Raw genomic sequence first — 89,679 nt, forward strand, 5'->3', positions numbered from 1 at the left:
GGCCGCGGCGGGCCCGGCGTCCTCCGCCGCCTAGCGCACCGGGCCGTGCGGCGCGCCGTCGGCCCGGGCGCGCAGCGACCGGACCGCGTCCGGCACCGACGCGGCGACCAGGGCCGCCCGGTGCCGGTACGGGATCCGGCCGACCTGGAGGGTGTACGCGACCCGGGCCAGGTCGGGCTCGGGCATCCGCTCCAGGTCCGCCGCGAGGGCCGCGGCGTACTCCCGCAGCGCCCGCGCGGAACGGGCGGAGAGGACGAGCAGCTGCGGCTCGCCCGTGGTCCCGGCCGCCCCGTCCGCAGGCCGGGTGTACGAGCCGAGGACCACGTGCGCGTTGGTGCCGCCGAAGCCGAAGGAGCTCACTCCGGCGATCCGGTCGCCGGTCCAGGACCTCGCCCGGTCGTTGACGAAGAACGGCGTCCCGTCGAGGCGCAGATAGGGGTTCGGTTCGCTGTAGTGGATGCTCGGCGGGAGGACGCCGTGCCGCAGCGCGAGGAGCGTCTTGAGCAGGCCCGCGACCCCGGCCGCCGCCTCCAGGTGCCCGATGTTGGTCTTCACCGAGCCGAGTGCGATGTGCGGGGTCGCGGCGGGCGGCAGCCCGGCCTCCTCGTACAGGGTCTCGAACGCCTTCTTGAGGCCTTCGGCCTCCACCGGGTCGCCCAGCCGGGTCCCGGTGCCGTGCGCCTCGACGGCGCTGACGTCCCTGGGGTCCACGCCCGCCTCCCGGTAGGCGCGCAGGAGCACGTGGGCCTGCGCCTCCGGGTTGGGCGCCGTCAGGGAGGCGGCCCGTCCGCCGTGGTTGACGGCGGTGCCGCGCACCACCGCGTAGATGTGGTCACCGTCGGCCTCCGCCGCCGCGAGCGGTTTGAGGACCACCGCGCCCACACCTTCGCCGCGCACGTACCCGTCGGCGTCCCGGTCGAAGGTCCGGCAGGCGCCGTCCGGGCTGAGCATGCCCGATTGCCCGAACGCGGTGAACAGGCCCGGACTCAGCAGGAGGTTGACCCCGCCGGCGACGGCCAGCGAGCAGTCGCCCGCGGCCAGGGCCCGTACGGCGCGGTGCAGGGCGACCAGGGAGCTGGAGCAGGCGGTGTCGACCGCCTCGCTGGGACCCCGCAGGTCCAGGACGTGCGAGACGCGGTTGGCCAGGATCGAGTGGGCGATGCCGCTGGCGGTGTGGGCCTGGACCGGTGTGCCGTGCAGGCGGAGCAGGTCGGCGTAGTCGGTGGTGGAGACGCCCACGAAGAGCCCGGTGTCGCTGCCGGCCAGCGCGTCGGGCCGGTGACCGCTGTCCTCGACCGCCTTCCACACGGTCTGCAGGAACAGCCGCTGCTGAGGGTCCATCAGGGCGGCCTCGGCCGGGGAGATCCGGAAGAGTTCGGTGTCGAAGGCCGCGACGTCGTCGAGGAAGCCGCCGCGCAGTCCGGCGGTGTCCGGGTGCGCGTGCAGTTCGAGCCGGTCGGCCGGGGCGGGGCCGACGAGGTCCTCCCCCGCCTCGACGCGCTGCCAGAAGCCCGCCAGATCGGCGGCGCCCGGCAGGATGCCGGCCATACCGATCACGGCCACCGCACCGGCGTCCGAAGCGGCCTTCGCGTCCGGAGCGTGCTCGGCGGTCCGCGGGAGGGGCGCCGGTACGACGGGGACCGGTACGGCAGGGACCGGTACGGCAGGGACCGGTACGACAGGCTCATGTACGAGAGGCGCCTCGATCACCGCGGGGCGGGGCGCGTCGTGGTGGTCCTCCAGATACCGGGCGAACGCCTCCAGACTGGCGCACTCGAAGAGCACGGTGGGCAGGAGGTCCAGGCCGTACTCCTCGTTGACCTGGTTGATGAGTTCGCTCAGCGAGATCGAGTCGAAGCCGGAGTCCATCAGGTCGTCGTCCAGAGCGACCTCGCTCTCGTCGACCAGCAGGAACTCCGACGCCGCACGGCGCAGCATCGCCCGGACGTCACGTCCATCTGCCACCTCGGCCGTGGTCGCGGCGGCGGGCACCTCGGTCAGGGTCTCGACCACGAGGAAGGACGGCTCGCGGGAGGCCAGCCCGCGCCCCAGGGCCTCCAGGCCCGTCGCGGTGGGCAGCGGGACCATCCGCCAGCGGCGCGCGAACAGCGCGCGGGTGGACGCGTCCACCGTCATGCCGCCGTCGGCCCAGAGGGGCCAGCCGACGGACAGCGTGCGGCCCGAGCGTTCGCCGCGCAGCCGGCGCTCCTCGCGCCGGGCGGCGAAGGCGTCCAGGAAGGCATTGGCCGTCGCGTAGTCGGCCTGGCCCGGGTTGCCGGTCTCACCGACGACGGAGGAGAACAGGACGAAGAATTCGAGGTCCCGGCCGGCGGTGGCCTCGTCGAGCAGCCGGGCGCCGGTGACCTTGGGGGCGAGGACCTCGGCCATCTCCTCCTCGGTCTTGCGGACGGCGAGCGAGTCGCGGGTCACGCCCGCGGCGTGCACGACCCCGTGGAGGTTTCCCACGGCGGCGACAAGGCGCCGCACGTCGTCCTCGCGGGACACGTCGGCCCTGTGGAACTCCGCGGTCGTGCCGCCCCGGTGGAGGGCCGCGATGCGCGCGGCCGCCGCCGCGCCGGGCTCCGACCGCCCGGCGAGGACCAGCCGTACCGGCCCCTGGGACGCGAGGTGTTCGGCGACGTGCAGCGCGAGGCTCCCGGCCCCACCGGTGATCAGGTACGTCCCGCCCGTCCGCACGAGGGGGCCGTCGGCGGGCGGCGGGGTGAACTCCTCCAGGCGCTTGGCCTGGCGCTCCCCGCCGCGGTGGCGGACCTCCGCCTCCTCGTCGCGGAGTTCGCCGAGCAGCAGGCCGGCCCTGGTCCCGGCGTCCGTCCCCGTCTCGAACTCCACGCGCGAGCCGAGGAAGCCGCTGTGCTCCAGTGCCAGCGTGCGGATCGCGCCCGCCACGGCGATCTGCTCCGGATCGGCCCCCAGGTGGGTGTGGACCGCCCGGAGCGCGGCGCCCGGCCGCTCGCGCAGCAGGTCCGCCGTCAGCCGTACGAAGGTGTGGACGTCGCCGGTGTGCACGACGGCGTCCGGCAGGACGGACGGCGTCTCGCCCGTGCCGATCACGGTGCAGCGGATCCCCGCCTCTGCGGACGCCCGAGCGAGCGCGGTGGCGAGCTCCGGCTCGTCGGTCGTCACCAGCAGGGACTTCGGCGCGCCGACGGCCCGCGTGACGGATGCCGCCTCCCACACCGGCCTGCGGTAGACGGTCCTGGTCTCCGGCGCTGGGGCCGCGGCCCCGTCCGGCGTCGCTCGCGGACCGGCGGTCGTGGGGAGTTCGGCTGCCGTGGGCAGGCCCGCCCCGGGGCCGAGCCGCAGCCAGTGCCGTGTGCGCTCGAAGGGGTAGGGCGGCAGCTCCACCCTACGGGGCCGGGGGTACGACCAGAGCGCCTGCCAGTCGACGGCGCCGCCGCGCACCCAGCGCACCGCCGGGTCGTCGCCACCGGTGTCCGTCCCGCCACCGGACGCCGCCCCGACCGCGGTCTCCGTCCTCCCACCGGACGCCGTCCCGATCAGGACGCCCCCGGGCACGGAGCCGGAGGCCACCGCGGCCAGGCGGGCGGCCAGTTCGGCGACGTCTCCGGCCCGAACGGCCAGCCGCTCGGGGAACTCCCTGCGGCCCACCTGGCTGGTGAAGCACACCTCGTCGAGCCGCTCACCGGCCCCAGGTCCTTCGAGGCGCGCGGCGACGAGACCGGCGTACCGCAGCAGTTGGTCCCTGGTGCGGGCCGAGAGGACGAACAGCTGCTCGCCGGGGAGCGGCTCGGGCTGCTCCCGGTCGTCCCGGTACTCCTCCACGACCAGGTGCACGTTGGCACCGCCCGCCCCGAAGGAGCTGACCCCGGCACGTCGCGGAGCGGAGCCGGCGCTCGGCCACGGGGACAGCTCCACGGGCAGGGTGAATCGGGCGGGATCGAGCAGGATCTTCGGATTGACCGTACCCAGACCGGCGACGGGCGCGATCCGGCCGTGGCGGAGCTGGAGCAGCACCCTCGTCAGGCCGGCGATGCCCGCCGCACCCTCGAGATGCCCGATGTTCGCCTTCACCGAGCCGACGGCGCACATGACGCCGTCACCGGTGGCGGCCCCGAGCGCCCGGCTCAGCCCGGCGATCTCGATCGGGTCACCGAGTTCCGTCCCGGTGCCGTGGGCCTCGACGTAACCGATGGTGCCGGGGTCGACGCCGGCGCGCCGGACGGCCTCCGCGATCAGCGCCGCCTGCGCGTTCGGGTTCGGCACGGTGTAACCGCCGGTCTTGCCGCCCGCGTTGGCCAGGCCGGACTTGAGGACGGCCCAGATCTCGTCGCCGTCCGCGACGGCCTGGCGCAGCGGCTTCAGCAGCACCGCGCCGACCCCCTCGCCCGGGACGAAGCCGTCGGCGCCTGCGTCGAAGACCTTGCACCGGTCGTCGGCGGAGAGCATGTTCCTGGACGACAGCGACACATGGTGGGCGGGGTGCAGGATCAGGTTGACCCCTCCGGCGACGGCGGTCCGGCACTCGCCGCGCCGGATGCTCTCGCAGGCCAGATGGACCGCGAGGAGCGAGGACGAGCACGCCGAGTCCACCGCGAAGCTGGGCCCGTTGAGGTCGAGGGCGTACGACACGCGGTTGGCGATCGACCAGTACGCCGAGTGGGCACCGGACAGCCGTCCCTCGGCCCAGCCGGTGGCGGCGAGCTGGCCGTACGAGCCGTACATGGTGCCGACGAACACACCGGTGCGGCGCTCCCTCGTGTCGTCGCCGAGCTGACCGGCGCGGTCGAGGAGGTTCCAGACGGTCTCCAGGAAGAGCCGCTCCTGGGGGTCGATGTCGGCCGCGTCGCGGGGCAGGATGCCGAAGAACGCCGGGTCGAACAGGTCGATTCCGTCGAGGAATCCGCCCCAGCGGCTGTACGACCGCTGCGGCCGGCCCTTCTCCGGATCGAACGTGGTCCGCCAGTCCCAGCGGTCGGCCGGCACCTCGGTGATCCCACTGCGCCCTTCGGCGAGCAGTGCCCAGAACGCGTCGAGGTTGTCCGCCCCGGGGTAGCGCCCGGCCACGCCGATGACGGCGATGTCGTCGTCACGGTGCTCGGCGGCGGCGCCCGGCCGGTGCGGGTGAGGGTGCGGGTGCGGCTGGACGGCCACCGGCTCGGCCACGGGACGTGACAGCCGCGGCTCGGCCACGCTTCCGGGAGTCGGCTCGGCCGCGGGACCGGGGGCCGGCTCGGTCGTCGCACCGGGCGTCGGCTCGTGCGCGGAGCCGGGTATCGGCTCGTGCGTGGGGCCGGGTATCGGGTACGTCTCGGCGAAGTGGTCCGCGAGGTCGGCGATGGTCAGGTACTCGAAGAGCAGAGTGGCCGGCAGCGGCCCGAGGTCCTTCTCGAAGCGGGCCAGGATGTCCAGGCTGACCAGGGAGTCGACCCCGTAGTTCTCGAAGGTCACCGCGTCGTCGAGATCGGCCTCGGCGAACCGGAGCACCTCGGCGAAGACCTCGCGCACGTATCCCCGCACGGATTCCGCCGAGGCAGCGAGCGGCGCCGCGGACGCCCGGTCGGCGGGCGGGCCCGCGTCGCCCGCTCCGGCGACGAACAGGCACTGCTCGAGGTCCTCGGTCGCCGTGCCGGGAAAGCCGCGCACGCGGGTGCCCTCGAACCCGGCCCGGCCGAGGAGGCTCTGCCAGGCGGCCGGGCCGATCAGCGGGGCGTGCGGCAACCGGTGCTCGGTGTCCTCGTACCGCCACCACCCCGGCGTGAGGCCGAAGGTGAGCGTGAGGAAGTGCCCGGCCCGCGTGACCTCGTTGACCAGCAGACCGCCGCCGGGAGCCAGCAGCCGCCGTACGTGACCGAGCGTTCGGTCCATGCGCTCCGTCGCGTGCAGCACGTTGGTGGCGAGGACCAGATCGAAGCCGTGCGGCGGGAAACCCTGCTCCTCCGGGTCGCGTTCGATGTCGAGGCGCTCGAAGCGTACGAAGGGGTGTGCCGACGCGAAGGCGTCCTCGCCGCGCCGCAGGAAGGCCGTGGAGATGTCGGTGTAGCGGTACTCCACCGGAAGGCCGGTGTCCGCGCACGCACGCAGGACGAAGCCGCTGCCGGCCCCGGTGCCGGCGCCGATCTCCAGGAGCCTCACGGGTCGTCCGGTGCGGGCGTGGATCCTCGTGACCGCCGCCGCGGCCTCCTCGGCCATGGCACGGTGGTAGAAGTCGGCCGAGGCCTGCCCCCGGTAGACCTGCTCGACGAGTTCGGCCGAGCCGCCGGGGAACAGCACCTCCGTGGGGCGCGTGCGGTGGGACAGCACGTCGGGCAGCGCCTCGACGCACCGTCGCAGCAGCCGCACGTGCGGGGCGAGATCGGGGTGACGTTCCATCAGGTCGTCGTCCGGCTCGGGCCGATCCGGGACCTCGCCGATCAGGTCTCCGGTGCGCCGGACGCGGCCCTCCGACTGGAGCAGCGCGAGGAGCGCGTCGAACAGGCGCCGCTGCTCGGGCCGGACCCCGAGCCGTCCGGCCAGCTCCTCCACGGTCCCGTCCAGCGATCCGAGCGCGCGGCGCAGCCGCCGGTCGAGCAGCGCGGGCGCGAGGCGCTCCAGGGCCGCGAAGGCCTCCCTGGCCCGGGCCACCGGATCAGCCACGCCCGCGACGGCGGGTGCGGAGGCCACGCCGAGCCGGGCCAGTCCTTCGGCGGTCGCACGGACCACCAGGGCCTGGGGCACGGCGTCGCGGAGCAGCGCGTCCAGGGCGGTCATGCCCTCCTCAGGCCCGATCGACCCGACGCCGAACCCGGAGAGCCGCGCGGCGTACCGTTCGTCGGCGACGACCCCGACACCGCCCCAGTAGCCCCAGTTGACGACCGTGACGGGGAAACGGCAGCGGCGCCGCAGCTCGGCCGCGTACGCGTCCTCGAAGGTGCTCGCGGCCGCGTAGTTGGCCTGACCCGCCGAGTCGGTGAACGACACCGCGGAGGAGAAGAAGGCCAGGAAGTCCGGCCGCTCGGTGCGCAGGACCTCGCCGAACGCGACCGCGCCCGCCACCTTCGGGGCGAGCACCTCGGCAAGCCCGGGCTCGTCCATCCTGACGAGCGTGCGGTCGCCCAGCACCATCGCCGCGTGGAACGCCCCGTGCAGCGCGCCGAACGCGCGGCGGGCGTCGCGGACCGCCGCGCGCAGCGCGGCCGGGTCGGTGGCGTCGGCCCGCAGATACACGGCCTGCCCGCCGAGGCGTTCGACCTCGCCGAGGAGTTCCGCCACACGGCCGTCGGCCGCCCGACGGCCCACGACCGTCAGCCGGGCACCCACGGTCCGGGCGAGGTGGCGCGCGAGCTCCCGGCCGATGCCGCCGGTGCCGCCCAGGATCAGGTAGTGCCCGCCGCGCCGGTAGGGGCCGGCGGTCTCGCCGCCTCGGGCACCGCTCGCCGGCGCGGCCACCGATCCGACCGTACGGATCAGCCGACGGCCGTCGCGGCGCAGGGCCACCACGCGGTCAGCGGCCGGCTCGCGCACCAGCCGCGCCGCCAGTTCGGCGGCCGGCCACGGCTCGGCGCCCACGTCGACGCAGCCGACCGTCCAGGCGGGGTACTCCGCGGCCGCCGAACCGGCCATGCCGAGCAGCCCCGCGGCGTGCGGACGGGCCGCGCCGTCACCGGTGTCGAGGGCCCCGGCGAGCACGACCTTCAGGGTGACCGGCCGTGCGGCGCCCGTCGAGATCAGCGCCTTGAGCGCGCGCAGGAGCTCGACGGGGGCCGGGTCGTCGTGCACGGCACGGCCGCGGTACGGCTCGCAGGCGAGGAAGTAGACGGTCCCGGGGGCGTCGCCCGGGTCGAGGGCGGTCACCGCGGCCGCGTGGTCACCGGCGGCGCGGTGCGCCGCGACCAGCGCCTCGGCCAGCTCCGCGGTACCCGCGCCTTGCACGACCCGGACCCGCGCCGGGGCTCCGTCACCCGCCCGGCCGGCGGCGGGCCCGGCCTCGTGCCAGCCGGGCAGGTGGACGAGCGCTCCGGCCCCTTCGGGCGCGGAGTGCGAGGCCGAAGCCGGGCGCGACGGGCGCAGGGCCAGGCCGGTGAAGCGGACGGCGACACGGCCGTCCCGGTCGGCCAGCCGGACGGTGAACCCGTCCCCGTCGCGTACGACATGGGTGTACCCCGTACTCGGCACCGGACCGTGGATCTCCAGCTCGCGGAGCGCGAAGGGCACCTGAGGCCCCGTCTCGGCGGACAGCGCGGAGACGGCCTGGAGCGCGGCGTCCAGCGCCACGGGGTGCAGGGGCCGGCCGGGGACCTCCGCCGCCCTGGCGGGCGGCAGGGTCAGTACGCCGAGCGCCTCGTCCGCACCGTGGCGGACCTCTTCGAGCGCCCGGAAGGACGGGCCGTACTCGATACCGGCCGCGGCGAAGGCGGCGTAGAGGTCGTGACCGGAGCGGCGGTCCGGGCAGCGCGCGCCGATCGCCGCGGGATCCAGCCGCTCCGGCGCTCCCGGCGCGCCGGCGTGCAGGCTGCCGCTCGCGCGGACCACGCCGTCCTGGCCGTCCGACAGGGTGAAGCGCTCCCCGTCCACCACCACCCGCGGGGTACGGCCGCCGGTCACGTCGAGGGCCTTCAGCCACCGCATCCGGCGGATGCGCGCGGGAGCGGTTGTCCCGGCCTCCCTGAGCGCCAGTTCGACGACGGCGACGCCCGGGAACAGCGGCCTGCCGTCGACCAGGTGGTCCGTCGCCATCCAGTCGTCCGGTCCTGCGGCGCCGGCGCGGGTGGGAGACGGCGCGGGGGCCGGCGCGGGGGTCGGGACAGCGGTCGGCACGACGGGGGCCGGCACTGAGGTCGTCTCGGGGGCGGGAGGGGCGATCGTCTCGGGGGCCGGAGGGGAGGTCCGCCCCGCCCAGTAGGAGCCCATGTCGAACGGGTGGCCCGGCAGGGACGTCCGGCGGCCGCCGGTCTCCCGGTACAGCTCCGTCCAGTCGAGGGTCTCGCCGGCCAGGTAGCGCTGGGCCGCCCGTTCCTCCGCGCCGGTGCCGGCCCGACGCGGCCGGCCGTCGATCGCGGCGCGCAACTGGTCCACGAGGTCGTCGGTGTCGGTGGCGACGAACGCCTCCCGGACGACGTGGTGGGGGCGTCCCGCGGCGAGCGTCACGGCCACGTCCGCGAGGGCGGGCCGGTCGGTGGCCAGCCGGTCGGCCAGCGCCGTCATGGACCGCACCAGGGCCGGGCGGTTCGGGGCGGAGAGCGGGATCATCACGGTGGCGGCCTCCGGCGGGGTGATGTCGTGGCGCGGCGGTTCCGCCACCAACAGGTGCGCGTTGGTGCCGCTGAATCCGAAGCTGCTGACGGCGCCCACGAGTTCGCCCGACGGGCCGGGCAGCCAGGGACCGAGCGCGGTGACGGGCCGCAGTCGGCCCCGCCCGAAATCGATCTCCGGGTTGGGCAGCGTGTAGTTGGCCGAGGGCGGCAGCTGTCGGTGTCGCAGCGCGAGCAGCAGTTTGAGCAGCCCGGCGACGCCCGCCGCCGTCGTGGTGTGGCCGATGTTGCCCTTCACCGAGCCCAGGCCGCACGGGTGGTCACCCGGCGATCCACCGTTGCCGAGGGCCTGCTCGAGTGCCTTGACCTCGATGGGGTCGCCGAGCGGGGTGCCCGTGCCGTGGGCCTCGACGTAGGTGATGTCCTCCGGACGGATGCCGGCCCGGGTCCGGACCCGTTCGATGAGGGCTGCCTGGCCGGCCGCGCTGGGCGCGGTGATGCCGTTGGTCCGTCCGTCCCCGTTGATGCCGCTGCCACGGATCACGCCGTGGATCCGGTCGCCGTCGGCCCGGGCGCGGTCGAGGCGCTTGAGCAGTACGGCGCCGACTCCCTCGCCCAGCACGATGCCGTCGGCGGACGCGTCGAACGGGGCGGTGCGGCCCGTCGGCGAGAGCATGCCGGTCTTGCTCGTCAGGATGTGCATGCGCGGGGTCAGCATCAGCGCGACGCCCCCGGCGAGCGCCGCGTCGCACTCGCCGGAGCGGATGCTCTCGCAGGCCAGGTGGACGGCGACGAGGGACGAGGAACAGGCGGTGTCGATCGCCATCGTGGGACCGGTGAGATCGAGGTGGTACGCGATCCTGGCGGCCAGTACCGAGGCCGAGTTGCCGAGGAAGGCATGGGCGGTCTCGCTCTGCCCGTCCGCCCTGAGCAGGTCCAGGTACTCGCCGGTGGCGCAGCCGACGTACACGCCCCAGCGGCGGCCGCCCGGCGCCTCCCCGGCGTGGCCGGCGTCCTCGAGGGTCTGCCACGCGGTCTGCAGGAAGAGCCGCTGCTGTGGGTCCATCGCTTCCGCCTCGAGGGGCGACATGCGGAAGAACCGCGGGTCGAACCGGTCGACCCCGTCGAGCAGGGCGGCCCACTTGCTGTACGTGCGGCCCACTGCCCGCCGGTCGGGGTCGTAGAACTCCCGCGGGTCCCAGCGTTCGGCCGGCACCTCGCGGACGCTGCTGCGGCCGTCGGCGAGGTTGTCCCAGAAGGCGTCCAGGTCGGGGGCGTCCGGGAACCGGCCCGCCATGCCGATGACCGCGATGTCCGCCGTGGCGGCGTCGTCCGCCACCCTCGGCTCGGGAAGAGGCGCGGCCCGCTCCGGGAGGACGCTCAACGCGACCCCGGCCGGGGCTTCGCTCGCGGGCGGGGGCGCGGTGGCGACAGCGGCGGAGGGTACGGGTAGCGTGACCGTGCCGGTGCGGACGACGGGTGCGGGGACGGCCTCAGGCACGGGGGCGGGCTCAGGCATAAGGGCGACCGGCGCAGGGGCGACCGGCACGGGGACGGCCTCGGCCAGGGAGGCGGTCGGCGCGGGGACGGTCTCAGGCAGGGAGGCGGTCGGCGCGGGGACGGACGGGGCCAGGGGGGCCGTCGCGGACGCGACCAGGGTCAGGTCGCGGTCGATCCGCTCGCGCACGTACCCGACGAGTCGCGGCAGGGTCGGGTGGTCGTAGACGGCGACCGAGTCGATGTCCAGGCCGAACTCCTTGTTGACGGCCCGTACCAGCTCCACCGCGCCGATCGAGTCCAGACCCATCTCGCTGAAGCTGAGCTCCGGATCGATCTCCTCGCGGGCCAGGTACAGGCTCTCGCAGAGCACGTCGCGCACGACCTCGGCGATCCGCTCGGGGTCCGGCCCCGCGGCCGGGAGCATCGCCGCCACGGGCACGGCCACCGCCGCCAAGGGCACGGCCACCGCGGCCACGGGCGTCGGCTCCGTGCCCCCGGGTGTCTCCTTCGCGCCGGACCGGAAGCGGTCCACCTTCTGGAAGTGCTCCTGGATGCGGCTCGCCGAGTCACTGCCGAAGACCCGTTCGTGCATGGCCGATTCGCGCGCGATGACGGGGGCGAGCCGCGCGAGGGCCCGGTCGGCGAGGTCCCGTTTGAGCACGCGGACGGCGTCCGCCGGCTTCTCCGCGACCGACCGCGCGAGGCCGAGAGCGGTCGCGAGCACCGCCGAGCGGTCGGCGAACAGGACGTCGGCACCGCGCCGTTCCAGCTCCTCTCCCCGGTAGGGACGGCCGGTGTACATCAGCTCGGCCGCCAGTGTGCCGCCCAGCCGCTCGTCGAGGACATGGGTCGCCCCCATGCCCGGGGTGAAGCCGTACTTCAGGAAGTTGGCGCTGTACACGCTCTCGCGGGCCATCACGACCAGGTCCGCGTAGAGGCCGAAGGCGAGACCGCCGCCGGAGGCGTGGCCGCGCAAGGCGGAGACCACCGGTCGGCTGCAACGCAGCAACCCCTCGTAGACGAACGGCACATCGGTGAACCGGCTGCCGCCGCCGGCCAGTGTCTCCAGGCCCTCGGGGGTGGCGCCCATGCTGAACACGGTCTCCGTGCCGGTGAGCACGACGGCGCGGACGGCGTCGTCGGCCTCGACGCGGGCGAAGGCGTCCTGGAGACCTCGCATCATGGCGTCGGTGAACATGTTGCTGCCGCCCGCGTCGCTCATGACCAGCAGCGCGATGCCTCCGTCGAGGAGCCGGAACTCCACCTCCTCGCCACCGCCCACGACGGCCTCGGGGGCTTCCTCGGCCGCGGGGGCCGCCGGCGCGCGGTCCCCGCCCTTCCATCGGCCCACCCAGAACTCCTCTTCCTGGAACGGATATCCCGGCATGGGACGGCGACGCGCCCCGCTGCCGCCCTCGTGGCACACGGCCCAGTCCACGCCCCCGCCCGCGGCCCAGTACGCGGCCACCTCGTCGAGCCGCCCCGCCCGGAACGCGGCGACGGCGTCGACCTCGACACCGGTGCCGCGCGCCGTCGCGGCCGGCACGGCCCAGTGGGCACGGTCGCCGGGCGGCCCGCCCTCGGCGTACCGGCGCAGGCCCGCACGCAGTTCGGCGATGTCGGAGGCGATCACGGCCAGGCGGTGCGTCATGGGGGTCCGGCCGACCTGGGACGTGTACGCCAGGTCGGTGAGGACGTGCGGGTCGTCCCAGCCGGCGCCGCCGCCTCCAGGCCCCCCGTCGGCGAGGGCGGCCAGTTCGGTGACGGTGCTGTCCGGCCCCGGTGTCGGGCGCACGCCGATCGCCTCGCCGAGCTCCCGCAGGCCGGTCGCGTCGAAGCCGAGGTCGGCGAGCGGCTCGTCCGGCTCGATCGCCTCGGCCGGGACGCCCAGCAGGGAGGCGGCCCGCTCGGCGACCCAGCGGACGGAGCTGCCGGTCCCGGTGAGGAAGTCCAGCTGCCGGAGGACGTACGCGCGCAGTTCCTGCGCGGTGCGCGCGGACAGCACGTACAGCCGCTCCCCGGCCGGTCCGGTCGGACGCTCCGCCTCCTGGGGCGCCTCCTCGACGAGCAGGTGGGCGTTGGCGCCGCCGGCTCCGAAAGCACTGACACCGGCGCGTCGTGGAGTGCTCCCGGCGGGCCAGGGACTCCGGGTCCGCTGGATCCGGAACGGGGAGCCGGTGAGGTCGATGTGCGGATTGGGCCGGTCCGCGTGGAGGGACGGCACGAGTTCACCGTGGCGGAGCTGGAGCAGGACCTTGGTCAGACCGGCGATGCCCGCCGCGCTCTCCAGGTGCCCGATGTTGGACTTGACCGATCCGAGCGCCACCGAGCCCTCCGCCGCGCGCCCGTCCCCGAAGGCCTTCCGCAGCCCCTCGACCTCGATCGGGTCGCCGAGCGCCGTCCCGGTGCCGTGCGCCTCCACGCAGCCGACGGTGGCCGGGTCCCAGCCCGCCCGGTCCAGGGCGGCGCGGATGAGTTCGCCCTGGGCGGCGGGGCTGGGCACGGTGAACCCGCTGGTCCGGCCGGTGTGGTTGAGGACGGTGGCGCGGATGACGCCGTGGATGTGGTCGCCGTCGGCGCGGGCGCGATCGAGCGGCTTGAGCACCACAGCCCCGACGCCCTCACCGGGTACGTAGCCGCTGCCGTCCTCACCGAAGCTGCGGCACCGGCCGTCGGCCGACAGGAACTGGCCCTGGGCGAGCTGCAGGTACTTCTGCGGGTGGACCGACACGTTGACGCCCCCCGCGAGGGCGAGCGCGCACTCCCCTCGGCGGATGCTCTCGCAGGCCAGGTGGAGTGCCGTCAGGGAGGACGAACAGGCGGTGTCCACGGCCATGCTCGGGCCGTGCAGGTCGAGCGTGTACGAGACGCGGTTGGCCACGGAGGCGTGCATCGCGGTGGGCGCGACTCCGCCGGCCCGGTCGGCGAGGAGCTGGTAGTGGTTCCACATGACGCCGACGAAGACACCGGTGTCGCGGGTGGCAGGGGTGCGGGCGGGGTAGCCCGCGTTCTCCAGCGCGTGCCAGCCGGTGGTGAGGAAGAGCCTCTCCTGCGGGTCCATCCGCTCGGCTTCCCTGCGGGAGATCCCGAAGAACGAGGGGTGGAACCGGTCCACCCCGTCGAGGAATCCGCCCCAGCGGCTGTAGGTGCGGCCCTCGGCGTCCTTGTCGTCGGAGTAGTAGGCGCTGTGGTCCCACCGGTCGGGGGGCACCTCGACGATGCTGTCGGCGCCCTCGGTCAGGTTGCGCCAGAAGGTGTCGAGGTCGGGCGCGCCGGGGTAGCGGCCCGCCACACCGATGATCGCGATGTCCCCGCTGTCCGCGTCGGAGGCGGGAGCGGGAGCGGGAGCGGCGAAGCCGTTGGCGACGGTTGCAGCGGGGCCGGGAGCACCGGAGGCGGCCGGGCCGGGAGCAGCAGTGCCGGGGGCCGCGGTCGGGAGCAGGGCCGCCATCGCGTCGGCGTCTCCGTGCAGGACCGCGAGGGCCGTCTCGCCGCCCGCCACGGCCCGTTCGAGCACGTCGAGTCCGACCGCGGTCGGCAGGGGCACCATGCCGGTGCGTTCGGCCGATCTGCGGACCGCGGCCTCGTCGACCCGCATGCCGCCGTGCGCCCACAGCGGCCATGCCACCGCGAGGGTACGGCCGGTACGGGCGAGGGCGCGCCGGCGAGCGAAGTGGAACTGGTAGGCGTTGGCGTACGCGTAGTCCGCCTGCCCCTTGTTGGCCACGACGCCGGACAGCGACGAGAACAGCACGAACAGCCGGAGGTCGTCCTGTGCCGTCGCCGCGTCGAGGTGGACGGTCCCGTCGACCTTCGCCGCGCAGACCGCGGCGAGGTCGGCCGGGTCCTTGCGGAAGAACAGTCCGTCGCGGACCGTTCCCGCGCAGTGCAGGACCCCGTCGATCCGGCCGTACGCGGCACGCGTGGCCGCGGCCGCGGCGTCGGCCCCCTCCCGCGTCGACACATCGGCCCGGACGTACCGGACCTCGCCCCCGAGGCCGCGCCAGGCGGCCATGCGGTCCTCCAGGCCGGGGCCGGCCGTGCCGCGGCCGGCCAGCACCAGCCGGGCCCGGTGGCGGGTGACCAGGCGCTCGGCCAGCAGGCTCGCGAGCCCTCCGGCGCCGCCGGTGATCAGGTAGGCACCGCCGTCCGTGAAGCCTTCGGGGGTACCGGCTTCGGGAGTACGGCCCTCCCGCTGCCCGGCGTCGCGGTCCTGGCCCGGGTCCACGGTGGTCCAGCGCCGGACCTGCCGGTGTCCGGACCTGTGGCGTACCCAGTGCTCGGCGGTCCGGACGTCCTCAGTGTCCTCGATGTCCGCGGTGAGCCGGGTGAGTTCGGCGAGCAGCGCGGCGGCCGTCGGGGTGTCGGTCTCGACGAGCCGGCAGCGCAGGACCGGGACCTCGGCGCCGATCGTGGCGGCCAGGGCGGCGAGCGCCGTGTGCTCGGGCGGGCCGGGCAGGGCCGTGGTGACGAGGAGGGGCGTGGGTGCGGCGGGCCGCGTGTCGACGAGCGCGGCGGCCAGGGCCCAGAGTTCGGCGGCCGGACGGTCCCGCGGACGCAGCACGTACCCGGAGGGCCGGATGCCGTCGGCGGCGAGCGCGGTGAGGAGCCTGCCGAGCTGTTCCCGTTCGGTGAGGTCGAGCCGGAAGGCGCGGGGCCCAAGGCGGGCGAAGGCGGGACCGGGCTCGACGGTGACGCAGCGCGGGCCCGCGGTGCCGAGTCCGGGGGCCACCTCCTCGGGCTCCGCCGCACCGAGCAGCACGAGGTCACCCGAGCCGTCGCCCGCGTCGGGCCAGGGCGCGTCGGCCCATCGCTCGACCCGGCAGAGGGTGACCGCCTCACCCGAGCGGTCCGCCGGACCGGGCCCGTGCTCGGCGGGCTCCGCCGGGGCGCCGGGGACGGAGGTGAAGGCATGGGGGTAGGTGTCGGCAAGGTGGCGGGCGAGTGCGGCGACCGTGCCGTACTCGAAGAGCAGCGTCGGGTAGAGCGTGGCGCCGACCAGGGTCTCCAGCCGTTCTCCGATGCCGAGCAGAGCCACCGAGTCCAGACCCATGTCGTAGAAGCCGGTGTCGTCGGGCACGTCGGCGGGCGTGCGGCCGAGTTCACCGGCGATGAGTTCCTCGAGGCAGGCCGTCGCCACCGCCACCCCCGTCGCCGTCGCCACCTCCGTCGCCACCGCCGTCGCCGTCGCCGTCGCCGGAGAAGCGCCCCCCGGCGTGGGTTCCGGCGCCGGCTGACGTACGGACTCCGCCGGGGTCGGGCGCACCTCGTCCAACAGCCGGGTGATCAGCCCCGCGTGCCGGATGCGCTTGCACGACATGTCCCTGAACTCGGCCAGGAGCCGACCCTGTTCGTCGTGGATCGTGTAGTCGTTGTGCACGAGATCACCCGACCGCGAGGCCACTTCGGGATGGGCCACATGGACGAGGAAGCCCCCGCGGACCGCGTGCGGCGCTCGGAACCACCCGATGTGGAAGGGGACGAAGGGTTCCTCCCCGACCTCCTCGTTCTGGCCGAAGGCCACGAGAGTCGAGGCGTCCGCCTTCGCCGGATGGAGGTGGAAGTCGCCCTCGGTCCCCGCCCCCGACGGGTCGAGCCGCAGCGTGGCGAGGAGTTCGGTCCCACTCCGGTGGAGCGTGCCCAGGCACGTCATGGGGCCGCCGTGCCGGATGCCTTCCCCGCGGGTGCGGGCGTACAGCGTGTCCATGTCCCGCCGGTCCGCCAGGGTGCCCCGGAGCCGCGGGACGTCCAGCGGAGGGGGCAGCGGCTCGTCGCAGTCGACGAGTTCGGCGCGGGCGTTCTCCCGCCAGGGCGCGCACGGCTCGCCGTCACGGAGCCACCGGCTCTCCACGGTGATCCGCCGCGCCCGGCCGGGGGCGGCGGCGGTCACGGTGACGCGCAGCTCCCGCTCGTGGCCCTCGCAGGTGACGACCGGCTCGGAGAAGAGGATGTCGCGCAGGGCGAACCGCACCGGGTCGAGGCCCCGGGCGATCAGGACCCGGTGGACGAGGTCCAGGAAGGTGACACCCGGCAGGACGGAGACTCCATGGACCACGTGGTTGGCCATGATGAAGTCGTCGTGCGTCAGCCGGATGCGGCAGTCGATGTCCTCGTGCGCGGCCATTTCGTGGTCCCCCTCGTACGGCTGCTGCTGGGCGGTGCTCACGCCCGGGTCGTGGGCACGGACGTGCCGCCGATGAAGTCGGCCAGGATCTTCTGGAGTCCGGGACCGGCGGCGAACACGGAGATGTGGTCCCCGTGCGGTTCGACCCGCAGTTCGGCGCCGGGCAGGGCCGCGGCGACCCGGTGGGAGCCGTCCGGGTGCGCGGTGCGGTCGTCCTCGCTGGTGACGACGAGGACGGGCATCCGCAGGGCGGGCAGCGCCGGCGTGATGTCCTCGGTCATCGTGGCCAGGGTGAGCGTGCTGTAGCGGTAGAACAGCTCGTCGGTGGAGTAGGGGTACATGACGAGCTCGGCGACCTCGGCCGGGACGCCGGCGCGGGCGCTCTCGGCCAGCGCCGTGTTGATCATGGCCGCGTCGGGCCGGCCCTGCGCGGCCATCGCGAGGAGCGCGCGCAGGTTCTGCTGATGGTCGGTCATGGGGCCGGGCGTGCCGGAGAAGTCGCCGTGCCACAGGCTCAGCGATCCGACGCGGTCGGGCCGTCGCCGCGCCGCGCGCAGGGCGATGACGGCGCCTCCGCAGAGGCCCATCACATGGGCGGAGGCGATGCCGTGGTGCTCCATGACGGCCAGCAGGTCGGCGGCCTGGGCCTCGACGTCGTGGGCGACGGCGTCGAAGGTGTCGTCGGGGCCGGGATCGCCGAAGAGCCCGCGGGTCTCCCAGGTCACGACATGGTGTCCGGAGGCGGCCAGCAGCCGCATCCAGGGCTCGCAGAGCCGGGCCGGCATCCCGCAGGCGGAGGCGATCACGACGGCCGGCCGGCCGGGCTCGCCTGCGGAGTATCCGCGCAGCGTGGTCCCGGCGCCGGCGATGGTTTCCATGGCGGCGAACATCCAGTGGTCCTCGAAGTCGCGATGCCGCGCGGACCGGAGGTCGCGCGCAGCATCTCCCGGGCGGCGGGGTGGATCAGCGAGTGGTGAAAGGGTGACCGGTGGTGGTCCGCGTGGCGATCACGTTGTGGTCGTACGCGTCGGTGCCCGACACCAGGACCGAGCCGAAGCGCTCCAGGCTGACCCGGCCGCCGTACTCGATGATCTCGGTGGTGTCCGGGTAGACACGGACCGAGGTGGGCACGTACCGGTTGGCGAAGCCGAGTCGCATCTCCTCGGTCCTGCCGTTGTGCGGCAGCGAGGCGTGCATGAGCGTCGACCAGAACATGATGGCCTCGCCGGGCCGCATGACCATCGGCACGGCCTTGGACTCGTCGGGGACGAAGTTCTCGTCGATCTGCAGCTCACGGTAGTCGTAGCCGAAGAATCCGCGCGGCACGCCGCCCTTGACCTCCGCATTGATGCGGTCCGGGTCGTAGTGCATCTTCTTCGTCTCGTCGTACATCATCTTCTGGTGGGTGCCCGGCATGAACTGCAGGCAGCCGGTGTCCTCGTTGGCCTCGGTGAAGGCGGTCCAGACGGTCAGCGTGCCGCCGAAGTGCACGTGCTCGTCACCGGCCCACACGATCTGCGGGCTGCCCGAGGCGTTGGCGAAGGTGTCGGCCTGGTGCCAGTCCGTCCCCTCGTCCCCCGGGTACTTGGGAAAGAACTCGGTGCGCCAGCAGAGCACGTCGGGGCCGAGCACGCCGGCGACCTTTTCGGTGATCCGCGGATTGCAGACGTGATCGGCCAGGAAATCATTGTCCATGTGCCGGTCGTAGTTGGAGATGTTGGTGTTTCCGGACTGGGCGGCCTCTTCCTGGTAGATCGCCTGGGAACGATCCATCAATGACAGCCGCTCGGTGCGCCAGATCTTGCGCATTTCCTCGATCTCGTACACCTTGAACGGCCCGAAGAAGCCATTCCGATGGAACTGAGCGAGCTCTTCGGGCGTGAGCGCGAACTCGCCCGGAGAGGCATTCTGCGTCATCTCGGATCCCCTTAGCTGTCGGCGGTCGCGGCGGCCTGTCCCGAGGTGACGCACGCCGCGATCCGCCGCGGCGTGGCCACCCCCCGCAGGTCACCCGTGCGCACCCTGACGTGCAGTTCCTGATTGATCTCGGCAAGCACTCGCACGAAGGACAGCGAGGTACCTCCGTGGTCGAACAGGTCGTCGTCGACGCCCAGTCCGGGCTTGCCGAGTACGTCGCGGACGATTCCCAGAATCTTCTGCTCCTCCGTGGCTCCCATGGCGGCAAACGTAGGCAGGAACGGCAACTCCGTCTGTTCACTGTTGAGCAGACCCACCGGCCACCCGTCGGTGAGGGTGGAACCCACAATGGCCGTCTCCCAGGGGAGCACAATGGCTGGAAATGCGTACCGTGATACGACGGAGGCACTGCTGCTTCCCCGGATCATCCGGCTCGGCCACAATCTGTACGGCGCTGCCTTCACACTGATGAAACTGGTGCCGGCGCGGCACATTCTGCTCAAGGCGGAGCGGACCGGGGCCCTGGGTCCGCGGACGGAAGTCGTGGAGACCACGTCCGGGACGTTCGGGCTGGCGCTCGCGATGCAGTCCGCGCTGATGGAGCGCCGGCTGACGCTGGTCAGCGATCCGGTGATCGACGCGCCGCTGCTGCGCCGGCTGACCGATCTCGGTGCCCGGGTGGAGATCTGCGCGGAGCCGGCCGAGATCGGCGGCTACCAGGAGGCCCGGCTCAAGCGGCTGGCGGAGATCCGCGCCGAGCGACCCGACACCTTCTGCCCCGAGCAGTACGACAACCCGGACAACCCGGCGTCGTACACCGTCGTCGCGGAGCACATCGAGCGCACCCTGGGCGAGGTCGACTGCCTGGTGGGGCCGGTGGGTTCCGGTGGCTCGATGTGCGGCACGGTCGGGGCACTGCGCTCCGGAGGGCGGCCGGTGCGGGCGATCGGGGTCGACACCGACCACAGCGTGCTGTTCGGGCAGCCGGACGGCGCACGGACGCTGCGCGGTCTCGGCAACAGCCTCATGCCCGGCAATCTCGACCACAGCGCGTTCGACGAGGTCCACTGGTGCACGGCGGCCGAGGCGTACGCCGCGACCCGCCGACTGCACGCTCGGCACGCGCTGTTCCAGGGGCCGACCAGCGGAGCCGCCTATCTGGCGGCCCGCTGGTGGGCCGCCGCACATCCCGACGCGCGTGTCGTGGTGATGCTGCCCGACGAGGGCTACCGCTACCAGGAGACGGTCTACGACGACACCTGGCTGGCCGCACACGGATTCACGGAGCCTGCGCCGGACGCGCCCGTCGACATGTCCGACCCGACCGATCCGGCCGGGCGGTGGGCGCGGTACGCCTGGGGCCGCCGCTCCCTCGCCGAGGTCGTCCCGGCAGCCGGGCCGGTCGAGCCTTCCCGGGAGGGAGTCCGATGAGCCGTCTCACCGCCACCGTCGGAGCACGCATCCAGTCCATCGTGTACGGCGAGCCCGCACCGGAGGAGATCGCCGCCGAACTGCGTCTGACGACGCGGATCGACCTGGCCCATCTGGTGATGCTCAGCGAACGCAAGCTGATCGACGCCGCGGACGCCGCCGCCCTCGTCGTCCTGATCGAGCGGCTGCGCGCCGACGGCTTCCGCCCCCTGCACCACACGCCCACGCCGCGCGGCCTGTACCTGGCGTACGAGCAGCTGCTCTCGGCCGAGCTGGGGGCGGACACGGGGGGCCGGCTGCACACCGGACGGTCGCGGAACGACCTCAAGGCCTCGGCGACCGCCCTGCGACTGCGCGCCGAACTCGCCGAACTCGTCTCCGAGTCGGCCCGGCTCCAAGCGGTGCTGCTGGCCCGCGCCCGGGCGCACCGGGACGTCATCATGCCGGTCCACACCCACTTCCAGGCCGCGATGCCGGTGACGTACGGCTACTACCTGGCGGGCGTCGCCCACGCGCTGGGCCGGGACATCGCGGCGCTGCGGCGCTGCGGGGACGAGCTCGACCGCTGTCCGATGGGCGCGAGCGCCGTGGCCGGCACGGATCTGCCGATCGACCCGGCCCGTACGGCACGGCTGTTGGGCTTCGCGGGACCCGCGCGGCACGCCGTGGACGCGGTGGCCAGCCGGGACACGGCGCTTCGGGCGCTGGCGGCGGCCGCGGGGGCGGCGCTGACGATCAGCCGGCTCGGGACCGACCTGCAGCTGTGGAGCAGCGCCGAGTTCGGTTTCGTCGCGTTCCCCGACCGGCTGGTCGGAGGCAGTTCGGCGATGCCGCAGAAGCGCAACGCGTTCCTGCTCGAGCACGTCAGGGCGAAGGCCGGGGCGGCGATCGGCGCCTGGACGGCGGCGGCGGCCACCACGCGCGCGACGCCGTTCACCAACTCGATCGAGGTCGGCACCGAAGCGGTGGCCGCGGTCTGGCCGGGGCTGCGGGCGGTCCTGGAGGGCACCGTGCTCGCCCGCGCCCTGGTGGGCGGCGGCCGGCCGGTGCCGGAGCGGATGCTCGCCCGGGCCGAGGACGGCTTCGTCGGGGCCACCGCCCTCGCCAACCGGCTGGTCCGCCAGGGCATGCCGTTCCGCACCGCACACGAGCTGGTGGGCGAGGCCGTGCGACGCGCCGTCGGGCGCGGGGCGGTGCGGCTCGCCGCCGAGGACCTGCCGGCCGAGCTGCACGACACGGAGATCTCGCTGCCCGCGCTCGTGGCCGAGCAGCGGTTCGGCGGCGGCCCGGGCGAGTTCGGCTCGGTCTTCGACAGCGCGTACGCCGACCTGGCCGGCCACGCCGACTGGCTGCGGGCGGTCAGGAAGGCGCAGGACGCGGCCGACAGCGAACTGACCGCGGCCCTCGCCGCGCTCACCGGTGCGGGCACGACGTCCCCCGAGGAAGGGGGCCGTCGGTGACGCCGGCCTGGTTCGCCCTGGTCGAGAGCAACACGACGGGTTCGGGGCGCCAGTTCTGCCGGGCCGCCCGCGATCGCGGGCTGCGTCCTGTGGTGCTGGCGAACCGCCCCGAGCGCTATCCGTATCTGGCCGCGGACCGCGTGGAGCATCGCGTCCTCGACACGGGCGCTCCGGAGGCCGTGCTCGCCGCGTGCCGGGAACTCGCGGCCGACGGGGGTCTCGCGGGCGTCACGTCCAGCTCCGAGTACTTCATCGCCCCCGCCGCCCGAACCGCGCGGCACCTGGGTCTCGCGGCGCCGGACCCGGCGGCGCTGGCGCGCTGCCGCGACAAGGCCCGGCAGCGGGAGACGCTCGCCGCCGCCGGGGTCCCCGTCCCCGCGTACCGAACGGTCACCGAACGCACCGAAGCGACCCTCGCGGCCGCCGAGCTCGGCTTTCCCGTCGTGGTGAAGCCGACCACGGGCTCGGGCTCGGTCGGCGTCCGGCTGTGCGCGGGGCCCGCCGAGGTGCGGGAGGCCGCGGGCCCGCTGCTCGACGCGCCCATGGACGAGCGGGGGCGCGCGATGCCCGCGGTGGCGCTGGTCGAGGAGTACGTCGAAGGGCTGGAGTTCTCGGTGGAGACGTTCGACGACACCGTGGTCGGGGTGGTCGCCAAGCACCTCGGGCGGCCGCCGCACTTCGTGGAGACCGGGCACGACTTTCCCGCCCCGTCCGTTCCGCCGGACCTGGCGGAGACGGCCCTGCGCGCGGTGAAGGCGCTCGGCCTCGGCTGGGGACCCGCCCACACCGAGCTGCGGTACGGAGCGGACGGCCCGGTCGTGATCGAGGTCAACCCCCGGCTGGCCGGCGGCATGATCCCGGCGTTGGTCGGCCGCGCCGCGGGCGTCGACCTGGTGGCCGCCACCGTCGCCCGCGCCGTCGGGGACACGCCGTCTCCGCGGCCCGAGCGGCGGTGCCACGCCTCGATCCGGTTCGCGCTGGCCGACCGGGCGGGGACCGTCACCGCCGTCGGCGGCCTGGCGGAGGCCCGCCGCCTGCCCGGGGTCGAGTTCGCCGAGATCACCGTGGCTCCGGGGACCGCGCTGGAGATCACCCATTCCTTCCGGGACCGGTTCGGCTACGCCGTCGCGACCGGCCCCGACGCCACCACCGCCGCCGCCCGCGCCGAGCGGGCGGCGGCGCAGCTGCACATGACGACCCGCTGAGAGGACTCAGGAGACGAGATGACCGACACGCAGCCGCTCGCCGGAACCGCGGTGCCGCGGTGGACGATCGCCGGCGCCCCCCTCGAACCCGGCCTCGCGCAGCAGCGAGTGGCCCTGGGCGACGAACTGTCCTCCGCGCTGTGCCGACGGGCCGACCAGCTGGGCATCGCCATCGACGTCGTGCTGTTCGCGGCCCATCTCAAGGTGCTGGGCGGCGTGACCTCCGAGCGTCAGCTGGTGACCGGCCTGCGGACCGGCGCAGGGGCGACCGCGCACGCCGCGACCCTCGCCGACGGCACCTGGCGCGAGCTGGTCGCCGAGGCGGCCCGCGCTCTGACCGAGGAGGTGGAAGCCGAGCCGGAGACCCTGCTCGACCTGCGTACCGAGGGCGCCCCGGAGCCGGCGGCGGCGTACTCGGTCCACTACGACGCCGACCTGGTGCTGACGCTCACCCACCGGCTGGACGCGATGACGGAGGAGCACGCCGCACGGCTGGCCGGCTACCACCTCACCGCTCTCACGCTGCTCGCCGCCGACCCGGACGCGGCCCATCACGAGCAGAGCCTGCTGTCCGACCGCGAGCTCGAGTTCCAGCGGAGCGGACTCTCCGGACCACGCCGTCCGCTGCCCGGCCCGCTGTTCGTCGAGCTCTTCGAGGAACAGGTGGCCGGGCGCCCCGACGAGACGGCCGCGGCGCACGGCGCACGGCGCTGGAGCTACCGGGAGCTGGACGAACGGGCCAACCGGATCGCCCACACCCTGCTCGGGCACGGCCTTCGTGACGAGGACGTCGTCGCCGTGGTGATGGACCGGAACCTCGACTGGCTCGCCGCCACCCTCGGTGTGCTGAAGGCCGGCGGTGTCTATCTGCCGGTCCGGCCCGACTTCCCCGTCGGCCGGGTGAGCAGCCAACTGGAGCAGAGCGACTGCCGTTTCGCGGTCACCGAGCCCGGCAGCGAGGCGGTGCTCCACGCCGCGGTGGACCACACCGGTCGCGCGTGCCGGATCGTGCCGGTCGCCGACGCCTACCGCACCCCGCGGGTCGACGCGCCACGCCGGGCCGTGGCACCCGGTCAGCTCGCCTACATCTACTTCACCTCCGGCTCCACGGGGGCGCCCAAGGGCGCCATGTGCGAGCACGAGGGCATGCTCAACCACCTGTACGCCAAGGTCGACGACATGGAGCTGCGCGCGGGCGACGTGGTGACCCAGACCGCCTCGCAGTGCTTCGACATCTCGCTGTGGCAGGTGCTGGCCCCGCTGCTGGTCGGCGGTTCGACGCTGATCGTCGACACGGAGACGCAGCTGGACGTCGACCGGTTCATCGACGTCGTGGCGGGCGGTGGGGTCCAGGTCGTGCAGATCGTGCCGGCCTATCTCGACGTGATGCTCGCCCGCCTGGAGGCGAGCCGTCGCCCGCTGGGCGACCTCCGCTCGGTGTCGGTGACCGGGGAGGCGCTGAAGGCCCGCCTGGTCAAGCGCTGGTTCGCGCTCTACCCCGACATCCGGCTGGTCAACGCCTACGGCGCGACGGAGGTGTCGGACGACACCATGCACGCGGTGCTCGACCGGGTGCCCGAGCGCGATCTGGCGGTGGTCAATGTCGGCCACTCGCTGCGCAATGTGAACACGTACATCCTCGACGAGCGGTTGCGGGTCGTCCCGCTCGGTGCTCCCGGCGAGATCGCGTTCTCCGGCATGTGCGTGGGCCGCGGCTACATCAACGACCCGGAACGCACCGCCCTGGCCTTCACCACCGACCCGTACCTGGAGGACACCCGGCTGTACCGGACCGGGGACTACGGCCGCTGGCTGCCCGAGGGCACCATCGAGTTCCTCGGTCGGCGCGACGAACAGGTGAAGGTCCGCGGCTACCGCATCGAGATCGGCGAGATCGAGAACCGGCTGCTGCAGATGCCCGGGGTGGCCGAGGCGGCCGTGGTGATCTCGGGCAGTCACGACGACAGCAAGCATCTCGTCGCGTTCCACACCGGCTCCGAGGACCTGCAGGCTGCCGACCTGCGCGACTTCCTCTCCGCGACGCTGCCCGAGTACATGGTCCCGTCCTACTTCCACCGGCTCGACGCCCTGCCGCTCACCGAGAACGGCAAGACGGACAAGAAGTTCCTGACCGGGCTGGCCGGGGAGCTGGGGCAGGGCGTCGCCGCGTACCTGCCGCCGGCCACGGACACCGAGCGCAGGCTGGCCACGGCCTGGGCGGAGGTGCTCAACGTCCTGGTCGGCCGGATCGGCCGGGACGACGACTTCTTCGCCCTGGGCGGCACCTCGCTGGCCGCCGTCCGGCTGGTGGTCCGGCTCGACCGGCAGATCTCGCTGCGCACGCTCGTCGCCCATCCGGTGCTGCGCGACCTGGCCGCCGCGGTCGACGCCGCCGCCGGGCAGGGCGGGGCGGGCTCGGAGCCGGCCGCCGTCGGCTCCGACGAGCTGCTGCAGCAGCTGACCCCGCCGGACGACTCCGCACGGGCGACGCTGGTGTGCTTCCCCTACGCGGGCGGAAACGCCGTCAATTTCCAGCTCCTCGCCCGCGCGCTCGCCCCGGAGGGGATCGCGGTCACGGCCGTGGAACTGCCGGGGCACGACATCAGCCACCCGGACGAACCCCTGGCGGACGTGGCCGACATCGCCCGCCGGGTGGTACGGGAGCTGCCGGACGGCCCCCTGATGCTGTGGGGCCACTGCGCGGGCGGCGCCTACGCGACGGAGGTGGCCCGGCTCCTCGAGGCCGCCGGCCGTCCGGCGCACCGGCTGTTCATCGGGGCTCTGCTGCTGGAGGATCCCGCGGAACTGCGCCGGGAGAGCGCGGAGGTGACGGCCCTCGGCAACGCGGAGATCACCGCACGGCTGCGGGGGAACAGCTCGTACGTCGAACTGGACCTGTTCAAGGCGGAACGGTCCGACCTGGTCAGCCGTGCCTACCGGCACGACGTGTGCTCGACCAACAGCTACCTGCTGTCCCTCCAGGAGAGTCCGCGGGCGCCGCGGCTCATCACTCCGACGGTGGTGGTCGTCACGGCCGACGACCCGACGACCCGGGAGCCGCAACAGCGCTACAAGCTCTGGGAGCAGACGGCCGGCTCGGTCGCCCTGCACAGCTTCGACGAGGGCGGGCACTACTTCGTCCGGACCCGTGCGGCGGACGTGGCAGCTCTGGTCGCGACCCACTGCCCGCAGGCATGACACCGGTGGACACCCCTTCGGCTCCCGGTGGTGCCCCGGTCCTGTACCGGGGCGCCACCGGGGTCAGCGCCTGTTTCGGCACCTTCGGGGAGTTGCTCCAGGGCAGGCTCCCCGAGCCCGACGCGGACTTCCTCGTCACGCTGCCCGTGGCCCGGTGGACGATGGCCGAGTTCCAGTGCGTGCCGGGTCCGGGCGGCGTGGAGGTCCGGCCCCCGCACAAGGGCAAGGCCCGCCGGATGGCGGAGATGGTGCTCGCGGCGGCCGGCGTCCCGTCCGGCGGGGTGCTCACCCTCGACAGCAGCCTCCCCGAGGGCAAGGGCATGGCCAGTTCATCGGCCGATCTCGTGGCCACCGCACGCGCGGTGGCCAACGCCGTCGGGCCGGATCTGCCGCCGGAGCTGCTGGAAGACCTGCTGCGCCGGATCGAGCCGACCGACGGCGTGCTCTATCCCGGGGTGGTCGCCTTCGACCACCGCCGGGTCCGGCTACGGGCCCGGCTGGGGTCGCTGCCCACCATGACGATCGTCGGCGTGGACGAGGGCGGCACGGTCGACACGGTCGCCTTCAACCGGCTGGCCAAGCCCTTCACCGCGGCGGACCGGCGCGCGTACGCGGTCCTGCTGGAGCGGCTGTCCGGTGCGGTCGCCCGACGGGACCTGGCCGAGGTGGGGGCCGTGGCCACGCGCAGCGCCGAGATGAACCAGCGGCTGTGGCCCAAGCGCATGCTCCCGGACGTCCTGCGGATCTGCTCCGAGGTCGGGGCGCTCGGTGTCGTGGCCGCGCACAGCGGCACCATGCTCGGGGTGCTGCTCGACACCGCGGACCCGGCCTACGTCACGAAGGTCGGGGCCACGGTCCGGGCCTGTTCGCTGCTCGGCCCGGACGTCTCCCTGTTCCGCACGCTCAGCTTCGACTGACCGTCACGGGATCCGCCAGGGCGACGGCGATCCGCCGCTCGCCCCGGTACGGGAGCCGGCTGTGCGCCATCCGCAGGTTGTCCACGACGAGGACGTCCCCGTCCCGCCAGGGCTCGCTCACCGTGTGGGCCTCGTACACCTCGTTGATCAGGTCGACGGTCGCCCGGTCCAGCGGACTGCCGTCCCCGCAGCGGGTGTTGAACGGCAGCCCGTCCGGCCCGGCCTCGAACACCAGGTACTCGCGCACGGCCGGATCCATGGTCCACTCGTTGAGGAAGGCGATCTGGTTGAACCAGATCCGCTCCCCCGTGCCCGGGTGGCGTCGCACGGCCGGCCGGATCCGGCGGGTGCGCAGCGTGCCGTCCGCGGCCCAGGTGAACGCGATGTCGTTCGCGCGGCAGTACGTCTCCACCTCCGCCGGTTCCGTGGTGGCGAAGGCGGTCTGCCAGTCCACGCCGACCGGCCCGTTGTGGGTGCGCCGCAATTCCCAGCCGTGCCGTTCGAAGCGCTCCACCAGGGCCGCCGGCAGGTCGCGCAGGACCGCGGCGCCGTCGGCCAGTGCGACGGCGCCGCCCTTCTCGGGCGCGGTCAGGCAGATGAAGACCTGCCGGGCGGGCACCCGGAGGGCGTAACTGAGTTCATGATGCATGCACATGGGCTGGTCCGGCGGCCATTCGGTGGGCGAGTGAAGGCCGGGCCGGTACGTCGTCCTGGGCGCGAAGGGCTCGTGCTCGGTCATCGGAGTGGACGTCACCGCGCGGACGGCGGCCTCCGCGGCCTCCTCGTCCCGGAGGTCGAGGCCGCGCAGCAGGACCGCGCCGTGCGCGGCGACCGCCTCGTCGACGGCCGTGCGGTGGCCGGCCAGGTCCTCGGCGGTGCCGGAGACCCGGGCGACCGGCGGCCGGCCGGTCGCCAGGTCGAGTACGAACGTCATGGTCCGGGCCTTTCAGCGGGTACGGAAGGACAGGTCGAGCACGGAGGCGACCAGCGGTCCGGCCACCGGCGGGACGGCGCCCGGCCGCTCGTGCCACAGGCGCCGACGCCGGAACCGCGGGGCCGGCAGGGGCGTCCGCGTCGGACGGATCGCGGGCGCCTCGGAGACGATCGCGTGGGCGTTGGTCCCGCCCAGGCCGAAGGCGCTGACCCCGGCCAGCCGCGGTCCGGTCCACTCCCGGAGCCGGGTGGCCGGCAGGAACGGGGAGGCCGCGAAGTCGAACCGGGGGTTGGGCGTCTCACAGAACAGGGTCGGTGGGATCTCGGCGTGCTCGACCGCGAGCAGCGCCTTGACCAGGCCGGCCATGCCGGCGGCGCTGAGCAGGTGCCCGAGGTTGGACTTCACGCTGCCGATCGCGCAGAACCCGGTCCGGTCGGTCTGCTCACGGAACACCTCGGTGAGCGCCCGAAGTTCGATCGGGTCACCGATCAGCGTGCCGGTGCCGTGCGCCTCGATCAGCCCCACCTCGGGGGCCTTCGCCCCGGCGGCCGCGAGGGCGCGGCGTACGACCTGTGCCTGGGCCACCGGGTTCGGGGTGGTCAGGCCCATCGTGCGGCCGTCGTTGCCCACGGCGACGGCGTCGATCACCGCGTGGACGCGGTCCCCGTCCCGTACCGCCTGTTCCAGGGTCTTCAGGAGCAGGACGCCGCAGCCCTCGCCGGGCACGAACCCGTCGGCGTCCTGGTCGAAGGTCGCGCACCGGCCGCGCGGCGACAGGGCCCGTGCGACGGTGAACTCCAGGTAGGGCTCCTCGTCGAGCAGCACCTCCACCCCGCCGGCCAGAGCCAGTCCGGACTCCCCGGCCAGCAGGCTGCGCACCGCGGTCTGCACGCTCACGAGGGCGGAGGAGCAGGCGCTGTCGACGACGAGGGCGGGGCCCCGGAGGTCGTACTGGTGGGCCACACGGGCGGCGATGAAGTTCTGGTCGCCGCCGAGCCCGGTGGCGGACCCTTCGAGGCCGATCCGGCGCCGGTACCCCGACATGCGGGCGCCCATGAAGACCCCGACATCGCCGCCCCGCAGCTCCTCGTCGGTGTATCCGGCGTCCCGCAGACAGGCGGCGGTCGTCTCCATGGTCAGCCGGATGGCCGGGTCCAGGTCGCGGGCCTCCGCCTCGGTCATGCCGAAGAAGTCGGGGTCGAAGTCCTCGATGCCGTCGACGAACCCACCCCATTTGCTGATGCTGTGCCCGGCCACGCGCTCCGGCCGGTAGAGCTGTCCGGTGTCCCAGCGGCCGGCCGGAACCTCGGTCACCGCGAAGCCGCCGCGGCGCAGCAGGCGCCAGTACGCGTCGAGGTCCGGCGCGCCGGGGAACCGGCACGCCATGCCGATCACGGCGATCCTGCCCCCGGCGTCGGTGGCGGTCGGCCGCGGGGCGACGGCCGCCGGGACGCCGGGCTCGGCGGTCGCGCCGGCCGCGGTGAGATGGGCGTCGAGCCGCTGCAGCGTCGGGTGGTCGAGCAGGGCCACCGGGTCCAGCGGACGGCCGGTCCTGGCCTCGATGCGGGTGACGAGTTCGGCCAGGAGCACGGACTCCACACCGAGTTCGCCGAAGGTGACGTCGTGGTCCAGCTCCTCCTCGGGAATCCGCAGCGCCTCGGCGAAGAGCCCCACCAGCCAGGCCGCCGCCGGTCGCGCGGAGGACGGCGGCGCCTGGTCCGGGGAGGCGGACGGCGTGGGCGGCGCGGACGACCGGGACGGTCCGGGTGACTCGGGCGAGGTCGGCGGCCGGTTGGCGTGCAGGACCGTCTCGGCGTCGAAGAGCCCGTCGCGGGCGGGGCACGGCAGCAGCACCCGCGCCGCCGGGAGGGCGAGCACCCGGTCGAGGACCGCCAGTCCTTCGGCGTCGGTCAGCGGGTCCAGGCCCGCCGCGGCCGCCGCGTCGGGGCGGGCCGTCCCGCCACCGGTCTCCCGCCACACCGGCCAGTTGACCGACCGGACGCCGGTCCGGTGCCGCGCGACCAGGTCGAGCCGGGCGTTGGCGGCCGCGTAGTCCGTGACACCGGCCGCCAGAGCGGGCACCGCCGCGCTGACGGAGGAGAAGAGCACCACGAAGTCCAGCGGATCGGCGTCGGTCAGATCGAGCAGGGTGTCCAGCCCGTCGCCCTTCGGTTCGAGGACCCGCCGCACTGCGGCGAGGTCCTTGTGGACGAGCGGCGCCGGGCCGGAGCCGGACCGGCCGGCGCAGTGCACGATGCCGCCGATGGGGCCGAGGGCCGTCCTGATCTCGTCGAGGAAACCGGCCAGGGAGTCCCGGTCGCTCAGCGCACCGGTGTGGGTCATGACCCGGGCGCCGAGCCGCTCGAGGCCGCGGATGTTCGCCACGGTCTCCGCCTCGGCGGCGGAGAGTCCCTCCCGGTCCCACTCGTGCCGGGGCGGCAGCGGCCGCGCTCCGAACAGGGCGATCCCGCGGGCTCCTCGGGCGGCCAGGTGCCGGGCCGTGAGCGCGCCGAGCCCGCGCGTCCCGCCGGTGATCAGGTACACGCGGTCCGGGTCCGGCCGCCAGGACACCGGATCGGCGGGCACGGGGACGAGGACGGGCCGGTAGCGGCGGCCCTCCCTGAGGCCGAGTTCTCCGTACGGCCCCGAGTCGCGCCAGACGGCGAGGAGTTCGGCGAGCCGCTCGGGCCGGTCGGTGTCCAGGACGGTGGAGCGGACCCAGGGGTGCTCGGCGCCCAGCGAGCGCGCGAAACCCGAGAACCGCGCGCCCGCGGGGTTCGGCTCCTGACCGGGCAGGTCGAACAGCCCGCAGGTCACCTGGAGGATCCGGAGACCGCCCGTGGGCCGGGCGGCGAGCAGCTCCTGCACGATCGCGAGGCGGGCCGTCCACGGTCCCGCGTCGCGCTCGTCCCCGGCTTCCTCCGCGAGGGCACACAGGTCGAGCAGTCCGGTGACCGGGCCGCGGTCGAGCAGCGCCCGTACGGCGGCGACGGCCGTCGGCACGTCCGTGAAGTCGATTCCCTGACGCAGGGTCACCACCGTGGCCGGGGCGAACGCAGCGGCGAGGCCGGACCGTTCGTCGGCGGCCAGGACGAGGACCGTGCCCGTCGGCGCGGGTCCCGGCTCGGGGAACGGCTCCACCTGCCAGTCCCGCGCCAGCAGGGGCACCCCGCCGAGGGGCGGGCCGTCCACGGGCGCCTTCGCGGGCGCCGTCGCGGGCGGGGCGGCCCAGAGGGGTGTCATCGCGAAGGGGTAGGCCGGCAGGGCGACGACACGGCGCGGGGCGGGATGCAGCGTCGCCCAGTCCACGGTGCCGCCGTCGGCCCAGTGGCGGGCGAGGACGTCCAGGGACGCGTCCGGCCCGGCCGGCGGTCCGGATGCGGTACCGGCCGCTCTGCCCGTGACGACGGCTCCGGTGTCCCCGGCGAGATAGCCGTCGAGCAGCTCGGCGAGGTGCGCCTTGTCCCGTACGACGGCGGCGATCCGCTCGCGCAGGGGCTCCCGGCCGAGTTGCGCGGTGTGGGCCAGGTCCGCGAGCGGGGGCGCGGAGGGGGATCGCAGCAGGTCGCGCCAGCGGGCGGCGAGCCGTTTCAGCTGTTCCTCGGTCCGCGCGGAGACCACCACCAGGTGCGGTCCCGCGTCGGTGTCCTGGGCGGACCTCGGGGGCGGTGGTGGAGGCGCCGCCACGACGATGTGCGCGTTGGCGCCGCCCGCGCCGAAGGAGCTGATGCCCGCCCGGCGCGGTGTGTCCGCGGGCCAGGGCTCGGCTTCCCGCTGGACGCGGAACGGGCCCCGCGCCCAGTCCACTTGCGGGTTGAGTTCGGCGGCGTGCAGGGAGGGCACCAAGGTGTCGTGGCGGAACTGGAGCACGACCTTGGTCAGTCCGGCCATTCCGGCGGCGGCCTCGAGGTGTCCGATGTTGGACTTGACCGAGCCGACCGGCCACGGCTCCCGTCCCGGCCGGACGGACGCGAACGCCCTGCCGAGCCCGTCGAGTTCGATGGGGTCGCCCAGTGAGGTGCCGGTCCCGTGTGCCTCGACGTAGCCGATGTCCTGCGGACCGATCCCTGCGTCCCGCAGCGCCTCGGTCACCAGGTCCCCTTGCGCGACCGGGTTCGGCACGGTGTAGCCGTTGGTCTTCCCGTCGTGGTTGACGGCGGTGCCGAGAACCACCGCGTGGATCCGGTCCCCGTCCGCGACCGCCCGGGCGAGCGGCTTGAGCAGGACGGCGCCGACCCCCTCGCCGGGGACGAACCCGTCCCCTCCCGCGCCGAAGCTGCGGCACCGGTGGTCCGAGGAGGCCATGCCCAGCTCGCGCAGGGTCGCGAACTTGTTGGTGTGCAGGGAGAGGTTGACCCCGCCCACGAGCGCCGCCTCGCACTCGCCGCGACGCAGCGCGGCCACCGCGAGGTGGATCGCTGTCAGCGAGGACGAGCACATGGTGTCCACGGTGAGGCTCGGTCCGCGAAGGCCGAGGAAGTACGACACCCGGTTGGCGATCCCGGCGATGGCCGAGCCGACCGGCCGGGGCCCGTCCAGGCCGTAGAACGGGTACTCGTTGTACATGCAGCCGACGTAGACCCCGACCCGGCCGCCATGCCGTTCCCGCAGCTTCGCCCGGGTGTAGCCGGCGTCCTCCAGGGTGTGCCAGGCGGTCTGCAGGAAGAGGCGTTCCTGCGGGTCCATCGTCTCGGCGTCGCGCGGTGTGATGCCGAAGAACAGCGGGTCGAAGCCCGCGACGTCGGCCAGGAACCCGCCGATCGGCGGCTCGCCGCGCGCCTGCGTGGAGCGGCGCCCCTCGGGCAGTGCCGTGATCAGGTCGCGGCCGGCCAGCAGGTGCTGCCAGAGCTGCTCGATGTCGTCGGCCCCCGGATAGCGGCCCGCGAGTCCGACCACGGCGACCGGCCCGCCGCCCCCGACGGCGTCGTCCCCGGCACCGTCGCCGTCCCCTTCCCGAACGGCCGTCGTCGCGCCGCCCGCCAGCTCGCCGGCCACGCCGGCAAGGTCGCGGTGGGCGAAGAACAGGGTGCTCGGGACGGACTCGCCCAGGTCCGCGGACAGCCGTTCGGTGAGCCGTACGACCTGGGCGGAGGACAATCCGTAGTGCTCCAGGGGCAGATGGGGGTCGAGCCGGTCGACCGGGACGCCGGAGACCTCGGAGTAGACCGCCTTCAGGTGTTCCATCGTGCGACGTGTGCGGTCGGCCGCGTGGCCGACCTCCGCCGGCACCGCGTCGAGCACGTGGTGCACGGGAACGGGCGGGACGTTCGGCAGTGACACCCGGCGGGCTCCGGCCGGGTGGTGGCGCGACCAGTCGGTCTCCGCTCCGGACCGCCAGGCGGCGAGTTCCGGGTCCGTCGGGGCGGGCAGCGGGGCTCCGGCCGCGACGGAGGCGAGCGAGGTGCGCAGTTCCTCCACGGTCGCCGCCTCGATCACCGTACGGTGCGCGAGGTGGCGGCGGCCCTCCTGCAGAGTGAAGGCCACGTCGCCGAGCGCCGCGGCCCTGCCGGGCTCCAGGTGCTGGTGCAGACGCCCGGCCAGCAGGCGGAGTTGTCCGTCGGTCGGTGCCGAGAGCGGGAAGGCATGCCGGACGGCGTCCTCCTGCCGCGCCGTGGCGGCGACCCGCGCGATCGGGTCCGGCGACGCGCCGGACGGCCGGGCGCGGAGCACGACATGACCGTACGAGCCGGTCGCGCCGATCGCGTTGACCAGGGCGCGCGCCGGCTGCGCGGTCGGCCAGAAGGCGAGGTGCTCGGCCCTGCGGATGCCCCGGGGCCAGGAGGGTCCGGCCTCACCGGCGTAGCGGGTGGGAGCCATCTGGCCGTGCCGGAACTGCAGGAGGACCTTGACGAGCTGGGAGAGGCCGGCGGCGGCCTCCAGGTGGCCGATGTCGGGTTTGACCGTTCCCACGGGCACCGGGTCCGCGACGTCGGTGAAGACCAGGCCGAGCGCCTCGAGTTCGGCCGCGTCGGCCAGCAGGGCGCCCGCCGCGGCGCACTCGACGTAGTCCACGTCGGCGGGCGTGACACCGGCGGCGGCGAGGGTCGCTCCGATGGAACGGGCGAGCTGCCCGGCCTGCGGGGTGGCGAACCTGCCCGCCCCGCCCATGTGTCCGACGCGGGTGGCCTCGACCACCGCCGCGATGGTGTCCCGGGTGCGTTCCGCGCCCGGCGCGGAGCGCAGCAGGACGCAGGCGACGCCCTCGCCCGGTGACCAGCCGGGCGCCGTGTCGTCGAAGGCTCCGTCCGGCAGCCGGTCGGCGAGAAGGCCCAGGTCGGTCAGGAGCCTCAGGTGGTACGGGTGGGTGAACAGGTTGGCGGCCGCGACGACCGCGGCTTCGCACTCGCCCCTCCGCAGGCTCTCGGCGGCCAGGTGCAGGGCCGTCAGGGACGAGGAGCAGGAGGTGTCGACGGCCAGGCTGGGGCCTTCGAAGCCGAAGAAGTGGGAGATCCGGTTGGCCGCCTCGGAGGCGGTGGCGGAGATCGTGGCGGCCTCTCCGCCCCTTGCCCGGTCAGCGCCGACGTGCTGGTAGTCCTGCCACATGGCGCCGAGGAACACCCCCACCGGCCCTGCGCCGGAGAGGGACTCGGGGGTGTGACCCGCGTCGTCGAGGCACTCCCGGACCGTGTGCAGGAGGAGCCGCAGCTGCGGGTCCAGGGCGGCGGCCTCGGCGGGCGCGACGTGGAAGAGCAGGCTGTCGAAGGAGTCGACGTCCGTGAGATAGCCGCCGGCGGGCGCGGTCTCGGGGAGGTGCGCCGCGCGTTCCGGCGGAGCGCCGGTGAGCGAGCGGGTGCCGCGGCTCAGGTTCCGCCAGTACGCGGAGAGGTCGTCGGCGCCGGGGAAGCGGCCCGCGGCGCCCACGACGACGATCTCCGGTGCGTCGGGGGCCGCGGCGGGGGCCGCGGACGGGACGGCGGCGGGCGCCGGTTGCCCGGCAGGGGGCAGGAACAGCGGGCGCTCTCCGTTCGCGGCGGTGGTCGTCGGCGGCTCCGGGAGCGGGCCGCCGAGGAAGGCGTGGAGGTGGCGGTGGCCCGTGCCGAGCCCCAGCGGCCCGCGGAGGGCGGCGAGGGCCAGCGTGCCGATCGGGCAGAGGCCCACCCCGGTCGACGGCTGCGCGAGGAGCAGCAGTTGGCCGAGATAGCCGGCCTCCAGCAACTGGAAGCGTTCGGAGTCCGCCCCGTACAGCGGCTCGATGGCCTCGTCCGCTCCGAGCAGGTGGAGCTCGAACCCGGCGCGGTCGAAGACCGGGCGGTTGTACACGAAGTGGCTCGACCGGTCGAGCCGGGGATCGGCGTCGATCAGATGCAGCGCGTGCTCGACGGGGTGGTAGTAGTACAGGCCCGTGGGCACGCCCTCGACACCGCCGGGGCGGACGTGCACATGGACCCGCACCGAGTAGGTGTCTCCGGCCGAGGGGTACAGCCGCCGCGTACGGCCGCCCACCCGGGTCTCGCGGAGCAGGCCGAGCATCCGGCCGAAGGCCCGGTACGACACGGGCCCGGGCGCGAACTCGCGCCTGCTCTCCCGCCAGCCGAAGTGCTCCTCGGCGATGTCGGCGTCGTCCAGGACGAGCACCCGGCCGCCCTCCACGCGTGGCCGCAGATCCCGGCGGGCCCGCTTGAACTCCTCGCGCGACTCGGCTGAGAAGAAGTCCACCTCGGCAACGCCAGGAGCCACGGGGGGAGCCGACTCTGCGGGAACGGGCTCGGCGGGAACAAGCCCGGGAGCCGGCTCGGCGGGAGCCGACTCTGCGGGAACGGGCTCGGCGGGAGCCGGCTCGGCGGGAGCCGACGCCGCGGGGCCCGGCTCCGCGGAATCCGGCGCTACGGCGGCCGGCTCGACGGGGGCCGAATCGACGGAGGCCGGAGCAGCGGGGCCCGGCTCCGCGGCGGCCGGCTCCTGAGCCGTCTCCGCCACCGCTGCGGCGATGCCCGCCACCGTGGGGGAGGTGAGCAGGACCGAGACCGGGACGCGCACGCCGTGCCGGTCCTGCAGCGCCCGGGAGACCTGGATCATCGTGAAGGAGGTCGCGCCCTGGTCCCAGATGTCGGCGCCCGTGTCGATCGCGGCGAGCCCCAGGAGTTCGGCGAAGATCTCCGCGATCTCGGCCACGAGCTTCCCGTCCGCCGCCTCCGCCCCCTCCGTCCCGTCGGACACCGTCCCGTCGGACACCGTTCCGCCGGCCGCTCCGGCCGGCCGCGTGGTCACGGCGGCCAACGAGTGGGAGCTGCCCGGCTCCGCCGGCCACGGCAGGGCGTCGCGGTCCAGCTTGCCGTTGGCGGTGGCGGGGAAGACGTCCACGAACACCACCACGTTGGGGACCATGTAGTCGGGGAGGGTGTGCGCCGCGTGGCGGCGCAGTTCGGCCACCCCCGGGGCGACCGCCCCGGCCGGGACCGCGTAGGCGACCAGCCGGCGGTCGCCCCTGCCGTCGGGGCGGGCCAGCGCGACGACGTCCTTGACCTCCGGATGGCTGCGCAGGCGGTGCTCGACCTCGGCGAGTTCGACCCGGAAGCCGCGGATCTTCACCTGGTCGTCGGCCCGGCCGTGGAAGGAGATCACCCCGTCGGGGAAGCTGCTCGCGCGGTCCCCCGTCCGGTACATCCGGGCTCCGGCGCGCTCGCGGAACGGATCGGGAAGGAACCGCTCCGCGGTGAGTTCGGGCCGCCGGTGGTAGCCACGGCTCAGGCACTCGCCGCCGATCCACAGGTCGCCCTCCTGTCCCGGCGGGCAGGGCCGGAACTCCTCGTCGAGGATGTAGTAGCGGGCGTTGTCGATGGGGCGTCCGTACGGAATGCTCCGCCAGGCCGGGTCGACGGTGCCGACCTCGAACCAGTTGGACCACACGGTGGCCTCGGTGGCGCCACCCAGACTGACGACCCGGGCCTGCGGGAACAGCGCGCGCACCTCGTCGGGCAGCGGCAGCGGCGTGTAGTCGCCGCTCAGGTAGACGAGGCGCAGGGTGTCGGTTCCGGGCCGGCCCTTCCGGCCGGGGAACAGCGCGGACATCTGGTCGAGCGTGGTGGGCGCGGAGTTCCAGAACGTGACCGGTTCGCGCAGGAGCACGTCCAGCAGGAGTTCCGGGTCGCGCTGCTCGGCCTCGTCGGCGAGGTACACCGACGCGCCGTACCCGAGCAGCCCGAGGAGGTCGAAGACCGAGAGGTCGAAGCCGAGCGAGGTCACGCAGAGCCCGACGTCCTCCGGTCCGAAGCCGTGGGTGCGGCGGCACCAGTCGAACAGGTCGAGCAGGGGCCGGTGGGTGACCTCGACGCCCTTGGGCGTACCGGTGCTGCCGGAGGTGAAGATCACGTACGCCAGGTCGTCGACCGAGCCGGTCCGTTCGGGGGTGTGCTCCGGGAAGCCGGGAGCCTCGACGGGCAGCACGCCGACGCCGCCGGGCAGCGGCAGATCCGTCGTCGGGGCGTCGCTCAGGACCAGCCCGACCTCCGCCTCCCCGAGGATCGCCGCCGTCCGCGCCTCGGGCAGGGAGGGTTCGATCGGGACGTAGAAGCCGCCGGCCTTGAGGACGCCGTGGACGGCGGCCGCCATGGCGGGCCCGCGACGGACCCGGATGCCGACGGGGGTGCCGGGGCCCACGCCACGCTCGCGCAGGGACCACGCGATCCGGTTGGCCCAGCGGTTCAGCTCCCCGTACGTCAGGGTGCCGCCGGCCCAGCGGACCGCGACGGCGTCGGGGCGTTCCGCGGCCCGGTCCTCGAACAGGGTGTGGACCTGGCGCTCCTCGGGGAGCGCCGTCCCGGTGTCCTGTGCGGGCTCCGGGCCCGTGGCCAGGCCCTCCAGGGAGGCGCGGTATCGGGCGAACATCGCGTCCAGCGCCCCGGCCGGGAACCGGGAGGGGGTGGCGTCCCAGTAGAAGCGCAGTTCGTCGCCCTCGTCGATGGCGATGCAGTCGAGCGCGACGTCAGGGGTGCAGGTGAGCCAGGGCCCGAGACGTACGCCCTCGGGCAGCTGCTGCGCGGAGAGGTCGAGCAGCCCGGTGTACACGACGGGCAGTTCGAACGCGCGCTCGCGACGTTCCCGCATGACCCTGCGGCGCAGCTCGGTGAGTCCGCTGACGTCGTCGGCGGCGAGGTCCTCGGAGACGGTCCGGTGGAACACGGCCGCCTGCTCCCACACCCCGAGTCCGGAGTCCTCGCGGGTCACCCAGCTGAGCGCGGTGAACTCGCCCGGCCGGAACGGCGCGGTCCGCTCCGTCCAGCGCACCACGGGGAGGCTGAAGGGCACCGGGTGGTGCTCCGCGAGCGCCGCCGTGTACGCGGCGGCCAACAGGTCGTCGGGGTCGACTCCGGCGCGCCGGGCGCGCTCCCTGACGCGCCGCCAGCCGGTGAGGACGCCCTCGAAGCGCTGCCGGTCACGGGCGCCGCCGGCCTGCATCACGGCCGGTCCGGGATGCAGGGACGCCACCCGGCGGCGCCAGTGCTCGACCTGCGCCGGGCGCCCGGGGTCGCCCCGGAGCTCCTGCTGCGCGGCCGCGTGCCCGTCGTGGCCGGCCGACGGGGCCGGTTCGGCGCCGGGATCGGCGTACAGGCGGAACAGCTCCCGCACGAGGAAGTGGATGCTGCGGCCGTCGAGGATCGTGAGGTCGGTGGTGAGGTGGACGGTCGCGCCGCGCGCACCGATGGTGACCTCGAGGTCGGCCTGCGGCCCCCGGCCCAGCGGGAAGGCCCGGCCGGCCATGCGCCGGCCGAGGTCCGCGAGCACGGTCTCGGGGTCGTCCGCCGCCGTGAGATCCAGGACGGGGATCGCCCACCGCTGGGGTACGTGGGGGCTGACGGCGAGCGTGCCGTCGTGCGTGACCACCGTCCGCAGGACGTCGTACGCCGCGACCAGTCGCGTCCAGGCCGACTCGAGCCGTTCGAGGTCAAGGTCCGCGACGTCGAAGGAGTGGTGGACCTGGCAGCCGTCCCACTCCCCGGCGGGGGTGACGGCCCGGGGGACGAAGTAGGCCTGCTGCAGTTCGTTCATCGGGCGGCGGGCCGGCGGCCGGTCGGTCAGGGACCACAGGCCGTTGAGGAAGCCGGCGAACAGCTCGTCCGCCTCCCCCGGGCGGAACCGCTCGGCGACCACGTCCCAGCGCAGCCGCAGTTCGCCGTCCTGCTCCCACATCTGGTGGTCGAGGGCGACCCCGGTCGTCTGGCTCACGGCGTAGGTGACGGCGCTCGCGAAGCCGTCCGCGCCCGCCCGGCCGGTACCGAGCATGCTGGTGAACACCACCGGCAGGCTGGGCGCCGGAGCCGAGCGGTCCGCGGCTCGCAGCGCACGCAGCGCGGCGACGCCGGAGACGGCGGCGTGGTCGAGGCCGGACCAGAGTTCCCGGTGGACGGCCTGAGCGGCATCGCGCAGCGGGCGGTTCAGGGTGTCCCGCAGCGGCAGGACGAGGCTGGAGGTGAACGGGCCCACCAGGTCGTCCACGTCGGCGGGCAGCCGTGAGCGGTGGTTGGTGGTGAGGACCAGGGAGAGCGGCCGGGCGTCGCGCTGCCGGCCGAAGCACTCGGCGAAGAGGGTGAGCACGAGCGCGGTCGGCGACACCTCCCAGTCGGCCGCGAGTCGTCCGATCGCCTGCCACTGTTCCCGGCCGACGCGTCCGGTCAGCGCCGTGCGCCCCGTGCCGCCGGCCGGGGCCTCCAGGACCGGGGGGCCGTCGGGGAGGCCGGCCAGTCGCTCGGTCCAGTGGTCGAGGTGGGCGCGGTGGGCGGGGGTGCGCCGCTGTGCGGCGAGGTCGAGGACGCAGTCCCGTACGGTCCTTTCCTGGGCGGCGAGTTCGTGCCGGGGGTCCCGGTAGCACCGCCACCAGTCGTCGAGGAGCACGCCGAGCCCGTGACCGTCGATGAAGAGCACGTCGATGCTGAGGTGGACGACGGACCGGCCGCCCGGCCGGTGGGAGACCTCCACGGTGTGCATCGGCCACTCGCCCGGCTCGTAGCGGCGGTGCGACAGCCGGGCGCGGACCTCGGGAGCGCCGTCCGGGCCGCCCACGGCGAGCGGTGCCTGCTCCACGTGCTCCTGGACCCGCTGGCGTCCGTCCGGGGTGACGACGGCGCGGAGCATGTCGTGATGGCGGACGACACGGTGCCAGGCGTCCTGCAGCGCCGTCACGTCCAGGTCGTCCACCTCGAACTCGCGGTAGACATGGCAGCCGATGGTGTCCTCACCGGACTGCGGGTCCTTGGCGACCAGATATGCCTGCTGGAGGTCGGTGAGGGGGAACGGCTCGTACCGTGCGGCCGGGTCGGCGGGGGCGGGGCCGTCGTCCTGGCCCTCGCCCGCGCCGGCGGCGAGCTCCTCCCCGACCCGGGCCAGGAGTTCGGCCGGGGTCGGGCAGTCGCGCAGCCACGACACCGGCACGTCGACGCCGAACTCCTTGCGGAGCCCGAACCAGACGCGGGTCAGGGCCAGGGACTCCAGGCCCTGCTCGCGCAGCGCGAGGTGGAGGGTGGGCTCCTGGCCGGGGATCACCTCCGCGAGGATCCGCAGCAGCCGCTCGGCCAGTTCGTCTTCCCGCACGTCAGTCTCCTGGAGTGGCACGGGACCAGGTGCGCAGCGAACCGTCCAGCAGTTCGGCGGCACCGGTCATCAACAGATCGGCGATGGCGTCGACGTGGCGGCTCCGCCACGGCTCCAGCGGGGTGCCGGCCACGAGACGGTTGAAGGCGCCGAGCGCGGGCCCGCAGTGGATCTGGTAGTTGACCTGCTCCCCCGGTACGCCGCCCATGGCCATCCGGGTGGAGTGGACGAAGTACCAGCGGAACACCTGGGCCATCCGAGCTTTGGGGTTCCGCTCGGCCCGGGCCAGGTCGTCGGGCCGGTGCGTGCGCAGATAGCTGCTCGTCTCGGCCCAGATGGCGTCGAAGGAACGGCGGAAGTACCGGTCCTCCAGGGTGCGGCAGGTCGGTTCGTCGATGTCCTCCAGGCTCGCGAAGCTTCGGTACACCTGGTGGAGCTTGTTGGCACGGGCCGCGAACAGGGTGCTCTTGCGCACGACTTGGACGCGTGCGCCGAGTTCGAACATGTCTCCCGCCGGGGCGTACGTGGTGTCCTGCACGTCCACGGTGGCCAGCAGGTCCTTCACCGCGTCGGAGGTGCCGGCCTCCGGGGTGCACTGGTTGACCGAGCCGGTGAGGACGAAGTCGGCGCCGAGCACGAAGGCCGCGGCGACCGCTTCGGGCGCCCCGAGGCCGCCGGCCGCGCCGACCCGGACGGTCCGCGGGTAGCGGTGCTCGGCCATGGCCCGGTCACGCAGCCGGAGCATGGCCGGCATCAGGGCGTACGGGCTCCCGGCGTCGGTGTGCCCCCCGGAGTCGGCCTCCACGCAGATGTCCCCCGCCACCGGCAGCCGGGCCGCGACCTCGGCCTCGGCCGCGGTCAGGGCGCCCTCGGCGACCAGTGCGTCGAGGAGCGGGCGCGGCGGGGGCCGCATGAAGGCGGCGGCGACCTCGGGCCGGGACACCTTGGCCAGGACGTGGCGGACGGCGGTCGGGGTGCCGTCGGGGGCCCGGTGCGCGCCGGTGAACCGGAAGCGCACGAGGGGCGCGGTCACCGAGGTGAACGCCGCGGCCTCGGCGTACCGGACGTCGCGGGCGAGGAGCAGCGCGACGAGCTCCCTCTCGGCCGCGGGGTGGTCGGGCGAGGCGAGCACGTTGACGCCGAACGGGGAGTCCGGGCCGAGCCGGTCCCCTATGTCGCGGATCGCGGCGTCGACCTCCCCGAGGGTCAGGCCCCCGGAGCCGAGGAATCCCATGAGCCCGGCGCGTCCCATCCGGACCGCCAGATCGGCGGAGGCGATGCCCTGGTACATGGAGCCGGCCAGGTAGGCGTACCGCAGCCGGTAGTCGGCACGGAACTCCGCCGAGCCGAGCCCCTCGGCACGGATGGCGCCGGACGAGGCCGCGGACGGTGTGCGCGGCACGGACGGCACGGGCGGCGGCTCCGGCGCGGACCGCGCGGAGACGGGCCGCTCACGGTGGCCCGGCCGCTCGCGCGACGCCGACTCCTCACGGAGCGCCGGCCTCTCGCGCGAGGCGGGCGGTTCCTCGGGGGCGAGGCGCTCGCGTGAGGCCGGCAGCTGCCCGGGCGCGAGGCGCTCGCTCGGCGCCGGGTGCTCGCGGACGGCGGTCCACAGCCCGGTGAGCACCCTGCCGGGGCCCACCTCGACGAGTTCGGTCACCCCCGCGCCGATCAGGTGGCTCATGCTCTCCCACCACCGCACGGGCGACGCCACCTGACGGGCGAGCAGTTCGCGTACCCGGCCCGGCGGATAGGGCAGCGCCGTGACGTTGGAGACGACCGGGATCCGGGGGTCGGCGAAGTCGAACCCCGCGAGGAAGGTGTCGAATTCCTCCGCCGCCGAGGCCATGTAGCGGGAGTGGAACGGGGCACTGACCTTGAGCGGGATGCAGCGCCCCAGGCCGGCGGCCTTCACCGCCCCGGCCGCCCGGTCGAGCGACGGCCGGGGCCCGGCGAGCACCACCTGGCTGGCCGAGTTGCGGTTGGCCAGGTCGACGTCGTCGATGCCGCCGCGTGCGAGCGCCTCGGCGAGGCGGTCGGGGTCGGCCCCGACCACCGCCAGCATGCCGCCCCCGTCGGCCCGGCCCATGAGCTCGCCCCGCCGCCGCACCAGCCGGACGCCGGTGGCGAAGTCGAAGCACCCGGCGGCGTACAGCGCGTCGTACTCCCCCAGGCTGTGGCCCGCGAGGTAGTCCGGGGCAGGCCCCTCCTCACGTCGGGCCAGCCAGCTCAGCGCGTTGACCACGAACAGCGCGGGCTGCACCGAGCGGGTGTCGGTGAGACCGGGCTCGGTGCCCCGGAGGCACACTTCGCGGATCGGGTAGCCGAGGATCTCGTCGGCCTGCCGGACGAGGTCCGGGTAGCGGTCGAGCACCTCGGCCCCCATGCCGACCCGCTGCGCACCTTGCCCGGGGAACGCCCACACCACACTCATCGTCTCAACTCCGCTGTGCAGAAAGGAGGTTCAGGCGGACTGCTGCTGCCGGGTGGCGTACAGGCCCCAGTGGTGGGGGGTGAGGGCGGTCTCGGTCAGGCTGCCGTCGACGAAGGTGCCGGGCCGGCCCTCGACGGCGAGCGCCTCGCGCAGCCGGCCGTAGACGGTGAGGTCCTTGAGGTGCAGCAGCCAGTGCACCCGCTCGGCATCGCCGAACGCCTCGTCGAAGAGGGTCGCGGACGCCTCCCCGGCGAACCGCTTGTTCACGTTCCGGGCGATCTCCTGGGCGACCTCGCGGCTCTCGGCGCGGAAACCGTGGCCGACCGCGGCCGAACGGAGCAGCACGATGCCGGCGTTCGCGGAGTTCAGCGACTCCTCGGCGCGGTCCTCCCAGGGCAGCAGGACGTGGGAGCGGACACTGCCGTCCACGAACAGCCGGTCCCAGGCGCCCGCGCCGCTGTCGGCGCCCGCCTGGACCCGCTCCTTGGCGATCGACTCGCGGAAGGCGCGGTCCCGGTCGCCCATCTCGACCATGTCGTAGTAGGTGTCAAGGGAGCGGAGGTGGATGAGGAAGTGAATGCGGTCCTCGTAACCGAAGCTCTCCTCGTAGACGAACGCGGTGGCGTTCCCGGTCTGCTGGGAATTGACGTGCTTCGCCACCTCGCGGGCGAACATCCGCCCCTCGCTGCGGAATTCCGACTTCAGCTGGCCCACCTTCTGCACGACCACTCCGGCGTTTCCGGAATGGAGCAGATCGGCGGGGGCGAGCTCGGACTGGTGAACGGCGGGGGGAACGATCTGGACACGCCGTTCCGCCATCTGCTCCGGAGATGTGAATGAAGCGCTCATCGGAATACGTCTTCCTTCCTCTCGGCCTTCTCGACTTCTCGGTCTTCTCTGATTCCCGGATTCCCCGGATTTCGCCGAACGCTAGGCGAGAGACCCCTTGGCGGGCTGCTCAGTTTGGAGCAGCCCGTCCACGACCCGGGCGACCGCCGGTGTGCGCATCAGCTCCAGGTGCGGGAGGTCGAAATCGATCACCTCGGCGACGAGGTCGGCGCGTTCCTCCTCCGGGAAGGCGTCGAGACCGAAGCCCTCGGTCCGGGAGTTGATCGCCGTCGCCTCGCTCCACACCTTCCGGGCGTCCAGCTCCGCACCGGCCGCCAGCCAGTGCAGATAGCTGGCGAAGATCTCGGCCAGCTCCCGGCCACGCCCTACCGGCGCCCCGTCCCGTTCGCAGGCGTCCGGCAGGATGCGCAGGCACAGCGCGCCGAGTGCGGCGGCGAGTTCGAGCGGGGTGGCGGCGGCCGCGTCGGCGTCCCGGCCGGCCTGCACGGCGGCCTCGACCTCCTCGCGGAGGAGGACCGGAGTGAGGCGGGCCGTCATGAAGCGCTCGTAATGCCCGATCACCATATGGCGTTCGGCGAGGTCGGGGTCGATGAGAATGAGCCGGGGGCGTTCCTGCACACGCGCGATCTCTTCGAGGAGCGCCGCCGCGTACACGCTTCCACTGCAGAAACCGATGACCGCGCGGACCGGACGGCCGCTTTCACGGATGTCGCGCATCCAGCGCTCCACGTGCTGGGCGGCGCTCATTCCGGCCTCTTCCCCGTGGGGCGGAGGCATCGTCTCCCAGAATTCGTACGGGGCGTCCAGCCCCTCGACGAGTTCGGTGAAGGTCGCGGAGGGTCGCCCCGCGGTGCCGAAGTCGGCCGCGATGACCAGCGCGCCGCCTTCCGCGGCGCGCAGCACGCTGTGCGCGGCGGGTGTCCTGGTGGCGCCGTGTACCTCGGGTGGCATGCCTGTGCACTCCTCGGGTGGGAGGGTGAAGCCCTTACGGGCAGGGGATGTTGATCAGGGGACGGTCCGTGCCTGCGGTGGTCTCGGCCACCGTCCCCGACGCCTCCCCCGGGGACGCGAGCACCGCGTCGTACCCGGCCGACTCGCTCACGGCGGGCAGGCAGAAGCAGACGAGGCCGCGCTCGGCGGCGAGCGCACTCAGCTCGGCCGGGCGGATGCCGTCCGGGCGGGCCGCGCGGGCCTCCGCCAGGAGGGCCGGGACGTTCACGGGCTCAGCGGGGTCGGACCGGCGCAGCGCGGACAGGACGCCGACCGGCGGCGCCAGGTCGGGGTGGCGGATTCCGGTGACGGTCACCGGGAGTCCCGTGGCGGCCGTGTCGGCGAGGAGGCGGGCGGCGTCCCGGGCGTCCCAGGGCACCCGGCGCGTCGCGCTCGGCGTGATCAGCGTGCCGTCGTCCGGACGCAGCCGGACGTCGTAACGGAAGAGATTCATCTCCGTGTCGCAGGCGCCGGGTTTCAGGCGGATGTCGGCCACCAGGCCGTGCTCGGCGGCGAACGCCGGGAAGAAGGCGGGATCGATCACCAGCTCCCGTTCCCGCGCGCCCAGGGCCGTCAGTCCGTCGCGCGCCTGGCCGGCGGTCCGTTCGCCGCGCGATCTGGCCGCGAGGACGCACAGGCGCAGGGTGTCCCGCAGCGGCAGGCTGTGTACGTCGCCCAGGAAGACCGTGCCGCCGGGCGCGCAGGCCCGTACGGCCCGGGTGAGCGCGCGGCGCAGGTAGTCCTCGCCGGGGAAGTGATGGATCACCGAGTTGAGCACCACGACGTCGAACCCCGCGGGCAGGTCGCCGGCATCGGCGTGCGCGCACCGGAACTCGGTGCCGGGGTGGTGGCCGTAGTCCCGTTCCATGCGGGCGACCGCGGTGGCGGAGATGTCGGTGCCCAGGTAGCGCCGTACGTGCGGGAGGAGCCGCTCGGCGACCAGTCCGGTGCCGGCGCCGATCTCCAGGACCGTCTCGGGCTTGAGGCCCAGGATCGCGTCGACCGTGCCGTCCAGCCATTCGGCGGTCTCCGTCTCGGAGTAGTTCTCGCCGGTGATGCTGGAGCGCCATCCCCCGAAGTCGGCGCCCGTGGTGTCCTCGGCGCTCTCGTAGACCGCGTCGTAGATGGCCGCCCACTGCCGGACGATGCGGGCCTCGGCGCCGGTGTCCATCGGCGTCACCGTCCGGGAGGGGTGTCGAGGCGGACGGGCAGTTCGACGAGGCCCCGCATGATCCGGGTGGGCCGCCAGCGGAGGTCCTCGGCCGGGCAGGCGAGCGAGAGGCGGGGAAAGCGCTCGATCAGCATGCCGATACCGATCTCGCCCTCGACCCGGGCCAGCGGAGCGCCGACGCAGTGGTGGATGCCGTGACCGAAGGCGAGGTGCGGGTTGTCGTCCCGGGTGACGTCGAGCCGGTCGGCGTCCGTGAACCGCTTCTCGTCCCGGCCCGCGGCGGCGATGGAGAGCGCGACGATGGCACCGGCCGGTATCACGGTCCCGGCGACCTCGACGTCCTCGAGGGCGACCCGTGTGGTCGACAGCTGGACGGGCGGGTCGTAGCGGAGGAACTCCTCGACGGCGCCGGGGGTCAGCTCCGGCTTGTCGCGGAGCAGGGTCAGCTGCTCCGGGTGGTTCATGAGGGCCAGCGCGCCGTTGTTGATGAGGTTGACCGTGGGCTCCTGGCCGGCGCTCATCAGGAGCATCACCGTGGAGATGAGTTCGGTCTCGGTGAGCTGGTCGCCGTCGTCGGTGGCGTGGATCAGGGCGGTCAGGACGTCCGCGGGCGCGGCGCCGTCGTCGACGGCGGCGCGCTTGTGCCGGATGAGGTCGGTGAAGAACGCCCGCATCGCGGCGTACCCCTCGGCCTTGCTCATCGCGCCCTGCTCGGCCGCCTCCGGCGGGCTCAGCATCGCGGTGGCCCAGGTCCGGAAGCTCTCCCGGTCCAGGGCGGGGATGCCGAGGATCTCGCACATGACGATGGTGGCGAGGGGGTGCGAGTAGGCCTCGACGAGGTCGACGGTCTCCGTCGGGGCCGTCTCCATCCGGTCGAGGAGTCCGGCGGCCACCTCCCGGATCCGGGGCCGCATCGCCTCGACGCGCCGCATGGTGAAGGCCTTGCCGATCAGCTTCCGCAGCCGGGTGTGGTCCGGCGGGTCGGTGTTCGCCACGTGGTAGAGGTAGTCGGCGCGGTCGCCGGGCTCTCCCGCGACGTATCCGGCGTCGCGCAGCTGCTCCCAGGCGCGGGCGGGGTCCTTGGAGAAGCGGGGGTCGGCGAAGACCTCGCGGGCCTCGGCGTAGTCGAGGACGAGCCAGCGGTGCAGGCCGTTCGGTTCCCGTACGCGGTGCACGAGGCCCTCCGCGCGCATCTCGTCGTACAGCGCGTACGGGTCGGCCTCCGGTCCGGTGGCCAGGACGCGCACCGGCCTGCCGTCGGCGGTGGCCGGAGACGGCTCATCCATGGGTCCTCCTTGGGTCGCTGGCTGGCTCGTGCCATCGTCCCGGCGGATCCCGGGTTGATCTGTCCCGGATTGAGCATCAGCGCGAACTGCTGAGCGCCTCTCCCACGGTCGAGGCCTCGACCAGCAGGCGCGTCCACGGGTGCTGCGGCGCGCCGAGCACCCGGTCCACCGGGCCGTCCTCGCACACGGCGCCTTCGTGGAGCGCGAGCACCCGGTCGGCCACCCGGGCCAGGACGCCGAGATCGTGGGTGATGACGATGACGGCGAGCCCGAGTTCACGGCGCAGCCGGGTGACGAGGTCGAGGACCGTCGCCTGCACCCGGGTGTCGAGGCTGGAGGTCATCTCGTCGCAGATCAGGACGGACGGGTCCGCGGCGAGCGCCCGCGCGATGGTGACGCGCTGGCACTGGCCCCCGGACAGCTGGCGCGGGTAGTGGTCGGCGAGCTGCGCCGGCAGCTCCACCAGGTCGAGGAGCCGGGCGAGTTCGGCGGCGGCCTCGGCCCTGGTCATGCCGCGCAGGAGGCGCAGGGGGCGGGTGATGGCGGCGCCGACGGTCCTGCGGGGGTTCAGGGATCCCGCCGAGTGCTGGGGGATCACCTGGATCCGCCGGCGCTGCCCGATGGTGCGCTCGCGGATCCCGGGCGCAAGGGTCTGTCCTTCGAGGCGGATCGTCCCCGCGGCCGGCTTGTGGGTGCCGCTGACGCAGCGGGCGACCGTGGTCTTCCCGCTGCCCGACACCCCCAGGAGGGCCAGGCATTCCCCCGCGGCCAGGTCGAAGGACACCCCTTCGACCACGGTGCGGCTTCGGCCCCCCTGCCGGTGGGCCGCCCGCAGGCCCTCGACCCGCAGCAGCGGCTCCGCAGCGGCGGCCTTCCCGTCCTTCCCGTCCCGCCCGGCCTTCCCGTCCCGCCCGGCCTGCGCGGACGTCCGGGCGGACCGCTGGGCGGGTACCGCCGGCTCCCGCAGGCGCAGGTCGGAGAGGGAGGGCACGGCACGTATCAACTCGCGGGTGTACGGATCCCTCGGCTGCCGCAGCACCTCGGCGAGTGGCCCCTCCTCCCGTACGACTCCGCCGCGCAGCACCACGAGCCGGTCGGCGACGAGGCCCGCCGCGGGCAGATCATGGGTGACGAAGAGGAGGGACGCCCCGCGCCGGGTCACCCACTCGCCCACCCGCTCGAGGACCAGGTTGCGCGCGATGGCGTCCAGGCCGGTGGTCGGCTCGTCGACGACGAGGACGGCGGGATCGCCCGCGGAGATCCTCGCCAGCGCCAGGCGCTGCTGCTGGCCGCCGGAGAACTGGTGCGGATAGCGGCGCAGCAGCGCCGGGTCCTCGGGCAGGCCGACTTCGGCCAGGCGGCGTACCAGCGCCTCGTCCGACCGGTCGGCGGCGAGCTCGGCGAGCTGACGGCGAACACGCAGCGTCGGGGTGAGCGCCGAGGCGGGGTCCTGCGGCAGATAGGCCACGGTGCGGCGGCGGTACGTCCGGAGCGCGCCGGCCGTCAGGCCCAGGACGTCCTGGCCTTCGACGGCGACCCGCCCGCCGGCCACCCGCAGGCCCGGACTTATCTCCCCGAGCAGGGCGAGGGCGAGGGTGGTCTTGCCCGACCCTGACTCGCCGACGACGGCGACCCGTTCGCCCGGCGCGATGTCCAGAGAGACCCGGTCGAGCACGGCTCGGCCCGCCTGGTCGACGATCTGCAGCTCCTCGACCCGGATCACCGGTCCCACCTCGCGGCGAGCCGGTCCATGCCGAGGTTGGCCCCGACCGCGAGGGTGCCGAGGCAGACCGCGGGCAGCACCACGGCCCAGGGGGTGAGGGTGATGCCCTCGATGTTCTCGCTGATCATGGCGCCCCAGTTGGCTTCGTCCGCGCCGAAGCCGAGGAAGCCGGCGGCGGAGGTGAGTGCGACGGCGACGGCGAGCCTGGTGCCCGCGTCGGCCAGGATGGGGCGCACGATGTTCGGAAGGATCTCGCGCACAAGCACCGAGGGCACGCTCTCGCCGAGCCCGACGGCCTGTTCGACGTACCCCTGCCGCATCACCTGCACGGTGGCGGCACGGGCGATCCGGGAGACGAACGACACCCCGGTGAGGACGACGACCATGACGAGCACGGCGGACGAGTACCCCCAGCCGTGCAGCAGGACCAGCATCACCAGGATCGGCGGCAGCGCCAGGGCGGCGCCGTCGAACCGGGAGACCACGGCGTCGATCAGGCCGCCGAGATAGCCGGCGAGCATGCCGAGGGCGGTGCCGAGAACCGTGGTGATCAGCACCGCGAGGACGGGGACGAACAGCAGCGCGCGCCCCCCGGCCAGCACCCTGGCCCACACGTCCCGCCCCGCGAAGTCGGCACCGAACCACAGCCCGTCGCCCACCGGGGAGTACGGCGCCGCCACGATGCGATCGGGGTCGACGCTCACCAGCCAGGGGCCCACCACGGCGATGGCGAACACCACGACGGCCGGCAGTACGAGGGCGAGCCTGGCCAGGATCCGGGCCACCCGGCGCAGTCGTGCGGTCATGAGGCCCCCGTCCGTGCCTTCGGATCGGCCAGCAGACCGGCCAGGTCGGCGACGACGAACGACGCCAGGATGATCGCCGCGAGCAGCAGGCCGACCCCTTCGAGCACGGCCGTGTCGTGGTTGTGCACCGCGGCGAGCAGCACCCGGGAGAGACCCGGGTAGTCGAAGATCACCTCGACGACGGCGGTGCCGCCGAAGAGGCTGCTGATCAGCCAGCCGAAGACCTGCGCGTTGGCCGGCACCGTCATCGGCAGTACGTGCCGCCGGACCACCTGGTGCTCGGGCAGCCCCGCGAGCCGGGCGGCCCGGGCGTTCGGGGCGCTGTTCGCGTCGGTCACGGTGGCTCGGACGATGCGTCCCGCCCACGCCCCGCCGAACAGCACGATCGAGGCGACGGGCAGCACGAGGATCTCCGGCCGGTCGAGTGGCGTGCCGCCCAGCGGCGGGTGGGACACCGCGGGCAGCAGCCCGAGCGTCCCGGAGAACAACAGCACGAGCAGGCTGGCGATGACGAAGCTGGGGACCGCGACGATCACCAGGCTCGCCCCCGACAGCATCCGGTCGAGCCGGCTGCCGGGGCGCAGGCCTGTGGCGAGCCCGAGGGCGAACGCCAGCACCATGGTGCCGGTACCGGCGATCAGCACGAGCAGCGTCGTGGACCACAGGGGCTCGGCCACGATCTCGGTGACGGCCTGCCCGGAGGTCAGGCTCTTCCCGAGATCGCCCCGCAGCACCCCTGTGATCCACTCCGCGTACCGGACGGCCAACGGCCGGTCCAGGCCCCACTCGTGGCGAAGTGCGGCGATCTCCTCGTCCGTCGCGCTGCCGCCGAGCCAGCCGGCGGCCGCATCGCCCGGCACGACCGACGCACCGGCGAACAGCGCCATCGACACGACGAGCAGCGTCAGTACGGTGGCGGCGAGTCTGCGCGCCACCAGGGAGAGCACCCTTCGCCCGGCCATCAGCCAGTGGTCACCTTCGCCGCGCCGAACAGCTGCGTGGACTGGCTGAGGGTCACGCCCTCGACGCCGGGCCGCGTGGCGTCCAGCTGCTCCTGGAAGCCCCACACCAGGTCGCCGCCGTTGTCGTGGAAGTCCTTCTGCAGGGCTTCGAACGCCTTCGCCCGGGCCGTGTCGTCCACGGAGACCTGGGCGGCGGCGAGCTTGCGCCAGTGCTCGGGGCCCGCGCCGGTCACGTTGAACACCGCGCGCTCGTTGGTGGTCGCCGCCAGGTGCAGGGCCGCCGGGCGGTTCACGTAGTAGAAGACCTGGAACGGGTGGCTGGACAGGCCCTTGAGGTCGGCGTAGTAGCTGTCGACGGGCACCTCCTGGACGGTGAGCTTCACGCCCGCCTCCTCGAGCTGCTGCGCGAAGAGCTTGGCGGCCGTGAGCATGCCGGGCACCACGTCGGCGGCCCGCAGTGTCAGTTTGTCGACCTTGGCCTCGCGGAAGAGCTTGCGGGCCTCCTCCACGTTCCTCCGGCGCTCGGTGAGGCCGGCGGCGTAGCCGGGGAGGTCCTTGCCCACGACGTCCTCGCCGGGTGCCCCGAAGCCCATCAGCGACTGGGACACGAGGGCGGGCCGGTCGGCGGCGAGGCGGACGGCCTTCCGGACGCGCGGGTCGTCGAAGGGCTTGAGCTTCTGGTTCATGGAGAAGGAGAGCGCGTTGGAGTTGGCGATGCCGCCGCGCTGGATCTTGATCTCCGCGTTGCCCTTCTCCGCCTGGGCACCCGTGGCGCTGATGCCCACCGCGTAGTCGATCTGACCGTCCTTCAGGGCGGCCAGACGGGCCGCGGGTTCGGCGATCCGGTTGATCTCCAGGCTGCGGATGGAGGGTGCGCCGCCCCAGTACGTGGTGTTGGCCGAAAGCCGCACGATGCGCGCGTCGCTCTTGTCGAACTTGTACGGTCCCGAGCCGACGGGCTTGCTGAAGTCCTTCGTGCCCTCCGGGAAGATCACCGAGAAGACGGCGAGCACCGCCTCCTTGAAGTCGCCCCGCGCCCGCTTCAGCGGGACCTCGAGCGTGCGCTCGTCGACGACCTTGATCGTGGCGGTGTCGACGTCGGCGTAGACGGACGCTCGGTTGCTCGGCGGAGCCGCCAGCGTCTTCATGCTGTAGGCGACATCCGCGGCCCGCACCTTCTTGCCGTTGTGGAAGTTCACCCCCTCGCGGAGCTTGATCGTCCACCGGGTCGCGTCCGCGTTGGGCTCGACCGACTCGGCGAGCTTCAGCTTGTACGCGCTCCCCTCCAGCGCCACCAGGGGGTCGAAGACGTGCGCGGCGACGATCGAGCTGGCACCCGCGCTCACCGAACGGGGGTCGAGCCCCGTGGTGTTGGTGGCGTCCGCAGCGGCCACCCGCAGCACCTCGACCGTCGGCTTGTCAGCGGACTTCGTCCCACCCTCCGCTGTGGAACAGGCCGAAACACCCAGCACACTGGCGGCGACGGCAACCAGCGCCGAGGTCCTGACCGTGCTCCGGAACACCGGACCGACGGCTTGCTTCATAACTGACCATTCCTCACATACGCGGCGACGACAACCGGCCTGAAATGGTTGTCGAGCCGCACTATCGGCCTCCCTCGCCGTGCCCGTCTGCGCAAATGTGCGCGTCCCGAGTGCTTGATCGCGGACGAGGACGCCCGAGCGACAGCGGTCGACAGCGACGGCAAGATGATGGGAGAAGAGGACAGCACCGGCGTCAGGATGATCGACGAGGTCCAGCTGGAGCGGGTCCGACTGGACCTGCACGCGAAGCTCGGCGAGCCCGAGATCAAGACCACACCGAAGGGCAACATCGAGGTGTGGCAGCTGTCCGATGATCCGAAGGCGACCGTCACCTACCGGTCGTTCAGCAGATCAGGTGGAGCAACCATCGACTACAACGGTGTGGACGGTCTGGACATGAAACGATTCCACATTCCGCAACACGGAGAAGACTGAGTGATGGTGAATCAGGACGCGTACCGAGGCGAGCTGGAGTATCTGACCCAGTACGCGCACGACGACTGGATCGGCTTCTCGGTCGTCAGCGGTTCCGTGGGCAGCGTTCTTGGGCGCGGCGCCTCGTTCGAGGAGCAGCTCGCTCTCCTGCTGCGCATCATCGGCGACCTGTACGACGCCGGAGTGCGGGCCGGGGAGCTGACGGAGTCGGCGGCAGAGCCCTTCCTGCCGTGGCGCCTGGAGAAGGCCGACGCCCTCGCGCGGATCGCAGCGGAGGTGCGACACCTGTCCCGGTTGCCCGATTCCGGTGACATCTGCTGGTTCACGGTGCCGTAATGCCGCAACTACCCCCGAGGAAGGCCGCCTTCCCGGCATAAACGGGCAGATGCGTCGCCAGTCCCAACCGCCGACCCCGAGCCGTGGCCTCCAGCCCGGTTGGTTCTGGACACCGACGTCGATCACCGCCTCGCAGTCCGCGCGCGTCGGTTGGCTCGACCCATGGTGTGCGCATCGTCATCGGAACCGATACGGTGCCACCCCAGGCAGGACGACCAGGAGCGCTACCGTCAGGTCGTCGAGCGGCCATGGGCCGCACTTGCTCACACCAGGCCGAGCGACCGCAGCGCGCGGCGCTGGGCAGCGGTCGGCCACACCGGCCAGAAGACGTAGCAGACCCCGCCCGTACCGCTTCTGACCTTGCCGTTCGCGTCGTACCGCTTCGTGCGCAGCCAGATGTTCTCCCACTCGCTGCGGGCGTAGACCCGGCGGACGGCCTCGTTGCTCGGGGACGCGGGGTCGTTGGCGATCACGTCGCCCGTCTCCGTGAAGCCGATCACGGTCATCAGGTGGCCCGAGGTGCCGTAGCCAGCGCCGGTGAGTTCCTCCTTGCGGAAGGACTGGGACGTTATGGCCGGAATACCCGCCCGGATCAGGGTCTCCAGGTCCGTGAGCGAGCTCAGTCGGGTGACCACCGCGTTCATCCCGGGGTAGGTGGCGGCGTACGCGGCGTTGAAGGGCCAGTTGCCGCAGCCCTCGTACTGGTGGTCGTAGGTGAAGCGGGCCGCGTGGCAGACCTGGGGGTCGGCGAAGTCAGGGTTCACCCAGGCGAGGTCCTCGGCGCGGGGCCCGCGCCCCCAGTACTCGACGATCATCTGCGAGGAGGTCGGGCTGCACCAGGCCTCGCCGCCGTTGTCGTACTCCGGGTACTGGCCGACATGGGTGTTCTGGGAGTAGCGCGGCACCGCCAGTTCGCGGGCGAGGCCCGGTGTCGAGGCGGGCACGGTGAAGCGGTCGGGGATGTCGGAGGCCATCGCGCCGAGCCGCCACACGGTGGGCGTGAGCCGGGTGCCCGGGGTGCGGTACAGGGTCAGCCGCAGCTGGTGGGAGGCGAGCCGGAGGCCGCTCGCGGGATCGTCCACGGCGAAGGTGTCGGTCCAGACCGAGCTGCGGCCGTCGCTCTGGTCGTCGACCGAGGTGCGCCGGATGTCGCCGTCGCCGGACGCCCAGCGGCCCAGCACGTACCAGGGCGTCGCGGTGGCGTCGGTGTAGGTGCCGCGCAGCTCGATCTGGATCCAGGTGCCGGGCGGGGTCTGCGCGTTCCAGGAGGCGATGACCTCTGTGGCAGGGACGGAGGAGGTGTGCACCGGGGAGGTCCAGGTCGCGTACTCCCAGGTGGAGACCGTACCGGTGTGCGGGTCGGCGTAGTCGGTGACGCCGACGGGGGTGCCGATCGCCAGGCCGGGGCGGCGGCCGAGGACGGGCCGGGCGCCGGCGTGGGTGCCGGTCCACCAGTCGGTCCAGGAGGTCCAGAAGCGGTTGTCGACGAGCGCGGGGCCCGGGACGGGACGGCGGGCCCTGTCGTCCGCGGTCGGGCGGCGGTCGCGGTCGTGCCCGGCGGGACGGCGCGCGCGGTCGTCCGCGGCGGCGGCCGGCGCGGTCGAGGCCACGGCGGTGCCCGCGACGGCGGCGAGGGCGGCGGCGAGGACGGTTCTACGCGGAGCGGAGTCGGTCATGAGCGGTGACGACCTCCAGTCGGGAGCGACGGATCGGAAGCGACCGATGGCGGCGAGGGCCGCGCGAGCGTGGACCACTATCGCCGGTCCCCGAGCGCTTCGGCCAGCGATTCGGCACGCGTCGCCGGACCAATATTGGTCTCCACCACTGGCAGCCCCACGCCCCTGACCTGCGATGGCTCCTGGCGGAATCGTTACGCTTGCCTCATGACCGAAGGGATCGACCTCGACCGCGCCGCCGCGCTGCGCGCCCTGCCGCCCTCCTGCGGGCCGGTCCGGCTGATCGCGGTCGACGGTCACGCGGGCTCCGGCAAGTCGACCTTCGCCGCCCGGCTGGCCGGCCGGCTCGACGCGCCCGTGCTCCACCTCGACGACCTCGCCAGCCACGCGGAGCTGTTCGCGTGGACCGGGCGGATGCGGGAGGAGGTGCTCCTGCCCCTCTCCCGGGGCGAGGCGGCGCGCTATCACCCGTACGACTGGAATCTGCGGACTTTCGGCGCACCCCGGGAGCTGCCCCCGGCGCCGGTCGTCCTGGTCGAGGGAGTCGGCGCGGGACGGCGGGCGCTGCGCCCCTTCCTGGCGGCGCTGCTGTGGATGGAGCGGGGCCCCGAGGAGTCCTGGGCGCGGGGCCGGCACCGGGACGGACCTGCGCAGAGCGACTTCTGGGACGGATGGACGGTGGCGGAGACTCGCCACTTCTCCGAGGACCCGTCGCGACCCTTCGCCGACACCCTGGTACGGGAGTGTCCAGGGGGATACGAATGGCTCGCTGGGCCCTCAGTGACAGCGGGCCCGAACCAGTTCATCACGGAGCGTGATATCGCTCGCACACGGAAATGAGTAGCCGAAAGGCCACTTCCGCAAGTGCTTCAACTCCGCTTGACCCAAGGGGCGTACAGGTCTTACGTTCTCAATGTGCGGCTTTTCGGAGCCGCCGCGGACGCGAAGCCCCCGGTTGTTCCCCCGTGATCGGGGGCTTCGTTCTGCCCTGATCATCCCTTTCTCCGCGCCGTCGACGACCTTGACGCTCACCCAGGGTCACGGGCCGGCGGATCATGCGCTTCTCCTTAATAGCGCCCCCTCTGCGCAGGTACGATGCCCTTCGGTGGGGTCAATTCCCGTCCACGAGAAGGCGGTTCTGTACGGCTTCCGGCGGGCACCCGCCAGCCGGGACAGCAAGCGGGGGCACGTTTTGTGGGGGACCCGATGGACATCGGCACGCAGGGCGGACCGGCCCCGGCCGAGCTCGCCTGGCTGCGGGGAGTCGACGCCTACACCATGGGCGCCTATCCGCAGGCGGAGGAAGAGTTCCGGACAGCGGTACGGATCGACCCCGGCATGGCGGACGCCTGGCTCGGGCTGCACGCGCTGCGGGTGGACACCACCACCGCGCTGCTGCGCATGTACCGCAACCGCGACCGGTTCGGCGAACAGCGCGCCCGTCACCGCCGGACCCTGAACTCCTGGTACTGGCTGGGCTGGTGGGTGCAGCCCGTTCTGGAGAGCCCGCGGGACCTGCTCCTCGCGCACGCCTCGCACTGGCTCGACGGCCGCCATGTGCCCGAACTGGACCGGGCGTTGGCGGGCCTTCCACCGGTCGACACCGATCCGCAGGTCCGCTTTCTGCACGCCTGCCGGTCGTATCTCGTCAAGGACTGGGACCAGTTGGTCCGGCACACCGAGACCCTGGTCGACGATCCCCTCCTCGGCATCGAGGCAGGTCTCTTCGGCGGGATGGCCCGGGTCCGCCTCGAGATGTACGGCCAGGCCGAACCGCTGCTCTCGGCCGCCCTGATGCGCTGCCGCAGCGAACAGCCGCAGCGCAAGGAGCTGCGCTACTGGCTGGCCAGGGCGCACGAGGGCACCGGGCGCAGCGCCGCCGCGCTCCCGCTCTACCGGGCCGTCCACCGGATCGACCCCGCCTTCATGGACACGGCGGCCCGGCTGGCGGCGATCACCGAGTACGACGGGTTCGAGGGGACGGACGAGACCGCCGGGCTCGCGACCGTCGCGCTCGGCGGGGTCGGTCAGGACACCGCCGCCGACGCGGCGCAGACCACCGACGTCGACGGCCCGGCCACCGACCCGCCGCGGCTCGGTACGGAGCCCCCGGCCCCGACGGCCCCGGCCGGACCGCCCGAGCCCCCCGACGTCGTACGGCAGAAGGCCTCCCTGCCCGCCCAGCCGGCCCCGCCGCGTTTCCCCGCGAGCCCCACCGACCCCGGGCTGCTCGCCGAGGCCCTCGCGGAGCTGGAGCGCATGGTCGGCATGGAACCGGTGAAACGGCAGGTCAAAGCCCTGTCGGCGCAGCTGGAGATGGCCCGGCTGCGCGCCGGGCAGGGGCTGCCGGTCCAGCCGCCGAAACGTCACTTTGTCTTCTCCGGCCCCTCGGGCACCGGGAAGACCACCGTCGCCCGCATCCTCGGCCGGGTCTTCTACGCGCTGGGGCTGCTCGGCGGGGACCATCTGGTCGAGGCCCAACGGGCCGATCTCGTCGGCGAGTTCCTGGGCCAGACCGCCGTCAAGGCGAACGAGCTGATCGACTCGGCCATCGGCGGGGTGCTCTTCGTGGACGAGGCCTACTCGCTCTCCAACACCGGCTACAGCAAGGGCGACGCGTACGGCGACGAGGCGCTCCAGGTCCTCCTCAAGCGGGCCGAGGACAACCGGGACCACCTCGTGGTCATCCTGGCCGGCTACCCGGAGGGCATGGACCGGCTGCTCGCCACGAACCCGGGGCTCTCCTCCCGCTTCACGACCCGGGTCGACTTCCCCTCGTACCGTCCGCTCGAACTCACCGCGATCGGCGAGGTCCTCGCGGCGGCGAACGGGGACGGCTGGGACGAGGAGGCGCTGGACGAGCTGCGCTCGATCAGCGGGCATGTCGTGGACCAGGGCTGGATCGACGAGCTGGGCAACGGCCGCTTCCTGCGCACCCTGTACGAGAAGTCCTGCGCGTACCGCGACCTCCGGCTCGCGGGGTATCCGGGCACGCCGACCCGCGACGACCTCGCGACACTGCGCCTGGCGGACCTGATGCAGGCGTACGGAGAAGTCCTCTCGGGACGCCGAGGGCCGCAGGACCCCTCGGTGTGAACCGGCGCCGGACCCTCGATGTGAACCGGCGCCGGCACCCTCGACCCGACCGGCGCCGGACTCCGCGAGGGAGACCGGCGCCGGACGGAGTCCGCCTCAGGCCGTGAGCACCTGCTCCGCGGGCGCGCGGTGGGCGGGGTCGCGGACCTCGCCCACCAGCATCTCCAGGACGTCCTCCAGGGCGACCAGGCCGAGGACCCGGCCCGACCCGTCCGCCACCTGGGCGAGATGGGTGGCCGCGCGCCGCATCACGGTGAGCGCGTCGTCGAGCGGCAGCTCGGACCGGACCGTCGCCATGGGCCGCCAGACGTGCTGCGGCACAGCCCGTTCCCGTTCCTCCAGGTCCAGGACATCCTTGACGTGCACGAAGCCCATGAACGTCCCCCGCCCCTCGGCGCACACCGGGAAGCGCGAGTAGCCCGTGCGGACCGTCAGCTCCTCGATCTCCCGGGGCGTGACCGACGGGGTGACCGTCACCAGGGCAGCCGGGGTGATGAGGACGTCCGTGACCGGGCGGCTGCCCAGCTCCAGTGCGTCCCCGAGCCGCTCCTGCTCGACCGGGTCGAGCAGCCCCGCCTGGCCGGCGTCCGCCACGAGCCGGCCGAGCTGGGCGCTGGTGAAGACCGCCTCCACCTCGTCCTTCGGCTCGACGCGGAAGGCCCGCAGCACCAGACCGGCGCACGCGCCGAGCGCCCGGGTGACCGGCCCGCAGAGCCGCGCGAAACCGACCAGGGCGGGGCCGAGCCAGAGCGCGGTCCGCTCCGGCGCAGCCATCGCCAGGTTCTTGGGCACCATCTCGCCGATGACGAGGTGGAGGAAGACGACCGCGGCGAGCGCCAGCACATAGCCCAGCGGATGGATGAGCCCGGCCGGCACGCCGACGGCGTGGAAGACCGGTTCGAGGAGGTGCGCCACGGTGGGCTCGGCGACCGCGCCCAGGGTGAGGGAGCAGACCGTGATGCCGAACTGGGCGGCCGCCATCATGCGCGGCAGGTTCTCCAGGCCGTAGAGCACCTGGCGGGCCCGCTTGCCACCGAGCGGCTCGATCTGACTGCGGCGTACGGAGACGAGCGCGAACTCCGCGCCGACGAAGAAGCCGTTGGCCACCACAAGGAGGGCCGCGAACAGCAGTTGGAGCAGGCTCATCGGACCGCCTCCGCCGCCGTGGACGGTTCGGTGGTCCGGACGATCCGCACCCGCTCGGCGCGGTAGCGGTCGACCTGGCGCACCATCAGCCGCCAGCCGGGGAGTTCGGCGCGGTCGCCGGGGGCCGGGATGCGGCCGAGGAGATCCGCGACGAGTCCGGCGACCGTCTCGTACGGCCCGTCGGGCACGTCGAGCCCTATCCGGTGCAGGGTGTGCACCCGGCAGGAGCCGTCGGCCTCCCAGGCGGGGTGGCCGTCCTCGGCGGCGACGGCGGCCAGTTCGGGCCGCTCGTCGGCGGCCGTGTCGTGCTCGTCGCGGACCTCGCCGACGAGCTCCTCCACGATGTCCTCCAGGGTGACGACACCGGCCGTGCCGCCGTACTCGTCGACGACGACGGCGATCGGCTGCTCGCGCCGCAGCCGCTCCAGGAGCGCCTGCGCGGGCAGGGTCTCCGGGACGAGCAGCGGCGGGACGGCGATCCGGCCGACCGTGGTGCGGTGGCGCTCCTCGGGCCGTACGGCGAGGGCGTCCTTGAGGTGGACCATGCCGACGATCTCGTCGATCCGCTCGCGGTAGACGGGGAAGCGGGAAAGGCCCGTCGCCCGGGTGAGGTTGAGGACGTCGGCGGCGGTGGCGTCGGACTGGAGGGCGCTCATCCGCACCCGCGGTGTCATGGCCTCCTTCGCGGTGAGTCCGCCGAGCGTGAGGGTCCGTACGAAGAGATCGGCGGTGTCCTGTTCCAGGGCGCCCGCCCGGGCCGAGTGCCGGGCCAGCGCGACCAGCTCGCCGGGGGTGCGGACGGAGTCGAGTTCCTCGGTGGGCTCGACTCCGAACAGCCGGACGAGCCGGTTCGCCACCCGGTTGAGCAGGGCGATGACCGGGCGGAGGAACGAGGAGAAGACGTGCTGCGGCCCGGCGACGAACCGGGCCACCTGGAGGGGGCGCGAGACCGCCCAGTTCTTCGGGACGAGTTCGCCGACCACCATCTGGACGGCGGAGGCGAGCAGCATCCCGACCGCGACCGCGATCGCGGAGACCGCGCCGTCGGGCAGTCCCGTCGCGGTCAGGGGTCCGTCGAGGAGCTGGGCGAGCGCGGGCTCGGCCAGCATGCCGACGACGAGGGAGGTGATGGTGATGCCGAGCTGGGTGCCGGAGAGCTGGAAGGACAGCTCGCCGAGCGCCTTGACGACGGTGCGGGCCCGCCGGTCACCGGCGGCCGCGGCCCGTTCGGCCTCGGGGCGTTCCACGGTGACGAGACCGAACTCGGCCGCCACGAAGAAGCCGTTGGCGAGGATCAGGAGGAAGGCTGCGGCGAGCAGCAGAAGGGGGATGATCATGCCGCCGCCTCCGTGGAGAGGGCGGCGCGGGTACTACCGGACTTTCCGTCCATTGCCGGAGGGAGTCACTCCTCGGTTCGCAGGGTGGCCCCGCGGGCCGCCGGCGGCGGCCTTGCACATGCGAGGCGGTGGTGCCGCTGGGCACCACCGCCTCCAGATTAGTCACGGGACCCCCGCCGGGGGCAGGGGGTCGGCCCCGTATGGGGGATCCGTCCGGGCTCCGTCGGGGATCCTTCCGGGCTCCGTCGGGGATCCGTCCGGGCTCAGCCCGCGTCCGGCCCGGTGCCGCGGCTGTCGGCCAGGGCGCGCAGGGCGCGGGCGTCCCGGATGGCCTGTTCGCGGGCGATGCCGGGCTGGATGCCGAGCGCGGGCATGCTGGTGCCGTCGCTGAGGTCGAGGAAGACCCAGGGATCGCCGGGGCGCAGATTGACCTGGAGGATCTCCGCCCAGGCCAGCCGGCGGGTCCGGGTGATGTTGACGACCGTGACCCCGCTGTCGTCGGCGACGACCTTGGGGCGGCTCAGCATCACGAGGACACCGAGGAAGAGCGCGCCGACGAAGATGAAGCTGACCCGCTCCGCCGGGCTGAGCCGCTCCAGCATCAGCGTGACGGCGGTGATGACGGCGAACATGACCGTCCCGACCGTCAGCAGGACCGCGCGGGTCCGGCCCGGCCGGAAGGTGACCGGGAGGGCGGGCAGGGTGGGCGTCGGAGCGTCGGACATCGCTGTTCCTCGGTGCGTACGTCGGTGCCGGGCGGTCAGAGACGGCAGGCGTGGATCGCCGTCGTCAGGATCGCGCGGGCACCCAGCTCGTACAGGTCGTCCATGATCCGCTGCGCCTCCTTGGCGGGGACCATGGCACGGACGGCGACCCAGCCCTCGTTGTGCAGCGGCGAGATGGTCGGCGACTCCAGGCCCGGGGTGAGGGCGACGGCCTGCTCCAGGTGCTCGGCGCGGCAGTCGTAGTCCATCATCACGTAGCTGCGGGCCACCAGGACGCCCTGGAGGCGGCGCAGGAACGTCTGGACGCGGGCGTCCTCGGTGCCGGCGCCGGACTGCCGGATGACCACGGCCTCGGAGGTGAGGATCGGGTCGCCGATGACCTCCAGGCCGGCGTTGCGCAGGCTGGTGCCGGTCTCGACGACGTCCGCGATGATCTGGGCGACGCCGAGCTTGATGGCGGTCTCGACGGCGCCGTCGAGGTGGACGACGGAGGCGCCGATGCCCTGGTCGGCGAGGTGCTTGGCGACGATGCCCTCGTAGGAGGTGGCGATCGTCATGCCGTGGAAGTCCTCGGGGCCCTTCGCGGTGCCCGGGCGGGTGGCGTAGCGGAAGGTCGAGCGGCCGAAGTTCAGCGGGAGGATCTCCTCCGCGTCGGCTCCCGAGTCCAGCAGCAGGTCACGGCCGGTGATGCCGATGTCCAGCTTGCCGGAGGCCACGTAGATCGCGATGTCCTTCGGGCGCAGGTAGAAGAACTCGACCTCGTTCTCGGGGTCGATGACCACGAGCTCCTTGGACTCCTTACGCTGGCGGTAGCCGGCCTCATGGAGCATCGCCGACGCAGGTCCGGACAGTGAACCCTTGTTGGGGACGGCGATGCGCAGCATGGGGAGAGCTTCCTTTGCCTGGGGAGTGTTCGGGGAGGGGGTGGTGCGTGGACGTGCGCTCAGGGGCGGTACGTCAGAGGTGGGCGTAGACGTCGTCGAGCGAGATCCCGCGGGCGACCATCATCACCTGGACGTGGTACAGCAGCTGCGAGATCTCCTCGGCGGCGGCTTCCTTGCCCTCGTACTCGGCGGCCATCCAGACCTCGGCGGCCTCCTCGACGACCTTCTTGCCGATGGCATGGACGCCCTTGTCCACCAGTTCCGCGGTACGGGAGGTGGCCGGGTCGCCGTTCTCGGCCTTGAGCTTGAGCTCGGCGAAGAGCTCTTCGAAGGTTTTAGGGGTTCGGTTCGCCATGATGGTCCTAAGAGTACGGGGTGCCTGGCTGCTACTCAGCGCCAGGGTTCGCTGACCGTCCGCAGGGTGGTCGCGGTGGCGACGGCGGCGGTGACGGCCTCGTGGCCCTTGTCCTCGGTGGATCCTTCGAGGCCTGCCCGGTCGAGGGCCTGCTCCTCGTTGTCCACGGTCAGGACACCGAATCCGACGGGTACGCCGGTGTCGATCGAGACCTGGGTGAGGCCGTGGGTGACGCCCTGGCACACGTACTCGAAGTGCGGCGTTCCGCCGCGGATGACGACGCCGAGCGCCACGATGGCATCGTAGCCGCGACCGGCGAGTACCTTCGCCACCACCGGCAGCTCGAAGCTGCCGGGGACGCGCAGCAGGGTCGGCTCGTCGATGCCGAGCTCGTGCAGGGCGCGGAGCGCGCCGTCGACGAGGCCGTCCATGATCTTCTCGTGCCACTGGGCCGCGATGACGGCCACTCGCAGGTCGCCGCAGTTCTTCACGCTGAGGACGGGTGCGCCCTTGCCGCTCATGTCTCTCCCTGTTGGGTGCTGATCTGTTCCGTACTGATCGCTGGCTTACTGGTTGCCGCAGGTGGACGCGGTGGTGGCGTCCAGCCAGGGCAGGTCGTGGCCCATCCGGTCACGCTTGGTGCGCAGGTAGCGGAGGTTGTGCTCGCCCGCCTGGACCGGCATGGCCTCGCGGCCCTGGACCCGCAGGCCGTGCCGGGTGAGGGCGTCGATCTTGTCGGGGTTGTTGGTCATCAGGCGCAGGCTGCGGACGCCGAGGTCGCCGAGGATCTGGGCGCCTGCCGCGTAGTCGCGGGCGTCGGCGGGCAGGCCCAGCTCCAGGTTGGCGTCGAGGGTGTCGCGGCCGCGCTCCTGGAGCTCGTACGCGCGCAGCTTGGACAGCAGGCCGATGCCGCGGCCCTCGTGGCCGCGGAGGTAGACCACGACGCCGCGGCCCGCCTCGGTGATCCGGTCCATGGAGGCCTGCAGCTGGGGGCCGCAGTCGCAGCGCAGCGAGTGGAAGATGTCGCCGGTCAGGCACTCGGAGTGGACCCGGACCAGGACGTCCTCGCCGTCGCCGATCTCGCCGTGGACGAGGGCGACGTGCTCGACGCCGTCGACGGTGGAGCGGTAGCCGTACGCGGTGAAGTCGCCGTGCGCGGTCGGGAGCTGGACCTCGGCCTCGCGGCGGACGGTCGGCTCGGAGGAGCGGCGGTACGCGACGAGGTCCTCGATCGAGATGATCGTGAGGCCGTGCTTGCGGGCGAACGGGACGAGCTCGGGCAGTCGCAGCATCACGCCGTCCTCGCCGGCGATCTCCACGATGGCGCCGGCCGGGCGCAGGCCCGCGAGGCGGGCGAGGTCGACGGCGGCCTCGGTGTGGCCGTTGCGGACCAGGACGCCGCCGGCCTTGGCACGGAGCGGGAAGATGTGGCCGGGGCGGACGAAGTCACCCGGCTCGTGGGCGCCGCTCGCGAGCATCCGCAGGGTGGTGGCGCGGTCGGCGGCGGAGATGCCGGTGGTGACGCCGTGGGCGGGCGAGGCGTCGACGGAGACGGTGAAGGCCGTGCGCATCGACTCGGTGTTGTGCTCGACCATCTGCGGGAGCTGGAGCCGCTCCAGTTCGTCGCTCTCCATGGGCGCGCAGATCAGGCCGCGGCACTCGCTCATCATGAAGGCGACGACCTCGGGGGTGGCCTTCTCGGCGGCGATGACGAGGTCGCCCTCGTTCTCGCGGTCCTCGTCGTCGACGACGACGACCGGGCGGCCGGCGGCGATGTCGCGGATGGCCTGCTCGACCGGGTCGAGAGCGAGGTCGGTGACGTCCCACACGGGCAGCGCGCTCATGCGTGTGCTCCTTCCAGAGCCGAGGGAGCGGTACGCGTCCGGAGCCACCAGTCGCGCATGCCCCAGATGACGAGGGCGAAGTAGATGACGTAGACCAGGCCGGAGAAGGCGAGGCCGCTGTTGAAGGCGAGGGGGACGCCGACGAGGTCGACGAGGAGCCAGGCGAACCAGAACTCCACCAGGCCGCGGGCCTGGGCGACCATCGCAACGAGGGTGCCGACGAAGATGTACGCGTCGGCCCAGGGGGACCAGGAGAGCGACGGGTAGAGGGTGAAGAGGCCGCCGACCGCGAGGGTGCCGAGCACGGCGCCCGCGAGGAGGTAGCCGCGCTCCTTCCAGCTGGCGAAGCGGACGGCGATGGAGCCGTCCTGGGCCTGCTGCCGGCCGCGGTTCCACTGCCACCAGCCCCAGGCGGCCACGCCGATGACCAGGAGCTGCTTGCCGACACCGCCGCTGAGGTGGGCGGAGGCGTAGGCGCCGACCAGGATCACGCCGGAGAGCAGCTGGGCGGGCCAGGTGAGGATGGAGCGGCGCCAGCCGAGCGCGAGGGCGATGAGTCCGATCGTGTTGCCGATCATGTCGGACCACATGATGTGCTGGTCGAGGACGGTGAACGCCTCGGAGTTGAGCCAGTTCACTTGAGGTTCCCCCCGGCGTTCGGGCCGAGCAGCCGCTCGACGTACTTGGCGATGACGTCCACTTCGAGGTTGACCGGGTCGCCGCTCTTCTTGATGCCGAGCGTGGTCAGGGCGAGCGTGGTGGGGATGAGGCTGATGGTGAACCAGTCCTCGGCGGCCTCGACGACGGTGAGGCTGACGCCGTCGACCGTGATCGAGCCCTTCTCGACGACGTAGCGCGAGAGGTGGGCGGGCAGGGCGACCTTGACGATCTCCCAGTTCTCGGAGGGCGTCCGGTCGAGGATCGTGCCGGTACCGTCGACGTGGCCCTGGACGATGTGGCCGCCGAGCCGCTCGCCGACGGCCATGGGGCGCTCCAGGTTGACCCGGGAGCCGACGTCGAGCGCGCCGAGGGAGGACCGCTTCAGGGTCTCGGCCATCACGTCGGCGGTGAACTCGCCGTCGCCGTGCTCCACGACCGTGAGACAGACACCGTTGACGGCGATGGAGTCGCCGTGCTTGGCGCCTTCCGTGACCAGGGGGCCGCGCAGGCGGAAGCGGGAGGCGTCGGCCAGCTTCTCGACGGCGGTGACCTCGCCCAGTTCTTCGACGATTCCGGTGAACACGGTCAGGCTCCCTTGAGGGTCGCGGTGATACGGAGATCGGGTCCGATGCGCACGGTCTCGGTGATGTCGAGCCGCAACGCTTCGGTGATCGTGGTGATTCCGGCGTCGGCGAGGGCGTGCGGGCCCGCGCCGAGGAGGACCGGGGCGAGGTAGCCGACGACCTGGTCGACGGCGCCCGCGCGGACGAAGGCGGCGGCCAGGGTCGGCCCGCCTTCGAGGAGGACGGAACGGACGCCCTGCTGGTGGAGCATGGCGAGGAGTTCGGTGAGGTCGAGGCCGCCGCCGGGGGCGCGGGACAGCCGCCACGTCTCGGGGAAGTGGACGGTCTCCTCCACGAGCATGTCCTCGGCGACCGCGATCACGGTGCGGGCCGCGTCGTCCAGGACCCGGGCGCCGGGCTTCACAGCGCTCGCCTCGGTGTCGACGACCACCCGGAGCGGCTGGACGGCGCCCTCGACGCCGCGGACGGCGAGGTGGGGGTCGTCGGCGCGGGCGGTGCCGGAGCCGACGACGACGGCGTCGGCCTCGGCGCGCAGCCGGTGGACGTCGGCGCGGGACTCGGCGGACGTGATCCAGCGGGAGGTGCCGTCGGCGGCGGCGATACGGCCGTCGAGGGTGGCGGCGTACTTCCAGCGGACGAAGGGGCGGCCGAGGCGTACGGAGGTGAGCCAGGCGAGGTTGCCGGCCTCGGCCTCGTCGGCGAGCAGCCCGCCCTCGACCTCGACCCCGGCCGCGCGCAGGGTGTCCGCACCGCCCGTGGCCTGCGGGTTCGGGTCACCGACCGCGTAGACGACGCGGCGCACACCGGCGTCGATCAGCGCCTGCGCGCAGGGGCCGGTGCGGCCGGTGTGGTTGCAGGGTTCGAGGGTGACGTAGGCGGTGGCGCCGCGGGCGCGGTCGCCGGCCTCGCGCAGGGCGTGGATCTCGGCGTGCGGGCCGCCCGCCCGCTGGTGGTAGCCCTCGCCAACGGGCTGTCCCGAGGCGTCGAGGAGGACGCAGCCGACGACCGGGTTGGGGCTCGCGGAGCCGAGGCCGCGCGCGGCGAGCGCGACGGCGCGTCGCATGGCGGTGATGTCGGCGTGCTCCGCCACCGGGTCCTCCTGCCTCTTCGGGCACGGACTCCGGGGCCTGTCGATGACGACAGAGAGCGGGTACGACGGTTCGCACGGGGGTGCCGAGGCCGGACACACCGGTCGCCGAGAAGGACGACCAGCGGCGATACGGCCGACAGCGCCCTCGGAGAAGGGTCGCCCGCCGCGCACTGCCTCCCATCCGGACTTTCACCGTCGGTCCAGGAATTTCACCTGGTCAACCGGCCGCTGGCTGCGGACGGGTCGCGGACTATACCGCCGGTTCGGAATTACACCGACCCCGGAGTGCGCTGCTGCTGATACAGGGCCAGTGTGCCACGGCCGGTCGTCGGCCATGCGGGCGAGGGCCTGTGGGCTGGCTCACAGGGCATGAACCTTCCCTTCTTTGGTCCAGACCTATTGACGCACTGGTCTAGTCCTCTTAATCTCCGTGTCACCTCCGAGGAACGGCCCGTCGGTGTGCGCACTCCACGGGCCCAACACGACCCACCGCCTTGTTCGTTGTGTTTTTTTCGACCTCCCTTGGAGGAACCGATCGTGTTGTCCCCCACGAAGACGAGAGTGTCGCTGCTCGCGTCCGGCGCGGCCGTCGCCGGTCTGCTGATCAGCTCCCTCGCCGGTGGTGTCTCGTACGCCGCCGACAACGAGAGCTGTCGCCCGGACGGGCTGTACAAGACCCCGGGTGTCGACGTCCCGTACTGCTCGGTCTACGACACCGAGGGCCGCGAGAAGATGGGCGCGGACCACCAGCGCCGCGTCATCGGCTACTTCACCGGCTGGCGCACCGGCAAGAACGGCGAGCCCGCCTACCTCGCCAACAACATTCCGTGGGACAAGATCACCCACATCAACTACGCCTTCGGACACGTCGGTTCCGACAACAAACTGTCCGTCGGGGCGGACGGGCCGAACAACGCCGCCACCGGGATGACCTGGCCGGGTGTCGCGGGCGCCGAGATGGACCCGGGCTTCGCCTACAAGGGCCACTTCAACCTGCTGAACAAGTTCAAGAAGCAGCACCCGGACGTCAAGACGCTGATCTCGGTCGGCGGCTGGGCGGAGACCGGCGGCTACTTCGACGACAACGGCACCCGGGTGAACTCCGGCGGCTTCTACTCGATGGCCACCAACGCCGACGGCTCGGTCAACCAGGCCGGTATCGACACCTTCGCGGACTCGGCCGTCGCCTTCATCAAGAAGTACGGCTTCAACGGCGTCGACATCGACTACGAGTACCCGACGACGATGAAGGACGCGGGCAACCCGCTCGACTGGCAGCTCGCCAACGCCCGCCGCGCGGGCCTGGTCAAGGGCTACGACGCCCTGATGAAGTCCCTGCGCGAGAAGCTGGACCGGGCCGGCGCCGCCGACGGCAAGCACTACCTGCTGACCGTCGCCGCGCCCTCCTCCGGCTACCTGCTACGCGGCATGGAGACCTTCCAGATGCAGAAGTATCTGGACTACGTCAACATCATGTCCTACGACCTGCACGGCGCCTGGAACGAGTACGTCGGTCCCAACGCCTCGCTCTTCGACGACGGCAAGGACGGCGAACTGGCCGCCGCGGGCGTCTACGGCTCGCAGCAGTACGGCGGTGTCGGCTACCTCAACACCGACTGGGCCTACCACTACTTCCGCGGCTCGATGCCGGCCGGCCGGATCAACATCGGCCTGCCGTACTACACCCGCGGCCACAAGAACGTGCAGGGCGGCACCGACGGCCTGTGGGGCAAGGCCACCGCGACCACCTGCCCGGCGGGCGCGGGTCTGACCAAGTGCGGTGACGGCGCCGTCGGCATCGACAACCTGTGGCACGACAAGGACACCAACGGCGTCGAGTCGCCGGCCGGTTCCAACCCGATGTGGCACGCCAAGAACCTGGAGAAGGGGATCGTCGGCGACTACGTCACGCAGTACGGCTTCCCCGCGAACACCACGCTGACCGGCACCTACGCCCGCAAGTACGACTCGACCCTGGTCGCGCCGTGGCTGTGGAACGCGCAGAAGAAGGTCTTCCTCTCCACCGAGGACGAGCAGTCGGTGGCCGCCAAGGCCGACTACGTGGTCAGCAAGGGCATCGGCGGCACGATGGTCTGGGAGATGGCCGGCGACTACGACTGGAACGCCGGCAAGGGCCAGTACGAGATGGGTGACACGCTCACCTCGCTCATGTACGACAAGTTCAAGGCGGCCACCCCGTACGGCGCGAAGAAGTCCAACGCCACGCTGCCGACCCAGGCCGTGAACGTGGGCGTGGAGTTCACCGAGTTCAAGCTGGGCGACTCCAACTACCCGATCACGCCCAAGCTGAAGATCACCAACAACACCGCGACCACCCTGCCGGGCGGCACGGAGTTCCAGTTCGACTACTCCACCGCGGCCCCGGCCAACGCCTCCGACCAGTCCGGCTTCGGTACGAAGGTCATCAGCAGCGACCACACCGGGAACAACGTGGGCGGTCTGAAGGGCGACTTCCACCGGGTCTCGCTGAAGCTCCCGGCCTGGCAGACGCTGGCCCCCGGCGCCTCGGTGGACCTGGCGTTCAACTACTACCTGCCGGTGTCCACGCCGTCGAACTGGACGGTCAACATCAGCGGTACGACGTACGCGCTCGCCGGCGACCTGGCACGCGGTGTGACGGTGGTGGAGCCGGGCACGACCACCCCGCCCACGACGCCGCCGACCACGCCGCCCACCACCCCGCCGACGACTCCCCCGACCACGCCGCCCACCACGCCTCCGACGGGTGGCACGTGCACCGCTCCGGCGTACGTGGCCGGCACGGTCTACAACGGCGGCGCCGAGGTCTCCCACAAGGGCCACAAGTGGAAGGCCCAGTGGTGGACGCAGAACGAGGAGCCGGGCACGACCGGCGAATGGGGCGTCTGGAAGGACCTCGGCGCCTGCTGACGCCCTGATCCCCTCCCCGTAAGCGCCCGGCGGCGGTTCTCACGGCCCTTGCCGCCGCCGGGTCCTCCACTCTTCGCCGCGGTCCGCATGTGCGGGCCGCGGCGAAGGCGTTCACCCTGGAACCATGACCACGTTTCTGGTGACCGGAGGTACGGGGACGCTCGGCCACCCCGTCTGCGAACGACTGCGCGGGGCCGGCCACGAGGTGCGCGTCCTCAGCCGGCACGCGCCGCCGTACGCGGTCGACCTGCGCAGGGGCGGGCCGCTCCTGGACCGGGCGGTCCGGGGCGTGGACACGATCGTCCACTGCACGAACATCCTGCGGGGCGACGACCAGGCGGTCCGCAACCTCCTCGACGCCGCGCGCCGGGCCGAGGTCCGGCACCTGGTCTACATCTCGATCGTCGGCGTGGACCGGGTGCCGCTGCCGTACTACAAGGCCAAGTGGGCGGCGGAGCGGCTGATCGAGCAGTCGGGCGTCGACTGGACGATCCTGCGGACCACGCAGTACCACGACCTGATCCTGCGGCTCCTGGCCGGCCTCGCGAAGCCGCCGGTGATGCTGGTCCCCAAGGACGTGCCGGACCAGCCGATGGAGGTCACGGAGGCCGCCGAACGCCTCGCGGAACTGGCCCAGGGTGAGCCCGCGGGCCGGGCGGAGGACATGGGCGGCCCCGAGGTCCGTACGTTCGCCGAACTCGCGGCCGCGTATCTGAGGGCGACCGGGACGGAGCGCAAGGTCGTGGAGGTCCCGCTCGCGGGCAAGGCCTACCGGGGGCTGCGCGACGGCGGCCACCTCGCCCCGGAGCAGGCGGTGGGCCGGGTGACCTTCGAGGAGTTCCTGCGGACCCGGTTCGGCGAGCCCCCGCACGAGACCTCTCAGGGGAAGAGCGCGTCCTGAGCCGCGTCGCGGGCGGCGAGCAGGGCGCCGCGCAGAACCGCTGTGTCGCCGAGGGTGGTGGCGCGGACCTCCGTACGGAGCGGGGAGAGCCGGGCGACCTCGGCCTCGACGCGGGCGGCGAGTTCCGGGCCGCCCAGATGGCCGGTCCGGCCGCCGAGGACCACGCAGCCCGGGTCCAGGACCGAGGCGACGGCGGCCGCGCCGACCGCGAGCCGGCGGGCGAGGGCGTCCAGGAACGGGCCGTGCCCGGAGGAGAGCGCGGCGGCCGGGTCGAGGCCGTGCTCCCTGGCGAGGGCCTCCACCGCGGCCGTGCAGGCCAGCTCGTGGAAGCCGCCCTCGCAGCCGGTGGCCGAGGGCAGCCCGGAGGTCCCGGGCACCGGCAGGAACCCGAGTTCGCCCGCCCCGCCCGAGGCCCCGCGGCGCAGCCGGCCGTCCAGGACGACGGCCGCGCCGACCCCCTGGCCGAGCCAGAGCAGCACGAAGGTGTCCCGGTCGCGGGCGGCGCCGATCCGCTGCTCCGCGACGGCCGCGAGGTTGGTCTCGTTCTCGACGAGCACGGTCGCGGGCAGCCGTTCCTGGAGCGCGGCCATCAGCCGCCGGTGCCACTCGGGCAGCCCCGAGGAGTCCCGCAGCTCCCCCGTCGCCGGGTCGATCAGTCCGGGCGCGCCGACGACGACGCTGTGGAGCTGCTCCGCGCCCGCCGATTTCGCGGTCCGCTCCAGGAGCGCGACGGCCTTCTCGACGGCAGGACCGGTCCCGTCCTCCCCGCCGATCGGGGCCGATGCCTCGGCGAGCGTCGTCCCGAGCAGGTCGGCGACGGTGAGGGCCACGGAGTCGGTGCGCACGTCGAGCGCCGCCAGGTACGCGCGGTCGGCGACGATCCCGTAGAGCTTGGCGTTGGGGCCCCGGCGCTCCGCGCCGGACTCCCCCACGACGCCGACGAGCCCGGAGGCCCGGAGCCGCTCGACGAGGTCGGCGACGGTGGGCCGGGAGAGCCCGGTCAGGGTCTTCAGCTGAGTCGCCGTCAACGGGCCCTCGGCCTGGAGCAGTCGCAGGGCGAGCCGGTCGTTGAGGGCTCGGGCGGTGCTCGGGGATGCGGCCATGCCGGGATCCTCTCAGACGCGTGCGCACGGTCTTCGCCTTACCCACTATTTATCAGGCAGGGTTCCTGATAGTTTACCGCCCACCAACCGAGGGAGGGCACATGGCGGGCGAGACCGTCTTCACCACCGAACGACTGCGGCGGGCGCGGTTCGCCGTCGCCGCCGTCTTCTGCGTCCACGGCGCGGTCACCGGCAGCTTCGCCACCCGCATCCCGTGGATCCAGGACCACGCGGACGTCAGCGCGGGCCAGCTCGGTCTCGCCCTGGCCTTCCCCGCGATCGGCGCCTCGCTCGCGATGCCGCTGGCCGGCGCCATCAGCCACCGCTTCGGGGCCCGTACGGCGCTGCGCGGACTGCTCGCGCTCTGGACGATGTCCCTCACCCTGCCGTCGCTCGCCCCCAACATCTACGGGCTCTGCGCGGTGCTCTTCGTCTACGGCGCCACGGCCGGCATGTCCGACGTGGCGATGAACGCGCTCGGCGTCGAGACCGAGAACCGGCTCGGCAAGTCGATCATGTCGAGCCTGCACGGCATGTGGAGCGTGGGCGCGCTGATCGGCTCCGCCGCCGGCACCGTCGCCGCCCATCTGGGCGGGGACGCCCGGCTGCACCACCTGATCGCCGCGCTCGTGTTGACCGCGCTGGGCCTGCTCTTCTGCCAGGGCGTCCTCGACCTGCAGTCCACCCCGGAGGAGGAAGCGCCGCCGCGCTTCTCACTGCCCCCGAAGTCCGCCCTGATCATCGGCGCGATCGGCTTCTGCGCGGTGTTCGCCGAGGGCGCCAGCCTCGACTGGTCGGCCGTCTACCTCCGGGACGAGCTCGGCTCGTCGGCCGGTGTCGCGGCGGCCTCCACGACCGCCTTCGCGCTGACCATGGCCGTCGCCCGGCTCGCGGGCGACCGGGTGGTGGACCGGTTCGGCGCGGTGCGGACCGTACGGGTCGGGGGCGTCGCCGCGACCGCGGGCGGGCTGCTCGTGGTCCTCGCCCCGCACGCCGTCGTGGCGATGGCCGGTTTCGGACTCATCGGCCTCGGGGTCGCGGTCGTCGTACCGCTGGCCTTCGCGGCGGCCGGCAAGAGCGGCCCGAACCCCAGCCAGGCCATCGCGGGCGTCGCCACCATCACGTACACCTCGGGTCTCATCGCCCCCTCGGCCATCGGCGGCATCGCCGACGCGACCTCGCTGACCTTCTCCTTCGGCCTGGTCACGCTGCTCGCCCTCGGTCTGGTGGTCGGCGCCGGCGTGCTCCGCCCCGGGGGCGGGGCCACGACCGCCCCGGCCGCGAGCGGCAGCCCCGCGACGAGCTCAGGGAAGGTCTCGTAGCCCTCCGACCGGGCGTCGGGACCCCGGTGACCTGCGGCGCACTACCATGTGTCTGATCTTTTTCGGCCGATGTGCCGCTGTCTCGCGCGGCGGACCGGCCGGCCGTCATCGGAGAACTGGAGCGACCACATGAACCTCGGCGTGCGCTGGACCCTGCACGGCGACGGACGAACACCCGCTCCAGGCGCCGTCGTCCGCCCGGACGAGCGGCTCTCCTGGCCCCGTACGGCCGGCCTCGGCGCCCAGCACGTGGTCGCGATGTTCGGCGCCTCCTTCGTGGCGCCCGTCCTGATGGGGCTCGACCCGAACCTCGCCATCATGATGTCCGGCGTCGCGACGGTGATCTTCCTGCTCGCGACGCGCGGCACGATCCCGAGCTACCTGGGCTGCTCGCTCTCCTTCGTCGGGGTCGCCGCGGCCATCCGGGCCTCGGGCGGCGACAGCGCCACCGTCACCGGCGCGGTCCTCGTCGTCGGCTTGGTGCTGTTCGTCGCGGGCCTGGCGGTGCGGAAGTTCGGCGCGCGGATCATCCACGCGACGATGCCGCCGATCGTGACCGGCGCGGTCGTGATGCTGATCGGCTTCAACCTCGCCCCGGTCACCGCCGCCACCTACTGGCCGCAGGACCAGTGGACGGCGCTGCTGGTCATGCTCTTCACCGGCCTGGCCGTGGTCTGTCTGCGCGGATTCTGGTCGCGCATCGCGATCTTCCTCGGCCTGATCTTCGGCTACGCCATCTCCTGGGTCTTCGACCTGGTCTTCGGCAAGATCCACTCGATGTCGCCGAGCGGCGAGGTCACCGACCACTGGCGGCTCGACCTCTCCGGCGTCTCCCAGGCCGACTGGATCGGCCTGCCGTCCTTCCACGGACCGAGCTTCGAGTGGTCGGCGATCCTCGTCGCGCTGCCGGTCGTCATCGCCCTCATCGCCGAGAACGCCGGTCACGTCAAGGCGGTCGGCGAGATGACCGGGGACTCGCTCGACGACAAGCTCGGCACCGCCATCGCGGCCGACGGCGCCGCCTCGATGCTCTCCACCGCCGTGGGCGGCCCGCCGAACACCACGTACTCCGAGAACATCGGTGTCATGGCGGCCACCCGCGTCTACTCCACCGCGGCCTACTGGGCCGCGGCCGGCTTCGCGCTGCTCTTCGGTCTCTGCCCCAAGTTCGGCGCCGTGGTGGCCGCGATCCCTGGCGGGGTGCTCGGCGGCATCACGGTGATCCTGTACGGCATGATCGGCCTGCTCGGCGCCCAGATCTGGATCAACGCCAAGGTGGACCTGCGCAACCCGCTCAACCTGGTGCCGGCGGCGGCGGGCATCATCATCGGCGTCGGCGGGGTCAAGCTGACCTTCACCGACACCTTCGAGCTCGGCGGCATCGCGCTCGGCACGATCGTCGTCATCACCGGCTACCACGTGCTGCGCGCCTTCGCCCCGGCGCACATGAAGCAGCAGGAGCCCCTGCTCGACGCCGGCACCAGCTCGTACGAGAGCGGCATCGAAGGGGATTCCGCCACCAAGTCCTAGCCAGGTTCGCCCGTTCTGGGGAAGCCGGGCCGGAGGAGTTCCCTCCCGGGCCCGGCTGCTGGGACGCTGCTGCCCATGGCGCAGACGACGCAGATCGGGCAGTTCACCGCCGTCGACCCGGTGGTGGAGCGGATGCGGTCCATCCGGTCGGCCTGGCATCCCGCCGACGGGGTCGGCGTCTTCAACCGGGTCTATCTGACCGTCACGGAGGAGATCGGCCGGGCCATCGCCGCCGGCACGTTCGCCGACCGGCGGGCGGCCGCGACCCTCGACGTGCGCTTCGCCGAGCGCTACCTCGCGGTCGTCGACGCCGTCTCCACCGGCGCGCCCGCGCCGGCGTGCTGGCGCCCGCTCTTCCACTACCGGCGCCATCCCTGCGTACGGCCGCTGCAGTTCGCGCTGGCCGGGATCAACGCGCACATCGGGCACGACCTGGCGCTCGCCGTGGTCGACACCTGCCGGACGCTCGACTGCGCGCCGCGCGACCTGGAGGACGAGTTCGACCGGGTCGGCGACATCCTCGTGCTGCTCGAAGAGCGCATCAGGGAGGAAGTGATGCCGGGCCCGGACCTCTTGGAGATCACGGACCCGTTGACCCATCTGCTGGGCTGCTGGAGCCTCGACCGGGCCCGCGACGGAGCCTGGCTCGCGGCCCGCTCGCTCTGGCAGCTGCGCGAACTGCCCGACCTGGCCGAGGAGTTCACCGAACGCCTCGACCGGTCGGTGGGCCTGGTGGGGCGGATGCTGCTCACCCCACTGGCCGCCCCGAGGGGCTGAGGACGGTCAGTCCTCGGGGAGCTCGACCGGGGCGATCTCGTCGTAGACGTCGCCCGGGCCCGGGTTGGTGGCGTCGGTCGAGCCACCGAAGTGGTGCATGACGCCCCACACGGCGTTGAGCGCGGTCTGCACGGCGCCCTCGGCCCAGCCGGCCGTCCAGGAGATGTCGTCGCCCGCGAGGAAGATGCCCCGCTTGTCCTCCGGCAGCCGGTCCTGCATGAAGTGCGTGAACAGACGGCGCTGGTAGCGGTAGTGGCCCGGCAGGTTCGCCTTGAAGGCGCCCATGAAGTAGGGCTCGTTCTCCCAGGAGACCGTCACCGGGTTGCCGATGATGTGCTTCCGGATGTCGACCTTCGGGTAGATCTCGCCGAGCGACTTCAGCATGACCTCCATCCGCTCGTTCGCGGAGAGCGGCAGCCACTTGAGGCTGTCGTCGCACCACGTGTACGAGAGGCAGATCGTGGCCGGCTTGTCCGGGCCGTCGTCCAGGAGGTACGTGCCGCGGGTCATCCGGTCGGTCAGCGTCATCGACATGACGTCCCGGCCGGTCTCCTCGTCCTTGTCCAGCCAGAACGGCCGGTCCACGGGCACGAAGAGCTTCGAGGACTCCATGTAGTGGGTGCGCTCGATCGCCGTCCAGTGGTCGATCGGGAAGAGCGAGTCGTCGCACGCGATCTTGGAGAGCAGCATCCAGGACTGGGCCGTGAAGATCGCCGCCTGGAAGGTACGGATGTCACCGGAGGCGTCCGTGACGGTGATCCGGTTGCCCGCGGTGCGGTTGAGCCGGGTCACGGCCGGCTTCGGCTCGCCGTCGTGCAGGGACCTCAGGGAGGTGCCCTGTGCCCAGTGGACGATCTTCTCCGGCTCGCGCTCCCACAGGCGCAGCGGCAGCTGCTGCGAGCCGCCCACGATGCCGCGGTGGTGGTCGTCGGCCTCGGTGTAGACGACCCGGAGGATCTCCAGGATGGAGTTGGGGAAGTCGGTGTCCCAGCCGCCGGTGCCGAAGCCGACCTGGCCGAAGATCTCGCGGTGCCGGAAGGACTTGAAGGCCTCGGAGTCGCAGAGGAAGCCGTAGAAGGTCTGGTTGTCGAGCTTCTCGACGAGCTTGGACCAGATCTCGCGGATGCGCGGGACGTCCCGCTCGCGCATCGCCTGGTTCATGTCGGAGAAGTCGGCGCCCTCGTCCAGGCAGGCGTTCCACGCGTTCATGACGTCGCGGTAGACCTGCGGCAGGTCGTCCACGGTCTGCGCGTAGTGCGACTCGCCCTTGAGGTCGACGACGGTCGACGGGGTGGACTCGGCGAGCGGGTTCGGGAACGGCTGCGTCTCCAGGCCCACCAGGTCGATGTAGTGCTGGAAGGCGGTGGAGGAGGGCGGGAAGCGCATGGCGCCCATCTCCGCCGTGAGGCCCTCGGTGCCGGTGCCCTCGAAGCCGACGGTCCGCAGCCGGCCGCCGATCTGGTCGGCCTCGTAGACGACGGGCTTGAGGCCCATCTTCATCAGCTCGTACGCGGCGATGATGCCCGACAGACCGCCGCCGATGACGGCGACCTCGGTGCCGTGCTCGGTCGCGGGTATCTGGCCGAGCCCGGCCGGGTGGGCCAGGAAGTCGTCGTAGGCGTACGGGAAGTCCGGACCGAACATGGTGATCGGCGGCTGGCCGTCGCTGTGCGGGACGGCGGTCGTGGGCACCGTGGACGTCATGGGGTACGGACTCCTTGCGGGGAAAGCGGGAAGATCGAGAGGCGGAAGGGGGCGGCTCAGACGAGGGAGCCGTAGAGGCCCGGGCGCCGGTCGCGGAGGTAGGGGTTGTCCTTGCGCGAGGCGGCGAGGAGGGCGGGGTCGACGTCGCCGACGACGAGGTCCTCGCCGCGGCCCGCCCTGACCCGGGCGGTGCCGTCGGGCGCGGCCAGCGTGGACAGGCCGACGAACTCGAAGTCGCCCTCGGGGCCGGTCCGGTTGGCGTACGCGATGTAGAGCTGGTTCTCGAAGGCGCGCACGGGGACGACGGACTCGGGCACGACCTCGGCGGGGTGCATCAGCGCGGTCGGCACGAGGAGGAGGTCGGTGCCGGCCAGGGCGTGCGCCCGGACGTTCTCGGGGAACTCGACGTCGTAGCAGATCATCATCGAGATCTTGAGGCCGCCGAGCTCCGTCTGGGCGACGACGTCCTCGCCGGGCGTGAACCAGTGGTGCTCGAAGTCGCCGAAGAGGTGGGTCTTGCGGTAGCGCAGGAGGGTGGCTCCGTCGGCGCCGATGAGCTGGGCCGCGTTGTAGAGGACGCCGTGCTGCTCGGTGTCTCGCTCGGGGTAGCCGTAGCCGATGGCCAGGTCGTGGCGGGCGGCGAGGGCGGCGACGGCGCGCGCGGAGGGGCCGTCGGCCGGTTCGGCCAGACGGGCCATGTCGGCGCCGATGGCGTAGCCGGTGAGGAAGAGCTCGGGGGCGAGCAGCAGGTCGGCGCCCGCGGCGGCCGCGCGGGCGGCGGCCTCGTCGAGGACCTTGAGGTTGGCGGCCACGTCGCCGAGCTCACCGGAGCTCTGGAGCAGGGCGGTACGCAGCGCGGGCATGGACCATCCTCGATGGGTCGGAGTACAGGGGGAAGCCGTTAAAAACGGTACGGTTCCGTGCTCGGCCGGGACAAGGCGGGACCGTTGCGGACCGACCGTCGAACCGTTGCGCGATCGGCCACCGTCCCGGTGATTCGTTGCGTACGGCTCCGGCGGCGGTCGTACGGCCCCTCCGCCGCGCGGCGGAGCACGGACCGTTCCCCGGCCCGACGCCCTGGCGCGGCCCGGCCGGAAGAGTGGTGGTCGTCCGGTTGACCTGCCGAAAGGACCACCATGAACCGCCGTACGAAGATCGCCTCGCTGACCGCCGCCCTGCTGATCACGGCCGGCGCCGCGGGCTCCGCCGTCGCCTCGGGCGACGGCGGGGGCGGCAGCCGGGAGGCCGCCGCGCTGACGGGCACGGCCAAGCTGTTCCGGCCGGCCCCGGCCACCGACGACATCACCTTCACGTTCGACGCGCACCTGGCGCAGAAGGACCGCAAGGACCCGCAGGCGGCGACCGGCACCTTCCGGTTCAGCCACTACACGGAGGGCGGGGCGTACGGCGGCTACGCGGTCGCCAAGGTCGACTGCCTGGTCACCGGCGGCAAGGTCGCGGTGGTGACGGGGGTCATCCACGACACCGACCTGAAGGAGCTGCGGAACAAGCGGGTCGGCGTCACGGTGCACGACCTGGGGAAGCACGACCGGCTCGGCTACAGCTGGGTCGGCCGCGAGAGCGACCTGGAGGTGCCGCCCTGCCTCAGCTCGGCCCCCTTCGAGCAGGTCAAGGCGGGCACCGGCGACTTCAAGGTGCTGCCCTGGCAGCCTCCGTACAACTAGGTCACCCGGGACGACGAAGGGCGGCGCGGGAACCACGGCCCGCGCCGCCCTTCGTCCAGCCGCCCGCCGGGGCCAGGGCCTTTCCGGCCCTGATCCGCCGGACAGGCCCTACGCGGGCGAGCCCGAGGAGAAGCGCCGCAGCAGCGGCGAGAGCACCAGGACGGACTTGGTGCGCTCCACGAACGGCTCGCCCGCGATGCGCTCCAGGACGCGCTCGAAGTGGCGCATGTCGGAGGCGAAGACCTGGACGACGGCGTCCGCGTCGCCGGTGACGGTCGACGCGGACACCACCTCGGGGTACCGCTCCAGACCTCGCCGGATGTCGTCCGGCGAGGTGTTGTGGCGGCAGTAGATCTCGACGAACCCCTCGGTCTCCCAGCCGAGCGCCGCCGGGTCCACCCGTACGGTGAAGCCGGTGATGGCGCCCTCGGCCCGCAGCCGGTCCACGCGCCGCTTGACGGCGGGCGCGGACAGGCCGACGAGCGAACCGATGTCGGCGTACGAGCGGCGGGCGTCCTCCGCGAGGGCGTGGACGATGCGTTCGTCGAGGTCGTTGAGTCGCACTACGGGTGGATCACTTCTCTGTCTGGACGGCCCCGGCTTCGGTGGCCAGGCGGGAGCGGCGCATGCCGTACAGGAAGTAGAACACGAGGCCCGCGGCCATCCAGCAACCGAAGACCACCCAGGTGACCGAGTCCAGGCTGAACATGTTGTAGACGCAGAAGCCGAAGCCGAGGATCGGGAAGGTCCAGCCCAGCGGCACGCGGAAGGTGCGGTCCATGTCCGGACGGGTGCGGCGCAGCACGATCACCGCGATGTTGACCAGGGCGAAGGCGAACAGGGTGCCGATGCTGGTGGCGTCGACGAGCTTGCCCAGCGGGATCACGGAGGCGAGGGCGGCGCAGAACAGCGAGACGATGACGGTGTTCACGCGCGGGGTGCCGGTCTTGCCGCTGACCTTGCCGAAGACCTTGGGCACGAGGCCGTCGCGGGACATCGCGAAGAGCACGCGGGTCTGGCCGTAGAGGACGGTCAGCACGACGCTGGCGATCGAGATGACGGCGCCGGCGGCGAGCAGGGTGCCCCAGAACTTCTGGCCGCTGACGTCGTTCATGATCGCGGCGAGCGAGGCCTCGGAGCCCTCGAAGTCCTTCCAGTTCCACGCGCCGACGGCGACGGCCGCGACCAGGACGTAGAGGACGGTGACGATGAGCAGCGAGAGCATGATCGCGCGGGGCAGGTCGCGCTTCGGGTTCTTCGCCTCCTCACCGGCGGTGGAGGCGGCGTCGAAGCCGATGTACGAGAAGAAGAGGCTCGCTCCGGCGGCGCTGACGCCGGCCATGCCGAGCGGCATGAAGTCGGCGTAGTTGCCGGACTTGAAGCCCATGAAGCCGATGGCGCAGAAGAGGACCAGCGCGGCGATCTTCACGAACACCATGATGGTGTTGACGAGCGCGGACTCGCGGGCGCCGCCGAGCAGGAAGACCATCGCGAGCAGGACGACGATCAGACCCGGCAGGTTGAGGATGCCGCCCTCACCGGGGGCGGAGGAGAGCACGTCGGGGATGGTGACGCCGATCGTGCCGTCGAGCAGCTCGTTGAGGTACTCGCCCCAGCCGACCGCCACGGCGGCGACGGAGACGCCGTACTCCAGGACCAGGCACCAGCCGCAGATCCAGGCGACGAGTTCACCCATCGTTGCGTACGCATACGAGTACGAGGAACCCGCGACCGGTATGGAGCCGGCCAGCTCGGCGTAGGAGAGAGCCGAGAAGAGCGCCGTGAGACCCGCGATGACGAAGGCGATCGTGACGGCGGGGCCGGCCTTCGGGACGGCGTCGCCGAGGACGACGAAGATGCCGGTGCCGAGCGTGGCACCGATGCTGATCATGGTGAGCTGCCACATCGACAGCGAGCGGCGGAGCGAGCCGCCCTCACCCTGGCCACCCTCGGCGACCAGGCGTTCTACCGGCTTGCGCCGGGTCAGGGCGGAGAGCCCGGAGGTCTTGGGGACGGTCGGCTCGGTGGCCGGTGAGGCTGTGCCTTGATCCAGCACTGCGAAGGCTCCTTGATCGCTGCCTGTCGAAATGCGACGACCACGGCGGTACACGGGCAGCACGAAAGAGCCCGTGAGGGAAGGGGGAACCGCCGAGAAGGCGGTCGCCGCCACTCCTGGTACGAGGCATGAGCCTAAGCCCAGGCGCTTCGCGCTCGTAATGCAGGGTTGTTGCGCACCCACAGAAGATCATTGCGCGCTCGCGGCCCAGACGGGGAAACATTGCGCCCCACCGCATGAATCGGCACATTGGGGCCCGAACGGGGGTGTGAAGCGGGTCCGGCGCGCGCATTGACTCCTCGTGCCCGATGAACGACTCTGCGAGCCCTCGGCGTCCCCTCGATCGGAGGCTTCGGTGGGCTGGCTGGAACCCGCTCCCTTCCTGCGCGGCACGGCCTGGCTGGACGGCGGCCGGGCCGTCCGCGCCGACCCCGCCGACCTGGCCCGGCTGCCCCGGGACACCGCCGAGCGGGCGGCGCTGCCGATCGGCGTACGGGTGGAGTTCACGGCCTCGCCCGGAACGCACGCGGTCGAGCTGCGCTATCGCGCGGCCGTCCCCGGTCGCGGGGACGCGCTGGGCGCACTGCGGCACTGTTTCGCGCTCTGGCGGGACGGGGCCTGTGTGGGCGAGAGCTTCGCGGACCCGGCGGCGGAGGCCACGGTCGCGCTCGAACTCCCGCCCGAGGGAGGGACGTTCGCGGTCCATCTGCCGGAGAGCCAGTCTCCGGTGGTGCTCGGGCTGCGGGCGCGCGAGGGCGCCCTGACCCCCGCCCCGAGGCGGCCGCGCTGGCTGGTGCACGGGGACTCGATCACCGAGGGCTGGTGGTCGACCCGGCCCGCGCACTCGTGGCCGGCCACGGCGGGGCGGGCGCTGGGCCTGGACACGGTCAACCTCGGCTTCGCGGGCGGGGCGCGCGGCGAGCTGCCGCTCGCCGAACAGCTCGCGAGCCTCCCTGGCGCGCTCGTGACCCTCGCCTTCGGCACCAACTGCTGGTCACGGGCGCCCAGTTCGGCCGGGTGGCTGTACGAGACGGTACGGGCCTACGTGGGCCTGGTGCGCCGGGGCCACCCGGACGCCCCGCTGCTGATCCTCTCCCCCGTGCTCCGCCCCGAGGCCGAGGCCGTCCGCAACGCCCTGGGCGCCACGCTGGCGGAGCTGCGGACGGCCATGGAGGCCGCGGGCCGGGACCTCGCGGCGGAGGGCGACGGGCGGCTCCTGGTGCTCTCCGGGCGCCCGCTGCTCGACGCGGAGGACCTGGCGGACGGGCTGCACCCCAATGACCGGGGGCACGCCCGGATCGCGGCGGCGGTCGCGGGGGCGCTGGGCCCGTACGTACGCGGGTGAGACGACGGAGCCCCCGCGAGTGGGACTCGCGGGGGCTCCGTCGTCGGAACAGGCGGTGACTAGCTCCAGCTGGCGTGCAGCGGCTTGCCCTCGGCGTAGCCGGCGGCGCTCTGGATGCCGACCACGGCCTTCTCCTCGAACTCGGCCAGCGAGGCCGCGCCCGCGTAGGTGCAGGAGGAGCGGACACCGGCGATGACCGAGTCGATCAGGTCCTCGACGCCCGGGCGGGCCGGGTCGAGGAACATCCGCGAGGTGGAGATGCCCTCCTCGAAGAGCGCCTTGCGGGCCCGGTCGTACGCGGACTCCTCGCTCGTGCGGTTGCGCACGGCGCGGGCGGAGGCCATGCCGAACGACTCCTTGTACGCACGGCCCTGGGCGTCGTGCTGGAGGTCGCCCGGGGACTCGTAGGTCCCGGCGAACCAGGAGCCGATCATCACGTTGGACGCGCCGGCGGCCAGCGCCATGGCGACGTCGCGCGGGTGGCGGACACCGCCGTCGGCCCAGACGTGCTTGCCGTACTTCTTCGCCTCGGCGGCGCACTCCAGGACGGCGGAGAACTGCGGGCGGCCGACACCGGTCATCATGCGCGTGGTGCACATGGCGCCGGGACCCACGCCGACCTTGATGATGTCCGCGCCGGCGTCGATGAGGTCCTTGACGCCGTCGGCGGCGACGATGTTGCCGGCGACGATCGGAACCTGCGGGTCCAGGGCGCGCACGGCCTTGATCGCGGAGATCATCGACTCCTGGTGGCCGTGGGCCGTGTCGATGACGAGCGTGTCGACGCCCGCGTCGAGGAGCTGCTTGGCCTTGCCCACGAAGTCGCCGTTGATGCCGACGGCGGCGGCGATGCGCAGCTTGCCATTCGCGTCGGTCGCGGGGGTGTACAGGGTCGCGCGCAGGGCGCCCTTGCGGGTCAGGATGCCGACGAGACGGCCGTCCTTGTCCACGGCCGGGGCGTAGCGGCGGTTGGCGTGGTCGAGCGTGTTGAACGCGTCGCGCGGCTCGATGTCGGCGTCGAGGAGCAGCAGGTCCTTCGACATGACCTCGGAGAGCTGCGTGAAGCGGTCCACGCCGGACAGGTCCGCGTCGGTGACGACGCCGACCGGACGGCGGTCCTCGTCCACGACCACACCGGCGTTGTGCGCGCGCTTGGGCAGCAGCGAGAGCGCGTCGGCGACGGTCTGGTGGGGCTCGAGGACGATCGGGGTGTCCAGGACGTGGTGGCGGCTCTTGACCCACGAGATGACGTCGGTGACGACCTCGATCGGGATGTCCTGGGGAATGACCACCAGGCCGCCGCGGCGGGCGACGGTCTCGGCCATGCGACGGCCGGCGATCGCGGTCATGTTGGCGACGACCAGCGGGATCGTCGTACCGGTCCCGTCCGGCGAGGCGAGGTCCACGCCCTGGCGGGAACCCACGGCCGAGCGGCTCGGCACCATGAAGACATCGTCGTACGTCAGGTCGTAGGGCGGCTTGACGTCATTGAGGAAACGCACGTGCTGACATCCCAGTCGTTCGGATCGGCCCCTAGGCATTTCAGCCAGGGGAAAAAGCACGTAGTTCATTGTCCCACGCCTGTGGCCGTGCCCGGCCCGGGCGTTTCATCCGAGGCTTGCCGAACCCCCTTCGTCCGATCCTCCAAGAGCGCTGCCCCGAGGGTTCCCCTGCGGGGTCCCCAGGGCAAGGAGGACGGTGAGGCCCGTGGTGCTGGTGTCGGCGGCCGTGGCGAAGACGTCCTGGGCGGTCTCCCAGTCGCTCGGCCGGGCCGTGGCATAAGCCTGCCACCCGGTGACGACGAGGGCCACAGGGCGGGGCAGATCGGTCAGACAGTCGGCGAGGGCGTCCCAGTTCCGGCCGAACCAGCGCGGCAGCGCGAGGGCGCCCGCGCAGCGGTCCATGAAGGCGGCCTTGTCCACGACCCCGCGCAGATCGAGGACGACGGGGTCCCGCAGCGCCTCAGCGAGCTTCATCGGGCCGTACCTCCCGGAAGGTCTCGTAGTGGTCGTCGGTGTAGTACACCTCGCCGCCCCGCCCGGTGACGAGACGCCGGGCGCCCCGGTCGCGTTCGCCGGGGGTGCGGACGGTGTACTCGCGGTAGTAGCCGCGCTCGCGCCGGGGCAGGATCCGCTCGAAGTTGGAGAAGGTCGCGCCGTCCTTGGCGTACGGGAAGGGGCCGCCGCGCTCGATGAGCCGCAGGGTCGCCCGCGCCTCGTCCGGCAGCTCCGCGACCCGGACCGTCGCCAGACCGGAGGAGCCGGTGGGGGCGACGGGGGCGGGGCTCGTGCCGCTCTGTGCGGTGGAGCAGCCGAGGAGCACGCCGACGCACAGGAAGAGCCCGAGGAGGGCGCGCAGGGGCCGGAGCAGCATGCCCCGACGCTACGTCGGGCCCGGCCGCCCCGCCCGCCGTGCTCGCGCGGACGGGGGGGAAGGGCCTGCCGGGCCGGTGTCTCAGACGCCGTCCGGGTCGGCGCGCTCCAGCGCGGGGCGCGGGGCCGGGGCGGACTCGGTGAGGAGGTAGTCGGCGGCGGCCCGGTCGGTCACGAGGCTGGTGACGAGCCCGGAGCGGAGGACCGCCCCGATCGCCGCGGCCTTGCGCTGGCCGCCCGCGATCGCCACGACCTCGGGGATCCGGCGCAGCCGGTCCGCCTCGACCGTGATACAGCGCTCGCCCAGGTCCCGGCCCACCCGGCGGCCCTCGGTGTCGAAGAGGTGGGCCGACATCTCGGCGGCGACGCCGAGGGAGGCGTAGTGGGCGCGCTCCTCGTCGGTGAGCATGTCGTGCACGGTCGAGATGCCCGGCTCCCAGGAACCGATGGAGACACAGGCGACGGTGACCTTGTCGAAGTACTCGAAGGCGCGGGCGATGCCCGTCTGGTTGCGCAGGGCGGCCGCGGTGGCGGGGTCGGGCAGCAGCATCGGCGCGTAGATGGGGTGCGCCTCGCCGCCGGAGACCTGGGCGGCACGCCGGACCGCCTCGACGGAGCCGCGCTCGGCGGTCCCGGCGTCGTACACGCCGGTGAGCTGGACGACGGTGCAGGGCGGCAGCCGGTCGAGGGCGGCGGCCATGTGAATGGTCGAGCGGCCCCAGGCCAGGCCCAGGACGTCACCCTCGTTGACCAGCTCGCCGAGCAGGTCGGCGGCGACCTCGCCGAGGTTCTCCGGGTCGGGCGACTCGTCCTCGCCCTCCGCGGGGGACTCGACGACGACGGCGTGGCGGAGCCCGTAGCGGGCGCGGAGCGCGTCCGAGCGCTCGGCGTCCAGCTCGGCCGGGACGCGGATCTCGATCCTCACGAGGTCGCGTTCGAGCGCGGTCTCCAGGACCCGGGCCACCTTGAAGCGGCTCACGCCGAACTCCTCGGCGATCTGGATCTTGGACTTGCCCTCGAGGTAGAAGCGGCGCGCCATGGCCGCCGCCTGAACCAGCTCCGCGGGTCCCATCCGCAGGGCTGACCGTCCCGCCGAGATTCCCGCCACCGCGATCTCCTTAGCTCTGTTCACGTACCGCTGCTCACGTGCCGCGTCGTGGTGCTGGTCGTCGTACTGCCGTCGTACTGCTGTCGTACTGCTGTGTGCCGAGGTCGTGCCGGGGCCGTTCACACTCTGGACCCGCTGTTCATCCTGTCAGATCCGGCGGGTCCCGATCGGTCCTGTCGGCGCCCCGACGGACCGCGTTCATCTGCCGGAGGTTCAGTGGCCACACGCCCACGCCGCCGTGGCGGTCGTGGCGTCGGCCTTGGCGCGGAGGGAGCGGACGGCCTCGGCCGGGTCCTGGGCGCCGTAGACGGCGGATCCGGCCACGAAGACGTCGGCGCCGGCCTCGGCGCACCGCTCGATGGTGGACTCGGCCACGCCGCCGTCGACCTGGAGCCACAGCTCCAGACCGTGCTTGGAGATCAGCTCACGGGTACGGCGGATCTTGGGCAGCATGATGTCGAGGAAGGCCTGGCCGCCGAAGCCGGGCTCGACGGTCATGATAAGCAGCATGTCGAGCTCGGGAAGCAGGTCCTCGTACGGCTCGATGGGCGTCGCGGGCTTGAGGGCCATCGAGGCCCGCGCCCCCTTGGCCCGGATCTCGCGGGCGAGCCGCACCGGGGCGGCGGCCGCCTCGACGTGGAAGGTGACGGACCCGGCGCCGGCCTCCACGTACTGCGGGGCCCAGCGGTCCGGGTCCTCGATCATGAGGTGGCAGTCCAGCGGGGTGTCCGTGGCCCGGGCGAGCGACTCGACGATCGGCACGCCGAGGGTCAGGTTCGGGACGAAGTGGTTGTCCATGACATCGACGTGCAGCCAGTCGGCTCCGTCGACGGCCTTCGCCTCCTCGGCGAGGCGGGCGAAGTCTGCGGACAGGATGCTGGGGTTGATCTGCGCCATGTGCCAAGCCTGCCATGTTCTTGGGCACTTCTTTGCCGCGAAGCGGTTTCGGACCGGGATCTGGGCACCTCCGGACCCGATTCCGGCACGGAAGGCCGGGATGTAACCGACCTTCCGGGCTCTTCGGGCGGCTCAGGCGGTACGGCGCAGCAGCGCCAGGTACATCGCGTCGGTGCCGTGGAGGTGCGGCCAGAGCTGGACGTCCGGTCCCTCGCCGAGCGCGGGCACGCCGGGCATCAGCGGGCGGACGTCGATCCACTCCGCCTCGACCGCCGGGCCGCCGCGCCCCTTGAGGACGTCCTCGACGACGATGCGGGTCTCGGCCAGGTGGGGCGAGCAGGTCGCGTACCCGACGACGCCTCCCACGCGCACCGCGGACAGCGCCTCGCGGAGCAGCCCGCGCTGGAGCGGGGCGAAGCCGTCCAGGTCCTCCGGGCGGCGGCGCCAGCGGGCCTCGGGGCGGCGGCGCAGGGCGCCGAGGCCCGAGCACGGCACGTCCATGAGGACCCGGTCGAAGGAGCCCGGCCGCCACGGCGGGCGGGTGCCGTCGGCGGCGATCACCTGGTACGGGCCGGGGTTGCCGGCCAGGGCGCGCTCGACGAGGCGGGCGCGGTGGGGCTGCTTCTCGGAGGCGAGCAGAGCGGCGCCGCGCTCGGCGGCCAGGGCGCCGAGGAGGGCCGCCTTGCCGCCGGGACCCGCGCAGCCGTCGAGCCAGCGCTCGTCGCGGCCCTCCAGGGGCGCGTTGGCGAGCGCGATGGCGACGAGCTGGCTGCCCTCGTCCTGGACGCCGGCCCGGCCGTCCTTGACGGCCTCGATGGCGCCGGGCTCGCCGCCCTCGGCCAGCCGTACCGCGTACGGCGACCAGCGTCCGGGCAGCGTGTCCTCGCCGGTCAGTTCCTCGGTGGTGGCCCGCCCGGGCCGGGCGACGAGGGTGACCTCGGGCCGCTCGTTGTCGGCCTCCAGGAGGTCCTCGATGCCGGCCCGGCCGCCGCCGAGGGCGTCCCAGAGGGCCGAGACGACCCAGCGGGGGTGGGAGTGGACGACGGCGAGGTGGTCCTCGGCGTCGTCCTCGTAGGCAGGGGCGACCTGCTCGACCCAGGTGTCGAGGTCGTGCTGCGAGATCTTCCGCAGCACGGCGTTCACGAACTTGGCCCGCCCGTCGCCGAGCACCACCCGGGCGAGCTCCACGCTGGCGGACACGGCGGCGTGCGTCGGGATCCGCGTACCGAGCAACTGGTGCGCGCCGAGCGACAGCACGTCGAGGACCGGCGGATCGACCTCGCGCAGCGGCCGGTCGATGCACGCCGACACGATCGCGTCGTACGTCCCCTGCCGCCGCAGCGTCCCGTAGACCAGCTCGGTCGCGAGCGCCGCGTCCCGCCCGTCGAAGTCGCCCTTCTCCCGCGCCTTCTTCAGCAGCGGCGGCAGCACGAGATTCGCGTACGCGTCCCGCTCGTCGACCGCCCGCAGCGCCTCGAAGGCCAGGATCCGCACGGGATCCTTCTTGGGACGCCGGTACGGCTTGGGGGGACGGCGACGTGCCTGCTCGCTCAAAAGGTGCTCCGCATGAGAAATGACGAGGTCGAACCCCCTCAGCCTACGTCCGAGGCCCCCACCCGCGGAAAATGCCCCACGACGAGGTCGAGCCGCCCTGCCGCGACCAGGCCCGGGGCCGCCCCGGTCCGCCCGCCCCGTCGCTAGACGCCGACACGCTCGCCCGGGGTGATGCGGACGCCGCGGGCCCAGTCGGCGGCCTTCATCGGCTTCTTGCCCTGGGGCTGGACCCAGAGGAGCTCGACGCCGTGCGAGCCGGTGCCGACGTACACGTTGTTCTTGCCCGCCGCGAGTTCGCCCGGCGTGAGGTCCGTGCGGTCGGGGAGCAGGGCCGTCTGGATCAGCTTGAGGCGCTCGCCGCGGAACACCGTCCAGGCGCCCGGGGCGGGCGTGCAGCCGCGCACGACGCGGTCCACGCGGAGCGCCGGGGCCTTCCAGTCCACGTGGGCGTCCTCGACCTGGATCTTGGGCGCGAGGGTGATGCCGTCGGCGGGCTGCGGTACGGCCTTGAGCGTGCCGTCCTCGATGCCGTCCATCGTCGCCGCGAGCAGCCCGGCGCCCGCGAAGGCGAGCCGGGTGAGCAGGTCGCCGCTGGTGTCGGTGGGGCGCACGTCCTCGGTGATCACGCCGTAGACCGGGCCGGAGTCGAGCCCCTCCTCGATCTGGAAGGTCGACGCGCCGGTCACCTCGTCGCCCGCCATCACCGCGTGCTGGACCGGCGCCGCGCCACGCCACGCGGGCAGCAGCGAGAAGTGCAGGTTGACCCAGCCGTGGGCGGGGATGTCGAGAGCGGCCTTGGGGAGCAGCGCGCCGTACGCCACGACCGGGCAGCAGTCCGGGGCGATCTCGCGCAGCCGCGCGAGGAACGCCTCGTCACGCGGCCTCGCCGGCTTGAGGATCTCGATCCCGGCCTCCTCCGCCCGCTCGGCGACCGGGCTCGCCACGAGGCGCCGGCCACGGCCCGAGGGGGCGTCGGGACGGGTGATCACGGCGGCCACCTCGTGCCGGCCGGAGGCGAGCAGGGCGTCCAGGGCGGGCACGGCGACCTCGGGGGTGCCTGCGAAGACCAGCTTCACTCGGAAAACCTCGCATGTCGGGGTGGTGGAGGGCAGCGCACCAGTCTAGAGGCCGGGGCAGCAGGGGGCGTACGTAGCGACGAGCGCCCCGTGCATATGCGTGTACGCCCCCGCAGCGTGACCCAAGCACGGGTGGCGCGTTGGTCAAGAGAGATTGACCGAAACGGGCCCGCCCTCGTCGTGGCCCGACCCTTTTCCACGCCGGTTCGAGAGGCTTTCACATGGCCGACCACGCAACCCACGACGCCCAAGCCCGGGCAAGTCTGCACCTGTTGGTGCGGGACATCGAGCGGGTCCGGCGGCAGGTCGACGCACTGCGCACGCTCACGGCCCAGTTGGGCAATGTCTACCGCCCGCGCCGCTCCGGCCCGTCGACGGGCTTCGTCGTCTACGGGCGGGCGCCCGCCCCGACCGTCCGGCTGGCCCAGGAGCTCCGGGACAGCGTCGAGACCCTGGTGACGGCGGCCGTCGACTTCGACCGCTCGCTCGGGTTCTCGTGGGACGCGGTGGGCTCCGCCCTCGGGGTCACGAAGCAGGCCGTCCACCGCCGCTACGGCGCGCGCCGCACGCCCCAGCCCGGGCTCGTCGTGGACCAGGAGCACGCGCCCGAGCCGGGCACGACGCGCACGATGCCGGTGGTGCCGCCGGCCCGCACCATGCCGCCGCAGCCGACCTCGGTGTCCCCGTCCCTCCGCGAGGACCCCCGCCCGCCGGCCTTCCCGGGCCCGCGCAACGGCTGACCGGCGCCTGCCCGGCCACGGACCGTCCGTCACGGACCGCCCGCCACGGACGGGCGCCACGGAGCGCCGGCCCGGGAGCGCCCGCCGCAGAGGGGCGGCAGGGCGCGGCCGTCACCCGATGTCCGGTGGGTCCACCCTGACCCGTACCGGGACCCGCGCGGCGGGCCCCGCGAGCGGGCGGGGGGGGGGTGTTTTAGGCGGCGCCCAGGGCGCGGCCGGGGCCGGCGGGGCGCGGGGGCAGGGGCG

55 protein-coding genes and 1 riboswitch are annotated in these 89,679 nt (G+C 73.1%); of the genes, 17 read left to right on the forward strand and 38 right to left on the reverse strand.

What is annotated here, in order from left to right; genetic code table 11:
• Window positions 1-30 precede the first annotated feature (30 nt).
• From AB0E14_RS21935 to AB0E14_RS21950, 4 genes are all read right to left on the reverse strand, one after another.
• Complete coding sequence (locus AB0E14_RS21935; protein ID WP_362420478.1) at window positions 31-16,875, reverse strand: SDR family NAD(P)-dependent oxidoreductase; 16,845 nt, start codon at window positions 16,873-16,875, stop codon at window positions 31-33.
• Complete coding sequence (locus tag AB0E14_RS21940; RefSeq protein WP_362420481.1) at window positions 16,872-17,711, reverse strand: alpha/beta hydrolase; 840 nt, start codon at window positions 17,709-17,711, stop codon at window positions 16,872-16,874. The genes AB0E14_RS21935 and AB0E14_RS21940 overlap by 4 nt, the downstream gene beginning before the upstream one ends.
• An 85-nt stretch (window positions 17,712-17,796) precedes the next feature.
• Window positions 17,797-18,750, reverse strand: coding sequence for a chlorinating enzyme (locus AB0E14_RS21945; RefSeq protein WP_362420484.1), 954 nt, complete (start codon window positions 18,748-18,750; stop codon window positions 17,797-17,799).
• 11 nt (window positions 18,751-18,761) lie between these two features.
• Window positions 18,762-19,097, reverse strand: coding sequence for an acyl carrier protein (locus AB0E14_RS21950; RefSeq protein ID WP_362420487.1), 336 nt, complete (start codon window positions 19,095-19,097; stop codon window positions 18,762-18,764).
• A gap of 25 nt (window positions 19,098-19,122) precedes the next feature.
• Here AB0E14_RS21950 and AB0E14_RS21955 point away from each other — a divergent pair, with 25 nt between their 5' ends.
• From AB0E14_RS21955 to AB0E14_RS21975, 5 genes are read left to right on the forward strand one after another with little or no spacing between them, the layout of a single operon-like run.
• On the forward strand, window positions 19,123-20,181 hold the full coding sequence (locus AB0E14_RS21955) for a cysteine synthase family protein (protein WP_362420490.1): 1,059 nt from the start codon (window positions 19,123-19,125) through the stop codon (window positions 20,179-20,181).
• Entirely contained in the window at window positions 20,178-21,641 is a 1,464-nt protein-coding gene (locus AB0E14_RS21960) for a lyase family protein (protein ID WP_362420493.1), read from the forward strand. The genes AB0E14_RS21955 and AB0E14_RS21960 overlap by 4 nt, the downstream gene beginning before the upstream one ends.
• Window positions 21,638-22,846, forward strand: coding sequence for an ATP-grasp domain-containing protein (locus AB0E14_RS21965; protein ID WP_362420496.1), 1,209 nt, complete (start codon window positions 21,638-21,640; stop codon window positions 22,844-22,846). The genes AB0E14_RS21960 and AB0E14_RS21965 overlap by 4 nt, the downstream gene beginning before the upstream one ends.
• 18 nt (window positions 22,847-22,864) lie before the next feature.
• Window positions 22,865-26,044 (forward strand): amino acid adenylation domain-containing protein, encoded by a 3,180-nt coding sequence (locus tag AB0E14_RS21970; protein ID WP_362420499.1) that lies wholly within the window; start codon window positions 22,865-22,867, stop codon window positions 26,042-26,044.
• A 5-nt stretch (window positions 26,045-26,049) separates the two neighbouring features.
• Window positions 26,050-26,961, forward strand: a complete 912-nt coding sequence (locus AB0E14_RS21975) for a kinase (RefSeq protein ID WP_362420503.1) — start codon at window positions 26,050-26,052, stop codon at window positions 26,959-26,961.
• Here the strand turns inward: AB0E14_RS21975 and AB0E14_RS21980 are convergent.
• The 11 genes from AB0E14_RS21980 to AB0E14_RS22030 form a co-directional block, all read right to left on the reverse strand.
• A complete protein-coding gene (locus AB0E14_RS21980) occupies window positions 26,948-27,895 on the reverse strand; it encodes a TauD/TfdA family dioxygenase (protein ID WP_362420506.1) in 948 nt (315 codons plus the stop codon). The genes AB0E14_RS21975 and AB0E14_RS21980 overlap by 14 nt on opposite strands.
• A 12-nt stretch (window positions 27,896-27,907) precedes the next feature.
• Entirely contained in the window at window positions 27,908-40,420 is a 12,513-nt protein-coding gene (locus tag AB0E14_RS21985; RefSeq protein ID WP_362420509.1) for an amino acid adenylation domain-containing protein, read from the reverse strand.
• 1 nt (window position 40,421) lies between these two features.
• On the reverse strand, window positions 40,422-42,854 hold the full coding sequence (gene fabD, locus AB0E14_RS21990; RefSeq protein WP_362420512.1) for an ACP S-malonyltransferase: 2,433 nt from the start codon (window positions 42,852-42,854) through the stop codon (window positions 40,422-40,424).
• A gap of 30 nt (window positions 42,855-42,884) precedes the next feature.
• Entirely contained in the window at window positions 42,885-43,703 is an 819-nt protein-coding gene (locus tag AB0E14_RS21995) for a DUF6039 family protein (RefSeq protein WP_362420515.1), read from the reverse strand.
• A gap of 81 nt (window positions 43,704-43,784) precedes the next feature.
• Window positions 43,785-44,654: a hypothetical protein gene (locus tag AB0E14_RS22000; protein ID WP_362420518.1), complete on the reverse strand. Its 870-nt coding sequence runs from the start codon at window positions 44,652-44,654 to the stop codon at window positions 43,785-43,787.
• Window positions 44,655-44,688: 34 nt separating this feature from the next.
• Entirely contained in the window at window positions 44,689-45,864 is a 1,176-nt protein-coding gene (locus AB0E14_RS22005) for a class I SAM-dependent methyltransferase (RefSeq protein ID WP_362420521.1), read from the reverse strand.
• A gap of 5 nt (window positions 45,865-45,869) precedes the next feature.
• Complete coding sequence (locus AB0E14_RS22010) at window positions 45,870-47,150, reverse strand: cytochrome P450 (RefSeq protein WP_362420524.1); 1,281 nt, start codon at window positions 47,148-47,150, stop codon at window positions 45,870-45,872.
• Window positions 47,151-47,226: 76 nt separating this feature from the next.
• Entirely contained in the window at window positions 47,227-48,873 is a 1,647-nt protein-coding gene (locus tag AB0E14_RS22015; protein ID WP_362420527.1) for an ABC transporter ATP-binding protein, read from the reverse strand.
• Entirely contained in the window at window positions 48,870-49,679 is an 810-nt protein-coding gene (locus tag AB0E14_RS22020; protein ID WP_362420530.1) for an ABC transporter permease, read from the reverse strand. The genes AB0E14_RS22015 and AB0E14_RS22020 overlap by 4 nt, the downstream gene beginning before the upstream one ends.
• The gene (locus AB0E14_RS22025; protein WP_362420533.1) at window positions 49,676-50,641 is read right to left on the reverse strand and encodes an ABC transporter permease; all 966 of its coding nucleotides are present in this window, start codon (window positions 50,639-50,641) and stop codon (window positions 49,676-49,678) included. The genes AB0E14_RS22020 and AB0E14_RS22025 overlap by 4 nt, the downstream gene beginning before the upstream one ends.
• Complete coding sequence (locus AB0E14_RS22030; RefSeq protein ID WP_362420537.1) at window positions 50,641-52,185, reverse strand: ABC transporter substrate-binding protein; 1,545 nt, start codon at window positions 52,183-52,185, stop codon at window positions 50,641-50,643. The genes AB0E14_RS22025 and AB0E14_RS22030 overlap by 1 nt, the downstream gene beginning before the upstream one ends.
• A 114-nt stretch (window positions 52,186-52,299) precedes the next feature.
• Between AB0E14_RS22030 and AB0E14_RS22035 the strand changes: the two genes are divergently transcribed.
• On the forward strand, window positions 52,300-52,620 hold the full coding sequence (locus AB0E14_RS22035) for a hypothetical protein (RefSeq protein WP_362420540.1): 321 nt from the start codon (window positions 52,300-52,302) through the stop codon (window positions 52,618-52,620).
• A 3-nt stretch (window positions 52,621-52,623) separates the two neighbouring features.
• On the forward strand, window positions 52,624-52,956 hold the full coding sequence (locus AB0E14_RS22040; RefSeq protein ID WP_362420543.1) for a hypothetical protein: 333 nt from the start codon (window positions 52,624-52,626) through the stop codon (window positions 52,954-52,956).
• Window positions 52,957-53,219: 263 nt separating this feature from the next.
• Here the strand turns inward: AB0E14_RS22040 and AB0E14_RS22045 are convergent, their stop codons facing one another.
• Window positions 53,220-54,632, reverse strand: coding sequence for a peptidase C39 family protein (locus tag AB0E14_RS22045; RefSeq protein WP_362420546.1), 1,413 nt, complete (start codon window positions 54,630-54,632; stop codon window positions 53,220-53,222).
• Window positions 54,633-54,839: 207 nt separating this feature from the next.
• Between AB0E14_RS22045 and AB0E14_RS22050 the strand changes: the two genes are divergently transcribed.
• Together AB0E14_RS22050 and AB0E14_RS22055 are read left to right on the forward strand one after the other, a co-directional pair.
• A complete protein-coding gene (locus AB0E14_RS22050; RefSeq protein WP_362420549.1) occupies window positions 54,840-55,472 on the forward strand; it encodes a hypothetical protein in 633 nt (210 codons plus the stop codon).
• A 366-nt stretch (window positions 55,473-55,838) separates the two neighbouring features.
• Window positions 55,839-57,728 (forward strand): AAA family ATPase, encoded by a 1,890-nt coding sequence (locus tag AB0E14_RS22055; RefSeq protein ID WP_362420552.1) that lies wholly within the window; start codon window positions 55,839-55,841, stop codon window positions 57,726-57,728.
• 96 nt (window positions 57,729-57,824) lie between these two features.
• Here AB0E14_RS22055 and AB0E14_RS22060 read toward each other — a convergent pair whose 3' ends face one another.
• The 10 genes from AB0E14_RS22060 to ribD form a co-directional block, all read right to left on the reverse strand.
• On the reverse strand, window positions 57,825-58,874 hold the full coding sequence (locus AB0E14_RS22060; protein ID WP_362420555.1) for a hemolysin family protein: 1,050 nt from the start codon (window positions 58,872-58,874) through the stop codon (window positions 57,825-57,827).
• Complete coding sequence (locus AB0E14_RS22065) at window positions 58,871-60,211, reverse strand: hemolysin family protein (RefSeq protein WP_362420558.1); 1,341 nt, start codon at window positions 60,209-60,211, stop codon at window positions 58,871-58,873. The genes AB0E14_RS22060 and AB0E14_RS22065 overlap by 4 nt, the downstream gene beginning before the upstream one ends.
• Window positions 60,212-60,474: 263 nt before the next feature.
• Window positions 60,475-60,936, reverse strand: coding sequence for a PH domain-containing protein (locus tag AB0E14_RS22070; RefSeq protein WP_362420561.1), 462 nt, complete (start codon window positions 60,934-60,936; stop codon window positions 60,475-60,477).
• 35 nt (window positions 60,937-60,971) lie between these two features.
• Window positions 60,972-61,820, reverse strand: a complete 849-nt coding sequence (gene hisG, locus AB0E14_RS22075; RefSeq protein WP_362420564.1) for an ATP phosphoribosyltransferase — start codon at window positions 61,818-61,820, stop codon at window positions 60,972-60,974.
• Between the two features lie 73 nt (window positions 61,821-61,893).
• A complete protein-coding gene (locus AB0E14_RS22080; protein ID WP_362420567.1) occupies window positions 61,894-62,175 on the reverse strand; it encodes a phosphoribosyl-ATP diphosphatase in 282 nt (93 codons plus the stop codon).
• A 35-nt stretch (window positions 62,176-62,210) separates the two neighbouring features.
• A complete protein-coding gene (gene ribH / locus AB0E14_RS22085; RefSeq protein WP_362420570.1) occupies window positions 62,211-62,696 on the reverse strand; it encodes a 6,7-dimethyl-8-ribityllumazine synthase in 486 nt (161 codons plus the stop codon).
• 45 nt (window positions 62,697-62,741) lie between these two features.
• Window positions 62,742-64,019, reverse strand: coding sequence for a bifunctional 3,4-dihydroxy-2-butanone-4-phosphate synthase/GTP cyclohydrolase II (locus AB0E14_RS22090; RefSeq protein ID WP_362420574.1), 1,278 nt, complete (start codon window positions 64,017-64,019; stop codon window positions 62,742-62,744).
• Window positions 64,016-64,609, reverse strand: coding sequence for a nicotinamide mononucleotide transporter family protein (locus tag AB0E14_RS22095; protein ID WP_362420635.1), 594 nt, complete (start codon window positions 64,607-64,609; stop codon window positions 64,016-64,018). Before AB0E14_RS22095 ends, AB0E14_RS22090 begins: the two co-directional genes overlap by 4 nt.
• A 44-nt stretch (window positions 64,610-64,653) precedes the next feature.
• Complete coding sequence (locus tag AB0E14_RS22100) at window positions 64,654-65,262, reverse strand: riboflavin synthase (protein WP_362420577.1); 609 nt, start codon at window positions 65,260-65,262, stop codon at window positions 64,654-64,656.
• 2 nt (window positions 65,263-65,264) lie between these two features.
• A complete protein-coding gene (ribD, locus tag AB0E14_RS22105) occupies window positions 65,265-66,353 on the reverse strand; it encodes a bifunctional diaminohydroxyphosphoribosylaminopyrimidine deaminase/5-amino-6-(5-phosphoribosylamino)uracil reductase RibD (RefSeq protein ID WP_362420580.1) in 1,089 nt (362 codons plus the stop codon).
• A gap of 163 nt (window positions 66,354-66,516) precedes the next feature.
• Window positions 66,517-66,646: riboswitch (FMN riboswitch) on the reverse strand.
• 244 nt (window positions 66,647-66,890) lie between these two features.
• On the opposite strand from ribD, the gene AB0E14_RS22110 reads away from it, so the two are divergent.
• Together AB0E14_RS22110 and AB0E14_RS22115 are read left to right on the forward strand one after the other, a co-directional pair.
• Complete coding sequence (locus AB0E14_RS22110; protein WP_362420583.1) at window positions 66,891-69,263, forward strand: chitinase C-terminal domain-containing protein; 2,373 nt, start codon at window positions 66,891-66,893, stop codon at window positions 69,261-69,263.
• A gap of 124 nt (window positions 69,264-69,387) precedes the next feature.
• Complete coding sequence (locus tag AB0E14_RS22115) at window positions 69,388-70,164, forward strand: SDR family oxidoreductase (RefSeq protein ID WP_362420586.1); 777 nt, start codon at window positions 69,388-69,390, stop codon at window positions 70,162-70,164.
• On the opposite strand, the gene AB0E14_RS22120 is transcribed toward AB0E14_RS22115, so the two are convergent.
• Entirely contained in the window at window positions 70,143-71,267 is a 1,125-nt protein-coding gene (locus AB0E14_RS22120) for an ROK family transcriptional regulator (protein WP_362420589.1), read from the reverse strand. The two genes, AB0E14_RS22115 and AB0E14_RS22120, sit on opposite strands and share 22 nt — an antisense overlap.
• A gap of 101 nt (window positions 71,268-71,368) precedes the next feature.
• Here AB0E14_RS22120 and AB0E14_RS22125 point away from each other — a divergent pair, with 101 nt between their 5' ends.
• From AB0E14_RS22125 to AB0E14_RS22135, 3 genes are all read left to right on the forward strand, one after another.
• Window positions 71,369-72,589: an MFS transporter gene (locus AB0E14_RS22125; RefSeq protein WP_362420592.1), complete on the forward strand. Its 1,221-nt coding sequence runs from the start codon at window positions 71,369-71,371 to the stop codon at window positions 72,587-72,589.
• A gap of 129 nt (window positions 72,590-72,718) precedes the next feature.
• Entirely contained in the window at window positions 72,719-74,119 is a 1,401-nt protein-coding gene (locus tag AB0E14_RS22130) for a solute carrier family 23 protein (protein WP_362420595.1), read from the forward strand.
• 75 nt (window positions 74,120-74,194) lie between these two features.
• Window positions 74,195-74,896 carry a DUF5995 family protein gene (locus AB0E14_RS22135; RefSeq protein WP_362420598.1) on the forward strand — a complete coding sequence of 234 codons (702 nt, stop codon included), beginning with the start codon at window positions 74,195-74,197 and terminating at the stop codon, window positions 74,894-74,896.
• A 6-nt stretch (window positions 74,897-74,902) separates the two neighbouring features.
• Here AB0E14_RS22135 and AB0E14_RS22140 read toward each other — a convergent pair whose 3' ends face one another.
• Window positions 74,903-76,600 (reverse strand): NAD(P)/FAD-dependent oxidoreductase, encoded by a 1,698-nt coding sequence (locus AB0E14_RS22140; protein WP_362420601.1) that lies wholly within the window; start codon window positions 76,598-76,600, stop codon window positions 74,903-74,905.
• A 56-nt stretch (window positions 76,601-76,656) separates the two neighbouring features.
• Window positions 76,657-77,463, reverse strand: coding sequence for a carbon-nitrogen hydrolase family protein (locus AB0E14_RS22145; RefSeq protein ID WP_362420604.1), 807 nt, complete (start codon window positions 77,461-77,463; stop codon window positions 76,657-76,659).
• A gap of 273 nt (window positions 77,464-77,736) precedes the next feature.
• Here AB0E14_RS22145 and AB0E14_RS22150 point away from each other — a divergent pair, with 273 nt between their 5' ends.
• Window positions 77,737-78,285: a Repetin gene (locus AB0E14_RS22150; protein ID WP_362420607.1), complete on the forward strand. Its 549-nt coding sequence runs from the start codon at window positions 77,737-77,739 to the stop codon at window positions 78,283-78,285.
• A gap of 108 nt (window positions 78,286-78,393) precedes the next feature.
• Here the strand turns inward: AB0E14_RS22150 and AB0E14_RS22155 are convergent, their stop codons facing one another.
• Entirely contained in the window at window positions 78,394-78,849 is a 456-nt protein-coding gene (locus AB0E14_RS22155) for an Lrp/AsnC family transcriptional regulator (protein ID WP_015032260.1), read from the reverse strand.
• A gap of 10 nt (window positions 78,850-78,859) precedes the next feature.
• Entirely contained in the window at window positions 78,860-80,341 is a 1,482-nt protein-coding gene (locus tag AB0E14_RS22160; protein WP_362420610.1) for an amino acid permease, read from the reverse strand.
• 355 nt (window positions 80,342-80,696) lie between these two features.
• On the opposite strand from AB0E14_RS22160, the gene AB0E14_RS22165 reads away from it, so the two are divergent.
• The gene (locus AB0E14_RS22165) at window positions 80,697-81,686 is read left to right on the forward strand and encodes a GDSL-type esterase/lipase family protein (RefSeq protein WP_362420613.1); all 990 of its coding nucleotides are present in this window, start codon (window positions 80,697-80,699) and stop codon (window positions 81,684-81,686) included.
• A 59-nt stretch (window positions 81,687-81,745) separates the two neighbouring features.
• Here the strand turns inward: AB0E14_RS22165 and AB0E14_RS22170 are convergent, their stop codons facing one another.
• From AB0E14_RS22170 to fmt, 7 genes are all read right to left on the reverse strand, one after another.
• Window positions 81,746-83,188 (reverse strand): GuaB1 family IMP dehydrogenase-related protein, encoded by a 1,443-nt coding sequence (locus tag AB0E14_RS22170; protein ID WP_362420616.1) that lies wholly within the window; start codon window positions 83,186-83,188, stop codon window positions 81,746-81,748.
• Between the two features lie 105 nt (window positions 83,189-83,293).
• Entirely contained in the window at window positions 83,294-83,662 is a 369-nt protein-coding gene (locus AB0E14_RS22175; protein ID WP_362420619.1) for a barstar family protein, read from the reverse strand.
• Complete coding sequence (locus AB0E14_RS22180) at window positions 83,649-84,059, reverse strand: ribonuclease domain-containing protein (protein WP_362420622.1); 411 nt, start codon at window positions 84,057-84,059, stop codon at window positions 83,649-83,651. Before AB0E14_RS22180 ends, AB0E14_RS22175 begins: the two co-directional genes overlap by 14 nt.
• Window positions 84,060-84,140: 81 nt before the next feature.
• On the reverse strand, window positions 84,141-85,157 hold the full coding sequence (locus AB0E14_RS22185) for a sugar-binding domain-containing protein (RefSeq protein WP_362420638.1): 1,017 nt from the start codon (window positions 85,155-85,157) through the stop codon (window positions 84,141-84,143).
• A gap of 222 nt (window positions 85,158-85,379) precedes the next feature.
• Complete coding sequence (gene rpe, locus AB0E14_RS22190; protein WP_362004883.1) at window positions 85,380-86,063, reverse strand: ribulose-phosphate 3-epimerase; 684 nt, start codon at window positions 86,061-86,063, stop codon at window positions 85,380-85,382.
• A 132-nt stretch (window positions 86,064-86,195) separates the two neighbouring features.
• Window positions 86,196-87,617 (reverse strand): transcription antitermination factor NusB, encoded by a 1,422-nt coding sequence (locus tag AB0E14_RS22195; protein WP_362420626.1) that lies wholly within the window; start codon window positions 87,615-87,617, stop codon window positions 86,196-86,198.
• A gap of 143 nt (window positions 87,618-87,760) precedes the next feature.
• Window positions 87,761-88,693 carry a methionyl-tRNA formyltransferase gene (gene fmt, locus AB0E14_RS22200; RefSeq protein ID WP_362420629.1) on the reverse strand — a complete coding sequence of 311 codons (933 nt, stop codon included), beginning with the start codon at window positions 88,691-88,693 and terminating at the stop codon, window positions 87,761-87,763.
• Window positions 88,694-88,914: 221 nt separating this feature from the next.
• On the opposite strand from fmt, the gene AB0E14_RS22205 reads away from it, so the two are divergent.
• Entirely contained in the window at window positions 88,915-89,433 is a 519-nt protein-coding gene (locus tag AB0E14_RS22205; RefSeq protein WP_362420632.1) for a hypothetical protein, read from the forward strand.
• Window positions 89,434-89,679: the final 246 nt, after the last annotated feature.

The organism is Streptomyces sp. NPDC047981, assembly GCF_040653315.1.
Lineage (GTDB): Bacteria > Actinomycetota > Actinomycetes > Streptomycetales > Streptomycetaceae > Streptomyces.

Coding starts and splice junctions, on each gene's coding strand:
- AB0E14_RS22145 (WP_362420604.1), bottom strand. CDS start 77,463: ATGCCCGCGCTGCGTACCGCCCTGCTCCAGAGCTCCGGTGAGCTCGGC.
- AB0E14_RS21970 (WP_362420499.1), top strand. CDS start 22,865: ATGACCGACACGCAGCCGCTCGCCGGAACCGCGGTGCCGCGGTGGACG.
- AB0E14_RS22205 (WP_362420632.1), top strand. CDS start 88,915: ATGGCCGACCACGCAACCCACGACGCCCAAGCCCGGGCAAGTCTGCAC.
- AB0E14_RS22115 (WP_362420586.1), top strand. CDS start 69,388: ATGACCACGTTTCTGGTGACCGGAGGTACGGGGACGCTCGGCCACCCC.
- ribH (WP_362420570.1), bottom strand. CDS start 62,696: ATGAGCGGCAAGGGCGCACCCGTCCTCAGCGTGAAGAACTGCGGCGAC.
- hisG (WP_362420564.1), bottom strand. CDS start 61,820: ATGCTGCGCATCGCCGTCCCCAACAAGGGTTCACTGTCCGGACCTGCG.
- AB0E14_RS22120 (WP_362420589.1), bottom strand. CDS start 71,267: ATGGCCGCATCCCCGAGCACCGCCCGAGCCCTCAACGACCGGCTCGCC.
- AB0E14_RS22125 (WP_362420592.1), top strand. CDS start 71,369: ATGGCGGGCGAGACCGTCTTCACCACCGAACGACTGCGGCGGGCGCGG.
- AB0E14_RS22070 (WP_362420561.1), bottom strand. CDS start 60,936: ATGTCCGACGCTCCGACGCCCACCCTGCCCGCCCTCCCGGTCACCTTC.
- AB0E14_RS22140 (WP_362420601.1), bottom strand. CDS start 76,600: ATGACGTCCACGGTGCCCACGACCGCCGTCCCGCACAGCGACGGCCAG.
- AB0E14_RS22080 (WP_362420567.1), bottom strand. CDS start 62,175: ATGGCGAACCGAACCCCTAAAACCTTCGAAGAGCTCTTCGCCGAGCTC.
- AB0E14_RS22130 (WP_362420595.1), top strand. CDS start 72,719: ATGAACCTCGGCGTGCGCTGGACCCTGCACGGCGACGGACGAACACCC.
- AB0E14_RS22020 (WP_362420530.1), bottom strand. CDS start 49,679: ATGACCGCACGACTGCGCCGGGTGGCCCGGATCCTGGCCAGGCTCGCC.
- AB0E14_RS22135 (WP_362420598.1), top strand. CDS start 74,195: ATGGCGCAGACGACGCAGATCGGGCAGTTCACCGCCGTCGACCCGGTG.
- AB0E14_RS21955 (WP_362420490.1), top strand. CDS start 19,123: ATGGCTGGAAATGCGTACCGTGATACGACGGAGGCACTGCTGCTTCCC.
- AB0E14_RS22025 (WP_362420533.1), bottom strand. CDS start 50,641: ATGGCCGGGCGAAGGGTGCTCTCCCTGGTGGCGCGCAGACTCGCCGCC.
- AB0E14_RS21960 (WP_362420493.1), top strand. CDS start 20,178: ATGAGCCGTCTCACCGCCACCGTCGGAGCACGCATCCAGTCCATCGTG.
- AB0E14_RS22045 (WP_362420546.1), bottom strand. CDS start 54,632: ATGACCGACTCCGCTCCGCGTAGAACCGTCCTCGCCGCCGCCCTCGCC.
- AB0E14_RS21945 (WP_362420484.1), bottom strand. CDS start 18,750: ATGACGCAGAATGCCTCTCCGGGCGAGTTCGCGCTCACGCCCGAAGAG.
- AB0E14_RS21940 (WP_362420481.1), bottom strand. CDS start 17,711: ATGGAAACCATCGCCGGCGCCGGGACCACGCTGCGCGGATACTCCGCA.
- AB0E14_RS22030 (WP_362420537.1), bottom strand. CDS start 52,185: ATGAAGCAAGCCGTCGGTCCGGTGTTCCGGAGCACGGTCAGGACCTCG.
- AB0E14_RS22150 (WP_362420607.1), top strand. CDS start 77,737: ATGAACCGCCGTACGAAGATCGCCTCGCTGACCGCCGCCCTGCTGATC.
- AB0E14_RS22050 (WP_362420549.1), top strand. CDS start 54,840: ATGACCGAAGGGATCGACCTCGACCGCGCCGCCGCGCTGCGCGCCCTG.
- AB0E14_RS22005 (WP_362420521.1), bottom strand. CDS start 45,864: ATGGACACCGGCGCCGAGGCCCGCATCGTCCGGCAGTGGGCGGCCATC.
- AB0E14_RS22000 (WP_362420518.1), bottom strand. CDS start 44,654: ATGCCACCCGAGGTACACGGCGCCACCAGGACACCCGCCGCGCACAGC.
- AB0E14_RS22090 (WP_362420574.1), bottom strand. CDS start 64,019: ATGAGCGCGCTGCCCGTGTGGGACGTCACCGACCTCGCTCTCGACCCG.
- AB0E14_RS21995 (WP_362420515.1), bottom strand. CDS start 43,703: ATGAGCGCTTCATTCACATCTCCGGAGCAGATGGCGGAACGGCGTGTC.
- AB0E14_RS22180 (WP_362420622.1), bottom strand. CDS start 84,059: ATGCTGCTCCGGCCCCTGCGCGCCCTCCTCGGGCTCTTCCTGTGCGTC.
- AB0E14_RS22010 (WP_362420524.1), bottom strand. CDS start 47,150: ATGGATGAGCCGTCTCCGGCCACCGCCGACGGCAGGCCGGTGCGCGTC.
- AB0E14_RS22095 (WP_362420635.1), bottom strand. CDS start 64,609: ATGTGGTCCGACATGATCGGCAACACGATCGGACTCATCGCCCTCGCG.
- AB0E14_RS22060 (WP_362420555.1), bottom strand. CDS start 58,874: ATGAGCCTGCTCCAACTGCTGTTCGCGGCCCTCCTTGTGGTGGCCAAC.
- rpe (WP_362004883.1), bottom strand. CDS start 86,063: ATGGCGCAGATCAACCCCAGCATCCTGTCCGCAGACTTCGCCCGCCTC.
- AB0E14_RS22055 (WP_362420552.1), top strand. CDS start 55,839: ATGGACATCGGCACGCAGGGCGGACCGGCCCCGGCCGAGCTCGCCTGG.
- fabD (WP_362420512.1), bottom strand. CDS start 42,854: ATGAGTGTGGTGTGGGCGTTCCCCGGGCAAGGTGCGCAGCGGGTCGGC.
- AB0E14_RS22040 (WP_362420543.1), top strand. CDS start 52,624: ATGGTGAATCAGGACGCGTACCGAGGCGAGCTGGAGTATCTGACCCAG.
- AB0E14_RS21980 (WP_362420506.1), bottom strand. CDS start 27,895: ATGACGTTCGTACTCGACCTGGCGACCGGCCGGCCGCCGGTCGCCCGG.
- AB0E14_RS22065 (WP_362420558.1), bottom strand. CDS start 60,211: ATGATCATCCCCCTTCTGCTGCTCGCCGCAGCCTTCCTCCTGATCCTC.
- AB0E14_RS22175 (WP_362420619.1), bottom strand. CDS start 83,662: ATGAAGCTCGCTGAGGCGCTGCGGGACCCCGTCGTCCTCGATCTGCGC.